The sequence below is a fragment of the Arthrobacter sp. UNCCL28 genome, from assembly GCF_900102805.1.
In the GTDB taxonomy this organism is placed as follows: Bacteria; Actinomycetota; Actinomycetes; order Actinomycetales; family Micrococcaceae; genus Arthrobacter; species Arthrobacter nicotinovorans_A.
In genome coordinates this window covers 143,606-240,820 of sequence record NZ_FMWE01000007.1, presented here as the reverse complement: position 1 = coordinate 240,820, position 97,215 = coordinate 143,606, and the positions used below count along the sequence as shown (strand labels likewise).

The 97,215-nt window shown below is 63.5% G+C and carries 102 protein-coding genes and 1 pseudogene; 50 read left to right on the top strand and 53 right to left on the bottom strand.

Translation table 11 applies throughout. The annotated features are described in order from the left end of the window. A pseudogene (locus BLQ01_RS18330) lies at positions 1–366 on the top strand (signal peptidase I); the annotation flags it as partial. Continuing rightward, positions 359–796: an Hpt domain-containing protein gene (locus BLQ01_RS18325; RefSeq protein WP_254779527.1), complete on the top strand. Its 438-nt coding sequence runs from the start codon at positions 359–361 to the stop codon at positions 794–796. The pseudogene BLQ01_RS18330 and the gene BLQ01_RS18325, both read left to right, overlap by 8 nt. A gap of 18 nt (positions 797–814) precedes the next feature. Here BLQ01_RS18325 and BLQ01_RS18320 read toward each other — a convergent pair whose 3' ends face one another. Then, the gene (locus tag BLQ01_RS18320) at positions 815–2,083 is read right to left on the bottom strand and encodes an MFS transporter (RefSeq protein ID WP_091553391.1); all 1,269 of its coding nucleotides are present in this window, start codon (positions 2,081–2,083) and stop codon (positions 815–817) included. A gap of 174 nt (positions 2,084–2,257) precedes the next feature. Here BLQ01_RS18320 and BLQ01_RS18315 point away from each other — a divergent pair, with 174 nt between their 5' ends. Together BLQ01_RS18315 and BLQ01_RS18310 are read left to right on the top strand one after the other, a co-directional pair. Next, positions 2,258–2,998 (top strand): IclR family transcriptional regulator, encoded by a 741-nt coding sequence (locus BLQ01_RS18315; protein ID WP_091553389.1) that lies wholly within the window; start codon positions 2,258–2,260, stop codon positions 2,996–2,998. A 117-nt stretch (positions 2,999–3,115) separates the two neighbouring features. Beyond that, entirely contained in the window at positions 3,116–4,303 is a 1,188-nt protein-coding gene (locus tag BLQ01_RS18310) for a 4-hydroxybenzoate 3-monooxygenase (protein ID WP_091553387.1), read from the top strand. Positions 4,304–4,570: 267 nt separating this feature from the next. Here BLQ01_RS18310 and BLQ01_RS18300 read toward each other — a convergent pair whose 3' ends face one another. Continuing rightward, positions 4,571–6,538, bottom strand: coding sequence for an HNH endonuclease signature motif containing protein (locus BLQ01_RS18300; protein ID WP_091553384.1), 1,968 nt, complete (start codon positions 6,536–6,538; stop codon positions 4,571–4,573). 119 nt (positions 6,539–6,657) lie between these two features. Here BLQ01_RS18300 and BLQ01_RS18295 point away from each other — a divergent pair, with 119 nt between their 5' ends. After that, positions 6,658–7,083, top strand: a complete 426-nt coding sequence (locus BLQ01_RS18295; RefSeq protein ID WP_026548552.1) for a VOC family protein — start codon at positions 6,658–6,660, stop codon at positions 7,081–7,083. An 81-nt stretch (positions 7,084–7,164) separates the two neighbouring features. Here BLQ01_RS18295 and BLQ01_RS18290 read toward each other — a convergent pair whose 3' ends face one another. The 3 genes from BLQ01_RS18290 to BLQ01_RS18280 all read right to left on the bottom strand — a co-directional run bounded on the left by BLQ01_RS18290 (position 7,165) and on the right by BLQ01_RS18280 (position 10,295). Beyond that, positions 7,165–7,788 (bottom strand): hypothetical protein, encoded by a 624-nt coding sequence (locus BLQ01_RS18290; RefSeq protein ID WP_091553383.1) that lies wholly within the window; start codon positions 7,786–7,788, stop codon positions 7,165–7,167. Positions 7,789–8,018: 230 nt separating this feature from the next. After that, the gene (locus BLQ01_RS18285; RefSeq protein ID WP_091553380.1) at positions 8,019–8,873 is read right to left on the bottom strand and encodes a class II glutamine amidotransferase; all 855 of its coding nucleotides are present in this window, start codon (positions 8,871–8,873) and stop codon (positions 8,019–8,021) included. Between the two features lie 21 nt (positions 8,874–8,894). Continuing rightward, positions 8,895–10,295: a glutamate decarboxylase gene (locus BLQ01_RS18280; protein ID WP_026548549.1), complete on the bottom strand. Its 1,401-nt coding sequence runs from the start codon at positions 10,293–10,295 to the stop codon at positions 8,895–8,897. 133 nt (positions 10,296–10,428) lie between these two features. On the opposite strand from BLQ01_RS18280, the gene BLQ01_RS22220 reads away from it, so the two are divergent. Next, on the top strand, positions 10,429–11,199 hold the full coding sequence (locus BLQ01_RS22220) for an IclR family transcriptional regulator (protein WP_175493482.1): 771 nt from the start codon (positions 10,429–10,431) through the stop codon (positions 11,197–11,199). Positions 11,200–11,253: 54 nt separating this feature from the next. Here BLQ01_RS22220 and BLQ01_RS18265 read toward each other — a convergent pair whose 3' ends face one another. From BLQ01_RS18265 to BLQ01_RS18240, 6 genes are read right to left on the bottom strand one after another with little or no spacing between them, the layout of a single operon-like run. After that, positions 11,254–12,225: a sugar kinase gene (locus BLQ01_RS18265; protein WP_091553375.1), complete on the bottom strand. Its 972-nt coding sequence runs from the start codon at positions 12,223–12,225 to the stop codon at positions 11,254–11,256. After that, positions 12,222–12,923, bottom strand: a complete 702-nt coding sequence (locus BLQ01_RS18260; RefSeq protein ID WP_091553373.1) for a bifunctional 4-hydroxy-2-oxoglutarate aldolase/2-dehydro-3-deoxy-phosphogluconate aldolase — start codon at positions 12,921–12,923, stop codon at positions 12,222–12,224. Before BLQ01_RS18260 ends, BLQ01_RS18265 begins: the two co-directional genes overlap by 4 nt. After that, positions 12,920–13,780, bottom strand: coding sequence for an SDR family oxidoreductase (locus tag BLQ01_RS18255; protein WP_091553370.1), 861 nt, complete (start codon positions 13,778–13,780; stop codon positions 12,920–12,922). Before BLQ01_RS18255 ends, BLQ01_RS18260 begins: the two co-directional genes overlap by 4 nt. Further along, complete coding sequence (locus BLQ01_RS18250; RefSeq protein ID WP_091553368.1) at positions 13,777–14,865, bottom strand: zinc-dependent alcohol dehydrogenase; 1,089 nt, start codon at positions 14,863–14,865, stop codon at positions 13,777–13,779. The genes BLQ01_RS18255 and BLQ01_RS18250 overlap by 4 nt, the downstream gene beginning before the upstream one ends. After that, positions 14,862–15,860: a C-terminal binding protein gene (locus tag BLQ01_RS18245; protein WP_091553366.1), complete on the bottom strand. Its 999-nt coding sequence runs from the start codon at positions 15,858–15,860 to the stop codon at positions 14,862–14,864. The genes BLQ01_RS18250 and BLQ01_RS18245 overlap by 4 nt, the downstream gene beginning before the upstream one ends. Further along, positions 15,860–17,212, bottom strand: coding sequence for an MFS transporter (locus BLQ01_RS18240; protein ID WP_217638396.1), 1,353 nt, complete (start codon positions 17,210–17,212; stop codon positions 15,860–15,862). The genes BLQ01_RS18245 and BLQ01_RS18240 overlap by 1 nt, the downstream gene beginning before the upstream one ends. Positions 17,213–17,576: 364 nt before the next feature. On the opposite strand from BLQ01_RS18240, the gene BLQ01_RS18235 reads away from it, so the two are divergent. Beyond that, positions 17,577–18,452: a DUF2382 domain-containing protein gene (locus tag BLQ01_RS18235; protein WP_091553363.1), complete on the top strand. Its 876-nt coding sequence runs from the start codon at positions 17,577–17,579 to the stop codon at positions 18,450–18,452. Between the two features lie 313 nt (positions 18,453–18,765). Here the strand turns inward: BLQ01_RS18235 and BLQ01_RS18225 are convergent, their stop codons facing one another. Then, the gene (locus BLQ01_RS18225) at positions 18,766–20,625 is read right to left on the bottom strand and encodes a glycoside hydrolase family 15 protein (protein ID WP_091553362.1); all 1,860 of its coding nucleotides are present in this window, start codon (positions 20,623–20,625) and stop codon (positions 18,766–18,768) included. Between the two features lie 401 nt (positions 20,626–21,026). Between BLQ01_RS18225 and BLQ01_RS18215 the strand changes: the two genes are divergently transcribed. The 3 genes from BLQ01_RS18215 to BLQ01_RS18205 all read left to right on the top strand — a co-directional run bounded on the left by BLQ01_RS18215 (position 21,027) and on the right by BLQ01_RS18205 (position 22,814). Beyond that, a complete protein-coding gene (locus tag BLQ01_RS18215) occupies positions 21,027–21,923 on the top strand; it encodes an SDR family oxidoreductase (RefSeq protein WP_026543093.1) in 897 nt (298 codons plus the stop codon). Between the two features lie 195 nt (positions 21,924–22,118). Then, positions 22,119–22,349, top strand: a complete 231-nt coding sequence (locus BLQ01_RS18210; protein ID WP_026543092.1) for a DUF6458 family protein — start codon at positions 22,119–22,121, stop codon at positions 22,347–22,349. 180 nt (positions 22,350–22,529) lie between these two features. Continuing rightward, positions 22,530–22,814: a hypothetical protein gene (locus tag BLQ01_RS18205; protein WP_026548546.1), complete on the top strand. Its 285-nt coding sequence runs from the start codon at positions 22,530–22,532 to the stop codon at positions 22,812–22,814. A gap of 30 nt (positions 22,815–22,844) precedes the next feature. Here BLQ01_RS18205 and BLQ01_RS18200 read toward each other — a convergent pair whose 3' ends face one another. Further along, positions 22,845–24,071 carry an MFS transporter gene (locus BLQ01_RS18200; protein ID WP_091553359.1) on the bottom strand — a complete coding sequence of 409 codons (1,227 nt, stop codon included), beginning with the start codon at positions 24,069–24,071 and terminating at the stop codon, positions 22,845–22,847. A 101-nt stretch (positions 24,072–24,172) separates the two neighbouring features. Between BLQ01_RS18200 and BLQ01_RS18195 the strand changes: the two genes are divergently transcribed. After that, on the top strand, positions 24,173–24,742 hold the full coding sequence (locus tag BLQ01_RS18195) for a TetR/AcrR family transcriptional regulator (RefSeq protein WP_091553358.1): 570 nt from the start codon (positions 24,173–24,175) through the stop codon (positions 24,740–24,742). A 110-nt stretch (positions 24,743–24,852) separates the two neighbouring features. Here the strand turns inward: BLQ01_RS18195 and BLQ01_RS18190 are convergent, their stop codons facing one another. Beyond that, positions 24,853–25,584 (bottom strand): hypothetical protein, encoded by a 732-nt coding sequence (locus BLQ01_RS18190; RefSeq protein ID WP_091553355.1) that lies wholly within the window; start codon positions 25,582–25,584, stop codon positions 24,853–24,855. A 228-nt stretch (positions 25,585–25,812) separates the two neighbouring features. Here BLQ01_RS18190 and BLQ01_RS18185 point away from each other — a divergent pair, with 228 nt between their 5' ends. Both BLQ01_RS18185 and BLQ01_RS18180 read left to right on the top strand, forming a co-directional pair. Further along, positions 25,813–26,424, top strand: coding sequence for a hypothetical protein (locus BLQ01_RS18185; RefSeq protein ID WP_091553353.1), 612 nt, complete (start codon positions 25,813–25,815; stop codon positions 26,422–26,424). After that, complete coding sequence (locus tag BLQ01_RS18180) at positions 26,421–26,957, top strand: hypothetical protein (RefSeq protein WP_026543088.1); 537 nt, start codon at positions 26,421–26,423, stop codon at positions 26,955–26,957. Before BLQ01_RS18185 ends, BLQ01_RS18180 begins: the two co-directional genes overlap by 4 nt. A gap of 9 nt (positions 26,958–26,966) precedes the next feature. Here the strand turns inward: BLQ01_RS18180 and BLQ01_RS18175 are convergent, their stop codons facing one another. The 4 genes from BLQ01_RS18175 to BLQ01_RS18160 all read right to left on the bottom strand — a co-directional run bounded on the left by BLQ01_RS18175 (position 26,967) and on the right by BLQ01_RS18160 (position 31,983). Then, on the bottom strand, positions 26,967–27,560 hold the full coding sequence (locus BLQ01_RS18175; RefSeq protein ID WP_026543087.1) for a histidine phosphatase family protein: 594 nt from the start codon (positions 27,558–27,560) through the stop codon (positions 26,967–26,969). A 90-nt stretch (positions 27,561–27,650) separates the two neighbouring features. Next, entirely contained in the window at positions 27,651–29,279 is a 1,629-nt protein-coding gene (locus BLQ01_RS18170; protein WP_091553350.1) for an amidohydrolase, read from the bottom strand. Further along, positions 29,276–30,529: a serine hydrolase domain-containing protein gene (locus tag BLQ01_RS18165; RefSeq protein WP_091553348.1), complete on the bottom strand. Its 1,254-nt coding sequence runs from the start codon at positions 30,527–30,529 to the stop codon at positions 29,276–29,278. The genes BLQ01_RS18170 and BLQ01_RS18165 overlap by 4 nt, the downstream gene beginning before the upstream one ends. Beyond that, complete coding sequence (locus BLQ01_RS18160; RefSeq protein ID WP_091553346.1) at positions 30,526–31,983, bottom strand: purine-cytosine permease family protein; 1,458 nt, start codon at positions 31,981–31,983, stop codon at positions 30,526–30,528. Before BLQ01_RS18160 ends, BLQ01_RS18165 begins: the two co-directional genes overlap by 4 nt. A gap of 112 nt (positions 31,984–32,095) precedes the next feature. On the opposite strand from BLQ01_RS18160, the gene BLQ01_RS18155 reads away from it, so the two are divergent. Next, positions 32,096–32,737, top strand: coding sequence for a TetR/AcrR family transcriptional regulator (locus BLQ01_RS18155; protein WP_091553343.1), 642 nt, complete (start codon positions 32,096–32,098; stop codon positions 32,735–32,737). A gap of 233 nt (positions 32,738–32,970) precedes the next feature. Further along, a complete protein-coding gene (locus BLQ01_RS18150) occupies positions 32,971–34,365 on the top strand; it encodes a serine/threonine-protein kinase (protein ID WP_254779526.1) in 1,395 nt (464 codons plus the stop codon). Positions 34,366–34,474: 109 nt separating this feature from the next. Here the strand turns inward: BLQ01_RS18150 and BLQ01_RS18145 are convergent, their stop codons facing one another. Further along, a complete protein-coding gene (locus BLQ01_RS18145) occupies positions 34,475–35,704 on the bottom strand; it encodes a GAF domain-containing sensor histidine kinase (protein WP_091553341.1) in 1,230 nt (409 codons plus the stop codon). Positions 35,705–35,783: 79 nt separating this feature from the next. Here BLQ01_RS18145 and BLQ01_RS18140 point away from each other — a divergent pair, with 79 nt between their 5' ends. The 5 genes from BLQ01_RS18140 to BLQ01_RS18120 all read left to right on the top strand — a co-directional run bounded on the left by BLQ01_RS18140 (position 35,784) and on the right by BLQ01_RS18120 (position 40,549). Then, entirely contained in the window at positions 35,784–37,199 is a 1,416-nt protein-coding gene (locus BLQ01_RS18140; RefSeq protein WP_091553338.1) for an MFS transporter, read from the top strand. 145 nt (positions 37,200–37,344) lie between these two features. Then, positions 37,345–37,797, top strand: coding sequence for a DUF7793 family protein (locus BLQ01_RS18135; RefSeq protein WP_254779525.1), 453 nt, complete (start codon positions 37,345–37,347; stop codon positions 37,795–37,797). Continuing rightward, positions 37,794–39,068 carry a DUF998 domain-containing protein gene (locus BLQ01_RS22810; RefSeq protein WP_091553335.1) on the top strand — a complete coding sequence of 425 codons (1,275 nt, stop codon included), beginning with the start codon at positions 37,794–37,796 and terminating at the stop codon, positions 39,066–39,068. The genes BLQ01_RS18135 and BLQ01_RS22810 overlap by 4 nt, the downstream gene beginning before the upstream one ends. Then, positions 39,068–39,973: a cation diffusion facilitator family transporter gene (locus BLQ01_RS18125; RefSeq protein WP_026543082.1), complete on the top strand. Its 906-nt coding sequence runs from the start codon at positions 39,068–39,070 to the stop codon at positions 39,971–39,973. The genes BLQ01_RS22810 and BLQ01_RS18125 overlap by 1 nt, the downstream gene beginning before the upstream one ends. 78 nt (positions 39,974–40,051) lie before the next feature. Then, entirely contained in the window at positions 40,052–40,549 is a 498-nt protein-coding gene (locus tag BLQ01_RS18120) for a hypothetical protein (RefSeq protein ID WP_091553333.1), read from the top strand. A 123-nt stretch (positions 40,550–40,672) separates the two neighbouring features. Here BLQ01_RS18120 and BLQ01_RS18115 read toward each other — a convergent pair whose 3' ends face one another. The 14 genes from BLQ01_RS18115 to BLQ01_RS18050 all read right to left on the bottom strand — a co-directional run bounded on the left by BLQ01_RS18115 (position 40,673) and on the right by BLQ01_RS18050 (position 50,886). Further along, positions 40,673–41,677 (bottom strand): hydroxyacid dehydrogenase, encoded by a 1,005-nt coding sequence (locus BLQ01_RS18115; RefSeq protein WP_091553330.1) that lies wholly within the window; start codon positions 41,675–41,677, stop codon positions 40,673–40,675. Continuing rightward, positions 41,674–42,585 carry a carbohydrate ABC transporter permease gene (locus BLQ01_RS18110; protein ID WP_091553328.1) on the bottom strand — a complete coding sequence of 304 codons (912 nt, stop codon included), beginning with the start codon at positions 42,583–42,585 and terminating at the stop codon, positions 41,674–41,676. Before BLQ01_RS18110 ends, BLQ01_RS18115 begins: the two co-directional genes overlap by 4 nt. Further along, positions 42,582–43,544, bottom strand: coding sequence for a carbohydrate ABC transporter permease (locus BLQ01_RS18105; protein ID WP_254779524.1), 963 nt, complete (start codon positions 43,542–43,544; stop codon positions 42,582–42,584). Before BLQ01_RS18105 ends, BLQ01_RS18110 begins: the two co-directional genes overlap by 4 nt. Before the next feature lie 56 nt (positions 43,545–43,600). Beyond that, positions 43,601–44,914, bottom strand: coding sequence for an ABC transporter substrate-binding protein (locus BLQ01_RS18100; RefSeq protein ID WP_091553324.1), 1,314 nt, complete (start codon positions 44,912–44,914; stop codon positions 43,601–43,603). Between the two features lie 249 nt (positions 44,915–45,163). Then, a complete protein-coding gene (locus BLQ01_RS18095) occupies positions 45,164–46,267 on the bottom strand; it encodes a substrate-binding domain-containing protein (protein WP_091553321.1) in 1,104 nt (367 codons plus the stop codon). Between the two features lie 80 nt (positions 46,268–46,347). Beyond that, complete coding sequence (locus BLQ01_RS18090; protein WP_254779523.1) at positions 46,348–46,827, bottom strand: hypothetical protein; 480 nt, start codon at positions 46,825–46,827, stop codon at positions 46,348–46,350. Beyond that, positions 46,824–47,429 carry an Asp23/Gls24 family envelope stress response protein gene (locus tag BLQ01_RS18085; protein WP_091553319.1) on the bottom strand — a complete coding sequence of 202 codons (606 nt, stop codon included), beginning with the start codon at positions 47,427–47,429 and terminating at the stop codon, positions 46,824–46,826. The genes BLQ01_RS18090 and BLQ01_RS18085 overlap by 4 nt, the downstream gene beginning before the upstream one ends. Continuing rightward, a complete protein-coding gene (locus BLQ01_RS18080; protein WP_051421027.1) occupies positions 47,426–48,010 on the bottom strand; it encodes an RNA polymerase sigma factor in 585 nt (194 codons plus the stop codon). Before BLQ01_RS18080 ends, BLQ01_RS18085 begins: the two co-directional genes overlap by 4 nt. Positions 48,011–48,090: 80 nt before the next feature. Next, entirely contained in the window at positions 48,091–48,321 is a 231-nt protein-coding gene (locus BLQ01_RS18075; RefSeq protein WP_026543072.1) for a CsbD family protein, read from the bottom strand. 79 nt (positions 48,322–48,400) lie between these two features. Then, on the bottom strand, positions 48,401–49,069 hold the full coding sequence (locus tag BLQ01_RS18070) for a hypothetical protein (RefSeq protein ID WP_091553314.1): 669 nt from the start codon (positions 49,067–49,069) through the stop codon (positions 48,401–48,403). Beyond that, on the bottom strand, positions 49,066–49,647 hold the full coding sequence (locus BLQ01_RS18065; protein WP_091553311.1) for a hypothetical protein: 582 nt from the start codon (positions 49,645–49,647) through the stop codon (positions 49,066–49,068). The genes BLQ01_RS18070 and BLQ01_RS18065 overlap by 4 nt, the downstream gene beginning before the upstream one ends. Next, a complete protein-coding gene (locus BLQ01_RS22725) occupies positions 49,644–50,168 on the bottom strand; it encodes a hypothetical protein (RefSeq protein WP_254779522.1) in 525 nt (174 codons plus the stop codon). Before BLQ01_RS22725 ends, BLQ01_RS18065 begins: the two co-directional genes overlap by 4 nt. Continuing rightward, positions 50,165–50,356, bottom strand: coding sequence for a DUF2273 domain-containing protein (locus tag BLQ01_RS18055; protein ID WP_091553310.1), 192 nt, complete (start codon positions 50,354–50,356; stop codon positions 50,165–50,167). Before BLQ01_RS18055 ends, BLQ01_RS22725 begins: the two co-directional genes overlap by 4 nt. Continuing rightward, positions 50,353–50,886, bottom strand: a complete 534-nt coding sequence (locus tag BLQ01_RS18050) for an Asp23/Gls24 family envelope stress response protein (protein ID WP_026548522.1) — start codon at positions 50,884–50,886, stop codon at positions 50,353–50,355. Before BLQ01_RS18050 ends, BLQ01_RS18055 begins: the two co-directional genes overlap by 4 nt. 222 nt (positions 50,887–51,108) lie before the next feature. Between BLQ01_RS18050 and BLQ01_RS18045 the strand changes: the two genes are divergently transcribed. The 5 genes from BLQ01_RS18045 to BLQ01_RS18025 all read left to right on the top strand — a co-directional run bounded on the left by BLQ01_RS18045 (position 51,109) and on the right by BLQ01_RS18025 (position 55,905). Then, entirely contained in the window at positions 51,109–53,052 is a 1,944-nt protein-coding gene (locus BLQ01_RS18045) for a DUF2264 domain-containing protein (protein WP_091553307.1), read from the top strand. 120 nt (positions 53,053–53,172) lie between these two features. Next, positions 53,173–53,361: a hypothetical protein gene (locus BLQ01_RS18040; RefSeq protein WP_026543066.1), complete on the top strand. Its 189-nt coding sequence runs from the start codon at positions 53,173–53,175 to the stop codon at positions 53,359–53,361. 133 nt (positions 53,362–53,494) lie between these two features. Then, a complete protein-coding gene (locus tag BLQ01_RS18035; protein ID WP_091553305.1) occupies positions 53,495–54,295 on the top strand; it encodes a DUF1206 domain-containing protein in 801 nt (266 codons plus the stop codon). An 80-nt stretch (positions 54,296–54,375) separates the two neighbouring features. Beyond that, the gene (locus BLQ01_RS18030) at positions 54,376–55,302 is read left to right on the top strand and encodes an SDR family oxidoreductase (protein WP_026548519.1); all 927 of its coding nucleotides are present in this window, start codon (positions 54,376–54,378) and stop codon (positions 55,300–55,302) included. Positions 55,303–55,341: 39 nt separating this feature from the next. Continuing rightward, complete coding sequence (locus BLQ01_RS18025; RefSeq protein ID WP_091553303.1) at positions 55,342–55,905, top strand: cysteine hydrolase family protein; 564 nt, start codon at positions 55,342–55,344, stop codon at positions 55,903–55,905. Between the two features lie 32 nt (positions 55,906–55,937). Here the strand turns inward: BLQ01_RS18025 and BLQ01_RS18020 are convergent, their stop codons facing one another. The 3 genes from BLQ01_RS18020 to BLQ01_RS18010 form a co-directional block, all read right to left on the bottom strand. Continuing rightward, entirely contained in the window at positions 55,938–56,807 is an 870-nt protein-coding gene (locus BLQ01_RS18020; RefSeq protein WP_026543062.1) for an AraC family transcriptional regulator, read from the bottom strand. 356 nt (positions 56,808–57,163) lie between these two features. Beyond that, positions 57,164–57,424: a hypothetical protein gene (locus BLQ01_RS18015; RefSeq protein ID WP_026543061.1), complete on the bottom strand. Its 261-nt coding sequence runs from the start codon at positions 57,422–57,424 to the stop codon at positions 57,164–57,166. Then, the gene (locus tag BLQ01_RS18010; protein WP_026543060.1) at positions 57,417–57,686 is read right to left on the bottom strand and encodes a GlsB/YeaQ/YmgE family stress response membrane protein; all 270 of its coding nucleotides are present in this window, start codon (positions 57,684–57,686) and stop codon (positions 57,417–57,419) included. Before BLQ01_RS18010 ends, BLQ01_RS18015 begins: the two co-directional genes overlap by 8 nt. Before the next feature lie 604 nt (positions 57,687–58,290). Here BLQ01_RS18010 and BLQ01_RS18005 point away from each other — a divergent pair. Beyond that, complete coding sequence (locus BLQ01_RS18005) at positions 58,291–58,794, top strand: hypothetical protein (protein WP_091553301.1); 504 nt, start codon at positions 58,291–58,293, stop codon at positions 58,792–58,794. A gap of 40 nt (positions 58,795–58,834) precedes the next feature. On the opposite strand, the gene BLQ01_RS18000 is transcribed toward BLQ01_RS18005, so the two are convergent. Together BLQ01_RS18000 and BLQ01_RS17995 are read right to left on the bottom strand one after the other, a co-directional pair. Next, positions 58,835–59,539: an alpha/beta fold hydrolase gene (locus BLQ01_RS18000; protein WP_091553299.1), complete on the bottom strand. Its 705-nt coding sequence runs from the start codon at positions 59,537–59,539 to the stop codon at positions 58,835–58,837. A 9-nt stretch (positions 59,540–59,548) separates the two neighbouring features. Next, a complete protein-coding gene (locus BLQ01_RS17995) occupies positions 59,549–60,151 on the bottom strand; it encodes a YdeI/OmpD-associated family protein (protein WP_254779521.1) in 603 nt (200 codons plus the stop codon). Between the two features lie 214 nt (positions 60,152–60,365). Between BLQ01_RS17995 and BLQ01_RS17990 the strand changes: the two genes are divergently transcribed. From BLQ01_RS17990 to BLQ01_RS17965, 6 genes are read left to right on the top strand one after another with little or no spacing between them, the layout of a single operon-like run. Further along, positions 60,366–61,889 carry a fumarylacetoacetate hydrolase family protein gene (locus tag BLQ01_RS17990; RefSeq protein ID WP_091553294.1) on the top strand — a complete coding sequence of 508 codons (1,524 nt, stop codon included), beginning with the start codon at positions 60,366–60,368 and terminating at the stop codon, positions 61,887–61,889. Continuing rightward, positions 61,882–62,565, top strand: a complete 684-nt coding sequence (locus tag BLQ01_RS17985) for a GntR family transcriptional regulator (protein WP_026543056.1) — start codon at positions 61,882–61,884, stop codon at positions 62,563–62,565. Before BLQ01_RS17990 ends, BLQ01_RS17985 begins: the two co-directional genes overlap by 8 nt. A 26-nt stretch (positions 62,566–62,591) precedes the next feature. Then, entirely contained in the window at positions 62,592–64,103 is a 1,512-nt protein-coding gene (hpaE, locus tag BLQ01_RS17980; protein WP_026543055.1) for a 5-carboxymethyl-2-hydroxymuconate semialdehyde dehydrogenase, read from the top strand. Between the two features lie 37 nt (positions 64,104–64,140). Beyond that, positions 64,141–65,238, top strand: a complete 1,098-nt coding sequence (hpaD, locus tag BLQ01_RS17975) for a 3,4-dihydroxyphenylacetate 2,3-dioxygenase (protein ID WP_091553291.1) — start codon at positions 64,141–64,143, stop codon at positions 65,236–65,238. Positions 65,239–65,241: 3 nt separating this feature from the next. Beyond that, positions 65,242–66,027, top strand: a complete 786-nt coding sequence (gene hpaH / locus BLQ01_RS17970; protein ID WP_091553289.1) for a 2-oxo-hept-4-ene-1,7-dioate hydratase — start codon at positions 65,242–65,244, stop codon at positions 66,025–66,027. Further along, positions 66,012–66,815: an aldolase/citrate lyase family protein gene (locus BLQ01_RS17965; RefSeq protein WP_026548512.1), complete on the top strand. Its 804-nt coding sequence runs from the start codon at positions 66,012–66,014 to the stop codon at positions 66,813–66,815. Before hpaH ends, BLQ01_RS17965 begins: the two co-directional genes overlap by 16 nt. 16 nt (positions 66,816–66,831) lie before the next feature. Here the strand turns inward: BLQ01_RS17965 and BLQ01_RS17960 are convergent, their stop codons facing one another. Together BLQ01_RS17960 and BLQ01_RS22720 are read right to left on the bottom strand one after the other, a co-directional pair. Next, a complete protein-coding gene (locus BLQ01_RS17960) occupies positions 66,832–67,206 on the bottom strand; it encodes a nuclear transport factor 2 family protein (RefSeq protein ID WP_091553286.1) in 375 nt (124 codons plus the stop codon). Positions 67,207–67,451: 245 nt separating this feature from the next. Beyond that, the gene (locus BLQ01_RS22720) at positions 67,452–68,012 is read right to left on the bottom strand and encodes a hypothetical protein (RefSeq protein ID WP_254779520.1); all 561 of its coding nucleotides are present in this window, start codon (positions 68,010–68,012) and stop codon (positions 67,452–67,454) included. A 307-nt stretch (positions 68,013–68,319) separates the two neighbouring features. On the opposite strand from BLQ01_RS22720, the gene BLQ01_RS17950 reads away from it, so the two are divergent. Beyond that, entirely contained in the window at positions 68,320–69,528 is a 1,209-nt protein-coding gene (locus tag BLQ01_RS17950) for an aspartate transaminase (protein WP_091553280.1), read from the top strand. A gap of 22 nt (positions 69,529–69,550) precedes the next feature. Continuing rightward, the gene (locus BLQ01_RS17945) at positions 69,551–70,225 is read left to right on the top strand and encodes a 4-carboxy-4-hydroxy-2-oxoadipate aldolase/oxaloacetate decarboxylase (RefSeq protein ID WP_026543047.1); all 675 of its coding nucleotides are present in this window, start codon (positions 69,551–69,553) and stop codon (positions 70,223–70,225) included. Positions 70,226–70,562: 337 nt separating this feature from the next. On the opposite strand, the gene BLQ01_RS17940 is transcribed toward BLQ01_RS17945, so the two are convergent. Together BLQ01_RS17940 and BLQ01_RS17935 are read right to left on the bottom strand one after the other, a co-directional pair. Next, complete coding sequence (locus BLQ01_RS17940; RefSeq protein ID WP_026543046.1) at positions 70,563–70,784, bottom strand: hypothetical protein; 222 nt, start codon at positions 70,782–70,784, stop codon at positions 70,563–70,565. A 123-nt stretch (positions 70,785–70,907) separates the two neighbouring features. After that, on the bottom strand, positions 70,908–71,852 hold the full coding sequence (locus tag BLQ01_RS17935; protein ID WP_026543045.1) for a LysR substrate-binding domain-containing protein: 945 nt from the start codon (positions 71,850–71,852) through the stop codon (positions 70,908–70,910). A gap of 333 nt (positions 71,853–72,185) precedes the next feature. Between BLQ01_RS17935 and BLQ01_RS17930 the strand changes: the two genes are divergently transcribed. The 5 genes from BLQ01_RS17930 (at position 72,186) to BLQ01_RS17910 (ending at position 76,995) form a co-directional block, all read left to right on the top strand. Next, entirely contained in the window at positions 72,186–72,974 is a 789-nt protein-coding gene (locus BLQ01_RS17930) for a LamB/YcsF family protein (RefSeq protein ID WP_091553279.1), read from the top strand. A gap of 1 nt (position 72,975) precedes the next feature. Beyond that, positions 72,976–73,755, top strand: a complete 780-nt coding sequence (locus BLQ01_RS17925; protein ID WP_091553276.1) for a 5-oxoprolinase subunit B family protein — start codon at positions 72,976–72,978, stop codon at positions 73,753–73,755. Further along, the gene (locus tag BLQ01_RS17920) at positions 73,752–74,765 is read left to right on the top strand and encodes a 5-oxoprolinase subunit C family protein (protein ID WP_091553275.1); all 1,014 of its coding nucleotides are present in this window, start codon (positions 73,752–73,754) and stop codon (positions 74,763–74,765) included. Before BLQ01_RS17925 ends, BLQ01_RS17920 begins: the two co-directional genes overlap by 4 nt. 55 nt (positions 74,766–74,820) lie before the next feature. After that, positions 74,821–76,161: an MFS transporter gene (locus BLQ01_RS17915; protein ID WP_026543042.1), complete on the top strand. Its 1,341-nt coding sequence runs from the start codon at positions 74,821–74,823 to the stop codon at positions 76,159–76,161. An 84-nt stretch (positions 76,162–76,245) separates the two neighbouring features. Beyond that, a complete protein-coding gene (locus tag BLQ01_RS17910; RefSeq protein ID WP_091553272.1) occupies positions 76,246–76,995 on the top strand; it encodes an SDR family oxidoreductase in 750 nt (249 codons plus the stop codon). A 224-nt stretch (positions 76,996–77,219) separates the two neighbouring features. Here the strand turns inward: BLQ01_RS17910 and BLQ01_RS17905 are convergent, their stop codons facing one another. The 4 genes from BLQ01_RS17905 to purB form a co-directional block, all read right to left on the bottom strand. Further along, positions 77,220–77,654 (bottom strand): acyl-CoA thioesterase, encoded by a 435-nt coding sequence (locus BLQ01_RS17905; protein WP_017198826.1) that lies wholly within the window; start codon positions 77,652–77,654, stop codon positions 77,220–77,222. A 63-nt stretch (positions 77,655–77,717) separates the two neighbouring features. After that, on the bottom strand, positions 77,718–78,221 hold the full coding sequence (locus BLQ01_RS17900) for a GNAT family N-acetyltransferase (protein WP_035761242.1): 504 nt from the start codon (positions 78,219–78,221) through the stop codon (positions 77,718–77,720). A 279-nt stretch (positions 78,222–78,500) separates the two neighbouring features. After that, on the bottom strand, positions 78,501–79,163 hold the full coding sequence (locus BLQ01_RS17895) for a histidine phosphatase family protein (protein ID WP_026548505.1): 663 nt from the start codon (positions 79,161–79,163) through the stop codon (positions 78,501–78,503). 325 nt (positions 79,164–79,488) lie between these two features. Next, entirely contained in the window at positions 79,489–80,895 is a 1,407-nt protein-coding gene (purB, locus tag BLQ01_RS17890; protein WP_091553420.1) for an adenylosuccinate lyase, read from the bottom strand. A 167-nt stretch (positions 80,896–81,062) separates the two neighbouring features. On the opposite strand from purB, the gene BLQ01_RS22715 reads away from it, so the two are divergent. Both BLQ01_RS22715 and BLQ01_RS17880 read left to right on the top strand, forming a co-directional pair. Further along, positions 81,063–81,374, top strand: coding sequence for a hypothetical protein (locus BLQ01_RS22715; RefSeq protein ID WP_026543037.1), 312 nt, complete (start codon positions 81,063–81,065; stop codon positions 81,372–81,374). Further along, complete coding sequence (locus tag BLQ01_RS17880) at positions 81,374–82,717, top strand: hypothetical protein (protein WP_254779519.1); 1,344 nt, start codon at positions 81,374–81,376, stop codon at positions 82,715–82,717. Before BLQ01_RS22715 ends, BLQ01_RS17880 begins: the two co-directional genes overlap by 1 nt. 12 nt (positions 82,718–82,729) lie before the next feature. Here BLQ01_RS17880 and BLQ01_RS17875 read toward each other — a convergent pair whose 3' ends face one another. Next, positions 82,730–83,158: a phage holin family protein gene (locus tag BLQ01_RS17875; RefSeq protein ID WP_026543035.1), complete on the bottom strand. Its 429-nt coding sequence runs from the start codon at positions 83,156–83,158 to the stop codon at positions 82,730–82,732. Positions 83,159–83,230: 72 nt separating this feature from the next. Between BLQ01_RS17875 and BLQ01_RS17870 the strand changes: the two genes are divergently transcribed. The 5 genes from BLQ01_RS17870 (at position 83,231) to BLQ01_RS17850 (ending at position 89,144) form a co-directional block, all read left to right on the top strand. After that, positions 83,231–84,349 carry a histidinol-phosphate transaminase gene (locus BLQ01_RS17870; protein WP_175493480.1) on the top strand — a complete coding sequence of 373 codons (1,119 nt, stop codon included), beginning with the start codon at positions 83,231–83,233 and terminating at the stop codon, positions 84,347–84,349. A 150-nt stretch (positions 84,350–84,499) separates the two neighbouring features. Next, complete coding sequence (gene pdhA, locus BLQ01_RS17865; RefSeq protein ID WP_091553267.1) at positions 84,500–85,693, top strand: pyruvate dehydrogenase (acetyl-transferring) E1 component subunit alpha; 1,194 nt, start codon at positions 84,500–84,502, stop codon at positions 85,691–85,693. Beyond that, complete coding sequence (locus tag BLQ01_RS17860) at positions 85,693–86,673, top strand: alpha-ketoacid dehydrogenase subunit beta (RefSeq protein WP_026548502.1); 981 nt, start codon at positions 85,693–85,695, stop codon at positions 86,671–86,673. The genes pdhA and BLQ01_RS17860 overlap by 1 nt, the downstream gene beginning before the upstream one ends. Positions 86,674–86,746: 73 nt before the next feature. Then, positions 86,747–88,372 (top strand): dihydrolipoamide acetyltransferase family protein, encoded by a 1,626-nt coding sequence (locus BLQ01_RS17855; protein WP_091553265.1) that lies wholly within the window; start codon positions 86,747–86,749, stop codon positions 88,370–88,372. An 88-nt stretch (positions 88,373–88,460) separates the two neighbouring features. Further along, the gene (locus BLQ01_RS17850) at positions 88,461–89,144 is read left to right on the top strand and encodes a phosphatase PAP2 family protein (protein WP_175493486.1); all 684 of its coding nucleotides are present in this window, start codon (positions 88,461–88,463) and stop codon (positions 89,142–89,144) included. 57 nt (positions 89,145–89,201) lie between these two features. On the opposite strand, the gene BLQ01_RS17845 is transcribed toward BLQ01_RS17850, so the two are convergent. The 3 genes from BLQ01_RS17845 to BLQ01_RS17835 form a co-directional block, all read right to left on the bottom strand. Beyond that, positions 89,202–89,513, bottom strand: coding sequence for a hypothetical protein (locus tag BLQ01_RS17845; protein WP_035761329.1), 312 nt, complete (start codon positions 89,511–89,513; stop codon positions 89,202–89,204). Between the two features lie 173 nt (positions 89,514–89,686). Continuing rightward, entirely contained in the window at positions 89,687–90,115 is a 429-nt protein-coding gene (locus BLQ01_RS17840; RefSeq protein WP_026543028.1) for a universal stress protein, read from the bottom strand. After that, positions 90,112–91,419, bottom strand: coding sequence for an aminotransferase-like domain-containing protein (locus BLQ01_RS17835; RefSeq protein WP_091553263.1), 1,308 nt, complete (start codon positions 91,417–91,419; stop codon positions 90,112–90,114). The genes BLQ01_RS17840 and BLQ01_RS17835 overlap by 4 nt, the downstream gene beginning before the upstream one ends. A gap of 111 nt (positions 91,420–91,530) precedes the next feature. On the opposite strand from BLQ01_RS17835, the gene BLQ01_RS17830 reads away from it, so the two are divergent. From BLQ01_RS17830 to BLQ01_RS17820, 3 genes are all read left to right on the top strand, one after another. Next, the gene (locus BLQ01_RS17830) at positions 91,531–92,379 is read left to right on the top strand and encodes an isocitrate lyase/PEP mutase family protein (RefSeq protein ID WP_091553260.1); all 849 of its coding nucleotides are present in this window, start codon (positions 91,531–91,533) and stop codon (positions 92,377–92,379) included. A gap of 90 nt (positions 92,380–92,469) precedes the next feature. Beyond that, on the top strand, positions 92,470–93,501 hold the full coding sequence (locus BLQ01_RS17825) for a hypothetical protein (protein ID WP_091553259.1): 1,032 nt from the start codon (positions 92,470–92,472) through the stop codon (positions 93,499–93,501). After that, positions 93,482–94,021: a hypothetical protein gene (locus BLQ01_RS17820; RefSeq protein WP_091553256.1), complete on the top strand. Its 540-nt coding sequence runs from the start codon at positions 93,482–93,484 to the stop codon at positions 94,019–94,021. Before BLQ01_RS17825 ends, BLQ01_RS17820 begins: the two co-directional genes overlap by 20 nt. Positions 94,022–94,122: 101 nt before the next feature. Here the strand turns inward: BLQ01_RS17820 and BLQ01_RS17815 are convergent, their stop codons facing one another. The 3 genes from BLQ01_RS17815 to BLQ01_RS17805 all read right to left on the bottom strand — a co-directional run bounded on the left by BLQ01_RS17815 (position 94,123) and on the right by BLQ01_RS17805 (position 96,364). Next, positions 94,123–94,620: a DUF1990 family protein gene (locus BLQ01_RS17815; protein ID WP_091553416.1), complete on the bottom strand. Its 498-nt coding sequence runs from the start codon at positions 94,618–94,620 to the stop codon at positions 94,123–94,125. Positions 94,621–94,766: 146 nt separating this feature from the next. Continuing rightward, positions 94,767–95,630 carry a hypothetical protein gene (locus BLQ01_RS17810; RefSeq protein ID WP_254779531.1) on the bottom strand — a complete coding sequence of 288 codons (864 nt, stop codon included), beginning with the start codon at positions 95,628–95,630 and terminating at the stop codon, positions 94,767–94,769. A gap of 167 nt (positions 95,631–95,797) precedes the next feature. Beyond that, positions 95,798–96,364: an NAD(P)H-dependent oxidoreductase gene (locus tag BLQ01_RS17805; protein ID WP_026543022.1), complete on the bottom strand. Its 567-nt coding sequence runs from the start codon at positions 96,362–96,364 to the stop codon at positions 95,798–95,800. A 120-nt stretch (positions 96,365–96,484) separates the two neighbouring features. On the opposite strand from BLQ01_RS17805, the gene BLQ01_RS17800 reads away from it, so the two are divergent. Next, positions 96,485–97,090 carry a TetR/AcrR family transcriptional regulator gene (locus tag BLQ01_RS17800; protein ID WP_175493479.1) on the top strand — a complete coding sequence of 202 codons (606 nt, stop codon included), beginning with the start codon at positions 96,485–96,487 and terminating at the stop codon, positions 97,088–97,090. The last annotated feature ends 125 nt before the right edge of the window (positions 97,091–97,215 follow it).

Sequence of the window (97,215 nt, the reverse complement as noted above, 5' to 3'; positions counted from 1 at the left end):
AAAGTAGGCGACGTCATCACCTACCACATCCCGGTCGAAGACCAACGCGTGGAAACCCACCGCATCACCGAAATCACCCCCACCGCCGACGGCGGCACAGCAGTCCAAACCAAAGGCGACGCCAACAACGGCATCGACCCCTGGATCGCCACCCTCCAAGGAACCACCGTGGACAAACACGTCGCCACCATCCCCGGCGTCGGCAACGCCATCCGCACCCTGCGCCAACCCATCGTCATGAACATCCTGATGTACGGCGCACCCAGCATCCTGGTCATCGGAATGCTCGCCTCCATCTGGACCAAAAACCCCACCAAGACAGCACCGGAAGGTGCTGCAGAGCCCAAGGCAGCAAGTAGTGAGTGACCTGACGGGGAGACACGGTGAACAGGGCCGGACGTCGTCGGAATCTCTCCTGGAGACCTGCAAATTGCAAGCTTTGGCTGAGGAATTGGGCGACTCCGCGCCGGCCGTCAGTTTCCTCTCCACATACCTGAGCATGCTGCCCGGCAGGATCCTCAGAATTTCCAACGGACTGTGCCTGCATGATGCCGATGCCAGCATGGACGCGGTGCTGAGCCTTAAGATTTCCTCCGCCATGGTGGGGGCTGTGGAGACAGAAAACCAGTGCCGTGCCATTGAGTCGATGATCCGTGACGATCACTTTGATTCAGCGGTTCTGGCACTCCCGGCCCTTCAGAACTCCACGGACCACTGCTTCGCGGCAGGTCCGAAATTGCTCGTGAAGGTGCAGGAGTCTTTGTGCAAAGGTCCTGGGAACTTGAGCCGGGGGTAATCCCCGGGATGAGAGGGGCTAGTGGCGGGCCGGTACGGAGTTGTCGGCGGCCTTGATTTCATGCGGCACCAGGAAGAGTGCTGCCACCGCGAGCAGGCCGGCGGCAGCAAACACATAGAAACCTGCAGGGTAGGCGATGTTCGCGGCCACCAGTGTCCCCGTCACTGCCGGACCAACGATTGCTCCCAACCTGCCGACTCCTGCCGCGAAGCCCAAGGCAGTCCCTCGGAGCCTTGCAGGAAACAGTTGGCTGACCCAGGCATACACCAGCACTTGGGAGCTGAAGACGAAGACCCCTGTTACGAAGACGGCGGTGTTGAGCAGGAATTCGTTCTGGATCTTCACGCTGAGGATGGCCAGCAGTACAGCCGACAACCCGAACCACACCAGCACGATCTTCTTGGTCCCATGCTTGTCGGCCAGGAATCCGGCGAGGAAAAGTCCGGCGACTGCGCCCACATTCAGGACCAACAACAGCGTCAGGCCGGTGCTCACGGGATACCCGGCAGCGGCCATCAGTTGCGGCAACCACGTATTGAGCCCGTAGACCAGCAGAAGCCCCATGAACGATGCGATGCCAATGCCGACCGCCACCAGTGGATAGGGCTTCTGCAAGAGGTCGCGGAAACCGGTCTTTGGCTTGGGGCCCGCTGAATGTTCGACGGCGGCTGCTGCCTTCGGGTCCGCGTCCGCCTTGGCGGGAGCTGCTTCCGGGAGCGATTCCGGCAGCTTGGCCCACAGGAAGGGCAACAGTACAAGCCCAGCCACGCCGCCGATGATGAACATGAGCCGCCAATTGGGAACAATAAAGATGGCCAGCAGGGCAGTTGCTACAGCACCGACGTGGTAGCCGGTCATGGTGCGGGTTGTTGATTTTCCTGCCGAGCCCGCCGGGGCGTAGTCGTTCATGTAGGCCAAGGCCGCCGGAAGGCATGCGCCCAATCCCAGGCCGGCGAGCAACCGGAGCAGGGAGAACACGGCAACATTCGGCGCGAAGGCGACGCCGATGGTGAACACCGAGAAGCCGGCCACACAGGCGATCAGGAGCTTGCGGCGCCCGAGCTTATCCGACAGCGGGGCGATAAAGAGTGCTCCAAGACCCACACCGACCAAGGAGATGGTGGCGGCGAAGGTTGCTCCAACCGCGTCGAAACCCAGCTCGCCTGTCTTGATGAGTGTGGGGATCACGGTTCCGAGGACCACGAGGTCGAAGCCGTCCAGCACCATGGCAAGCCAGCAAAGCCAAACAGGCCATTGGGAACGGCGGGCAGATGGCATCGTTGGCATAGCGTCCTCAGTACTTCTTTGTTCACTCTGGCTTGTTGTTTCCTGGCCAAAGAACGTTCGGTCGGTTATGAGAGTTGTATCACCGCGCGATGTTGCGTGGCACACGTTCTACCATTGAATGGAAGGTGTCCACCGGTGCGCTGTAGCACTGGTCGGGAAGCAAAGGAGCGCGTCGTGGCCAACTCAGCATCGGGAGATTCCGTGGTTGACCGCGTAGTGCGGGTGATCGAGGCTTTCCCGGAGGGAGTGACCTCGCTGCAATTAACCGAGCTGGCCGAACGGTCCGGGCTCCCACTGTCCTCGGCTCATCGGCTGGTCCGCCAACTCTCCGAGCACAGGCTGTTGGACCTTGGTGCTGGCGGGACGGTGCGCCTTGGCCTCCGTTTATGGGAACTGGTCAACAGGAATTCGCCCACCTTGGCCCTGCGCCAAGCCGCAATGCCCTTCATGGAGGATATCCAGCAGGTTCTGAACCAGAACGTAAACCTGGCAGTGCTCGACGGCTGGGAAGCGCTCTTCGTGGAACGGCTCTCACGGCGAGGATCGGTTGCCAACCGGGCGAAAATTGCGGGAAGGATGCCTGTCCACATCTCCTCGGCAGGACTCGCCCTGATGTCGCACCAGACCCGCGAGCTTCAGGCGGAGTACCTCGAGCAGTTCCAGGACCCTTCCGGAAAGGTGACGGCCGACGTCGTGCGTCACTTCCTGGCCGAAGCGGCCCAACAGGGGTATGCGCAACTCGCGGGCGTGGTAGATCCCGATACGTGGGGCATTGCCGTTCCGGTCATGGACGGGAAGCGTCGCACGGTAGCGGCCCTTGGTGTTGTTGTCCCGCTGGCAGAGATGCGGCTCCAGGCGCTGGTCCCCGCGCTCCAAACGGCAGCCCGCGGAATCGGACGGCGACTCGGCGAGTGATCCCGATTCCGTTCAACGGAATCAATGTAACGCCAGTCACCCGATGCGGGCCACACTGATCCCAGACTCATCCCGCTTCCGAGCAAGCCGGGATACGCAACGAAGCGAGGAACAACCATGGCACGCACACCCATCACAACCCAAGTGGCCATCATGGGCGCAGGCCCTGCAGGCCTCATGCTCTCCCATTTGCTGGCCCAACAAGGCATTGAATCGGTAGTGGTGGAAATCCGCAGCCGCAAGGACATCCAGGAAACGGTCCGCGCCGGAATCCTTGAGCACGGCACCGTAAACCTGCTGGTTGATTCCGGGGTTTCGGACCGGGTGCTGCGCGAAGGCGACCGCCACGACGGCATCGAGCTGCGCTTCAACGGTGAGAGCCATCGCATCAATTTCAAGGAACTCGTGGGCGAATCCGTCTGGTTGTACCCGCAAACTGACGTGTTCATGGATCTCGCCGCAAAGCGGGAGGCCGACGGCGGCGACGTCCGGTACAGCGTCACGGACACCACAGTTCACGACCTTGAAGGGAAACCGAAGGTTTGGTTCACGGACGAGGACGGCCAGGAATTCGAGATCCAGGCGGACTTCCTCGTGGGTGCCGACGGATCCCGCAGCCACTGCCGCTTCCAGATCCCGGAAGCCAACCGCAAGTGGTACTTTCACGAATACCCATTCGCGTGGTTCGGGATCCTCGCCGAGGCCCCCCGCAGTGCCGATGAACTGATCTACGCCAACTCCGAAAACGGCTTTGCCCTGATCAGCCAGCGCACCGAAACCGTGCAGCGCATGTATTTCCAGTGCGACCCCAAGGAAAACGTGGCTGACTGGGACGACGAGCGCATCTGGACTGAGTTCCGCAAACGCGTCAACGGCAATGGGTTCGAACTTAAGGAAGGTCCCGTCCTGGAGAAGATGGTCCTGCCCTTCCGCAGCTTCGTCCACACTCCGATGCGGCACGGCAACCTCTTCCTGGCCGGCGACGCAGCCCACACTGTTCCGCCCACGGGAGCCAAGGGACTCAACCTGGCCATCCACGACGTCAAGATGCTTTTCGAGGGCCTCGATTCCTTCTACTCCAACGGTTCCACCGCTTTGCTTGACTCTTACAGCGACCGCGCGTTGGACCGGGTGTGGAAGGCCCAGCACTTCTCATACTGGATGACGTCCATGCTGCACACGGTGCCGGGTGCCGACGACTTCGACCGGGCCCGCCAACTCGGCGAACTGCACTCCGTGGTCACGTCCGAGAATGCCAAGGCATACCTCGCGGAGTCCTACACGGGCTGGCCGGCCTCGCGCTAAGCCGGCAGTTGGGTCATCGCGCCGCGCCGCGGTGCATGCCGGCCACCATGATTCCCCGCCAGTGCCAGTGCCAGTATCAGTACCGCTAGCAGCGCCAGCGCCAGCGCCAGCGCTAGTGCCAGTATCAGTACCGCTAACAGCGCCAGCGCTAGTGCCAGTATCAGTACCGCTAACAGCGCCAGCGCTAGTGCCAGTATCAGTACCGCTAACAGCGTCAGCGCCAGTGCCGAGTGCTATTGCCGCTGCTGGTGGTTGTTCTATGGGTGTTTATGTTCGTTGGGGTGTGTGGTGGTGGTTGCGTCGGGGTTTTTGTTGGGGGTCGATGTGGGGTGGGGGGATGAACCAGGGGACGCCGGTTTTCATGTCGATCCGCCATTGTTCTTTGTGGATGAGGTGGTGGTGGTGGCTGCAGAGGAGGGTGCCGTTGTGTGTTGAGGTGGTGCCGCCGTGGGACCAGTAGGTGGTGTGGTGGGCTTCGCACCAGGGTGCTGGAATGGTGCAGTCGGGGAAGGCGCAGCCGCCGTCGCGGGCGGTGATGGCTTTGCGGATGTGGGGTGGGAAGATCCGGGTGGTGCGACCGATGTCCAGGATGCGTCCTTCGCTGCCGAGCAGGACGGGGATGATGTCGGCGTCGCAGGCTATTTTGCGGATGGTGTTGGGGTGGATGGGGCCGGCGAACGTCGCTGTGCCTGTGCCTGTGTCTGGGCTGGTGCCTGTACCCGCGCCTAAACCGGTGCTGGTGCTGGTGTGTTGGGTGAGTTGATCGAAGAGTTCGTTGTAGTCGATGGTGACGGTGAGTTGGGGTCTGAGTCCGCCGTTGGAGGGTAGTTTCGCGGTGGTCATTGCGAGGTTGCAGGCGCCGGTGAGGCCGTCCAGGAGTTTCTGCGCCCGGGAGCGCCGGTCAAGGTCAGGGCCGTCGCCGGCATCAGGGCCAGCATCAGCGCCGAAGCCAGCATCAGCACCCAAGCCCGCACTAACACCGGCGCCAGCACTAACACCGGGGCCAGCATCAGCGCCCATGACAGTGTCCACGCCCGTGGTGGTCAGGCGTGGGTTGGTGGCGGTGTTCATGGTGGTGGTGAGGGTTTCGTATTGTTCGGTGGTGGCGAAGATTTCGATGTGGTGCAGGCCGTAGCGGCGTCGGCGGCGCAGGAACGCGCCTTGGTGTTGGCGGAGGACTTCTTCGGTAGGTTCGGGTCCGTCTTGGTCGATGCGGTCGGTCCAGCGTTTGGCTATTTTGGTGACGAAGTCGGGGTCGGACTCGACTGCGGTATTGGTCAGGGCGTGTTCCATCCGGGTGATGGTGGCGTCGTCGGTGAGGTTCCGGACTTTGTCCAGGGCGCTGCTGATGATGGTCGCTGACCGGGACGGCAGTTCTCCGGTGGCCAGGGCTTCGGCCAGGATCCCGCGTCGGGCCGGGATGTCCTGGCCGGTCATGCCGGGTTGGGGGAGGACATCCGGGGCGAGGGCAAGCCTGCGCCGGGCCTCGCCGATCCCGATCCGCAACCGTGCCCGCAAGAACTCAGCCGCGTTCCGGTACCCGTCATCCAAGACACCGCCCGATCCCGCAACACCTGCCTCGGACCCTGTTTTCGCTCCGGTCTGAATGCTGCCAGCCTGAGCGCTGCTGGTTCCTGTCCAGGACTGGGAAGTTGCTGCGCCCTCAGGCCTCTGCTCCGTCACCGGGACCGGCTCGACCCAGCCCGTCCGCCATTCCGTCGCTGCCGACAACGTCCCCGGACTCGACTGCTGTGCTGCCGTCCGTGTCCGCTCCACGGCATGGGCGGCGATAACTTGGACATACTCCAGGACGCGGGCGATCTCCTCCACCCTGCCAGCGAAGTCAGCGGCTTCAGTAAACCCAAACAGCCGTGACTCATCGACTGCCATGGAACGCAAAGCATCCGCGGCGGCAGCACCTTCAAGAAGTGTTGCTTCCCATGCCGGAACATCAGTCCACGGCGACCCCGCGGGTACTTTCCCGGGCATTGGGTCCTGCACTTCTCCGCGCATGGGCGCCTCGGGCGCCGGTCTCCCAGTCGCGGGCAGCGGCTCAAGTGGCGGAAGCAGCCCGGTATTGCGGGAGGTATCCACTTGGGTGACCATCGGCGTCGGGCGTTGGCGTGCTGTAGTTCGGGTAGTCGTGTCGAAGGAGAACGGCGGAATGAGCGGGGGCGCCTCGTCGCCGCCGGGCGAACCTGCCCGTCGCTCCACGATCTGCCCTGTGTCCTCCATAAATCAAGCCTGTCACGGCAGCCCAACAGCCTGAATCCCCCATTCGCGCTATGTGGAAAACCGCACCACTACCCATGTTGTTTGAGGGAGGGAGGAGTGCGAGGACCTACCGTAGCAACATGACTGTAGAACCAAGTCCAAAACCACCCGTCCGTCAGTTGCGCCTTGTCGTGGAGGCTGATGACTACCAAGCGGCTTTGGCATTTTTCCGGGACGGCCTTGGCCTCACCGAGCAGGCTGCCTTCGAGGGGGATGGGGACGCCAGGGTCACCATTTTGGATGCGGGTCGTGCAACTTTGGAGATCGCCAACCGTGCACAGGTGCGGATGATCGACCAGGTTGAGGCCGACGGCTTGCCCAGCGCCAAGCTCCGCATCGCTTTCGAAGTGGATGATTCAGCCGCGACCACCAAAGAGCTGGTCGAAGCAGGAGGTACCTTGATTGCGGAACCCAGGGAAACCCCGTGGAAGTCGCTGAACTCCCGGCTCGAAGCACCTGAAGGGCTTCAAGTAACTGTGTTTCAGGAGCTCGAACCCCGGCAATAGCCGGACTCAACCCGGCATAGCCGGACTCAGTCGGACCCAACCGGCCTCCAACTCCCCGCCATAGCCGGACCCAAACCGGACTCAGCCACCGACGCCCGTTCGATGGTTGATGCCCGCTTGGTCGACCTTCCGGTGGAAGCGCATGCCCGCCTTTCCGCCGAGGATGGCACCGACGAGGGGGACGAGCAGGGCAATGACCAATCCGATAATGCCACTCGCTGTCATCAGGCTTCCGTCGAGGGGAATTTGGGGTGCGCCGTTGAGGTCGTCGAGGATGTTGAACCGGCTGCCCGCCACTGCTGCGAGGATCGCCACGATTATGGCGACGATAATGCCCCACAACCAGACGGCGAGCCCTTGCTTCGCTCCGTCAAAGGGCGCCATGCGACCAGCAACGTAGCCGCCGCAGTAGTAGGCCAGGAACAGGACTATGGCCAGTACGATTCCACTGGCCACGCCGAGGGATTCGGGGTTCTGCCGTGCTTGGTCCGCTGCTTGCTCGGCACCTGACGGGTTCGCCGCTCCTACGCCTACTCCTATCGCCGCAGCCAGGGCGCTGAGCAGGACGGTCATCCCAATCGCCGTAAGCCAGCCAAAGAAGGCGGAGCCCCATTTGATGCCACCAAAGCGTTCTTTTTCCGCTTGGACGACGTCGTTCCTGCGGGCTTTGGGGGTGCTTGATCCGGTGTCGTATGCGTCAGCCATGTCAGCTCCTGGTCCGGGTGCCTGAACTTTGGTACATCAAGCAAAACACCTCCTTCCAGCAGAAAGCAAGGATGCTTACTAAATTCCTGGACCGGCAAAAGAATGTCGATGCGGCAGCCCGCGAACGAGGCCAACTGCCGCTTGCTACGCCGGAAACGCGACAAGCGCACGACGGCGGAAGGTCGCCGTCGTGCGCTCGTCACCTATGGCGCGGACCGCCGCAGTTGAGGTCAGGGCTGTTGCGACGCCGCCGCGGTCGGTTCGAGGTCGGCAAGGGTGAGCAGATGACCCGGGGCTTCGGGGAACGGTGCCGTGGAGACCAGTGCCAAATCCGGCCCGACGTGAATCAGTTCGCCGGATTCCATAGGACGCCAGCCAGGATTGCCGTCCATTGGCTCCGTGGCGAAGAGGACGTGCGGGGACCGGGAGAGGTCAGTGCTGCGAGAGTGGATCCGCTTGCTCCGTGCGTCCAGTGGTGATGCTGCGGGGCCACGTTCCAGTACATACAACGGGTGGGTTTCCGGGTATCTGAGGGCCCACATGTCCGTTGCCGTGGTGAGGATGAAGTTGAGGCTGAAGACCGGCAACTCGCGGGCCACCCAAGCAATGGCCTCCGTGATGCCCGCGCCTACGTTACCCCCGGCACGGCGTGTCTCCGCTGTGATCAGCGCAAAGAGGCGTTCGCTGTCCGATTGTCCCTGCACGAGGTTGGACACGCCGAGTTCCGCAAGGCGCTGCTCGAGGTGAGGGAGGCCGTGAAGGACGCCGTTATGCGCAAACAGGCGGCCGTCCTGCTCGAAGGGATGGGTGTTGACCATGGTCAGCGCGCCCGTACTGGCATACCGCACGTGGGCCAGGAATGTGGTGCTTTTCAGGTCCCGTGCTTCGCGCGCGAAAGCGTGATCCTCCCAAGCGGCCAAGGGCTGCTTGGCTACGTGGGCCTTGCCCTCGGCGTCGAAGGTGCCGATCCCGGCGCCGTCGGGCTCCCGCTGGCTTTGCACCGAGAGGCTGTCCGGGGCGTCCAACAACCAGAAAGTGGCCCGCACGGGCCGGGGGCCGGCGTGGAGACCGAAGAGACGGCACATGGGCAACTGCCCTTCCCGGGGCTAGTGGTGGAAGCCTTCAGACTGTTTGTCCGTGGGCATTGGTGCTGTGAGGCTGTCGAGGTAGTCCACTTCCTTTTTGAGGTCGGCCAGGAAACTGGAGGCAAGATCCCGTGTGAAACCGTTGCGGACCACGATCCTCTGCACGGTCACATCACTTAGCCCGTCAGGCAGAGGGTAGGCGGGGACCAGCCAGCCGTTCATCCGCAGCCGCTCGGACAAGTGATGGAGGTTCCAATGCTTTGTGTAGCCGTCGCTGAGTTGCCAGGCAAACACCGGAATGTCGGACCCATCGCTCCACAGGGTGAAGGCGTCCATGGCTCCGATTTCATGGGAAAGGTACAGGGCCACATCGCGTGAGGTGGCTTGGACGGACCTGTAGCCGGCAAAGCCGAGACGCAGGAAAAGGTAGTACTGCAGCAAAACCTGGGCGCCGGGCCGGGAGAAGTTCAAGGCAAACGTGGGCATATCCCCGCCGAGATAGCTGACGTGGAAGATCAGGTCGTCGGGAAGGGCGGCAGCGTCCCGCCAGACCACCCACCCGAGGCCGGGATACACGAGCCCATACTTGTGGCCGGATGTGTTGATCGAAGCCACGCGGGGCAGCCGGAAGTCCCACATGATCTCCGGTTGAAGGAACGGGGCCACCATCGCTCCCGAGGCTCCGTCCACGTGGATGGGAATGTCCAGGCCGCGGCGGGCTTGAATATCATCCAACGCCTCCGAAATCAGCTGCACGGGCTCGTACTTGCCCGTATAGGTCACTCCCAGGATGGCTACGACCCCGATGGTGTTTTCGTCCACGTACTTGTCCAGATCGTGGCCATCCAGAGTGGGGTGATCGGTGGAGACCGGCACGAACCGGGGTTCGACGTCCCAGTAATTGCAGAATTTCTCCCAGCACACCTGCACTGCCGAACTGAGGATCAGATTGGGCTTCTCCGTGGATTGCCCGGCGGCCCGCCGGGCATGCTGCCATCGTCGCTTCAACGCCAGGCCGCCCAGCATGCAGGCCTCCGAGGATCCGATGGTGGAGGTTCCGATGCTCTTCTCCGGATCCGGCGCGTTCCACAGGTCTGCGAGCATCCGCCAGCACCGGGTCTCAATCAGCGCCGTTTGTGGGTACTCATCTTTGTCGATCATGTTCTTATCGAACGTTTCGGCGTAGAGCGTGGATGCTTCGGTCTCCATCCACGTACCGACGAATGTCGCCAAATTCAGGCGCGAGTTGCCGTCCAGCATGGCTTCGTCGTGGACTACCTGGTACGCCGTAGCCGGCAGCGATTCGGCTTCCGGCAGGGTAAAGCGCGGAAAGATGGTGGACTCTCCCGGCCGGCTGAACAGGGGATTAAGTTCGACGGCGGTGTCCGGCTCATGCTGTGACGTTCTGTGGGATCTGCTCATGGGGCAACTCCTTGCGGATCGTCCGCTCGTGGCGGGGGCAACTGTCCTCGGCTCACGCTACCCGGGACGGGCCAGCTTCCCAAGGCTTCCCATATATAGGGACGGGCGGCTGTTTTGTGGGAGAGTTGGAGGTATGGAACCCACCACTGCCGGAGCCCGGACCCTCGAACGAGGACTCAGCCTGATCGACTGCGTAGCGGCAGGCAACCACCGGCTTGAGGACATCACCAAAGCCGCGGGACTCAGCCGATCGGCCACCCACAGAATGCTGACCTCCTTAGTAGGAGCGAGGTATCTGAGCCAGTCGGAGGACCGCAGCTACCATCTGGGCGTGAAACTCCTGGAGCTGGGAACGCAAGCCCAGGGAAGCATTGATTTGCCCGGCACCGTGCAGCAGATCCTCTCCGATATTGCCCGCATCACCATGGACGCAACCCACTTGGGGATATTGTCCGGTGATGAAGTCATCTACCTGGCCAAGGCACGCGGGCACCGCGGCTTCGAGATGACCTCCTATCCGGGCGTTCGCCGGAAGGCCCAGACCACGGCACTGGGCAAAGTGCTGCTGGCAGAAAAAGACGACAATGCCGCGATCAAGGCCTTCGACCACACCATCACCCCTACACCGCTCTCCATCAGGACAACCGAAGACTTCCTGTCCGCATTGCACAAGGCCAGGAACAACGGCTATGCGTTGGACGATCAGGAGAACGAGCTCGGGATCACGTGTGTTGCCATTGGCATACCCGATTTGAGCGGATCCATGGCTGCTGCTGTGTCGGTCTCGGCCCCCAGCGTCCACATGAATTCAGAGCGCATCCAATCCCTGGTGGCGTTGCTGCAGAAGTTCCAGCCGGAGCTCACCAGCTGCCTTCCGCCCGGATTTGAAAGGGCCTGGATCTAGGGGTCCAGTAGGTTCGACCGCTTAATCCCGGCCCTCGGCGAATCTGCAACGCTGCTACCGCGTCACGGGTTCTGTGGTGTCGAGTAGTCCGAGTTCGTGGCGTCGTGGCATTCCTTCCCAGTCGCCGGGGACCAGGCAGGCGAAGGCACCTGTTCTGACGGCGGTGCGGAGCCGGTCTTCGATGGGGGCTCCGGCGAGGAGGTCCGCGATGTATCCGGCGACGAAGGCGTCTCCGGCGCCGACGGTGTCCACTGCGTTGATGGGTACTGCTTCTTGGCGGTATTCGGCGCCGTTGATGAGAGCTGTGCAGCCTCGGGGACCGTTTTTGATGATGACCTGCCGGGGTCCGAGGGCTGCGATTTTATGTGCGAGGCCAAGGGAATCTCCTCCCGCACCTACGGCGATGCCGGCCTCGTCGTCGCCGGCGAAAACGATGTCGGCTTGTTCAATGAAGGTGCGGAAAACCGGTCCGGCCTCGTCGTGGGTCCATAGTGCTGCACGGTAGTTCAGGTCGAAGGAGACGCTGACCCCGGCGGCCCGCGCCACGGACACCGCATACAGTGCAGCTTCAGACGCTGATTCGGAAAGGGCCGGGGTGATTCCGGTCAGGTGCAGCAGCTTCGCGTTTTGGATGGTGCGGACCGGGACGTCTTCGGGCGACAGTCTCGAGCCGGCACTTCCTGCGCGGTAGTACCAGACTTTGAGGTGCTCCAGGGTGCGGCGTTCCTTGATCATCAGGGCTGTGGGCGCGCCGGGGTCGCGGATGCCCAGCGTCGCGATGCCTTCGGCGGCTATCTCCCGCAGGACAAGGTCACCGAGGCTGTCCTGCCCTACCCGCCCGAGCCAGGTCACGCTGGTTCCCAGGCGCTTGAGCGCGATGGCAAAGTTGCTTTCGGCCCCGCCCATGCCCAGTCCCAGGGAGCCTGCGTGGGCCAGTGGCCCTGGCGTAGCGGCTTTCATCAGGGCCATGGTTTCGCCCATGGTGATCACATCGGTAGGGACCGACGCCTCGGTGAGAGCACTCATTTCGCCGCCCTCGCTTCGACGGCTTCGGCGACGAGCCGGCTGAGCTTTTCTGCCCTTGCGGTCAGGTCTGCCAGGTTCCCGCCGGAGAAGGCGTCCCGCAGCAGAGGCCCGCCGAGGCTGACGGCCAAGGCCCCCGCGGCGATCCATGCTGGTGCGTCGTCGATCCCGATGCCGCCGGAGGGAACTATCCGCATCTGCGGGAAGGGTCCGCGGAGCTGGGCGAGGTAACCCGGCCCCACGGCCGAGGCAGGGAAGAGTTTCACGGCGGTGGCTCCTGCGTCCCAGCCTGCGAGTAGTTCGGTGGGGGTCAGGCCGCCCGGGAGCACCGGGATGCCGCGTTCGACGGCGGCGCTCACCACTGCGGTGACGATCGCCGGGGTGACCAGGTAGTCCGCTCCGCCGTCGAGGGCTTGCCGGGCTTGGTCCGCCGTGGTGATGGTACCGACGCCGATTTCTGCGTCCGTGCCGAAGCGTTCCTTGAGCCGGGGCAGTTCCTGGAATACCCCATCGGTGCTGAGGGTCAGCTCGATGGAGCGCACTCCTCCGCGGATGAGGGCTTCGATCACGGGGGCGTATTCGCGGGCGTGGCGGGCCCGCATGACGGCCACCACTGGGTTGGCTGTCAGGACGGACGAAGGCGCCGGCCGTTGGACGTTGCTTCGGGTGCGGGCATTGGTCAGGGGTTGGGGGTTGTTCATCGGGCCAGCCACCCGCCGTCGACCGGGAGGACCACGCCGTGGATGTAGTCCGCGGCCGGGGATGCCAGGAACGCCACAGCCCCGGCGAGATCGTTCCCTGTGCCCCATCTCGCGGCCGGGATCCGGTTGGAGATCTGCTCGTGCCGGGCGGAGTCGGCCAGCAATGCTTCGTTCATGTCCGTGGCGATGTAGCCCGGGGCGACGGCGTTGACGTTCACCCCATGTGGGGCCCACTCGTTGCACAGGGCTTTGGTCAGTTGGGCTACTGCTCCCTTGGATGCCGCATAGGCCGGGACCCGCAGTCCCCCTTGGAAGCTCAGCAGGGAGGCCAGGTTGATGATCTTGCCGTGTCCGCGCTCCACCATCGCGGTGCCGAAGCCCTGACAGAGCTGGAACACGGCCCGGGTATTGATGTTCATGACCGTGTCGAAGTCTTCGAGCGGGAACTCCACGGAGTCGTGGCGGATCTGCGTGCCGGCGTTATTGACCAGGATGTCGATCCGGTGCCTGCCCAACGTGGTGTCAATCGCTTGGGCGATGGAGTCCTGGCTGGACAAGTCGACCGCTACCGCTTCGGCCCAAACACCGGCTTTCGCAGCGGCGCCGGCCAATTCCGGGGCGAGCGGACCGCGCTGGAGCGCAACAATGTTCGCACCCGCCCGGACCAGGCCCAAGGCGATGCCCAGCCCGATGCCCCGGGAAGCCCCGGTGATGGCCGCCGTCGAGCCCGTCAGGTCAAAAACCGAACCATCCAGGTCAAAAGACGCTTCCGACGCCGGCCCGGAACCCGCTGCGGTGCCCGCCGCGGCGTCCGCTGCGGCGCCCGGTGTGGTGTTTGTTGTGTGTGTGTCAGTCATGGTTTTTCCTTGCCGTTCGTCGCTGCCGTAGCCGCTGGTGTTGCGGGGCCGACGAGTACTTTGAGGACCGCTCCGGCGGTCATGGCCTGGGTGAACGCGGCCGCGGTTTCTTCCAGGGGGAAGACCTGCACGGGGATGCGTCCAAGCCCGAGGACGCCGGCTTCGATGAGTTTCACGGCTTGTTCGACGTCGGCGCGGGTGTAAACGCGGACTCCCACCACCGTGTTCTCCGCGAAGGTCAAAGCCTGCAGATCCACCTCCACCGGTTTTTTGTAGACGCCCACCAGAACGATGGTGCCCAGGACGCGGACGGCTTTGGGCAGGAGCGCCGCTACGGAGGGGTGGGCTGCTGAATCGAAGACGATGTCCGCGCCGTCCCCGCCGGTTGCCTCCATGACGGCATCGATTGGTTCCATGCCGGACGGAACAGTGTCGAAGCCCAGTTCCCCGGCCACCTTGCGGCGTTCTTCGGAGGGTTCGGAAATCAGCACGCTGCCGGCACCTTCATGCCGGGCAACAAGGGCGGTCAGGATGCCGATGGGGCCGGCACCGAAAACCACCACCCGCTCACCGCCCCGGAGCCCGGACCGGGTAACGGCATGCACCGCCACGGCCAACGGCTCAGCCAATGCAGCCTCGTGCAGCGGAACAGCAGAGCTGATCGGGATCAGGGTTTCCGCGGGCAAAGCCACGTACTCGGCCAAGGACCCGGCGACGTCAATCCCATACAGCTTCAGGTTCCGGCACACATGCGTGTTCCCCTTCCGGCACGGATGGCATTTCCCGCAGTGAATCAGTGGCTCCACTGTCACCCGCGTTCCCGCCGCCGGGCCCGACGCCGCGGCAACTTCGACGATTCCGGTGATTTCATGACCCATCACCACGGGAGCTTCGGCGCGGGGGTGGCTTCCGTGGAGGATGGAGAAGTCCGTCCCGCAAATCCCGGTCAGTTCCGATTTGACCAAGGCCCAGCCCTCGGGCACCTCGGGGAGGGGCACGTTCCGGTACTCGATGGTGTCCGGGCCCGTCCACACTGCTGCGCGCATGGTGGTGACTGCTGTTCCTGCGATGGTTTCGGTGCTCATCGGGCCACGCTCCCCAACAGCACCTCACCGTTGAGGATGTTCCGCGGCGTCCGGCCGGCACAGACCTCCACCACGTTCTCCACCGTGCGCCGCTTCAGCTCGGCATACGACTCCTCCGAATACCAGGCCGCATGCGGCGTGAGGACCGCATTTTCCAGTTCCAGCAAGGCACTGGTACGCGGCAACGGCTCCACCTCAAAAACGTCCAGGCCGGCGGCTTGCAGGCGCCCGTCCTTCAATGCCGCGGCTACTGCGTCCGTGTCCACCACGCCTCCGCGGCAGGTATTAACCAGCACAGCCCCCGGCTTCACCCGGTCCAGGACATCAGCGTTGATCAGGTGATGTGTGTGCTGGTTCAGCGGCACATGCAAGGAAATCACGTCAGCACGGGCAACAAGATCCTCGAAGCTGACCACCGTGATCCCGTCCGCGGTGACAGACCCCGGGGCCAGCAGGGGATCGGAGCCAATGACTTGGTACCCCAGCCCTTTCGCTTTCCGGCCCGTGGCTGCACCAATCAAACCCAGGCCCACCACCCCGAACACCCGCCCGCTGATCCGGTGCAACGGCTGCACCGGACCCAGCGAATAGTCCCCGCGCCGCACACCACGATCCAGCTGGGCGATTCCCCGGGCCAGGCTCACAGCCAAAGCAATCGCGTGATCACTGACGTCTTCGGTGCCGTAATCGGGGACATTGCAGACCGCGACGCCGCGCGCAGTGGCGGCTTCGACGTCGAGCGTGTCAACGCCGACGCCGTAGCGGCCGATCGCTTTCAGCCCCGGCAGGGCGTCCAAAACCTTAGCGGTGATGGGTGCGTACTGGACAACGATTGCGTCTGCCCCGGCCGCGGCAGCGATCACCTCTTCCTCCGTGTGGCACTGGGCCAAAATCAGCTCCACGCCGGCATCCCGGGCAACCGCCCGCTCGATGTCAATTGAGTCGTGGTCGCAATCGGTGATGACTATTTTGGTGGGGGTAGCGGGGTTCTGCATTACTTGGCGTCCTCTTCAAGGAGAAGGTCGCGATCGACCGTCTCCGGGGATTTGATGGTGGTGAACAAACTGATGCCCATGATGGCCATCATGTAGATGGCAACCGGGACCCAGGATCCGCTGAAGGCCGTGACCAGTGCGGAGCAGATCAGCGGGGCGATCCCGCCGCCGAAAACGGAGGAGAATTCCCGGCCAAGTGCCACGCCGGCGTAGCGGTAGCGTGCGCCGAAGAGTTCAGGGAAGTATGCAGCCTGGACGCCTACGGATCCCTGGGCGGCAAAAATGAAGCCCAGGACAATGACCAGCGAGATCAGGAACAGGTTGCCCGTACTGATCAGCAGGAACGCGGGGATGGGGAAAACGAACAGGAAGGTGGTTACCACCAGGTACATGGAACGCCGGCCAAACTTGTCCGAAAGGTTGCCGAAGACGTACGCGGACACGCAGGCGAACAAGGCACCCACCAGCAGGACCTTGGGAACGAACGTTGCGTCGATCTTGAGCTGGCTTATGAGGTACGAGCCCAGGAACACCTGGAAGAGGTAGGAGTGGGCGTTGGCACCTACGTTCATGAAGAACACGCGGAAGAGATTGGTACGGCCGTTTTTGACCACATCGGCTACGGGGGTGTCCCGCTTCCCGATGGCGCCTTCCTCCTGGAGTTCCTGGAATACGGGGGATTCCTTGAGTCTGCGGCGGATGACGTAAGCAGCGATCGTTACGAAGATCGATGAGAAAAAGACCAGCCGCCATCCGAAGGATTCCAGGGCTTCCTTGGGCATCATCTGCACGAGGATCCAGACCACCGCTCCAAGCGCGGTTCCGGCGGCTGCCCCCACGAAGACCAGGGAGGCGTACTTGCCACGTTGGCCCTTGGGCGCGGTCTCAGCAATGAGGACCACGCCCCCGGCCTGCTCAGCTCCGGCTCCGAAGCCCTGCAGGAAGCGGCAAGCCACCAGGAGCGCCGGCGCCCATAGCCCGGCTTGCTCATAAGTGGGCAACAGTCCTATGGCGAATGTGGCAATGCCCATCAGGAAGAGGGTGGCCACCAATACCCATTTCCGGCCCAGGCGATCGCCGTACTTGGAGAAGAAGAGCCCGCCCAGGGGCCGCGCTCCAAAGCCGACGGCGTAGGCGCCGAATGCGGCGAGGATGCCGATGGCGGGGTCGACGTTGGGGAAGAAGATCGTGTTGAAAATGATCGCGGATGCGGTTCCGTAGATCACAAAGTCGTACTGCTCCAGGGCCGTGCCGATCAGGCCGGCCCATGCGGCCCGGCGGACGTTTTTCACTTCTGGCGGGGTGCCGGTACCTTGCCGGCCGGCATTCTGAACAACGCTGTTCTTAGTCAATCTTCTCTCCAAGCGGGTGGTGGCTGCGGCCACGAGTGGGGATGTCTTTCAGATATTCCGATTATCGGGATGACATCCCGAAAACCGCTGGAGATAAATGTAATGCATCACCGGGCGTGAAGAAAGCGATTTCTGAAAAGACTCAAGAAAAGCGCTCGACGGCGGCAGGTCGCCGTCGAGCGCTTTCTGCTTCGTCATCCGCAGATGAGGGCTTGCCAGCAAACACTAAGCATGCTTACTTTATTGATGTTCCTTAAAGCCGGCAGGTTGAAAACGTTCCCTGTTCCGGCGACCGGAAACCATGCCTGGTGATGCAGCCCGCTCGGCAATCCACAGTAAGAGAACCGCATTCCAAGGAGACATCATGCTCGCGAGGGAAAACATCGACCGTCTAATGGGCCTCAATGGGAACGTCCGCACCACAGAAGGTGACAAGGTGGGCTCCATTGGCACGTTCTACACCGACGACGACACTGGCGAACCCACTTGGGTGACCGTCAAGACCGGACTTTTTGGCAGTTCGGAATCGTTCATACCGCTCCAGGACGCCGCCGTGGAAGGCGACGACGTGGTGGTTCCGTTCAGCAAGGACCACATCAAGGACGCTCCGCGCGTTGCCGAGGACGGCCACCTTGATCCGGGGGAGGAAAGCCGCCTCTACCAGCACTACAGCCTCGAGGGCGGCCGCGGGTTCAGCGGCCACGGGGAAGACGCGCGCACCAACACAACTACTGATCGCGACCCGAATTTCGCGGGCACGGTAGGCACGCGGGACCAAGTGGGCACCCAGGACACCCTCGGCACCAGGGACGCGATGGACACTGGCGGCAGCTATCGCGGCGAGGGTGGCAGGAACGACGACGACGCCATGACCCGCTCGGAAGAGAGGCTCAACGTAGGCACCGAGAAGCAGGCCGCCGGCCGGGCCCGCCTGCGCAAGTACATCACCACTGAGAACGTCACCACCACGGTCCCCGTGCAGCGCGAGGAAGTCCGCTTGGAGCGCGAGCCCATTACGGATGCGAATGCAGGGGACGCCATGTCCGGCCCGGACCTGACCGAGAGTGAGCACGAAGTCACCCTCCACGAGGAAAAGCCGGTGGTGGACAAGGAAACCGTTCCGGTGGAGCGGGTCCGCCTCGAAAAGGACACTGTGACCGATGATGTCCGGGTGGACGAGGAGGTCCGGAAGGAGCGCATCGAAACCGAGGGCACCGGAGTGGACGACACCCGCCGCTAGCGCAGGCGGAGCCCGCCCTGTGACCCAGGCGCCCTGTGACCCAGGCGCCCTGTGACCCAGGCGCCCGGACGCAGGGCGGGCCGCGCACCGCAGATTCTCCTATCGCAAAAGCACTGGCGATGGGACGATTTCCTTATGGCCGAACAAGAGAAGGACTGGCCCGATATGGCCTCCGCAGCAGCGACAGAGGACAGGGGAGACCCCACAACCCAGCAGCTCAGGACTGTGGGGCAGCGCCGTCGGGAGGCCGAACGGAAGTTGGACCTCCACTTGGAAGAAGCGCGCCACAAAGGTGAAAAGGAGTACCTGCCCGCTAGCGCAGGCGGGGATCACTCCGGAGGGTAGCGCCGCTGGAGTGCCCGGGGTGTTTGCCGTGAGCCAGCGGGGTGTCGCTCTTGTGCGCCTCTCCCTGATGCAGCTGCAGCGCGCTGTGAATGAGGGGGAAATGGCTGAAGGCCTGGGGCGTGTTGCCCAGTTGCCGCTGTGCCCGCGGGTCCCATTCCTCGCTCAGCAAACCGACGTCGTTGCGCAGCGTGAGCAGCCGCTCAAAGAGCTCGGTTGCTTCCTGGGAACGCCCGATGCCGAGCAGCGCATCCACCAGCCAGAACGAGCACGCCAGGAAGACGCCTTCATCGCCCGGCAGGCCGTCGTGCCCGGATTGGGTCCGGTAGCGCAGCACCAGGCCGTCATCGGTGAGGGCATCCTGGATGGCATCCACAGTCCCGGAAACCCGGGGGTGCTTGTGCGGAAGGAAGCCCACGCGGGGGATCAGGAGCAGGCTGGCGTCCAGTTCCTTGCTGCCGTATGCCTGCACGAATGTGTTGAGGTCCTCATCGAACCCCTTGGTCATGACGTCGTTGTGGATTTCGCTGCGGAGTGCCGCCCAGCGGTCATGCGGGCCGGGCAGCCCGGAGCTCCGCACTCCCTTGACCATGCGGTCCGCAGCCACCCAGGCCATGACCTTTGAGTGGGTGAAATGCTGCCTCGGTCCACGCATCTCCCAGAGCCCGTTGTCGGGCTGGTCCCATGCCCCTTCGAGGTACTCCATGAGGGCCACCTGGATGTCCCAGGAATTATCCACCGTACCGTCGTGAAAAGCGGCCCGGGTCAGGGACAGCCCGTCCAGGACCTCGCCCCACACATCGAGTTGCAGCTGGGGAGCTGCCGCATTTCCCGTGCGTACGGGAAGTGACCCTTCATAACCGGAAAGCCACGGGATGTCTGCCTCGGGAAGTCTCCGGGCGCCGTCGAGCCCGTACACAATCTGAAGTTCCGACGGGTCGCCGGCGATAGCGCGCAGCAGCCAGTCCCGCCACGCAGAGGCTTCTTCGGTGTACCCGGCGGCGAGCAACGATTGCAGGGTCAAGGTGGCATCGCGCAGCCAGCAGTAACGGTAGTCCCAGTTTCGCGGGCCGCCGACCTGTTCCGGCAGGGACGTGGTGGCCGCCGCCACGATGCCGCCTGTTGGCGCATAGGTGAGGGCCTTGAGGGTAATCAGGGACCGCTCCACCGGCTCCTTGTATTTGCCTGCTATCTCACTGCGGCCGATCCACTCCAGCCAGAATGATTCCGTGACGGTCAGGGCCCGGAAGGGGTCGATCCGTCGCGGTTCCCGCTCATGGCTCGGTGCCCATCGCAGCACGAACGGAACGCGCTCGCCTGCCTTGACCGTGAATTCGCTGTAAGTACGTTTGTCCCGTCCTTGGAGGGGCGCATGGGTGGTCAGATAGGCCGAGTCGGGGCCGGCTACGGCGCTGATGCCGTGCTTGCTGTGCCTGACCCATGGCACCACCCGGCCGTAGTCGAAGCGCAGGACAAGCTCCATCTGCATGGCCACTTCGCCCGAAATACCTTCCACGATCCGCACCAGGTCCACGGCGTCGTCCCGGACCGGCATGAAGTCGATGACCCGGACCGCCCCGCCGTCCACTTCCCATTCGGTCTCCAGGATCAGTGTGTCTTCGCGGTATTGGCGCCGGGTGCAGGTGGCTCCCTCGGGGATTCCTGCGGGGGCGAGGAGCCAGCGGCCGGCGTCGGGATTGTGCAGCAAGGACGCGAAGCAGGCCGGGGAGTCGAACCGTGGCAAGCACATCCAGTCAATGGATCCGCTTCGCCCCACCAAAGCAGCGGTGTTCAGGTCCCCGATAATCGCGTAGTCCTCAATCCTGGCCATGGATCAGATCCTAGTCGGCCTCACCCGCCGGACGGCTGAGGCAGTCCGGGATGCGGTCCGGACCGAACGCTGTTCGGCACCAAAGCCGGAACCAGGGTCAAGGACACGCTCGTGCGCAGCAGGGTTCCGACGCTGGGATTCGCGGCCCCCTGTTCCACGTTGATTTCATGCGGCGACTCACGCCGGCGGCTTCGGCCAGTTGATCGAGTGTCCATCCGCGGGTTTGGCGCTCTTGTTTCACCCGGGCGCCGATGGCCAGGGACAGAATGCTGGTGCTTTCATCCATTAGTGCAAAGACTGCACTGAGGGTGCACTATTGCCGTGATGGGAAATGTACCCTAGCCCGAGGCTCCCGCGGCGTGCTACCACTGACCATAGGACCAAACCCCCGAGGAGAAACCGTGGCCCAAGACCTGCCTGTCCTTGTTGTTGGTGCCACCGGGTTCCTGGGCGGCCAGGTGGTGGACGAGCTCCTCAAGCGGGGAAAGAGCGTCCGCGCCTTGGTGAGGCCCAAGTCCAATGCCGCCAAGCTCGAGGCCAAAGGTGTCGCGATCGCCCGGGGAGACATGCTTGACACCGCCTCCTTGATCGCGGCCATGACCGGTGTTTCCGCGGTCATCTCGACAGCGGCCGGATATACGAGGAACGACAAGAACGCCAAGGAAATCGACACCTTCGGCAACAGCAACCTTGCAGTCGCCGCCAAGTCTGCAGGCGTCCCCCGCTTTGTGCTGACCAGCATTGTCACCAGTGACCAGACCCCGCAGATCCCCCACTTTTGGAACAAAAAACTGGCTGAGGACAAGCTCCAGGAGCTCGGCGTTCCCTTCGTGGCGCTCCGGCCTGGCGCCTTCTTTGACCAAGCGGTGGGCATGGGTGGTGACCCTTTCGCGAAGGGGCGCTTTGTATGGCTCGGTTCCAAGGAGGCCCGGCTGACCTTTGTCCTGGCCAGTGACGTGGCCCGATACCTGGCCGAGGCCGTCGACGCCGACATCGTTGAGGGTGAGCGCATCGACATCGGCTGGAGCCGGCCCGTCAGTATCCAGGAAGCTGCAGGCATCGCCTCCCAGCGGGCCGGCAAGCCGGTCAAAGTGATGACCGTTCCCGCGGGCGCCATTGCCGGGCTGGGCAAAGTCACGGCAAAAGTCCTCCCCTTGGTGGGGGACATGGCAAGTATGGTGGCGTGGTTCGAGACCGGGAAGTACGTTGCGGACACCAGCCGCCAGGAGCAGGTCTTCGGGCCTGCGCCAACGCCGGAGGATGCGATCGGCAGGGTGGCCGCGCGTTACGGTCACTGACGGGCAGCCCGCCACTGACGGGCGCTCCCGCTGCCGACGGGCGTTTTCCCTGCTGACGGTCGCTTCCGTCGCCGACGGGCGGCCCGCCGGAAGAGTTTAAATTGCTGGCAGGAGTACCCATTCATAAGTATGCTGACTGTATAGATTCGGCCGAAGACCCCTGACCACGCGCCGAACGTATACGAGGAGCACGTTATGAGAATTGGTTCTTCCATTGCCCTGATCGCCATCGGAGCTATTCTGGCTTTCGCGCTCGCCCCCGGACTCATCCCCTTCCTGGACCAGGTCCTGGTGGGTTACATCCTGATGGTGGTCGGTGTTATCGGCCTCATCATCTCCATCGCCATGTCCAACAGGACGCGTCGCACTGTTGTTGAACGCCGAGGCGACCCCCACACCGTCGTCGAACGTCGCCCGGAGGTCTAAGCAGCCGCCGCAAAACGCAAGAAAGCGCACGACGCCGGGTGGCCGCCGTCGTGCGCTTTCTTGCGTTAAGGGGTCATTGCGTAAGTTCCGGGCCCCTTGCGTGACGGGATGGTCCGAAGGCGTCCGCTTCGGCCCGGGCTTCCTGCCGGCGAACGGCGCGTCGGGCGTTAGGCTGCTGCTATGGAGAAGTCATTCGACATTGAACTTGTCAATCAGAACGAGTACCTGGTCCGGTGGGCCTCGGAAGGCCAAACCGGGGAATCCCTGGTCCACACCAACCCGGATTTCCTGTCCGAGGCAGGCCTGGGTGGCTTCGACGAGCAGCGTGTGGTTGAAGAAACTACGTCATTCCTGGCGGAGCACCAGCCCGTGATCGACTTCCCCCAGACGGTTGACTTGGAAGAAATTGCTGCGGCTTACACGGACTACGCCGAGCAGTTGAAGGCGCGCTTGGAAGCCAGCTAACTTCCCTTCCTGAGGTGGGGGCGTCCGGATTCAGGCGCCCACCCTCACCGGCAGTGGATTGTGCTCAGCAGCGGGTTGTTGCCGCAAGCGGACAGCCTGAATCACGACGCCCAAGGCGGCGAAAACCAGGAGAGTTCCGCCGTAAGCCTGGAGTGTCGGGACGAGCCCCCATGCGGGTACCAGCAAGCCTGCGATGACAACCGGGATGCTGAAGGCAAGGTAGGCGGCGGTGTAGATGCCTGCGAAAACACCGGCACGTTGCCGGGGTTCAACCAAGGGTGCAATCAAGCGAAGTTGGCCGCCGAAGGAGCCGCCAAAACCAACGCCTCCAAGCACGGCGCCAATCCAGATGGCAGGCAGCCATGGGGCGCTGATCCCGATCAGGACCACGACGATTCCGGCGAGGATCAGGGACACTCCTGCCAGGGTGCTGTGCCGGGCGGGATGCCGGGTGAAGTAGAAGCCCGCAGCAGCGGCAGTGAACGGACCCAGGAACGCCGTGAAGCCTGCCACGAGGCCTCCGTCCAGCCCGAATTGGAGCCGGAGCAATGCCGGGGAGAGTCCCAAAAACAGGGCCGGGAACATCCAGCCCGCGATGTGCACCGGAAGGCCTGCGCCAAATTCGCGGCGAATCGACGCCGGCAGGCTGAGTCGGGGGACGAGTGAACGCAAAGCACCCGGTTTGGCAGCCACTGTTTCCGCGGTGAAGCTCACGTATGCGATGGCCGCGGCCATGATGACCGCAAGGATAGCGAAGATCAAGGTATTGGCGTCCGGCGTGAATTGGACGGCGGCGCCGGTGACGAGGGCTCCCAGGCCCAGTCCGCCTGCCACGGATGCGGCTGCAAGCCCCCCGGCGATCTTCTTGCGGTTCGCCGGAGCGTGTTCAGTGATGGCTGCGTTGAAAGCGGAAGTGGCCAGTCCGGTGGCAAGGCCCTGAGCCGCTCGAGCGATGATCACCCACGTGATGTTGGGGGCCATGATGAAGACGATCATGGAAAGCAGTTCGCCGGAGAGGGCGATCAGCATCACCGGACGCCTTCCAAGATGATCCGACAATGTGCCCCCGATGGGGAGGGCAACCAAGAGCCCGATCGCGTAGATGGAGAAGGCGATGGTCAGTGCGGAGGCCGAAAAGCCCCACTCCTGTTGGCGCAGGGAGAGCAGCGGCGTCGGTGCTCCTGCTGCGAAAAAGAATGCTGCAAACACTGCTGCGAGCCCGACGAACGAGGATTTTGAAGGGGTGGAACGAGGCAACGGGGGACTCCTTGGACAGGACGGTCTAATCACCTCAGTTAGACAGGTCTGTTCAATAAAGTCAAGAAGTTTTAGACAGATCTGTCTGATAGGCTGTTTGCATGTCCGCAACCAAGGTTCCAGCACGACAACGACTCCTCGATGCCGCAGACAAGTTGTTCTACTCCGAGGGCGTCCACACTGTGGGGATTGACCGGGTCATCGAAGAAGCCGGTGTGGCCAAGGGTTCGCTGTTCTACAACTTTTCCGGCAAGGACGAGCTCATAGCCGCTTACTTGGCGGGCCGGGACCAGCGCCGGCGGGACCGAATTGCCCGGTTCCAGCAAGGGTTGGACAAGCCGGTGGATAAGCTGCTGGCCATTTTCGAGGCACTCGAGGAAGCCGTTGCCGAGCCAGGCTACAAGGGTTGCCCATTCGCCAATGCCAACGCAGAAGCCCGTCCGGGCAGTGTTGAGTCCACCGCGTTGCGCACCTTCCGCGATTGGCTGGCCAATGCCATGGTCTCGCTCTGCGAGGAGGAAGCCTTCGCGCGCCCGGAGGATGTCTCCGCCCGGCTTTGCCTCCTCTATGACGGGGCAGTCGCCGGCTCCAACCTCGACGCACAGCCCCAGGCGGTTTCCGTAGCGAAAGAATTGGCGGCAATGGTGCTGGAGGCATCCCCGCGCCGCTGAAAAGGGCCGCACACAAACAGCAAGGGCCGTGAACCTCCTCGAGGATCACGGCCCTTGCCTGTGGCTTAGCGAACCCAGTCGCTATTTACTGAAGCTCACTGAAGCGCCGCCTACTTGATCAGGGCAGCGGCTTGGTCCATCATTGCGCCGGCATTGGCGACGCCCGTGGCCTCGGCGCCCTTGCCGGATGCAGTAGCGGAGATCAGGACGCCGTCTTTGATGGCGTAGGCCATGTAGGTGGTCTGCGACGCACCGCTGGCCGATGACATGGCCGTCTTGTATCCGACCGTTCCCGGGACCGTGCTGATGCCCTCAAATTTTTCGGTGGCCACGTTCATGGATTGGCCGGACATGGACAGGGTCATCTTGGCGCACTTGTTGGCTTGGGCGCTGCTCTTCTCGATGCTCTCCTGCAGCTTCTGGACGTCAACGCCTGAGGTCAGGGTCACCATGGTCATTACTCCGGACTCAGCGTCGAGGTCTGCGCCGGCAGCCGTTGTTGACCCCTCAAGGACCTCTGATCCGCCCAGGGTTCCAAGGTCCTTACATTCGGCCGGTTCCACAGTGAACATGCTCAGGAGTGCCTTCATGGGATTTTCCTGGGAGAGCTCATCACTGGAGGCAACGGTCAATTCCTTGCCCGAAGGGCTCTTGACCTGCTTGACCAGTGCCATGAGCTCGTCATTGGTGTACTGCTTGGCTGTGGCGGGAGCCTGCGATGGGGACGCCTCCTGCGTGGCCGACCCAGTGGACCCCGTGGATCCCGTGGACCCGCCGCATCCGGTCAATGCCATCATCACCAGTGCCGAAATTCCGACGCTATGCAGCGCAAACTTTTTCACTTCATTCCCCCAAGGGTGCTTCATGTCCAGGCTGAGTGGTCCTCAGTCGAGACAACACTATCGGTGATTGGCTTTCGTGCCAGGCATCCCGTGCGAGGTGTCAGCACGAGGCCTATGACAACCGCGCCGGACCCACTATCCTCTTTGCATGGGCGTGTGGGGAGCGTTTTCCTTGCCGGGCTCCCGCTTTTGTGGGCGGGGTCGGACCCCGCAGCGGGCGCGTGCAGCATGCCCATCCACCAGGGTGGCTGGCCCATGAGGCCGCCGGACAACGCTTCGCCGCCGGACAACGCTTCGCCTCCGGACAATTATGCAGCCTTTATCCAGAGGCTGGACGACGCCGCTGCCCACCTCGGATCCCGGCTCCGGTCCGTCCTCAAGGCACTCGGCGCAGTCTCAGTGCTGCTGGAAAAGTACCAGGCCGCTTCCTTGAAGTGGGAACATCGCAGGGCCCGTGTGTCGATGGAATTGGACCGCCACACTGGTGGGCCGGAGAAGTACGCCGCCCTTGGTGAACTCCACGACACCGCTGTGAAAATGGTGGCACTCCACCATGCGCAGACAACACGCATCAATGAAAAGATGCACCAGCTACGAGGCCGGCGCGACGCTATCCAAAAGTCGCTGGCAGAGCTTGAAACCGCCGCGGCCAAACTGAAGGCGTCCCGTGCGGTGCAGCAAGACCGGCGCAACCTCAACACAGTCCTTTATGAACTCGCCGGGGCCAAGGGTGCCGGCGCATCGATACCGGACCTTGGATTGCCCGGCGATCTGAGGCAAGCCCGCGAGGCAGTCATCCTCGCCGAAGCGCTCATGGAAGTGAAGGGGCCCCAGCCATGAAAAATCCGGAGCAGCGGCTTTCCATCAAAGGCACGGTCACGGTGGTTCAGTGGGAAAGGAGAACCGGCGATGAACCCGCCGTGAAGTTCGTCATCTTTGGCGTGCTGGGGGTGCTTATCGGCCTGCTTCTGACGGTCTTCCTGCCAGCCTTCAGAAGCATCGGCGCCGTCGCCGTGTTCTCGGTGGTCTTCGCAGGAATCCTTACGCTTCCTGTCATGGCAGCGCGCAGGAACTTCATGCGGGGAGTCACCGCAAGAGTGAATGACACCATTGCCGAGGTGACGGGGAACGCCAGCGAGGCGCTATCAGTGAAGCAACTTCATCATCTGGCCAGGACTGGCGAGCCATGGCCGCTCCTGGTCAGCGGCGTGGCCGGATTGCGGGTACAGGTTCAGCGGGTCCTTGCCCAGGACGAGGACGCCCCGGTGAAGTGGCGGGCAGTGATCACGGCAGTTCCGCCCCGGAGCGGAGTATCCAGCTTTGACCGTTTGTTGGATGCCGCCCTCAAACCTGCAGCGGGAAACCGTCGGTAGCCGCTGAACTCAGGCTTCGATGTCCACCCGGACGCGCTCGCCGTTGAAGTACTCCAACTGCCAGCCGTCCGACACGTGGTGGTGTGCCAGGTTCAGGACCGCGTTCTGGACGCTGTCCAAGGTGCGGCCGATGGCACGGCTCAGGGTCAGCCTGATCAAGGTGCCATGCGCGACCACCAGGACCCGTTTGCCGGCGAATTCACGGGCCAGCTCTTCCAGGGCTGCGATGCCCCGGTCTGCGGCAGCTTCATCGCTTTCGCCGCCGCGGAATCCGCCAGGGATGCGCAATGCCTCAAGCTCAGGGCCTGCCTGCAGGCCTTCCGCGGGGCCAAAGCTGCGTTCGGTGAGCTCGGGAACAAGCCGGGCCACCTTCAGTCCGAGCCCGTCTGCGATGATTTCCGCCGTTTCGGCCGCGCGGCTCAGCGGCGAGGACACCACGGTGTCCCACGGCTGATCCGAGAGGAACGCGACGGCTTCGCGCGCCTGTTCCCGGCCGACGTCGTTGAGGGGAATATCGGTGGAACCCTGCAACCGCCGCTCCGCGTTCCAGTCGGTCTGGCCGTGGCGGACGAGGGCGAAAGTCGTGAGGGTCATGCCTTCCATTGTGCCTTGCGGGCACGGCGGCCGCAGTTCCGTACGTCACGTAAGGAAGCGCCCGACGGCGGGAGGTCGCCGTCGGGCGCCTTGCTGCGGCTAGTGCCGCTCGGTTGGGTCAGCTGCGTACACCGTGCGCCCGCCGACCACTGTCCGCAGGACCTTTGCTTCCAGCAGCACCTGTGGCGCGTCTGCGGCGAAGGCGTCGGTGTCCAGGACCAAGAAGTCTGCGTACAACCCGGCAGCCAGGCGGCCGATGTGATGTTCTGCCCCACACGTCCAGGCTGAATCGCGGGTGGCGTGTTCGATCGACTCGGCCAGTGGCAGGGCGAATTCCGGGACGTTGGTGCCCGCTGAGGGATCCAAGGCGGACGCGCGCGTGGTGGCTACGTACATGTTGGGCAATGGTGCGTGCGGGGAAGTGGGCGAGTCCGTACCAAAGGCCAAGCGGGCGCCGGCGGCAGTGATCCACGGCCACGGGAAGCCGCGTTCCACGCGGTCGTCGCCCAGCTTGGCGCACCAGTTCCCGCTAATGGCAGGATCAGCGTGGACCGGCTGCATACTCGCGGTAATCCCCAGGGAGGCGAGGCGATCGACGTCGGCCCTGTCCACCAACTCCAGATGCTCAATGCGGTGGCGGCGTTCGCGGGGGCCGTTCTCCGCCACGGCGTGCTCCACCGCTCCGATCGCGATCCGGACCGATTCATCGCCGATCGCGTGCATGGCAACCTTCAACCCGGCAGCATCTGCCGCTGCAACCACGGGTGCGAGTTCCTCGAGGCTCCAGATCGGCTCCGCATTCGAACCATCGGCGTACGGCATGCCGAGGGTGGCGGTGCAGCCGTCGATTGTGCCGTCAATGATGACCTTGATGCCCACCACCCGCAGGAAAGGCGAAACATGTTCGACGGCGAGCGCGGCCGCCCGCTGAACCTGGGCAATGTTTTCCTCCGCCGATCCAGCGTTGTTGACCCTCCAGTAGGCGATGAGCCGGCTGGTCAGGGTGCCGTCTTTGTCGGCCCGGATAAAGGCCTCAAGGTCGGTCTCGTTGAAACCCATGTCGCAGGCGGTGGTCACGCCGGTTTCGCGGTAGGCATGTTGGACGGCGGCGATGCTGGCCTCGTGTTCGCTTTTACTGACCTGAGCATCGAGGTAGGGGAGCACTATGTCGTAGAAGGCGTTCTCGTCGATGTAGCCGGTGGCGTGCCCGTGCGAATCCCGCTTGATGGTGCCGCCGTGCGGGTTCTGCGTGTGGTGATCAATGCCGAGTTCAGCCAACGCCGCAGTGTTCACCCACACGGAGTGGAAGTCGTAGGCGAAGGCATACACTGGCCTGTCTTGAACTACGGCGTCGAGCATCGCCGCATCAGGCACACCACCGGGAATGGCGCCGTGCAGCCAGCCGGTGGCCAGGATCCGGTCAGCGTTCGGGCGTTCTGCGGCCCGTGCCTTGATGCGGTGCTGGATCTCCTCCACGGATTTGGCTCCCCATAGGCTGACCTGTCCCAAAGCTTCCCCGGTGCCGACGACGTGGGCGTGGCCATCCACGAACCCGGGGACCACCAGGCGGCCTTCGAGGTCAACCCGTTCGGCGTCGGGCCTGAGCCGCTCGGCGGTATCGGCGTCGCCGACGTACAGGATGCATTCGCCCTGGACGAGGATGGCCTCGGCCCAGCGGCGGGTATCGGAGGTGAAGATTCGGGCGTTGGTGTAGAGCTGGGTGGTCACGCTGCTTTGTCCTTGCTTTTGGGGGTGGCTTCGTCTGCTGCTGCATCTTCGTCTTCTGCTGCCGCGGCGGCTGCATCTGCCGCGACCAGGCTGTCCAGGGAGCGGCTCACGTCCAGGAGCAGCTGGTTTTGGAGTTGGTGGAGGTGTTCGCTTTCCGGCTCCGGCCAGGTGGACAGTTTCACCATCACGGTCTGGGTGGGTGGGTCTATCCACAGGTACTGGCCGTAAATGCCGATTCCCGTGACGTTGCCTCTTTCGTTGCCCGTGCACCACCACTGCCGGGTATAGGAACCGCCGGGGTGGATGGCGGTGAAAGAGGAGTCCACCATGGCCTCGCGATCCCCGCCATTGAGGATGTTCCCAACCCACTCCGGGGAAACCACCCTGCCAAGGGGAGCTTCGCCGTCGTCGAGCATTAGCTGCCCCACCCGGGCGAGGTCCCGGGCGGTGCAGGAAACCCCGCCGTTCGCGAAGCCGAAGCCGGCGGAATCCACGGTAATGGTGGCGTCCCTGTCTGCACCGAGTTTGGACCACAGATACGTGGACAGGGCCTCGGAGTAGCGCAGCCCGGTGACGCGCTCGATGACCCAGGCAAGAACATCGGTGTTGGCCGAGCAGTACTGGAATTCGGACGCGGTGCCGTTCCCGGTCAGCGTGGTCAGGAATGCGTAGGTGTCTTGGGGGTCTCCGGGGCGGCGGGTGCGCCACCCTGCGGAACGGTCATGGGTCTGGACCTCGGATGCTGGATCCACATAGTCCTCGCTGTAGTCGAGATGGATGGCCATATCCAGCACGTTCTGGATGGTGGGACCGTCGTAGGCGGAGCCGGCGAGCTCCGGGATGTAGTCCACCACGCGCGCAGTGGGGACAATCTCTCCCGAATCGATCAAGGCCCCCACTACCAGCCCGCACATGGACTTTGAAACGCTCATCACCAAGTGCAGGTCATCGGGTGCGAAGCCGGGGCGGTAGTACTCTGCGATGACCTGGTTGTGGTGCAGGACCAGGAAGGCATCGGTATAAGTCTCTTCGAGCCGGTGCAACAGGTCCGGGAGCCCCAGGCTGTTCAAGCTGCCAGCAGCCGCAGCGGAGGCGTCAGGGAGGCGGCGGGAAACTGTCGCCGTCGGGACGATCTCGCCAAGGTGCGCGAACGTCCAACGGTTGTGCGGCCCTTCCTGCCAGGTGTCCAGCGTTGGCTGGCCGGTGGCGCCGGGATAGCGGGATGGGTGGTGGCCGGTGGGGGCGTTCATGCATGCGCTCCTTGGGTGACGGATGGTGTGGTGGTGCTGCGGCGCAGGGAAGGGGTCAATGCGATGTACACGCCGGCGGTGACGATCATGGAGACGGGTACGGAGAGATCCAGGAAGCCCATGGCAGCCGAGACTGGTCCGGTCCATACGGCGTTGGTGAGGAAGAGTGAGGCCACGGCGGCGCCGAGGACCACCGCGAGCATGCCCGGGATGTGCCAGCCGCGGCTGTACCAGAACGGGCCGCCCGGTTTCTCATTGAAGAGTTCCTCGCCCTTGTAGCTGTTGCGGCGAAGGATGACGTCCACGGCGAAGATGGTCATGGTGGGCCCGGAAATCAGGACCAGAAGTTGAAGCATCAGGTTGACGGCGTCCAGGAGGCTGGTGGACATGACGAGGTAGATGGTCAGCGCCGCGCCGATGCCCCCGACCACAATGGCTGATGGGATGCGCCGGATCGGGACGCCGATGGACTGGAACGCCATGCTGGCGGTGTAGGTGGTCATGCCGTTCAGCGAGATCGTGTTGATGATGACCCCCACTACGAAGATCGGTCCCAGCCAGGCCGGGAGCAGGGACAGGAGTGCAGACTCGATGCCGAGGTCCATGGCTGCCGGGTTGATGCCGGTGGCCAGCAATGCGCCCACGGCCGTGAAGAACATGCACGGCAACGCCCCTCCGAAGGCCGTGGCCGCGATGATGTGCGAGCGCTTGGTGTTCGCGGGGAGGTAGCGGGCCAGGTCCGGGCTGTTGCTGTAGGACAGGGGAGTGGAGGCCAGAATGGCGAAGCCAATGGTCGCGGCAGACCACAGCCCAGCACCTTCAAGCGGTGCCGGGGCGGCATAATCCCATTGCACATGGGGCAGGACGAACGCCGTCACCAGCAGGAAGATGGCCAGCAGCACGGAGGCCACCACGGGGTAGCTGCGGAGGATCAGGCTGTGGCCGAACACTGCCACCACGACGGTAATCGCGGCCACGACGATGGTGACGATCACCGGGCCGGCTACGGGATCCGTGAAGCCAAGCTGTGCCAGGAGTTCAGCGCCCATGAAGGAGGACGCCAGCCAGTTCAGGGCCAGGAAGACGGCGGAAATGAACCAGCCAAAGAAAGCGACCACCACCCTGTTGCCGCGGATCCCGTAGATCGCGCGGGTGATGACCGAGCCGGATGTTCCCGCGGCCGGGCCGCTGGTGGCAACGATTCCGGTGAGGATCCATGGGAGGCTGCCGGCGACGATGACAAGAAGGGCCTGCCACAGTTCCAAGCCGAGCAGGATCAGTGAGGCGCCGACTGTGAAATTCAGGACGCTGACGTTGGGGGCCGCCCATACGGGGAAGAGATCGCGGGCGCGGCCGTGCCGTTCCGAGGCCTCGATGAGTTCGATGCCGCGGGTTTCGGGGTGGGCAAGGGGTTCCGGATAGCTGACCGGATCAGTGACATGGGGCTGGGACAACGCTGTTCCTCTCGGGCAAAGACCGGCTCACGACGATGGGATACCGGCCCGGTGATGCTATTGGTCGCGTGACCAACGTGCTATTGGTCACTAATCCAATAGACTGTCGATCATGGTGTCAAGCCCCCCGCCCCAACGTGTCCGGAAATTACCTGACGAGCGCCGCGCAGAAATCCTTTCCGAGGCCGCGTCCATTGCCTTGGCTGAGGGGCTCGAGCGGATTACCCTCCGCGCCGTCGCGGACCGGCTGGGTGTCCGGCCCGGCCTGATCAGCCATTACTATCCGGCCGCCGAAGACCTGGTGGTTGCAGCCTTTGTCCTCGCCGTTTCGGAGGAGCGGGAAGAGTTGTTTCCCGATGACGGAACTCCCCTGCACCGCATGGCCCATTTGGTTTCACGCATCGAAGGCAACGGGGCCTTTGCGTTGACCCGGCTATGGCTCAACGCGAGGCACCTCTGCCGCTTTATTCCCGCGTTGGCCGAGGCCATGCTGGCGCAGGAGCATCTGGACCGAACCCGGCTGACCGCGCTTATTGAAGATGGCCGGGCGTCGGGTGACTTCGCCGTGGACGATCCATTCGCTGCCTGCATCCGGATCTGGGTGGCGATCGACGGCGTCGGCTCCTACGCCAACAACCCCGGCTCCTTTGATTATGAAGCGTTTACGCGGTTCGTTACCGATGTTGCCGAATGGGCCCTGGGCGTGCCCGCAGGCAAGTTGCGGGCGGCGGTGGATCAGTTGCGCGAGGCCTGACATCCGCCGCAATGCAGCTGGCCCCATTGTTCTTCCAGCGATTTAATCAGTATCCTGATAACTTATCTGGTGAAACCGGATGATGCTGTTTGGGCTCCTTGCCTGGGCCGCACGTGGCTAAAGCAGATTGGCCGCGCGGCCATCGTGAAAGTTTGATTGACGGCATTGCTGGGTGACACAAGGACAGTGGTTGGGTCCGTGGCTCCAGGTATGCCTGAAGGACGTGACATTTCGTGGGCAACAATGACGAGGCCGTGGACTCCCGTGTCCCCGATTCCATCGACGACACACTGGACGGCCGCTACCAGTTGGGACCCGTGCTGGGCCGAGGCGCCATGTCTGCCGTTTACAAGGCAACAGACCTGCTGCTCGGCCGCGATGTAGCCATCAAGATCTTCCTCCCCGGCTCCGGCGACGACTCATTCCGGGCCCGGCAGGAAAACGAAATGCGGTTGCTGGCCGCCTTCGACCACCCCGGGCTGGTGGCAGCGTTGGATGCCGGGGTGGACACGAGGAATGACGAAGAGCGCGCCTACCTGGTCATGGAACTGGCCGAAGGCCGCGATCTGCGTGCCATGCTCTCCGAGGGACCCCTCACCATTCCGGAGACCGCACGCATCGGAACCCGGCTGGCCGGGGCCCTGTCCCAAGTCCACGCCAAAGGTGTCATCCACCGCGACATCAAGCCGGCCAACATCCTGGTCTCCGACGACGACGTGCTGGGTGGGTCTGTAAAGCTGGCGGACTTCGGTGTTGCACTGGTGATGAACGACCACCGCCTGACTGCTACCGGGTTCACCGTCGGTACGGCCCAGTACCTGAGCCCCGAACAGGCCCAGGGCCTGCATCTGACCCCGGCGAGCGACATCTACTCGTTGGGCCTGGTTCTGCTCGAATGCCTTACGGGTAGGGCGGAATACCCTGGGACTCCCATCGAAACAGCGTCGGCCCGCCTCCACCGCGCGCCCCAAATACCCCTGGATCTGCCCGCCCCGTTGCGCTCGCTCCTGGAAGCCATGACCGACATGGATCCCGAAAAGCGCCCGGCCGCTCAAGAGGTGGAACAGTCGCTTGCCGCGGACGGGATTCAAACCGGGCGCAGGACTGCAGTGCTGACGGCGGTGCCCCCTCAGGGCCCGCTGCGCTCAGCGACCCGGAAGCAAGCCACCATCACCAGCATCCAGAGCTTCAGCAAACGTCGTCCCAAGACGGTGCGGGGCGTGGCGGCGGCAGCTGTGACCATTCCAATCGCCCTGTTGCTGCTGGCCCAGGGCATTGGATTGGCAGGCAATACGCCCGATCCGTCACAACCTGCCGACCCCGGAATCTCCCAGGCCGACCCCCAACCCGCCACACCCGAAGTGACGCGGGACCCCGCGGGAACCGCCCCGGATGCGCCCGAAGGACCTGGGCCCTCGGCAACCGCCCCCGCCGCTCCAAAAGCCGCGGATCCGGGCCCGGCCGAGGTCGTCAACCTTCCCGAGACCACCCAGCCGGAACTTGGCACGGTGCCAGCCGGTCAGCCGGTCGTCGAACAAGCGCCACTAAGCGGCAAGGAACTCGCAGCTCAAAAGAGCGAGGGCAAGAGCGGCAAGAAGTCCGAAAGCGGCAAGGGCAACGGCAAGTAGCCCAATCACCGTTGATTAACGCACGACGGCGACCTGCCGCCGTCGTGGGTTACGTTCTGTCAGTTCGGCGGCCCTGTCAGTTCGGCGACCCTGAACGCGCTGGCCGGGGTCAGCTTCCGGAGGGGAAACTGACGGCCACTGTTGTACCGCCGCCGGGAGTTTCTGCCAGGGTGAGGTCGCCGCCGTGTGCTTTCGCGATGCTGCTGCAGGTAGCCAGGCCGAGACCTGAGCCGGGGCCGTCGCCTTGCCTGCGCAGGCGTACCAAGGGTTCCAGTACCTTTGCGAGGTCCTCCGGGGCGATGCCCTTGCCGTTGTCCGCTACGAAAACGGTGGCACCGTGATAGTTCGACACCCCGCTGATCCGGACCCGCAGCTCACGCTCCGGGCTGCGGTAGTTCATGGCGTTGGAAACGAGGTTCTGCAGCAGGGTGCGGAGCTGGCCGCGGTCTGCCTGGAACCGGAGCTCCTGGACCTCCACGACGTCGTCGTTCTCAATGCCGAGGTCACGGGCAACCTCCTGGGCTACCTCGCGCAGTGACACCGTGACCGGCTGGATGCCGCCACCCACGCGGGAGTAGCTCAGGACGTCCTCGAGCATGCCCAGCATTCGGCGGCCGCTGGCACCTATCCGGTCCAGGTACTGTGCAGCGGTGCTTTGGGGTTCGACGTCGGGGTCGTCCTCAACCAGTTCCACGTAGCCGAGGATGGTGGTCAGGGGGATGCGGAGATCATGGCTGACGCGGCCCGCAAAGCCGGCGAGTTTCGCGTTGCTTTCCCGCAACTCGGAATAGGTACGGTCCAACTGGACGGTGCGGTGCTGGAGTTCAAGCAACTCCACTACCTGCTTGGCCAGGACTTCCAGCATGCTGACCTGTTCAGGGGTCAATTCCTTGGTCTTGTCCGAGAAAACGCACAGGGTTCCGGGGACGAACCCGGACTCGGTTTGCAGGGGAACTGAGGCGTAAAAGCGGACATCGCCGATCTCGCCGGTAACAAAAGGATTGTCTGCGAAGCGGGGGTCCTTGGACGCATCCGCCACCACGGTCCTCTCGCGGGAGAGGAAAACCTTGGCGCACATGGAGTCTTCACGGGAGCACACCCCCGGGTCCACTCCCCAGGCGCCAATCTGGTGCTGGTACTCCGCACTGATGATGTTGACCACGCCAAACGGCGCACCGCACAGCTCCGTGGCGAGCCTCACAAGGTTCTGCAGGGCGCTCATAACGGCGGCGTTGGGAAGGAGCGTGGAATCCACGGCGGGATCAAGCCCATACTCCTGGAGTTCCAAGTCCCGGGCTGCGTCCTTCGTGAAAGACAGCTGCCCCTGAATTTCCGTCATAAAAAACAATCCCCCAAGAGTTTCGTCAATTACCTGCCGATACTACCGGGCCGTTGGACCCGGTGGTTTACTGGATCGCATGACCGAGCAGGAACCGTCCGCCGCCGCGTCTACTGACACCATCGATCTCTCCGTACGAACCCCGGCACAAAGGTCCCGCACCTTCACCGGGATCCTGATCAACACGGCGATCGCCAATATCACCACGAGCTATCTCTGGTTCGCGTTGACCTTTTGGGTGTATCTGGAATCCCGCAATGTGATCGCCACAGGGGTGATCGGCGGTGCGTACATGTTGTTGATCGCGCTCTCCAGCATCAGCTTCGGCACCTTCGTGGACCGGTATCGGAAACTGGCCGTGATGCGCTTCGCGGCCATGTTCACCCTGGTGATGTTCGTCCTGTCCGGGATCATGTTCCTGCTGACGCCCGAAGAAGCGCTGCTGGACCTGACGCAGCCCTGGTTCTGGATCTTCACCATGATCATCCTGATAGGTGCTGTGGTGGAGAACATGCGCAACATCGCGCTGTCCACCACGGTCACCATCCTGATCGAACCCGACCGCCGGCCCAACGCAAACGGTCTGGTGGGCATGGTGCAAGGGCTCATGTTCATTGTGACCTCGGTGCTATCGGGGTTGTCCGTGGGGCTGCTGGGCATGGGGTGGACCGTGGTTGTGGCCCTGGTGCTCACCGCAGTGGCCTTCGCGCATCTCCTCACACTGCGGATGCCCGAGGAAGTACGGGCAGCGGCCTCCGACGCGGAAGGCGGATTCGACCTGCGAGGTTCGTGGGCTGCAGTCATGGCGATATCCGGACTGTTTGCCCTGATCCTCTTCTCAACGTTCAACAACTTCATTGGCGGGGTCTACATGGCCCTGATGGATCCTTACGGACTGGAAATGTTCTCCGTGGAAATGTGGGGAACGGTCTTTGCCGTGGGAGCCACCGGGTTTGTTGTTGGCGGCGCCTTGATTGGCAAGTTCGGACTCGGCTCCAACCCCTTGCGCACCATGTTGATCGCAGTGATGCTCATGGGCTTGATCGGTGCACTGTTCACCGTGCGGGAGTGGGCCTGGCTCTACATCGCAGGGATCTGGCTGTACATGGCCTTGGTCCCCGTAGTGGAGGCGGCCGAACAAACCGTCATCCAAAAGGTAGTTCCCTTGCCCCGGCAAGGGCGGGTGTTCGGCTTCGCCATGGCGTTCGAGTCCGCGGCTGCACCCATCACCGCCTTCCTCATCGCTCCGATCGCCCAGTTCTGGATCATCCCCTACGCACGGTCATCCGAGGGCGCAGCACAACTGGAACCGCTGCTGGGAGAAGGGATTTCCCGTGGCATCGCCTTGGTCTTCCTGGCCGCGGGCCTCATCATGATTGCCGTGGCGCTGCTCGCCTTCCTGACTCCGGTTTACCGACGCGTCTCGGCCTCGTATGCGACGACGGCGGCGGAAGAGTCGGCGGGATCGGCGGCGGGAGAATCCGCTGCGGGCTGAGTGGCCGGGCAGCGCCGACGGGACTCCAACCGTCAGCGCACCCAAAGATCATTCTTTTTGGATGAGACAGGGTGATTGTCCCGGGGTGCAGGGTTGAGTCAGATCGTGTCGCCCTGGCCAGGGCCGCAGAGAGGGAGATGCTTCCATGGCTCAGCAGGACCATTGCGATTACGTCATCGGATTCGAACCGGAAGACATCATGTTCCTGGCGTGGAAACCTGGCGTGCGGATCGAGGCCGCCAACGCCCGTGCCGCCGTCGAGGCCGTCAATGATCTCGCTGCCGGCAGCAGGTATCCGCTCTTGGTGACCATGGCCGAGACTGCCCACCTCAGCCGCGCGGCCCGCGATGTTTTTGTTGAGCCCTGTGCTGCCTCCAGGATTGCCCTCCTGGGAAACAACCCAGTGGACCGCATGCTCGCCGACTACCAATTGGCGGTCCAAGAGCCACCTTGCCCCACCCAATTCTTCACTTCTGCTGCTGAAGCGAGAGCCTGGCTTCGGCTCTCTCCGGAGGAAGATGGCCGGGGCGCGCAGCAGGAAGCGCGAGGGAACCCGCACGAGGACCGGAGCGGCTCCGTCGGAAGAACCGCGCCGTGACCGAACCGGCGTCGGGCATCCCTGCCGCTTCGGCGACAGTACCCGCGGACCCGCCAGCGCTGGCAGGCCCGCCCAGCCAGGGTCCAACACCGCCGGATTCAACACCGCTGGGTTCAGCACCGCTGGGTTCAGCACAGCCGGGTTCAGCACAGCCCGGTTCAGCACAGCCCGGTTCAATACAGCCCGGTTCAGCACAGCCCGGTTCAGCACAGCCCGGCTCAACACTTCCCGGTTCCCAGCACCGCCGCCTGGCGAACGAGTCCGAGGCACTCCTGGCTGCTTCTTCCGCCGCAGTGGTGGCCGGGCTCGCAGGATTGCTCATTTTCTTTGGCCGTACCCCTCCCTTATGGGGCGGTGTCTCCTTGGGCTTGGTGTCTGCGGGCGCTGTTCTGGTGCTGGGGTTGGCCTCGGCGTATATCGGGTACTGGCGTTCGCGGTATCAGCCGGATCAGCACTGGCGGCTTGGCCTGCCGGCCTGGAAATTCATTGTGGACGCCTCAACGGTGGCCTTGGTCCATGCCCTGATCGCAGCGATCGCAACTGTCGCGGTTTTCCTTCTTCTGCAGCGCAGCTTCCAGGGGCTCACCGTGGATATCTATGCGGCCACCGTGGGGATGGCAGTCGTGTCAGGCCTGGCTGCCTACTGGATTTACCTGTCGGTGTACGACATCAGCACCCGCAAACTGTCCGGTCTCCTGGTCCTGTTCATGGTGATGAGCATCGTGGCCAGCATGGCGACGTCGCAGGATCCCAAATGGTGGGAGTACCACTTCAGCCAGCTCGGCACTGTGGGCGGGGCGTCCAGTGGACTCTTTAATCTGTCGCTGATCGTGGCCGGATTCTTCATCACCACCTTCGCCGTCTATTTGGACCGTGATTTGCGTTCCCTCATCGCCCAGGGCGTGCTGGTCAAGCCTTGGAGCGCAGGACTTTGCTCGGGTGCGTTCGTGGCCATGGGGTTGTTGCTGGCCGGGGTGGGCGTGGTCCCGTTGTCCGTCAGCTTCCTGATCCATACCTTGTTCGCCTCCGGGATGGCGGTGGTGTTCATCTTGCTGCTCCTTGCCTCGCCCTTCATCCTCCGTGGCCTGCCCCGCCGGTTTTTCCTGGTGTGCGGCAGTTTCCTCGCGGCCCTGATCGTGTCGCTGGTGCTGTTCTACCCGGTGGGTTACTTCAACCTCACGGCATTCGAGCTCATTGCGTTCGTGATCATCTATGGCTGGATCGCTGTCTTCATCCGCTTGCTGGACGCCCTCGCCACCCGGAACGACTGATGCCTACCGTGCAGTTGGGGGCCGAGCGGCGCGCTTTGCGGGCTTCTTTGTGGGTCTCCGCTGTGTCTGCCGCAGGGGCCCTGGTGTTGGGGGTGCTCAGCGGGACAAGAATCATTGTGTTCGACGGCGCCTACATGGGCATTGGGCTGGTGCTCACCGCGATCTCCCTCAAGGCATCTTCCGCTTCTGCCGGTGGCCCCACGCGCCGCTTCCCCTTTGGCCGTGACGCCCTGACGCCGCTGGTAGTGCTCATCCAGGGCCTGGCGGTGGCGGGGACGTTGCTGGTGGCAGCGGGCGATGCCGTGGTGGTCATACGCGACGGCGGTTCTCCGGTCAGCGCCGCGATCATCGCCATCTATGGGGCTGCCACAGCGGCTATTGGATTCGGGGTGGCCGCGTGGATGCGGCGGGCGGCACCGGACTCGGACCTGGTGGTGGCTGAAATCGCGCAATGGCGGGCGGGGGCCATCCTCAGCGTCATGATGCTCCTGGGCGCGGGGGTGGCATTGGTTCTGCAGGGCCTTGGGCTGAACGATGTTGCCCTCTACGTTGACCCGGTTTTGGTCCTGCTGGCCTGCCTGATCCTGGCGTACATCCCTATCGGATTGATCCGGACCGGGTTGAACGAGCTCCTCGAAGGTGCGCCGTCCAAAGAGTTGGACGCCGCCATCACCCAAGCGATACAGGGCGTCCGGGCGGAATACGGGCTGCAGGAACCGCTCATCCGGTCCGGGAAGGTAGGGCGGAAGCTGTACGTTGAGGTTGATTTTGTGGTGTCCGGATCCGAGTGGAACGTGGGCGAGGAAGACGCCGTCCGCAGGGCTGTTGCTGAAGCATTGGAGCCTTTGGGCCTGGACGTGTGGGCTTACGTTGCCCTCACCGCGGCCCCGGAACTCTTCGAGTGATCCAATGCCATCCCCCGCTTCGGATGAGAACTCCCAAACCCCCTACCCCTCGTCAGGGAGGTGTGCAAGTATCGGCAAATGGACCAATATCTGTGGGTGTTGAAGCAAGATCAACTTGATTTGATTCGCGAATTGGAGCCAGCCAGGCTTGAGCTCCTCGATGAGGAAGGCCTGCTGCAACTTCACAAACGGGTTCGGCGGGCCCGCAACAAATACACCACCAACTATCGACGCAAAGCCGCTGACGAGGTCCTGGAAGCCGGCGGCCGCGGAGCTGCATCGAACAAGTCAGACAAGGCACGTGCCCGTGCATTCGTGTTCGAAGAGGCACTCTCGATTGTCAGCACGGAACTGGCGCGCCAGGCCCATGAAGCTGCCGAGGCCTTGAAGGACGAACGGCTGGAACGAGCCAGCGCGGGCAAGTCCACTGGACCTGGGTCCTCGGGGGGAGGCGCCAAGTCAGCCACGGATTCGGGCCGCGCCCGTTCCCACCAAAAGACCACCGGCGGCGTGAAGCGCGACGCCTCCAGCCAGTCCCAAGGCGCCCAGCGACAAGCCAAGAAGGACGCCCGCTAAGGAAGCAACAGCTAAAAGGCAACAAGCGCACGACGGCGGCAGGTCGCCGTCGTGCGCTTGTTCGCCTTTACGGTTTGTCGCTTTGCGCTGCTGGCTTCGCTGCTGGCAGTACGTGTACGGCGCTCACGCCATAATCGCCAGGTCCTCCAGTTTCACCGGGTACTGCAGGGCCTCCCCGCGGGACAACCGCAGCGCCTCATTCACTGCGCTCGCCGCCATGCGCTCCAACTCATTGCCCAGCGACCCCGCCACGTGCGGGGTGAGCAGTACGTTGGGGTGCGTGTAGAAGCGGGAGCCGGCAGGCAGCACCCACGGGGTGGTCACGTCAAGGATCGCGTAGAGGTCGCCGCGTTCCACCCTGGCGAGCAGCGCATCCTGGTCCACGAGTTCGCCGCGGGAGGTGTTGATGAAGGTAGCGCCCGGCCGCATCCGCTCGATCAACCCGGCGTCCATGAGGTTCCTGGTGGACGGCAGCGACGGCGCATGGAGGCTGACCACATCACTGTGAGCTACCAACTCCTCCAGGCTGACGAGTCCGACGCCGAGGACTTCCGCTTCCTCGGGGGAAAGATAGGGGTCGGCAACCACCACTTCCAGGTCGTAGGGTGCCAGCAACCTGATCACGTGCCTGCCGATCTTCGAGGCTCCGATGATTCCTACACGCTTGCGGTAGTTGCCCATGTCCGGGAAAAGTTGCTCGGCCAGGACGTCGGTCCGGGTGGTGTGCAGGGCACGGGCGATCTGCAGGACCCGTTTGTTGGCAAGGATGATCATGGCCACGGTGTACTCGGCAACCGGGACGGCGTTGGCGTCTGCAGCGGAGCTGACTTGGAGGCCGCGTTCCCAGCAGGCATCTCCGACGTGGTGTTTCACGCTGCCGGCGGCATGGAGTACATAGCTGAGCCGGGGTGCAGCGTCCAGGACAGCGTGGTCGATCATCGGACAGCCCCAGCCGGTGATGAGGATGTCCGCCTCTGACAACACGGCGCGGCCATCCGGCGTCGTGAAGTCCTCGATGGGGTCCCGGCTCAGCAGCGTCAGCGCCGGCTCCAGGGGATCCAGGCTCCTGGAGGGAAACACCGCCCGCGCGGTGTGGGCCGGCATGGCCAGGGCAACATTCAACCTCACTTGACGCTCCCTGCCGTGAGACCCGATTTCCAGAAGCGCTGCAGCATGATGAACGCCAGCAGCAACGGAATGATCGAAAGCAGCGAGCCCGTAATGACCATGGGCGTGAACTCCGGTTGAGGGATGGAATACCCCTGCCAGATGGAGATGCCGACGCTGACCGGCAGCAACTTCTGGTCTTGCAGCATCACCAAGGGCAGCATGAAGTTGTTCCACACGCCCACAAACTGGAACAGTGCGATGGTGATGTACCCGGGCATCATCATGGGAAGGCCCAAGGAGAAGAAGGACCGGATGGGTCCGGCTCCATCAACGCGGGCAGCTTCCAGGGTCTCGGCGGGAACGTAGGCTGCCGAGTACACCCTGGCCAGGTAGACGCCGAACGGGTTGCAGAGCACCGGAATGAGGATGGCCCAGATGGTGTTGGTGATGCCGAAAACGGAGGCCAACAGATACATGGGGAGCACTGTGGCGGTGTTGGGAATCAGCACCCCCACCAGGACAATTCCGAAGAACGAGTCCTTACCGCGGAACTGGAATTTGTCGAACGCGTAGCCAGCCATCACGGAGATGAGGCCGCCAAGGATTGCTCCGAAAGCGGCGTAGAACATGGAGTTCGCCATCCACCGGAGGAACATCCCGCCGTCCTGGTTCAGGACTGCCATGACGTTCTCGAAGAAGGCCGGTTCGCCAAAAGCGTAGGCGGCTGTTCCATACAGGTCCGCGGTGTTCTTGGTTGAGGCGAAGAACAGCCACACCACGGGAAGCACCATGTAGGCGCAGCCCAGGATCAGCAGCGCGTTCACGGTGAACGTGCTTGCGAAGCTGCCGTTACGGGCGCGCCGGCGCCTGCTTTGTGACGGCATGGGAGTTTCGCTGCCGGTACGGGAGATCGTGGCGGTGCTCATGCTGTGTTCCTTGAACTGAAGCGCGTCACGGCCCATGAAAGGACTGCCGCCATGAGCGCGATGATGATGGAGGCCGCCGCGGCCTGGTTGAGGTTGTGACGGTTGAACGCGGCGTCGTAGGCCCACATGTTGGGCACCCACGTGCTGGTGACCGAGGCTGTGGCCTTGGAGATGATGGAAGGCTCCGTGAAGAGTTGGAGCGTGCCGATCACCGTGAAGAGCATGATGACGCTCAACGCGGGCAGGATCAGGGGGAGCTTGATGCTGACGGCCGCCCGGATTTCGCCTGCCCCGTCCACGCGCGCGGCTTCCAGGGTTTCCCGCGGTACGGCTTGGAGCGCGGTGAACAGCACGATCACGTTGTAGCCCGTCCATTCCCAGACGGCGATGTTCACGATGGACGGCAGGATCAGCTGGTTGTCCAGGAAGTTCAGCGAGATTCCACCGGTTTCCAGGACGGAGACGATCGGACTCACGCCGGGTGTGTAGAGGTAGGCCCAGACCAGCGCTGCAATAACTCCGGGGACCGCGTGGGGGAGGAAGACGAGCAACTGGAACAGCTTCCTGGCCCGTGCCACCGCAGCGTCGAGCAAAAGCGCGAACACCAGGGCGCCGCCCACCATGCAGGGAATGTAGATCAGGCAGTACAGGGCGAGGCGTCCGATACCGCCCACGAAGCTCTCGGACTGCAGGACCTGGAGGTAGTTTTCCAGGCCTACGAACGCGGTCTTGGCCTCACCGAAGCCGAGTCCGGATTTCTGCTGGGCGAAGAAGCTGAGCACGATGGCGTAGATCACCGGTGCCACCATGGCGAGAGCGAAGATCGTGAAGAAGGGGGTCAGGAAGAGGGCAGCGGTGCGGCCGCCGGTTCCGGACATGGCCCGGGGCTTGCGGGGGAACGGAAGTCCGACGTCGGTGGCTTCTGCGGACATCGCTGGTGTTGTGGACGGGTTGGCCATGATGATTCTCCTCGCTGGCAGGGCGGCCTTTGGTTGGGCCGCCCTGCCTTGCGGGCCTACTCCTTGACGGAGAGGCCGTTCTGCTTGAGTCCGGCCACTGTTGCGTCCTGGGCGGTATCGACGGCGTCGAGTACCTTGCCGCCGCTGGTCAGCGTGCCGTAGGCGTCCTTGAGTGCGGTGTTGGTGATGTCCCAGTTGGGGCCCCACTGCCAACCCGGGGTGATGGTGGAATAGGCCTTGCCGAAGACTTCATAGATGTCGTTGCCGAAGTAGCTGGCATCGAAGGCTTTCTGCGCCACGGGGGTCAGGCCCGGGAAGGCGAGGAAGGCGGAGCCGGTGTTGCCGCGGGCAGTGACGGCCTCCTTGCTGGTGGCGAGGAACTCGATGAACTTGGCCGCTGCAGCCGGATTCTTGCTGCTCTTGGTGATGTTGAAACTGGAACCGCCGTAGAACGCGTCAGCGGGAGTGCCCCAGTTCGGGACTTCGGCGGCGATCCACTGCCCCTTCTGGCCGCTGGCCTCGGTCCGCTTCTGGATACCGGTGGCGCTCCAATTGGCGCCCAGGACTCCGACGACGGCGCCGCTCGCCAGGTCTGCGGACCACTCGTCGCTGAAGGACTGCTGGACCTTGACGATCTTCTGGTCGATCAGCTTCTGCCAGTAGGTGGCGACCTTCTTGGTGGGCTCGTCATTGACACCCACCTTCCAGCTGTCGCCTTCGGTGCCGAACCACTTGCCGCCGGCCTGCCAGGACAGTGCGGCGGTGAGCGCGGCCTCGTTCGGGTTGAAACTGGCCAGGTGTGCTTCGGGGGCAACGGCCTTGAGCTTCCTGCCGGCCTCCTCGAATTCCTGCCAGGTCTTGGGCGTGGAAACGCCGGCCTTGTCCAGCATGTCCTTGCGGTACCACATGATCATCGGCGCAGCATCGTAGGGAAGTGCGTAGGTCTGCTCGCCGAACTGCACCAAAGCTTTGGTTTCGTCCGTGAGCTTGTCCACGGTTTCAGCCTTGTTGATGTAACCGTCCAGCGGCTGGAGCTGGCCGTTGCTCACGAACTGGGGCAACTGCGGGTATTCGATGGTGGCAACGTCCGGACCGTTGCCTGCGGTGATGGCAGTGGAGAGCTTCGCATAACCGCCGGCGCCGCCGTTGGGAATGGTTTCGAAGGTGACCTTGATCTTGTCCTGGCTGGCGTTGAAGGCCTCTGCCACTTTGTCCATGCCGGCCATGGAGGACCAGAACGTGATGTTGCCGATGGGGTCTTCCACGGGGGTGGGGTTTGGCGTGGCGGCCGGGGTACTGCCACAGCCGGTGACGAGTGCAGCACTGGCCATGAGGCTGGCTGCTCCAAGCAGAAGCTGGCGACGCTTCATTCTGTTCTCCTTTGAAGTTCACGATGCGAAAGTCGTGGTGTGCTCCGGGGCACTTACGGACTAGGCACTATGAAATCCACAAAAGTGAACATCATCAACAAACTGAACAGAAGTAAACAGATCGGCCCCCGCCGAGGTGGCACTTAAAGACAATGTTGGCGCCCAACATTGGGATTAACTGCCATCTCGGCGTGCCGGTGGGCGGAGTTGGCTCGGGGGTGTGGGGCTTGGGGAGGAGCCCGGCAGGAACTAGGGCTGCGTGGAGCCGCGGACTTCCAGGGCCGGGGACAGGTTTACCCGTTGCAACGCCGAGGTGCTTCCGCGCCGCGCCCCGATCCGGCTCAGGCACATCACCAAAGCCTGGTGGCCGACGTCGTATTTGGGCGGTGCCACGGCGGTGAGCGGCACGGCGCCGAGGGCTGCAATCTCGTCGTCGTAGGAGACGATTGCGAAGTCCTCAGGCACTCGGATCTGCCGCTCAAGGCAGGCGCTGACGAACTGGAGTGCGTCCTCGTCTGTGTGGACAACAGCTGCCGTCACTTGCGCTGAAGCGCACCAATCCAGGATGCGGTCCACCAGTTCCCTGTGGGCTTGGGGATCGTTTTGGGCGCGGGACATGGCCCGTACCATCGTCTCGTCCCGGGTGTGCCCGGCGCGCTGCATGGCAAGGTGGAAGCCGTCGATGAGCTGCGGAGCCGTAGGACTGTTTTCACGCAAGCAAATGGCAATCTTTTGGTGGCCAAGGCCCAGCAGGTGGTTCACGGCGATCTCCGCACCGCGGACGTGGTCGCTCCGCACCGCTTCGAGCCTGCCGTGATCCAGCGCGTCGTCAATGGACCGCTCCACTACAACCACCGGCACCCCGGCCTCTGCCAGCAGGTCCAGCGTTTCGGTTCCGGCCAAGGATTGTGCACTGGGTGTGATGAGGATGCCGTCCACGCCGTGTTCGTACAGCCGCCGCAGTTGTCGTCGCTCCTCGGCATCTGAATAGTTGGTGACACCCAGCACCAGCCGGACGCCGGCTTCCTGCGCCGCCGCTTCTGCGCCGCGGATGACGCCCGGGAAGTAGTACGACGCCGACGGTACGATCATCCCGATGGTCGCCAAAGGCCTCCTCCCGCCCGGCCGCCAGGACGATGCGGGCCGGGGTGCCTGCCCTGCCGGAGTCTTGCCGTTCGCCGCGACGGCGCCGCCATGGACGCGTTCCAGCAGTCCTTGCCCGGCGAGAACAGCGAGGTCGCGGCGAACGGTCATCCCCGAGGTGCCCAGTTTCGCCGCGAATTCGCTGGCGTTGAGGGAGCCGTTCAAGGCCAGTTCCCTCAGGATGAGCTGTTGACGATCCTCGGTCAGCATGCAGATGTCCGCCTATCAAGTTCACTTGTGTTCAGTTTGTTCATTATGAACCAGAACCCGGCGGCGTGGACCCCCAACGCCTAACTGTCCAGTTTCACCACGGAAATCTCGACGACGGCGGCCCGGGGGAGCAGGTGCTGGCGGATTGCCGCGGCTGCTTCACGCGTTACGACCGGAGCCGGGCGCGACGCATCCACGCCGATCCGGACTTTCACCGCCAGGACCTCGGCGGTTTCGGCCAGCCCGATCAGGGGAAGTGCCTCACCTGTGACGGCGGCTATGGCCGCGCCGGCTATGGACTGCCACAGTGGCTGGGCCGGATATACCGCATGGACACCGTCCACGGCCTGGACTACACCGAGCAGTTCCTCAGCCAGGACCGTAACCGTGGCCGGTGCGGGGATTGCAGACGCCGTGGGTGCGGTTGTGGGCGCGGTTACGGGCCCTGCGGCCTTTTGGGATTCCGGCCCTGCGGCCTTGTGGGATTCCTGCCCTGCTGCCGGCCGGGATCCCGGGCCGGTTGTGGGCGGCATGTCCGCAGCTTCCAAAAACTCCGTCATGGCTGGTCCTCCGTGTTCAGCTGGTCTGTGGTGCTGAGTGGTTCAAGGACATCAGTGACCGTGATGTCGATTGCCTGGATGTTCAGTTCAGTCTGGACGGCCAGGGTCTTTGCCAACTCGTCGCGAAGGGTGGCGGCGCGTTCTTCCATGGAGTGGCCGTACACCACGGCAATTTCCACTTCCGCGGTGATCGGGGCGCCCACTGTGGTGACATCTCCCTGCAGGCGGCATTTGCCCGCTGCTGTCCCTGGAAGTGCGTCCGCCACGGACCGGATCAGGGCTGAAACAGCTCCTTCGGTTTCCCACAGCGTGTCATCAGGGTGTTCGGCCCTTAAAGGGATGTTCCGTCCCGGCCGCAGTTCCAAGTGCAAATTGTCCAGGATGGACTGCATCCAGTCGTCCGTGCCTGAGCCCGCGTCTGCCACATCGGACCGGAGCAGGTCGCCGCCGAGCTCAGTGAGCCGGCGCAGGGACGCCAACGCGGACTGGCATTCGGGGCACATCTCCAGGTGGGCGGGATCGTCAATCTGTCCTGTGTCCAGGTAGGCGCTGAGATCGGCAAGGCTATGCCCGCATTCGAGGGTGTCGCTGGGGGTGTTCATCGCCATTCCTCCATAGTGCGTGCAAGCGTGATCCGTGCCCGGGCCAACCGGCCGCGGACACTGGCTGGGCTGATGTTCAACGTCAGCGCAATCTCCTCATAGCTCTGGTCATTGAATTCCTTGAGGACCCAACAGCGCCGTTGCTCCTCGGGGAGTGCGGCGAGCGCGGCTTTGAGGGCCTCTACCCGCGAGGCATTGACAGCGTTGTTTTCGGGATCCTGGGCCTTCGTCCGGGGCGTGTCGTCGAGTTGGTTTTCCGCAGTGTCCAGCTCCACATGATTGCGTCGTTTCCGGAGGTGGTCGATGCTGCGGCTGCCCACGATCCTCAACAGCCAGCCTTTGACGGCCGCGGGCTCCCGAAGGGTGTCCAACTGCTTCCAGGCCTGCACCAACGTTTCCTGGACCACATCATCGGCGTCCGCCAGGCTACCGGTCAATCGGCGGGCGGTGGCACGCATCAAGGGGCCATGCCGGCGTGCCAAGGCTTCGAAAGCTGCCGTGTCACCATCTGCGGCCCGGCCTGCCAGCAAGGCATCGGGAACGAGGTCCAGTTGGTGCTGTGCCGTGGGTGAACCAGTCACGTTCTGCCTTCCCAGGGAGTCGGAGTAAGGGTGGAAAGGGGCCGGCCCCGCAAGCGTAGCGGAGCCGGCCCTGGAAATGCCTATTTCTTGGTGAAACCCTCTTTGAGTTTCTGGGCTGCTTCCTTGATGTTGTCGCCGATGTCGGCGGCAGCGTCCTTGACCTTCTCGCCTGCCTGCTGGAGCTTCGCCTGGGCCTGGTCGTGCTGGCCTTCGCGCTCCAACGACTCGTCACCGGTCAGTTTCCCGGCGCCTTCCTTGGCAGCGCCAAGGTGCTCGGTGGCGGCGTTGTTGATCTTGTCGTTGATTCCCATGGTGTTCCCTTTTCTTTGAGGTGCGCGTGCTCTGTGGTGCCGCGCATGGTTCGGTTGGAGAGAAGTGCGTTCCATTCGTTTACCGGGCTCGTCGCGGTCCAGACACCTGGGTTCGGGCGCCGCTGGTGATTCGGACCAGGACGGGCATTGGATGTCCCAGCAGGGCATCTATTTCCCGGATGAGTTCTTCTGCGGTATTGGCAAGGTCCCGTGGTGAACTTCCCTTGCGGGCTTCGATGCGGAGCCGGAGTGCGGTTCCCCGCCGTGATTCCCAGGCAGAGACGGACGTGGCCAGGACATCCCTGTTCGTGCTGAGGGCTTCCCGGATGGCTGCCGCAACCAGTCCTACGTCCACTACTGTCCGGCCGCGGGACCCGCCAAGGTTGTTGGCCCCTTTGGCTTCGGCGTTTTCCAGGGCTCCGCCGGCTTCGGAAGGTCCGTCCAGTTGTTCTGCGAGGCGCGGAGTTCGTCCTCCACCTTGGGTGGCGAGCCAGGCTGCGCTGAAGGCCGCACCGGCCAGCAGCACAGCAATTCCTGCCACCAGCCACCAGCTCTGGAGGGGGTCTGGAAGGGGAGCTGTGCCCGCCAGGGTCCTGAGGTAGTCGCGGCCCGATGTCGCCACCGTTGTCCACGTATCCGCTGCTCCCGACAGGGTTCCGGCCGCGAAGACTGCGGCACCGGCGCCCAGGAGAGCAACACCCAGGAGGGCAAGAATGATGCGGTTCAGTGCACGGTTTGTCTGCCTCATTGCCCCACGGCTCCTTGGTTCATCACCCTGACACTCGACGTGACCCGGCGATCCAGCGCGAAGGCGGCCAGTTCGTCGTCGACCACTGTTGCAACAGCCCCGAGGTCCAGGGGAACGCCCGACGTCGGACGGGCCTGGACGCGTACGGACCGCCCACCGACGGTGGTGGTCACCTGTCCTGGGGCGAGGCCGGCGGCAAGCCGGGTGGTGCTGGAAACGGCGGCGGCAATCACGTCGTCGTCCACCACCACTGCTGCGCGCTGGCTTTCCAAGGCACGTCGGGGCTTACGGCCCCGGCCCAGTCCTGCGCCGAGGAGCACCAGTCCCAGGATCCCGAGGCCCGCTCCGGCTGCTGCCATTCCGACCGGGAGCGTGGTGGACGGGAGGTCGATCAGCCACTGGAACATTTGTGCGGGACTCGCCAGCAGTGGCTGGTCCTTGAGGATCCACAGCACGGCTTCGACCGCGAGCCACAGGAAAACGACCAGCAGGATGCAGGCGGAAATGATCGACGGGACAGCCCTCGACGAGTGCGTTTCCCGGCGGATCATCCGGCGCACGGTTCGGTCCTGGCTCATTGCACTCTCCTTTCCCTCAGCTGTTCCGGGATCTGTCCCTTGGTTCCGGGTTGGTTCTTGGCCCCGGCTTGTCGCTTGGTTTCGGTTTTGCCCGTGGCTACGGCTTGGCCTTTGCTTCCGGCTTGTCCCTTGGCTCCGGCGAGCCGGATGTCGACCCTGCCGATTTCCAAACCAGTGAGCTCCAGGCCGCGGGACACCAGTTGTGTCCGTGCCGCGCGGGCCTGTTCGAAGACAGTGCTTGTGGTGGTCCGCGGTCCCAGGAGCGACGGCAGCGACAGCTTGACTGAAACCTTGACCCCGAGCTTGCCGGCGTCGTCTTCCAGTTCAGCGGCCACGTTGCCCGCCCCCACCCGGAACGCCTGGGCTGTGACGGATTCCAAGGTCTTCCGGATGGCCTGCTGGGTGATGCGGGTATGCCCGGCCCGTGTCATTCCGGCCCGTGTCATTCCGGCACTGTCCTTGCTGACGCTGCCCTTGTTGGCACTGTCCGTGTTGACGCTGCCCTTCCCGGCCCGCGTCATGATGAGGAGCGCTTGCCCCGCAACGCATCCAGTACGCCGCGCAGGTCAAGCTTTCCCTCAGCGGAGCGTCCCAGGACAGCCCCGACACCCATGAACAGAGCCGTAAGCAGCAGGCCCCAGAAACCAAAGGCCAACCCTGCCAGGGCCAGGACCGCTCCGATGGCTATGCCGGCGATCGTGGGGTTCATGCGACCCTCGGCTCACGGCCGGCGTCGTCCGCTTCAGCGTCCTCGGAGGGAACGTGGATGTCCGTGATGGTGATGTTGACCTCGGTGACTTCCATGCCCACCAGGTCCTCGATGGCGTTGTAAACGGCATCGCGGGCGTTGTCCGCAACTTCCTGGAGCGGGTGCGGGTACTCAACAACCAGGGTCACGTCCACGGCCACCTGGGTCTGGCCGACCTCGACGCTGACGCCCTGGGTGAGATCCTTCTGGCCCACCTTTTCGCGCAGGTTGCCAATGGCACGGGCAGCGCCGCCGCCAAGGGCATGGACGCCCGGGATTTCCTGGATGGCGATGCCGGCGATCTTGGCCACGACACCGTCGGCAACGGTGGTGGCTCCACGGCCGTCCTTGCCTTTGTTCGCCGGGGCGCCGTTCGCTGCCGGGGCGCCGTTCAGTTCAAGAGTGCCGGCACCAGGTGCGGAAGTGTTGGTGGCCGCTGCCGTGGTGTTCTTGGCCGGAACGTCTGCGGGGGTGTGCGTCTGGGTCGTCATGGCAATCAGTCCTGTCGGTTGGAAGCTGCGATGGATCATTGCGGCTTGGTTCGCTGCGGCGTGTGTTTCGCCGTCATGAAGAAGACGCAGCCAGCCGACGATTCCTCACGGTCCCCTTTATGTGAACTGCATCACAGGGCGTGTTCAGTATTGTTCAGCTCGCCCCTGGCCGTGTCAGGCACCCCTAGGGTGGTGACGCTGGAACTACCCCGCAGGAGACCCATGTCCATCGGCTTCACCATGCCCGCCCCGGATTTCAACCTCAGCCCCATCACTGGCTGGACACGGGAACACTGGCTTTCCTTCGCCGATCAGCAACTCCTTGCGGTGCGCCCATACTTCTCCCCGCTGAAGGCGGCCATCCGGCTGGGCGGCCGCCCGTCGTCGTCGGGCGTTGAGTCCGACGGCCTGGAGGGCTTCGCCCGGACGTTCCTGCTGGCCGCGTTCCGCGTGGCGGGGGAGCAGGGCGGGGATCCCTTCGGCCACCTCGACCTTTACCGCGAGGGACTCCTCCACGGCACGCGGAAAGACGGGCGTGAAGCGTGGCTGCCCATCACCGACCGATCCCAGCCCATGGTGGAAGCGGCGTCGATAGTCCTTGGACTCCAACTGACCAAGCCCTGGCTGTGGGACACCCTTACCGCAGGGCAGCAGGAGCAGGTGGCCGGCTGGCTGCAGGGTTCTTCCCGCAGCTCCTGCGTGGACAACAACTGGGTGCTCTTCCAGGCCATGATTGCCGAGTTCCTGGCCGGTGCAGGGTTCGAACACAACGCAACCCACATCGACCACGGCCTCGACAGGCTGGATGACTGGTACGCCGGCGGGGGCTGGTACAGGGACGGAGACAACGGGGGCACCGGAGATTTCTTCGATTACTACTGTGGCTGGGCCATGCACCTGTACCCCATCCTGTGGGCGGAATTTGCTGCCGGCCGCCATCCACAAGCCGATCACCGCCTGGACATTTCCCGCAGCCGGCTCGCCGCTTTCCTGGAAGACCACGTCAGGTTCTTCGGCGCCAACGGCGCCCCGGTGTTCCAGGGCCGCTCCCTGATCTACCGCTACGCAGCCATCGCGCCCCTCTTCATGGGCGAGGCGATCTGCGCCACGCCGCTCACCCCGGGCCAGACCCGCAGGATCGCCAGCGGCGCCGCCAAGTACTTCCTGGACGCCGGGGCTTACGACGGCGGCCTGCCGTCCCTGGGGTGGCTCGGCGCTTTTGAACCGATGACCCAGGAATACTCCGGCCCGGCGTCGCCCTACTGGACGTCCAAAGCCTTCGTGGGGCTGCTCCTGCCCGCTGACCACCCGGTGTGGACGGCGGTTGAGGAGCCCTCGCCGTTGGAAGAGGTGGACGGGCTGAAGCATGCCGAAGCGCCCAACTACCTGCTTCACTCCACCGCCCGGGACGGCATTGCCCGCCTCCTGAACCACGGCAGCGACAAATTCTATGCCCCCGGACCGGACGACCCCCTCTACCGCAGGCTCGCGTATTCAAGCCATACCGCTCCGCTTTTCACCGAGCACCCCGTTGACAACCACTTCGCCGTCCTCGACGATGCCGCGACGCCCAGCCGGCGCTCGCGGATCCACCGGCTCACAACAGGACAGGGACAGGCCGCGAGCTGGCACGCTCCGGTGTGGAGCGACTCCCAGGATCCCGCCGGCTCTCCGTGGCGGGTAGCGACAGGAACCGCAGCGGCAGGCGGTTACGAATTGAGGGTCCACATCGTTTCGGCCCCCGCCGGTTTGGGCGGCTCTGATTGGGGTGGCGTCGTCCGCGACGGCGGATATGCGCTCGCCGACCACCACCCGCTGCCCGCCGACCCACCTTTGCCCCGGAGAAATGGCGCCCATGTCCTCACCGATGGCAGGCTGCACACCGCGATTTGGCCCCTCCATGGATACACGGACAGCGGCGTCTACCAGGGCGAGGGGGAATCGCCATTTGGCGCCTTCGCTGCCTGCGGCTACCTGGAGGGGCGGCTTACCGGGGAGCGCAGCTGCTTCGTCTCCCTGGTGTACCTCGGCGGTGAGCCGCCCGCCTGGGTGCCTTCCGGCGTCGGGCGTTCAACCGCTTTTGACGTGTTCGACGACGGCACGCGTGTCAGTGCCCGCCTCACCCTGGGTACGGGCCAAGCGCTGGAGGTGGCGTTCGCCTTCTAAGGACTGGCCAGGATTCTTGAGCAAATCTTGAGATGAGGCGGCGCCCTTCTTGAGGACTCCATCCGATGGTTGAAACATCAGCCACCGCAGCTGTTGGAGCTTCCAGGAAGGACCACCGAAATGACGGACCAGATTTCCACCCAGTCCTCGAGCATCACCGCCGTCCACGACGCAGTATCCGGCTCTGCCGAAGCCGTCCGCCACGCCGGCGAGGTCCTCAGCCAGACGCGGGTGGCCGTCCGCGAGCAGTTCAATCCGCTGGGTGTGGGCCTGCGCAGTATTTGGCCGCAGTCAGTGGTCGGGTTCTAGGTTTACTGATCCCGGGAGCCACGGAGTTTTGAAACGGGCAGTACCTCCAGCATCGGGGAGGTACCTGCCCCGCTTCATTTAAGGGACGATGGAGACAGCTCAATAAATAAGGAGACTTGTCATCAAGGAAGAGATGAGGAAGGCCGCCGATGTGGCCGAGGAAGCGTCGAATTCGCAGGCTTTCGCCGCTGTCGCGCGCGGCGGCTACGTGGTCAGCGGGCTCCTGCACGTGCTCATTGGGGTCATCGCCCTCCAAGTGGCGTTCGGAAGCAGCGGCGAAGCCGATGTCAGCGGGGCCGTGACGTCCCTGGCCAGCCAGCCGTACGGCCCGCTCCTGCTCTGGGCCTGCTTCGGCGCCTGCGCAGCACTGGCGCTGTGGCAACTGGGAAACGCCATCCTTGGCCACCGGAACGGCTCGGACAAAATCACCAAGAAACTCTCCGCAATAGGACAGGCGATCGTCTTCGCCGCACTCGCCTCCACCATCGTCTCCTTCATTGCAGGCAAGGGCCAGAACAGCCGGGAGTCCAGCAGCGACTTCACTGTCACACTCCTTAAAGCACCGTTTGGCGTGTTTTTGCTGGTGGCTGTGGGGGCCGGCATCGCGATCACGGGCATCGTCTTCGCAGTGCGCGGCTTCCGGCAGAAATTCACCAAGGACCTCACCTTGTCCTCCAACAACTCCGTACGGAAATTCCAACTGGGCGTAGGCATAGTGGGTTACATCGCCAAGGGGATTGCCCTCTTCCTGGTGGGCCTGCTGGTAATCATTGCCTCGGTGCGCGCCCAGCCTGAACAGTCCACCGGGCTCGACGGCAGTTTGAAGGCACTCAGGGAGCAGCCCTACGGGGTGTACCTGCTGGCCGCTGTGGCCGTGGGCCTGATGGCGTACGGGCTGTTCCTGATGGTCAAGGCACGTACCCTGCGGACGTAGTTGTACGAAAAGGCGCGCTTGGATTTCCAATAAGGCGGCCCGGAGGGTTAGGCGGCGGCGAATACGGGTAAGGAACAACCATGACCCACCACGACCCGAACAACTCCGGCCAGTCAAAGACACCGTTGACCTCACCGCCCACGGATCCCCGCAGCGGGTACCACTCCGGCACCTTCCCGCAACAGGAGCAGCAGCAGCCCGGCCTGACCGCGCCCCTGGATCCCCAACCGGACCACGGCGAGAAAAGCTACGTGGGACACGGCCGGCTGCAAGGCAAGACGGCCCTGATCACGGGTGGAGACTCTGGCATCGGCGCTGCTGTGGCCATCGCCTATGCCCGCGAAGGTGCCAATGTGGCCATCAGCTATCTTCCGGAGGAAGAAGAAGACGCGAGGTCGACGGCGGAATGGATCCGCGAATGCGGTTCGCAGGCACTCCTGATGCCAGGGGACGCGCGGGACGAGGCTTTCGCCAATGAAATCGTGGAACGGACAGTGCAGGAACTGGGCGGTCTCCATGTGGTGGTGCTGAACGCGGCTTACCAGAAGAACCGCGAAGGCCTGGAAACAATCCCCACCGAAGAATTCGATCGCGTCTTCAAGACCAACCTCTACTCACTCATCTGGACAGCCCAGGCAGCCATTCCACATCTCCGGCCAGGCGCATCGATTATTGTTACGGCCTCCATCCAGGCCTTCAACCCTTCGGCCCAGTTGGTGGATTACGCCATGACCAAGGCAGCCCAGGTGGCCTTCACCAAGGCCATGGCCGAAGAACTGGGACCCAAGGGAATCCGGGTCAATGCCGTGGCTCCCGGGCCCGTGTGGACCCCGTTGATTCCCGCCACGGAATGGCCGGACAAGCTCCCCACCTTTGGCCAGGACACGCCGCTGGGCAGGGCAGGTCAGCCGGCCGAGCTGGCTCCGGCCTATGTGTTGCTCGCCTCGGATGAAGGGTCCTACATTTCCGGAGCCGTGCTTCCTGTGACGGGAGGCAAAGGACTGTGAACCGCGTGATCGGAGGTCTGTCATGATCGGAGGTCTGTCATGATCGCAGTACTGGTCATCGACATGCAGAATGCCTACTTCGAGGATCCTGCCTTGAAGTCCCGCCAGGACGAGGTTGTTGCTGCCTGCAACTCCTTGACCAGCGCAGCGAGCGAAGCCGGCGCCAAAGTCCTCCTGGTGGGAACCGTGCATGAACGGGACAAATCCACCTGGTCCCTGAACATGCTCGACGACGATCAAGGCTTCATCTTCAGGGGCAGTGAGCAGGCAGAGTTCGTCCCCGGCCTGCTCACTGCCGATTTTCCCCGGCTCATCAAGACCCGTGACAGCGCTTTTTTCGGCACCGACCTCGCCATGCGCCTCAGGAATTGGGGTGTGGACACTGTAGTGCTGGCAGGGATTTCGGCCCACAACTGCATCGCGCAGACCGCAGCCGACGCTTTTGCCCACAACATCAGGGTGGTCTACGCGGCCGAGGCCATCGGTACCGAAAACGCTGAAGCTGCCGAATCGGTGCTGCGGGTCTTCACCCGCGAATACCGCCAGGCCGTGCTGCCGCTGGAAGGGATCCTGCTGTTCCTGGAATCGGAGCGGTCAGCTTAGCCCGCTCGCCGGGCTTGCTGCGCCCCGGGTCCTTACCGCGTGCCGGGTTCTTCCCGTTCCACCGGAATCCACAGCTGCCCGCGGCCATGCGTGCCACCGGCCTCCACTTGGACGCTGAGCATTTCAGGGCCGGGTGCCCACCGGTATGGGTTGGCCGGGAACCACTCGGTGGCTGCGTCCGCCCACATGCTTTGCAGGACTTCCGGGAACTTCCCTTCAGTTTCGAAAACCACCCATAGGCCTGCTGGAACGTCCATGGCCGCGAATTCCTCCGGTGCCGGTTGGCTGGATGCCACCGCATGCCAGTAGTCGAGCCCGCTTCCTTCGCTGCGCTGCTCATCGATGTTGTCGGTGACGGATAGCGGTCCTGCCGGTTCCATATCTGCCAGTTTCAGTAAGCGCTGGGTGTGAGCGGGGTCCAGGCTCCGCTGGAAATCGATGATGGCCTGGTTCGGGCCTTCGTGGACCAGGGGGACGCGGGCTTTCAGGCCAATAAGGCGGAAAGCGGGCTTGTCTTCAATACGGTGCTTCATGTCGGTGTTCCCTTCGACTCGTAGGTGGAACCTCAATTGAGGTTGGGAATGAAGAACAGCCCCGGCTTGCCTTGCTTCAGAGGGAGTAAGGCCGTGCATGGCCTTGAATGCCCGGGTGAACGCCTCGGCGGAGGCGTAGCCGTATCGGACAGCAACGGCCAGGACAGTGCCGCCGTCGATGATTTCCGCTGTGGCTGCCGTCAGGCGGCGCCTCCGGATGTACTCCGAAACCGGCAGTCCGGCCAGGGAGGAGAACATCCGCCGGAAGTGATATTCGGATGTCAGGGCGATCCGGGCCAAAGTCCCCACGTCGATCTCTGCCGTGAGGTCCGCCTCGATTGCCTCGATGGCCCGGTTCCATTCCTGCATGCTGTTTGCGCTCCCTCGTGCCGCCTTGTTCGGCCTGCTGTGTCTTCGTTCCTGCCTCTGACGCTACGCAGGGTTTGGGACCGACGCCCCACCTATCCTTGCCCGAAAGTATCAGGCCCACCCGCGCACGCCCGCGGGTTGGCGCATACCCGGCGGGTTGGGGCGTACCCCGCGGGGCATTACCTGCCAATCCTCGGAAATGTTCAGGTGCCGGGGCGGGGGGCGGGGCCGGGGCCCGAGCCGGGCAGGACCGGCTCCGGGGCTGGACACAACGCAAGGACCCGGAGGCTGCGGCTGCAGCACTCCGGGTCCTTGGTGTTTCAGTTGATACCGGTTCGGTTTCTACCGGTCACTCATTACGGCCGACTGGAGCCGGATGCTTCTTCATCGGGTTCCGATGAGAAGGGCCGGTCCCGAGGGGTGTCTTCCGTATTGTTCTCGTCCAGTTCGGCATCGGCCGAAGGCACCGTTTTTTCGGCGTAGTCGCCAGCGGTGTAGTCTCCTCCGGCGTCCTCCTTCAGGGTCTCGGGGGATACTCCGGAATCACCGTAGTCGCCCTCGGAGTACTGGCCCTCGAGTTCCTCGCCGTTGGCGTCGTGGTTCTGGGTGTCAGCCATGGTGGGTCCTGCGGCTGGTGACCAGGCCGTAGATCAGCAGCACGATGATGGAGCCACCGATAGCGAGGAGCCACGTGGTCAGCGAGAAGAATTCCTGAAGTCCGGTGCCGAAGATGAGGCCACCGATCCAGCCGCCCAGAAGTGCGCCGACGACGCCCAACAGGAGGGTCACGAACCAGCCGCCACCCTGACGGCCCGGAAGAATAAGCTTGGCGATGGCACCGGCCAGGAGACCGAGCAAAAGAAAACCAAAGAAACCCATTTTTGCTCCTACTTTCTTGTTGATGGAAATTCCATGAACGTGGTGAAGCGGTTCACTTCATCGGGTGCCTGTTCCCGATTTTAGGCACCGATATGTTGCCCCTGAGAGGCAAATGGAATACGGGGAGTGGAACAGTGGTAAAACCCCGATGAAATTGTCATTGCGTTCAATACAGCACTCCTCCCGATGGGGGGTCGGGCTCAGTACTACAACTGCAACGCTAGCCGTTCGAGGGACTAGTAGCAAGTAACCTGACTATCTACCTGCCTCGGCCGCCGGCGCGTTATCACGGTGATTCGAGGGTTCGAACTGCTCCAGGGGTGCAATGGCGGGCCCTTCCCGGCCCGTCGACTACCCCTTCAGCAGCGTTCCGGCTTCCGTGGTCCGGTGCCATGGTTATCACTCCTCGGCTCATGAAACTGTGCTTTACGGAACTTCCCGACGGGTATATTTCCTGCGGGCGTCCCTTGGATGGCATGACAGTTTAGTCCATGACGCCTGGCATGCAAATGATCCATAAACGCAAGGATTGTAATATGCAGGTGACAGCGCAAGGCCCGCGGGGCTAGTGTCGAGGAATAACGCCTCGAAAGGAGTGATTCCTGTGAAAGGGAAAGCATTGTTCGCCGTTGGAGTGGCCGTCGGCTACGTATGGGGATCAAAATCCTGGCCGGAGGTGTACAAGCGACTCCGCGGGGGCACCGAAAAGGTGCTCAAGAACCCGGAGGTCCAGGACAACGTCCATCATGCCGCCGAAGCTGTCCAGGAATCAGTCCCGGACATCCTGGATAACCTCTATGAGGCCGGCAAGAAACTGCTGGAGAAGGCCGAAGCCGTCCTGCCGGGCATCACCTCGCCGAAGTCGGAGCAGAAGCCCGGTGCCTCAAACAGCGGTGCCTCAAACAGTGGTAGCTCAACCAGCAGAACCTCAACAAGCGGGCCGACCGTCACCACCGTTCCCACTGTCACCCCCGTTCCCGCAGCGACCGGCGTCGAATCCGATGTCGTGTCGGACCCTGCCCGGGATGACACCACCGGAAGCGACTGGACGGACGAGGGCGGCGCAGCGCCGGAAGGGCCGGCCACCAATACGCCGCCCAAGGCCTGACCTAAGCTGACCCGACGCCGGCAAGTGCCGGCGTCGGGCTCTATTTTCCGCGTTCCACGCTGGCCACAATTGCCTCGCCCAACTCTGTGGGCCTAGTGAATTGTGGCCAGTGGCCTGTGGGGAGGTCGATGTAATCGACATCCCGGATCCGCGCGAGCTCAGCGGTGAAGGGGTGCCCGGCGTCCATCCATTCCTTAAGGAGCGAGGACGGGAACTGGCACGCGATGATGGTGGCCGGAACGTCGTAGCGGCGGACGTCGCCCAAATGCTGCTGGTCGCAGGCCACTCCCTTTGGTTCGGGGATGGCGCGGGCGCGGAAGTCGTCCTTCATTTCATCCGTCAGGTCAACAAGGTCCTCGTCCTCGAACAATTCCCACGGCGGCAGTGGGATCTCATCGCCGTCGTCGGGCAGTTCATCATTGATGACCCCGCCCTCACCGAGCGGACCGCTGTCGACGTATATAGCGCGGGCCACCCGGTCCGGCCGGGCGTCTGCCACTCCGTGGATGATGGCGCCGCCGCCCGAGTGGCCCACCAGGACCACCTTGCCTTCCAGGGCATCCACCGCGGCAACCACGGCGTCGATGTGCGTGCGAAGTCCTATGCCGGCGCGGGGTGCATCGGCTGATTCCAATCCAGGCAAGGTCAACGGGTGCACCGTATGTCCGGCCGCCACCAGCGGGGGAGTCACCTCCTCCCACGATGAGGCGTCCAACCAGAAACCGGGTACGAGGATGATGTCCATGCGGGTACCCTACGGGAGCCCGCCGACAGTTTGTAGGAGTGGCTGGTTTCCTTCGGCCAACTTCTGCACCGTCTTTGCCAGAATCCCGGCGCGCGACCCGGTTGTCCGGGCTTTGAGTATCGGCAGGATGAGGAGGTACCGGTCAGTCTTGCCCAGCTGTTCAAAGGCTTCCCGGGCTCCACTGTTTCCTGCCAGGGCGGCTTCAAGGTCCTCGGGAACCTCGGCCTTGGCCTGCGAAACGTATGCCGATTCCCAGCGGCCGTCGGCTTTGGCTGACTCAATTTCGGCTATGCCTGCAGGGTGCATGCGTCCGGCCTCGATGAGCCGGGCCACTTTGCCCACGTTCACCTGCGACCAGGAACTTCCGGGCCGACGCCGCGAATACCTTTGCAGGAAGGTCTTGTGGTCATGGCCCTTGCGTTGGCCATCAATCCAGCCGAAACACAGTGCGCCGTCCAAGGCGTCCTGGATGTCGGTGAGGCCGGTCCCCGCGTTCTTCTTGCCGATTACCAGCCACGCCTCGGTCTTGGTGTCGTGGTTCGCGGCGAGCCACTGTTCCCATTCCGTGCCGCCGGCAAACCGCAGCAATTCCCGTGCGTCATCGTGCTCCACAGCCGCTCCTCCCTCCGTTGCCCTTCGCCTTCCTCCCAGCATCCCCCAAGTTAGGAGCAATTGGCGCTGTTTTCAGTGCCGGCAACCACGTCGACTGCTACCCACGTAGGCGAGGATTTGGGTCCCGGAAAGGGGTTGACGCAGGTCACGTTCCCAGTCCATAGTTATCGTATACGATTTCGTACTTGATGCAGTTGGACGAAGAGGAGGCGCCGTGACACTGGAGTTCCGGACCCAGGAGATCAGCCAGGACATGCTGGCCCGGACGCGCAAAGTCATTGCCGTCCACATCAACTACCCCAGCCGGGCGGCCCAGCGCGGACGCACTCCCGGGCAGCCGTCCTACTTCCTGAAGCCTTCCTCGTCGCTGGCACTCGGCTCCACGGACGCCCCCGGATCGGTGGAACGCCCCGCCGGCTGTGAACTCCTCGGCTACGAGGGCGAGATCGCTCTGGTCATCGGCAAGTCAGCCCGCCGCGTCAGTCTTGAGGACGCCTGGAGCCACGTCGAATGGGTCACGGCGTCCAACGACCTCGGTGTGTACGACCTCCGCTACGCAGACAAGGGCTCCAACGTCCGGTCCAAGGGCGGCGACGGTTTCACTCCCGTGGGTCCCGCGCTCATTCCCGCCGATGCCGTTGACCCCGCTGCCCTAAGGATCCGTACCTGGCACAACGGAGACCTCGTCCAGGACGACACCACCGAGGACCTGCTCTTCCCCTTCGCCCAACTCGTCGCGGACCTCTCCCAGCTGCTCACGCTCGAAGAGGGTGACATCATCCTCACCGGCACCCCCGCCGGAGCCTCCGTTGCCAAGCCAGGTGACGTCGTCGAGATTGAGGTCACCGGAGGTGGATTCAGCAGCGGCCGCCTGGTCACCAAAGTAACGGAAGGCACGACGCCGTTCGCGGACTTCGGTGCCCGGCCCAAGACAGATGACACCCAGCGGGAAGAGGCCTACGGTTCCCGGGAGGCCGCCGGGCTGCCTGCAGGACAGGAGGCTGCCGCGAGCGTGCTGACTCCTGAGCTGAAGGCGAAGCTTGAGTCCGTCGCTACCGCCACACTCTCGTCCCAGCTCCGCAAGCGCGGGCTCAACAACGTGAGCATTGACGGCTTGCAGGCCACCCGCCCGGACCGCAAGGTAGTAGGCCTGGCCCGGACCCTCCGCTACGTTCCCAACCGTGAAGACCTCTTCAAGACCCACGGCGGCGGCTTCAACGCCCAAAAGCAGGCCATCGATTCCGTGAACGAAGGCGAAATCCTGGTCATGGAAGCCCGCGGCGAGAAGGGCACAGGCACGGTGGGGGACATCCTCGCGCTGCGTGCCCAGGTCCGCGGGGCAGCGGCCATCATTACCGACGGCGGCGTCCGCGACTACTCTGCAGTGGCCGACCTGGAGATGCCCACCTACTTCGCCAACCCGCACCCGGCAGTGCTGGGCCGCCGCCACATTCCGTGGGACACCGACATCACCATCGCCTGCGGGGGAGCAACCGTTCAGCCCGGCGACATCATCGTGGCCGACTCCGACGGCATCCTGGTGATCCCCCCGGCCATCGCCGAAGAACTCGTGGATGACTGCATTCAGCAGGAAAAAGAAGAGACGTTCATTTTCCGGATGGTCCAGGAAGGCAACAGCGTGGACGGGCTGTACCCCATGAACAAGGAATGGCAGGCCCGCTACGCGGAGTGGGTAACAGCGGAGTGGCAGAGCAAGCAGGGAGCCTCAGGTGAGTGAAACCGCCGTCGGAAGTGCCGCCGTCGACAACGCCGGTGCCCAAAGCAAGTCCCAGCAGGCCTATGCCGCGGTGAAGGCAAGGATCGTTGAAGGCACCTACACGCCGGGTTACCGGCTGGTGCTGGCCAAGATCGCCGAGGACCTGGGCTTCAGCGTGGTCCCGGTCCGCGAAGCGATCCGCCGCCTGGAAGCCGAAGGGCTGGTGAAGTTCGAGCGGAACGTGGGCGCCACGGTGTCCGGGATCGACCCCACCGAGTACCTGTACACCATGCAGACCCTGAGCATTGTGGAAGGCGCCGCTACAGCGTTGTCCGCCCCGCTGATCGATTCAATCTCCATTGCCCGGGCCCGTGCTGTGAACGAAGAGATGCGCGAGTGCCTTGAGCACTTTGATCCCGTGCGTTTCACCGCGCTGAACCAGGACTTCCACAGCGTCCTGTTTGAACACTGCCCCAATCCGCACATCCTGGACCTGGTTCACCGGGGCTGGAACCGGCTGGCCTCCATCCGGTCCTCCACGTTCCGGTTCGTTCCCGGCCGGGCACAGGAATCGGTGCGCGAACATGAGGCCCTGCTGCAGCTGATCGAGAATGCAGCAGACGCCGACACCATTGAAAAAGCAGCCCGCCAACACCGCGCCGCAACCCTGGACGCGTACCTCTCCACTACCAACTAAAGCTTTGGAAGAAAAGGAAGACAACGATGACGACCTCAGTAGAGACCACCAAGCACTACATCCCCGAGAACCTGCCCTCCCACATCCAGCACTTCATCAACGGCGAGTTCGTTGACTCCATCTCGGGCAAGACCTTCGATGTCCTGGACCCGGTATCCAACGGCAACTACGCCACCGCTGCGGCCGGCCAGAAGGAAGACATCGACCTCGCCGTCGCCGCAGCCCGCGAAGCATTCGTCAACGGTCCCTGGCCGAAGATGAAGCCGCGCGAACGTGCCCGGGTGCTGAACAAGATCGCCGACGCCGTCGAAGCACAGGAAGCCCGCCTTGCCGAGCTGGAAACGTTCGATACCGGCCTGCCGATCACCCAGGCCAAGGGCCAGGCGCTCCGGGCTGCAGAGAACTTCCGCTTCTTCGCGGACCTGATCGTGGCCCAGTTCGATGACGCCATGAAGGTCCCTGGCTCACAGATCAACTACGTGAACCGCAAGCCGATCGGCGTCGCAGGCCTGATTACCCCGTGGAACACCCCGTTCATGCTGGAGTCCTGGAAGCTCGCCCCCGCCCTGGCCACCGGCAACACCGTAGTACTGAAGCCGGCCGAGTTCACCCCGCTCTCTGCCTCGCTCTGGGCGCAGATCTTCAAGGACGCAGGGCTGCCCGACGGCGTGTTCAACCTGGTGAACGGCTTGGGTGAGGAAGCCGGTGACGCGCTGGTGAAGCACCCGGACGTGCCGCTGATCTCCTTCACCGGCGAGACCACCACAGGCCAGACCATCTTCCGCAACGCCGCAGCCAACCTCAAGGGCCTGTCCATGGAGCTCGGCGGCAAGTCCCCGTGCGTCGTGTTCGCCGACGCCGACCTGGATGCCGCGATCGACTCCGCGCTGTTCGGTGTGTTCTCCCTCAACGGCGAACGATGCACCGCCGGATCCCGCATCCTGGTGGAGCGGGCTATCTACGACGAATTCTGCGAAAAGTATGCCGCCCGCGCCAAGAACATCGTGGTGGGCGATCCCCACGATCCCAAGACCCAGGTGGGTGCCCTGGTCCATCCGGAGCACTACAACAAGGTGGCTTCCTACGTGGAGATCGGCAAGTCCGAAGGCCGGCTCCTGGCCGGCGGCGGCCGACCCGACCACCTTCCCGAAGGCAACTACATCGCACCCACGGTGTTTGCCGACGTCGCGCCTGACGCGCGGATCTTCCAGGAGGAAATCTTCGGTCCCGTCGTGGCCATCACGCCCTTCGAGAACGACGACGAAGCCCTCGCCTTGGCCAACAACACCAAGTACGGCCTGGCGGCCTACATCTGGACCCAGAACCTGACCCGGGCCCACAACTTCTCCCAGAACGTGGAGGCCGGCATGGTGTGGCTCAACAGCCACAACGTCCGTGATCTTCGCACCCCGTTCGGTGGCGTCAAGGCCTCTGGACTGGGCCATGAGGGCGGTTACCGTTCCATCGATTTCTACACCGACCAGCAGGCCGTGCACATCACGCTGGGCTCGGTCCACACGCCCAAATTCGGCGCCTAGAGCTTCCCACTGACCCTTTCAACGAAGAGAGAATCCCATGAGCACCCCCTTCACCGGCCCCATCCCTACTCCCACAGTCCCGGCGCCGGACATCGTCCGCTGCGCCTACCTGGAACTGGTGGTCACGGACCTGGCCAAGTCCCGCGCGTTCTACGTTGACCTCCTGGGCCTGCACGTTACCGAGGAAGATGAGAACACCATCTACCTGCGCTCCTTCGAGGAGTTCATCCACCACAACCTGGTCCTCCGCAAGGGCCCGGTAGCCGCTGCTGCCGCGTTCGCCTACCGGGTGAAGTCCCCGGCAGAGGTCGATGCCGCCGAGGCCTATTACCGCGAACTGGGCTGCCGGGTGGAGCGCCGCAAGGAAGGCTTCACCAAGGGCGTGGGCGACTCCGTCCGCGTGGAAGACCCGTTGGGTTTCCCGTACGAGTTCTTCTACGACGTTGAGCACGTCGAACGCCTCACCCAGCGCTACGACCTCTACTCCGCCGGCGAACTGGTCCGCCTGGACCACTTCAACCAGGTCACCCCGGACGTCCCCCGCGGCCGCAAGTACCTGGAGGACCTCGGCTTCCGCGTCTCCGAGGACATCAAGGATTCCGACGGCGTCACGTACGCGGCGTGGATGCACCGGAAACAGACTGTGCACGATACCGCCCTGACCGGTGGCAACGGCCCGCGCCTGCACCACATCGCCTTCTCCACCCACGAGAAGCACAACATCATCCAGATCTGCGACAAGATGGGTGCCCTGCGCATCTCGGACCGGATTGAGCGTGGCCCCGGACGCCACGGTGTGTCCAACGCGTTCTACCTCTACATCCTTGACCCGGATGGCCACCGCGTGGAGATCTACACCCAGGACTACTACACCGGCGATCCGGACAACCCCACAGTCACCTGGGACGTCCACGACAACCAGCGCCGCGACTGGTGGGGAAACCCCGTTGTCCCGTCCTGGTACACCGAGGCTTCTCTTGTCCTGGACCTCGACGGCAACCCGCAGCCGATCATCGAGCGCGAGGACAAGTCCGAAATGGCAGTCACCGTGGGCGCCGACGGCTTCTCCTACACCCGCCCCTCGGGCGACTCGGATGAAGCGGCCGAGGGCTTCAAGCTCGGAGCGCAGGTCTAAGCCATGCTGGACGCGAAGACGATCGAAGCCATTGCCGACGAGCTCCTTGAGGCCGGACGTTCCCGTACGCCCGTTCCTCGGCTGACTGCCCGCTATCCAGGGATGACGGTGGAGGATTCCTACGCCGTGCAGCAGTTGTGGATGCGGCGGAACGAGGAAGCCGGCCGCACGTTGGTGGGGCGCAAGATCGGCCTCACGTCCAAGGCCATGCAGGCCGCCACGGGCATCACCGAGCCGGACTATGGCGCCATTTTTGATGACATGGTCCTCGAAACCGGCTGCTCCGTGGAGTGGGATAAGTACACGCACCCCCGGGTTGAAGTGGAGTTGGCCTTCGTGCTGAAGTCAGGCCTCAAGGGGCCCGGCTGCACCATTTTCGACGTCCTCAACGCCACCGACTACGTGGTTCCGGCCCTCGAAATCCTGGACTCCAGGATCGAAATGGAGGGCCGGACCATCGTGGACACCATCTCGGACAACGCCGCGATGGGCGCCATGGTGGTGGGCGGCCGTCCAGTGCGGCCGGACGCCGTCGACCTCCGCTGGGTATCGGCCATCCTGTACAAAAACCAGACCGTGGAAGAGACCGGAGTGGCCGCCGGAGTGCTGGATCATCCCGCAAATGGCGTGCACTGGCTGGCCAACAAAATCGCCGCGCACGGGGACTCCATGAAGGCCGGAGATATCATCCTGGCGGGCTCGTTTACCCGCCCCCTCTGGGTGTACAAAGGTGATACCGTGCACGCTGACTACGGACCGTTGGGAGTTGTGACATGCCACTTCAGCTAGGCCCCACTTTCTACTCGGCGTTGGGAGAGGCCGGAAGGCCGTTGGCGGGCATGTGGGTGTGTTCCGGCAGCCCGCTGGTGGCGGAAATCTGCGCCGGCTCGGGGCTGGACTGGGTCCTGATCGACGCCGAACACAGTCCCAACGGGCTGGAATCCATCCTGGCCCAGCTTCATGCGGTGAGCGGCTATCCGGTCCAGGCCATGGTCCGGCCACCCGTGAATGACACCGTGGTCATCAAGCAATACCTGGACCTTGGAGTGCAGAACCTGCTCATTCCCATGGTGAACTCGGCCTTCGAGGCAGCATCGGCCGTGGCGGCTGTCCGATACCCACCCCACGGGGTCCGGGGTGTGGGTTCGGCGCTTGCCCGGGCCTCGCGCTGGAACCGGGTTCCGGACTACCTGGCGTCCGCATCGGAATCCATCAGCCTCACGGTGCAGATCGAATCCGAGGCTGCGGCCTCGGCTGTGGAGGAGATCCTGGCCGTCGATGGCGTGGACGGCATTTTCCTCGGTCCTTCGGACCTTGCCGCCTCGATGGGCCTGCTGGGACAGCAGGAAAATCCGCTGGTGAGGGCCGTCGTCGAACATTGCCTCGCTGCCGCCAAAGCGGCCGGAAAGCCCGCCGGCGTGAACGCCTTCAACGAGTCAACCGCCCGCGCCTATCTCGACGCCGGTGCCTCCTTTGTGCTGGTCGGCGCAGACGTTGCTGTGCTGGCCCGCGCCTCCGAAGGGTTCGCCTCCACGTTCATTCCTGTGTCTGAAACGGCGGACCGCGAAAGCTACTGACGGACCCAGCTGTGACTCAGTTGGGCGAGGGCGCGGTGTTCTTGCGAGCCATATACCACTCCGTGAATTCGCGGGCGCGTCCGTCTTCGGCGAAGCGGATCACCCAGAGGTTGTCGTAGGTGGGCTCGCCGTTCAGGTACGTGGTGAGGCCCTGGACGAATGCAGTGTCACCGTCCTGGCCCAAGAGGGTCCATTCGAACGTCCAGTCCTCGGGCTTGTCGCCGGCGTCGGACCACGCTGTGACGATCTCTTCGTGGCCTTTCCATGGTTTATCCGTGTTGGGTTTGTCGTAGTAGACGGCATCCTCGGTGAAGAGTGCGCGGACGTCGTCGGGCTCATTCGAGGTCCACGCTCGTTCGTACTTGTCCATCCAGGAGTTCACATCGCTCATTCCTCCGTTCTACCCTCCGGGGCGGGTGGGTTCAACGGTGGGCTTGCTGCTTTCACCGAACGTTCCTCCCCAGTTGGTGTGCGGGCGTCCTGCGTTCCTTCCCAGTTGCCGGTCGGAATGTACGACGACGGCCGGCTGGTTTCCGCTGTTTGCTGCGTTTCGCGGGGGCCGGGTCGGTTCCAGGGAGTGGGTAAGTGGGCAGGAACGCTGGCGGGGAGGGCTGTGCAGTTTGGGGGCGGGGCAGATCAGGCCGGACGGGCGATTCCCCGCGATGACCGGCGGATGTGGTCCGGGGTGAGGCCGGTCAGTGAGGCGAGCTCCAGGTCGTCGCAGACGTGGTTACGGACGGCCATGACAATCAGGGCTTCGCGTCGTTCGGTGATCTGGGTCCGATGACGTTCGGCGGCCCTGAGTTCGTCGCTCTTCTTCTTTACGGCGGACAAGTGGACGCTGCGGGGGAGCCCGCTCGGGTGGAGATCGTCATAAGCCAAAGCGATGGTCCTGACCGCCTTCATGTTCTCCCCTGTAGCCGCCGAAACAGTGGCGATGGTGAGCCCATCCTCAATCGCCTGCGCAATCAGCTCGTTCCTGGCAGCGGTCAGGGTACGGATGGCGCTCGTTGCGTGGGACAGCAGTTGCCGGTGCACTCCGAGGGCATGCGCCAACTTGGCATGATCCGTGCGGTCCTTGGGCTGCGGACGATCCGTGGGCTGCGGTCGCGGAGCCTTGGCCCGGTAGGTATACCGTCCGGTGGCCGAGCGGGCTTGGAGTGAAACAGTGGGGGCTGACCCTGCCTGGGCTGTCATTGGCTCCCTTTCAGTTTCGGAACAGCACTTCTGATCCCTCGAATCTAGGCAGTGTTCAGCGGTCCAAGGAAATACCAATACCGCGTGAACCCATAAGCAAAGTGCATGGAAGAAGTGCCCCAGAGCGTGTCCATGCGCTTTCTGGGCGTCGAAGGGGTGCTGAAATCCCACTAAGGGGTCCGCGTCATAAGACCCCCTTATAGATCCACGCACATTAGGTCTTATCCACAGCGCCCACGGATCCCTAGTCTCGAAAAAGGGGATACGCGAATCCGCGCGTCCTGAGTTCCACATTCCTGGAGGAGACATGTCCGACTACCTGCCGGCGTCGAGGGTCACCCGCATCAAGTCCTCAGCGAGCGTCGCCGCGGCCGCCCGCGTCCGTGAACTTAAGGCTGAAGGCATCCCGATCATCGACCTGACCGTTGGCGAGCCGGACTTCGACACCCCGGACCATATCAAGGAAGCAGCAGTCGCTGCCATCAGAGATGGCGAGACCAAGTACACCTCGGTCACGGGTACGCCTGAGCTGCAGACCGCCGTCCTCCGCAAAATCGAGGGTCATACCGGACACCACTATGAGCGCAACCAGCTCACCATTGGCGGCGGCGCCAAGCAAGTCCTCTACGTCGCTCTGATGGCCTCGCTCAACCAAGGCGATGAGGTCATTGTCCCGGCGCCGTATTGGGTTTCGTACCCGGACATGGTGCTCGCCAACGACGGCACCCCGGTGATCGTCCCGTGCGGTGAGGACACAGGCTTCAAGCTCACCCCGGACGCCCTGGACAAGGCCATCACGCCCCGGACCAAGTGGCTCATCCTCAATGCCCCGTCCAACCCGACCGGCGCGGTGTACACCCGCGAGGAACTCCAAGCCCTTGGCGCAGTCCTGGAGCAGCATCCGCAGGTGTACATCCTCACCGACGAGATCTACGACGAAATCCACTTCGGGGATGGCCGGGTCACCAGCCTGGTCGCCGCCGTGCCGGCGCTCAAAGACCGCATCCTGCTGGTCAACGGTGTCTCCAAGGCCTACGCCATGACCGGCTGGCGGCTCGGCTATGGCGTGGGACCGGTCCCCCTGATCGCGGCCATGAACAAATTGCAGTCGCAAACCTCGTCGTGCCCGTCGTCCATCAGCCAAGCCGCCGCCGTCGCGGCACTGAACGGCGACCAATCCTTCGTCCGGGACAGCGTGGAGGTGTACCGCAAACGCCGGGACGCCGCCGTCGAGGGTTTGAACGCCATCAATGGACTGTCCGTTGCGCCGGCGGAAGGCGCCTTTTATGCCTACGTGAACTGCAGCGGCGTGATCGGCAAAACCACACCTGACGGCACCGTCATCAGCAATGACCAGGACTTCACGCTTTACCTGCTGGACGCTGCCCGCGTCGCTGTCATCCAGGGCTCGGCTTACGGCCTGGGTCCCTACTTCCGGATCTCCTTCGCCACCTCGCTGGAGACCATCAATGCCGGCGTGGACTCCATCCGCGACGCCGTCAACGCCCTGTCCTAAGCCCCACAGAAAGATTCCCACCATGATTCACGTCAAGACCAAATTCGAACGCCCGGACGCCGACGTCGTCAGTCGCCTCGCCGCCTTTTCCTCCGCCACGATCCACGAGGCCCAAGGCCGCCGCGGCGCACTAAGCTCGAAGATCAAGCCGATCGACCGTTCCATGTCCTTCTGCGGCCCGGCCGTCACCGTAGCCTGTGCCCCGCAGGACAACCTCATGCTCCAGGTGGCCATCCACTACGCACAAGCCGGTGACGTGGTGTTGGTCGGTGCGCAGGAAATGGCCGAGGCCGGCACGTTCGGCGACGTCCTGGGCAACGCCATGAAAGCCAAGGGCATCGCAGCGATGGTCACCGACTCCGGGGTCCGGGACACCCAGGACCTGATTGAACTTGGCCTGCCCGTGTTCTCCGGCAGCGTCAGCATCAAGGGCACCGTGAAGGAAACGCTCGGGCCCATCAACCACCCGATCATCTTTGGCGACGAGATCATCTACCCCGGCGACATCCTCCGCGGCGACGCCGACGGTGTGGTGGTGGTCCGCCGCGAAGAAGCCGAGGAAGTCATTGCCCTCTCACAGGCCCGCGACGACCACGAGCGCGAACTCATCAAGCTCTACCACGACGGCGGCAACACCATTGAGTTGTGCGGACTGACGGAGAAGCTGAAGGAGAAGGGCCTCCTGGTCGAGGACTAGGGCCGCTCCGGGGCCGGCCACCGTCCTGGACGGCGGCCGGCCCTTTGGCGTGCTGTTTGCTTCCTGGGTGGGCGGGGGGTGTGGGCGTGCGGGGGTTGGGGTTTGGTTTCTTGGGTTTGGGATTGGGCACAGGAAAGGCGCCTTGCCGGTGGCAAAGCGCCTTTGGTGCGTGCAACTGTGGGCGGTGAACGACGACTGTTGTTGGTCGACGGCGGTTGTTGGTCGACGTCGGCTATTGATGGACGACGACGGGTGTTGATGGTCGACGGCGGGTGGCCGGGTTTGCGGGGCTGCGGCTTGTGCGGAGGTGGCTTGGTCCGGCGGGCGATTGGCCTGCTCAGTCGAGGCCGGAGTGCCCCGGGCGCGTGTCCACCAAGTGCCATTCGATGCTGTTGCCGGCATGGGCCGGCATCATGCTGCCTTCGAAGACGAACAAGGGTTCGCCAATTCCGCCTGAAGGCCGCCAAAAACCATTTCGCGGACAATGAAATCCGGTTCGAGCGCTGATGGTGCCGCGGGTCGGATTCGAAACCCATCCCACTGTGCTGATCTTTTTCACCGTATTCTCCTTCACCCTGCCTGCGGAATCTGCAGACCGTTATCAAATGTCTTTCTCATTCGATGGTAGGAAATTAAAACGGTCCTGAATAAGACCAAAGCTGTCTGTCCGGATAAGGGATTGTTATGGATGGGCCGGCAGTTGCACGGGGTCGGTCCCGTACTTGTTGATCAGTTGTTGATGCAGCATTTCCTTGACCACCAACAGCACGGCGGACGCGGCCTCGGACAAAGGCTCGTGGTCCGGAGTGCAGAGGGCGATCTTGCTCTGCAGGCCGGGTTCCACGATCCGCAGCACTTTGAAGTCCTGGTCCGGGAAGAGGGCATCGGCGGCGGACTTGGGCAGCACCGTGCCGCCTAGGTTGGCGCGGATGAGCCGGGTCAGCGAAGGGACGGACTCCACTTCGCCCACCAGTTTCAGCGGGAGGTCCTGGTCCGTCAGGCCCTTCTCGATGAGCTGGCGAAGTGTGTGGTTCTTCTCGGGGAGGAACAGTCCCACCGTGCTCGCTTCGGCAAGCGTTATGGTGTCCTTCCCGTGGTTGACGTCGACGTCCGGGTGAACCACCAGGTGGAGGTCCTCCACGATCATGGTGGTGAACTGGACGCCCCGGATCTTTCCGGGCTCGTAAATGAGCGCCATATCGAGGCGGCCGTTCTTGATGGCTTCACTCAACACGCCGCCGAAAATCTCTGTCAGGTGGACCACGATGTCCGGGTAGCGGCGGCCTACTTCCCTGATGATCTGGGGCGTGAGGCTCGAGGCCATGCTGTAGGGCGCGATTGCGATGGATACCCTTCCGGAGGGCGCGGCACCTGAGGAAGCAACATCCTGCCTGGCCTGCTCCACAAGCCTCAGGATCGACTGTGCGTGGCGGTACAAGGTGTGCCCGGCTGCCGTTGGTTCCACCCCTTGCTTGCTGCGGATCAACAGGCGCTGCTTGAGGTCGTTCTCCAGTGCCGAGACCTGCTGGCTGAGGGCCGGCTGGGCAACATGGAGGGCGGCGGCGGCCTTGGTGATGCTCCCCGAGTCAACAATTTGCACGAAGTATGAGAGCTTCCGCGTGTCCATGGATGTACCTTCCTGGAGAGCCGTGCCCCGCGGGTGGGAAGTTCCCTTCGGTGGCAGGTCCCGATGTTCAAATATAGACGCATCGCCCAGCGGGCAGCTGCTGGGACCCACGTCACAGGGCGTGGTGGTGCAGGTCATAACGGAGACCTATCACGGGATAACTATTAGGTCTTTGTGCCGGGGTCTGTGGGAGTGCGAGACTTTTGGAAAGAACTTCAGGCAACGCTCCGGATTCAATCCAGCGTCCATGAATTTTCGGGAAATTGATTTTCGCCTCCAAGGGAGAGATTCGATATTTCCGCCACTAATTCAAACCCACGGAAAGAGAACCACGTGAACCCGGTTATTGATCTTGTAGCGGATCTTGGAGAGGGATTTGGCGCCTACACCATGGGCGACGATTCCGAACTCCTGGAGATCGTAACAAGCGCCAATATCGCTTGTGGTTTCCACGCCGGTGATCCGGACATCATGGCTGCCACCGTGGCTGAATGCGTCCGCCGCGGAGTCGGCATCGGAGCGCACCCCAGCTTTCCGGACCTGAGGGGTTTCGGCCGACGCGACATGGGCCTTTCTGCAAGCGAGGTTCAGAACGACGTCGTGTACCAGCTGGGTGCACTTAATGGCTTTGCAGCATTCCACGGAACCAAGGTCTCACACCTCGCGCCCCACGGCCGGCTCGGCAATCTTGTGGCTGTTCGGGCCGATTATGCCCAGGCTGTGGCTGACGCCGGTGCAAGAGTGGACAGCGAACTCATCGTCGTGGCGCAGGAAGGTGAACTGGCCACCGCATCCCGCGCCGCCGGACTGGACGTTGCCATCGTAGGAATCGTGGACCGCGCCTATCAGGAAGACGGCACCCTGGTTCCACGCAGCCAGCCCGGCGCCGTGCTCCACGATCCCTCGGAGATCGTTGAAAGGACCCTGCGCATGGTGGTCGACGGCAAGATCCGCTGTGCCAACGGCAACGAACTCGCCATCGACGTCGACACCCTCCTCCTGCACGGAGACAACCCGGGCGCCGTTGAGCTGGCACGCCGGATCCGTTCGGAACTTATCGCCGCCGGTGTCCACATTGCGCCCTTGGCTGAGGTCATGCACGCAAGGAAGAAGGCGGCCTGACATGGTGCGCCCAACCGTTCCCACCGAGGTCTACGAATCCGGTGACTCCGCACTCCGGGTGGTAGCAATCTCCGAGGTCAGCGAAAGCAATTGGCTCACCGTCCACGGTCTGGCCGACTGGCTGGAAAACTGTGGTGCAGAAGGTCTCCACGGTGCGGTTCCCACGTACGATTCCGTGCTGGTGGAGTTCGACCCCGTCCTTGTCTCGGCACGCCAAGTACGCGCTTTTGTGAAGCTCGGGCTGTTGGAACTCGCCCACGCCGGTGAATCCGCCGCAGCACCACGTGAGTTCGATATTCCTGTTGCCTACGGCGGCGAATACGGGCCCGATCTGGAGCGCGTCGCTGAGCACCAGGGGATTTCCGTGGAGGAGGTCATTCGCCTCCACACCGAAAAGACCTACACCGTTCGTTGCCTGGGTGCGCCCGCTGGATCCCCCATGATGGACGGCCCCGCCTTCCCCAAGCCGGTGCCCCGCCTCAAGGATCCCCGGCTCAGTGTCCCGGCAGGTGCGGTGGCAGTTGCCGGTCGCCAGGCAGTCATCGCTCCGGCCACCGCCCCGGGCGGTTGGTGCGTCATCGGCCAAACCCCCTTGTCCCTCCTGAACATCCGCCGCGAACCACTGGTCCCGTACAAGCCAGGTGACATCCTGCGGTTCCGCCGGATCAGCACTGAGGACTTCGGCTTGTACGCCGGTGCCGAACTCGAGCCGCTGGAACTGGATCGCGCGGAGTTGAGTCCTGCGGCGTCGGGTCCTGTGGATTTGGGAGCGCAGCCATGACCGGCGGCATCCTGATCCAGCAGCCAGGAAACTCGGTGGTCACAGACCTTGGCCGGACCCGCGGCCCCCGCTTCGGCCTTCCCGTCAACGGTGCTTTGGACCAGTACTCGGCCCGTGCGGCCAACATCCTGGCAGGAAACCTGGACAACGATCCCCTGGTGGAGGTCACGGCCCTGGACTTCCGGATGAAGGCCACCACCGACATCCTCATCGCCGTCACCGGTGCCCCGCTAACAGTTACCGTTGGTGGCCGGCCGGCCACCCAATGGGAACCGGTCTCGGTGCGTGCCGGAGAAACAGTCTCCCTCCGGGGAATCCACCGGGGCCTTCGCGCCTACATCGCCGTCCATGGCTCCATCGAGGCAGAAACACTGCTTGGCAGCGTTGCACCGGACACCGTAGTGGGCTTCGGACTTCAGCTCAAAGAGGGCACCTCGCTCCTCACCAGGAAGAGCGTCGGCCCCGTCCGCCAGCCCTACTTCGACCTCCCGCTTTTCCGGCTGGGCCTTGAACGCCCCAGCATGGACTCGAACCTGTTGGTCGATGTGACCGACGGGCCGGACGTTGCCGGGTTTGGCACGTCCGGTGACCTGCTCTTCACCTCGGAGTACACCGTGAGCGGCCGCAGCAACCACATCGGCCTGCGGCTCGGCGGAGAACTTCCGGAAAGAACCTCAAACGGCGAAGTCCTTTCCCGCGGCGTGCCAGTGGGCGCCGTTGAGGTTCCCTCCAGGGAAGAACTGCTGGTTCTCCACAGGGGACGCGGCGTCACCGCCGGGTATCCCGTTCTTGCAGTAGTCACCAGCGCCGGACTGGATGTCCTGGCCCAAGCGCGGCCAGGGGACAAAGTCCGTTTTCGGAAAACCACAGTGGCAGAAGCTACTGCCGCCCATAGGCGCTCGCGGGCCCAGCTTGAAACACTCCGCGAATCCGTCAACACCGTCTTCGGACTCCTCGGCATCGGATGCCGTCCCCAGTGGCAGGACCTACCGGTTGCGGCATGCAGCTAAAACCCTGTCGTCACACCAGTAGGCGTTGCTACGCTCATCCCAGTAAGGAAAAGTCATGACCGCAAGCACCAACGCTGCGCCAGTGCAGCATGAGCGGCTTACGAGCCGCCAAACCCGCAAGGTTGTCACCGCAGGTTGTGTTGGCATCTTCGTGGAACTGTACGACAACGGCATTTTCGCCTTCATGGCGGGAACGCTGGCGCTCGTCTTCCTGGCGCCGGGCAACCCGGACAACGCCCTGCTCTTCGTGTTCGCCGGTTATGCGGTCTCGTTCTTCGTGCGGCCGCTCGGCGCGGTGGTTTGTGGCTACCTCGGCGACAGGATCGGCAGGCAAAAGCTCCTCGTCTTTGTCATCCTCCTGATCAGTGTGGCCACTGCCGGTATCGGACTGCTGCCTCCCTACGCGGCCATCGGCATCGCAGCTCCCATCCTCCTTGTCCTCCTCCGCCTCCTCCAGGGCTTCTCCGTTGGCGGTGAGGCTGCCGGCGCCATGACGTTCCTCGCTGAGCATGCTCCCGAAGGTAAGCGCGGCATCATTACCTCCTACGCCCAGATCGCCTCCTTCGCAGCTCTGCTGACCGGTACTTTGGTTGCCTTCTCCATGTCGCCCTGGCTCACGCAGGCAGCGATCGACGGCGGCGGCTTCGGCGCGTTTGCCTGGCGCATCCCGTTCCTGGTCGCCATTCCCATGGGCATCATCGGCTGGTACATCCGCAAGGCCATCAGCGATACCCCCAACTTCGAAAAGCTCAAGGAAGAGGGCGGCCTCTCCAAGAACCCGCTCAAGGAAGCCTTCCAGTCCAAGGAGCACCGCCGGGCCATGCTGCTGGCCCTCTTCATCCCGCTGATGAACGGCTCGGGCTACTACGTCCTGTTCTCCTACATGCCCACGTTCCTCAAGGGCAAGCAGCTGAACTTCACCATCGGTGAAGCCCTCCTGGTCACGGCATGCAGCCTGGTGGTCATCTGCATCGCCATCCCGTTCATGGGTGCACTGTCCGACCGTGTTGGCCGCAAGAAGGTCATTGCCGGCTCTGCGATCGCCATGGCTGTGCTGGGCATCCCGTCCTACGCACTCATTGCCACGGGCCAGATGGGCCTGGCAATCCTGGGCGCTTGCATCATGGCGATTGTCTTCGCCGGTCACACAGCAGTTATCCACATCCTGATCGTCGAACTCTTCCCCACCCGCGTCCGCTACTCCGCTTACGGCCTCGGCTACAACATCTCCTCCGCGCTGTTTGGTGGCACCGCCCCGCTGCTCATGACCTGGCTGATCGGCAGCACCGGAAACATCTACATGCCCGCCTTCTACGCAGTGATCACGGCGCTTGGCACCCTCATCGCGGTCAGCACGGTCAAGGACCGCGCCCACGAACCACTGCGCGACGCCTAGCCTCCACCAACCTCCGGCAAGTGCGCCGGGCTTCCAAGCCTGGCGCACTCTGCCCCACCGATTCCCCACCTTTTGGAGAACCCAATGTCTTTTTCTGACTACACCACCGCCCTCGTCACCGGAGCATCAACTGGTATGGGCGCAGCCATTGCCGAGCGGCTTGCCAAGCGCGGACTGACCGTTCACGCCGTGGCCCGCAACGAGGAACGCCTTGCCGAGCTGGCTGACCGCACCGGAGCAGTCCCGCACGTGGTGGACCTGACCGACACCGCCGCGCTGGCCGCCGTCGTGAATGACCTCAAGGTGGACGTCCTGGTCAACTGCGCCGGGGTTTCCCGGCCGGGCAACATCCTGGACTCGTCCGAAGAGGACATTGACGAGCTGGTGGACGTGAACCTCCGCGGCCTGCTGCAGCTCACCCGTCTGGTCCTGCCGGGCATGGTGGAGCGCGACCTCGGGCACGTCATCAACATCAGCTCCATCGCCGGCGTGTACAACTTCTACGGCCACACCGTCTATCACGCCACCAAAGCCGCCGTGCACCAGATCTCCCGCCAGCTCCGCAATGACACCGTGGGCAAGCGCATCCGTGTCACTGAGATCTGCCCCGGACGCGTGGAGACCGAAATTTTTGGTCGCAACCTGGGTGGAACGCCCGAGGCCATGGAAGAAGCCTGGAAGACCTACTACGAGGGCTACGAATCCCTCACTACCGACGACATCGTGAACGCCCTGGACTACGCCATTGAAACGCCCCGCCACGTCAACGTGGGCATGCTTGAGCTGATGCCCACATTCCAAGTCCCCGGCGGGCTGACGTTCGACCGGCGCTGACGTCCCACCGGTGCCGGTTTTCGGATCGGCACCCCACAGATTCCGGTGGCATCACTCCCGTCACCGGAAATACAAGCCGGCGGCCGCTTTACGCGGCCGCCGGCACCCGCGCAAGGCCACGTTCAGCGCCCGGCATGCCTCAGGCTGCCGCCTGAAATCCCGTACCTGGACCGTCTTCCGGTACTTGCAGTAGCGTCCGGATAAAGCGCACGACGCCGGCTGGTTCAGTCTTCGTCGAGCGTTTCAGTCAGGTGATGCGTGGGGATCCGGTCCCGGTCGTACGTGATTTCCGTGTAACCGTGTGGTTGCGGACGTCCGTCGGCCCCGAGGTTGACGAAGACAATCTCCTCGATGGTCAGGATGGCCTCGCGGGTGATCATGTTGCGGACCTCGGCGCGCATGGTCAAGGACGTGCGCCCGAAGCGTTTCGCCGTCAGGCCCATCTCCACCAGGTCGCCCTGAACCGCGGAGCTGACAAAGTTGATCTCGGAAATGTACTTGGTCACGGCGCGGCCGTTGCCCAGTTGGAGGATGGCGTAGATCGCGGCCTCTTCATCGATCCACTTCAGCAGGCTGCCACCGAAGAGTGTGCCGTTGGCGTTAAGGTCCTCGGGCCGCACCCATTTACGGGTGCGAAAGGTGATGTCTGCTTTTTCCATAATCCGAGATTATCGAACTGTGGCGGCCCGCGCTAAATGTTTCAGGGAAGAGATCATGCGCTATCAAGCCATGGCGGTGTGCGACGCGCTGTGTGAATCGATCCGCTTCGAGTAGCAATACGATTCCTCCACGCCGATGTAGGGGCCAAAATTAGGAACCAGGGCGAAACCGGAACTCTCGTAGAAGCTCCGGCCATCCGACTGTGCGGAACCTGCCTCCGCCGCGATGACGCTGAAACCGTGGGAATGCGCCTGGGCTTCCAAGGCCGCCAAAATGGAGCTCGCCACTCCTGAACCACGGGCATAAGGGACCACGTAGAGCCTTTTGATTTCTGCTGTCTTCTCATCGAGCATCCTCAGGCCACCGCAACCCAGCGGTTGTCCGGAGCATTTCTCATAGGCCACCACGAACACAGCAGTGTCCGCTTCCGAGGGAGACGGTCCGGGCTCATGATCCGTGCTGCCGAACCGTGCATCCAGTTCGGCCTGCTGTGCGGCACGGAGGTCAGAGCCCACGGGGTTGGCCCAGGTGACCTGCCGGATGTTGAGCCGTGGATTGGTCTGCATCGTGCCTCGTTTCGCCGCGTTTCCCAGGAGGTGTGTATGCCTCTCAAGCCTAGTGAGCTGTGGTTACCGCGGTGTTTCCTGCGCGTAAGCGTCGGGAGAATTAGCGGGCGCGACCAGCGTTGCGGAGGCTCCTATACGTTCCCGGGGCCTCCCCGCAGCCTCCGCGTCCTCGTCCTCGTCCTCGCAAGACCGTAAGTGAACCCGGCGTCGCGGGGCTTTGCTCCGGAGTTGGGGTGCAGAGCGGCCCGGCTAAGTCCCGGTTTAACGTTTCTCCGGGGTTCAGGGCTGAAGTGCCTCGCCCGTGGGGTCTTCTGCGGTTTGGTCTGCCAGGGCCATGCCGCCCACAGGAACCTGGTCCCAGTGCAGGACCTTCCAGCCGTTCGCGGGGTCGCCTTCCAGGGCCACAATTCCGGTGTTGGGCAGCTGATGGGTCTCGGCGAACACGGTGTCGATGTCGGTTGCCCGACGGCCTGCCCAACACCGGATGGCTGCGCCGTGGCTGACAATCGCGGCCGTCCGGTGTCCTGCCGCCACTACCTGTTCAACCGAGGCATCGAACCGGGCAAAGAAGTCGTGGCCGTTGAAGGCCCCAGGCATCCGAACGTCCAAGTCGCCATCAGTCCAGGCAAACACGGTGCTCATGTACCGGAGATGTGACTCGTGGTCGGTCTTCTTTTCCAGCGCACCCGCCTCGATTTCGTGGACCCCATCCAGAATCACCGGATCCAAGGCCGTAGCCTTCGCCAAAGGAGCGGCAGTCCGCTGGGTACGCAGCAACGTTGAGGTGTAAAGAGCTTCAATGGCTTCATCAGCCAAAGCGTCCGGGAGAGCCGATGCCTGGCGCTCACCTAGTTCCGTCAGCCCCGGGCCTGGGTAGGCGGTGTCGAGTTGGCCTGCCACGTTGCCCGGTGTTTGTCCGTGCCTGATCAACAGGAGCTTCATGGCCGCTCCACTCCTTACGTCGTTGGGATGCTGTCCAACCGCCGGGCGTGGGCGATCACTCGTGCCCGTGTTTCGCTGCCCTCGCGTCCGTGATGTCCCATCCAGCTTAAACGCCGACGGCGGGCCGAGGCACCCAGCCCCGGCCCGCCGTCGTCGAGCATTTGATCCTGCTGCAGGTGGTCCTGGCTGCGGTGGTTCTTACTGCAGTAGCTGTTACTGCAGGTGGTCCTGACTGCACAAGGGCGTGACTGCAGGTGGGTATTACTGCAGGTGGTCCGGAGTGCAGCTGGCTCTTACTCCAGGTGGTCCTTACTTCAGCTGAGTGTTACCGCAGGTGGTCCACCAACTTGTCGGCGATGCCCGTGTACTTGCCAGGGGTCAACGCGAGCAGGCGTGCTTCGGCGTCGGCGGACAGGCCGAGCCCCTGAACGAATTCCTGCATACGGGCTCCATCCACGCGCTGACCGCGGGTGAGGTCCTTCAGCCGTTCGTAAGGGTTTTCCATGCCTTCGACGCCGGCAATGGCTTCTGCGCGCATCACCATCTGGATGGCTTCACCCAGGACTTCCCAGTTGGTGTCGAGGTCGCCGGCAAGGACTTCCTCGGCGACGTCCAGGGCTTTGAGGCCCTTGGCTACGTTGGAGATGGCCAGCAAAGAGTGGCCGAAGGCGACGCCGATGTTCCGCTGGGACGAGGAGTCCGTGAGGTCGCGCTGCCAGCGGGAAGTAACCAGGGTGGCGCCCAGAGTGTCCAGGAGGCCGTTGGAGATCTCCAGGTTGGCTTCCGCGTTTTCGAAGCGGATCGGGTTGACCTTGTGCGGCATGGTGGAGGAACCCGTGGCACCGGCAACCGGGATCTGGCGGAAGTAGCCGATGGAGATGTAGCTCCAGATGTCAGTGCAGACGTTGTGCAGGATGCGGTTGAAGCGGGCGATGTCCGCGTAGAGTTCCGCTTGCCAGTCGTGGCTTTCGATCTGTGTGGTGAGCGGGTTCCACGTGAGCCCAAGGCCTTCTACAAATGTCTTGGCTACGGCTTCCCAGTCAGCACTAGGGACGGACGCTACGTGTGCTGCGTAAGTGCCCGTGGCGCCGTTGATCTTGCCGAGGTATTCGGTCTTGGCGATGCGCGCCAGCTGGCGGTTCAGGCGGTGCGCAATGACGGCCAGTTCCTTGCCCAGCGTGGTGGGTGTGGCGGGCTGGCCGTGCGTGCGGGACAGCATGGGGACAGCGCGGTTCTCCTCCGCCATGGCCTCGATCTGCTTGACGAGGGCGGCAGCGTTGGGAAGCCATACGTCTTCCACGGCGCCCTTGATGCCCACGGCATAGGAGAGGTTGTTGATGTCCTCGGACGTGCAGCCGAAGTGGACCATGGCCGTCAGGTTCTCGATCCCAATGGCCGGCAGGCGACGGCCGATGTAGTACTCCACTGCCTTGACGTCGTGGACAGTGACGGCTTCGATCTCGGCGAGCTCATTGACCGATGCGGCGTCGAAATCGGTGACGATGGCCCGCAGCTGGGCGATTTGTTCCTCGGACAGTGGGCCGGCGCCGGGCAGCACGGACTGGCTGGTCAGGTGGATGAGCCACTCCACTTCGACGTGTACGCGATCGCGGTTGAGGGCAGCCTCGGACAAGTAGTCAACGAGGGGTGCGACGGCGGCACGGTAACGCCCGTCGAGGGCGCCAAGGGCGAGAGGTTCGGAAGCGAGGGACACGCGAGGGGATTCAGCCATGGTGCCTATTCTTTCATGTTCCGGCATAGGGCCCGAGTCGATGACGGCGGCTATGTGGACATGGTCCTGCGTTATCCACATACGCAACAACGACGCTTCCTTGGAGGTCTACGGCTCCGTAGCGTCGGACCTACCGATCAGCAGAACAACCAACGGAGTAAACGGACATGAGCGTCGGCTTGATGCCTGCAGCCAACCCGCCCACTTTCGACCCCCTGGAGTGCGCTTCCCGAAGCCACGACGTCCAACGGCTCGCCTGGCGTATCAAAACGTGCGTGGACCAAACAGACGCCGTTCTCGCGTCCTTGCGCAGAATCCAATTGGACGATTGGCAGTCTCCCGCAGGTCGGGCCTACCGGACCACAGTCGCCCTGCACGCCTCTGCGTTGATGCGTGCCCGTCAGTCCCTGGATGCTGCTGCTGCCTTGATCCTGCGCCATTCCCAGAGCGTTTCAGTTTCCGCAGGGAAGGGGCAGTAATGGCCGATGCAGCTCCCGTGGGAGCCGGCGGAGCGCCCCGGCCACTGCCGCCGGCGGCGGACGGAATTCTCACGATACGCGGCGGCGTGGGAGGAATGTCATTTCAGTTGGAAGAGCTTCTACGGGGCGTCGCGCAACTGGATGACGTGGTTGAGCAGCTTCAGGGAATCGAGGACGAAACCCGCCGCGTCCAGGACGAGCTCGAGTCGTTTCTCTACGACTCCTACGAAACCGGCTGCAATGCCTTCAACTCCGTTGCAGAGAGCGGCAAGGGCGTTGCCAGGGTGCGGCAGGATCTGGTGGAGGTCAGCGCGGGTGTCCGCGCCAGCCATCGTGACTACCAGCTGGTGGAGGCGCGCAACGGGCTCCCGCAGAAGCTGGGTTTCGATCAGCTGCGGCTCTCCGGGGTTGGGTTGCTTCCCGGCCGTGACATGACGCATAACTTCCTCAGGGGAGTCCTGGTTCCACCGTGGGCGGAAACAAGGGACATTCTTCACGGCATTTTGGAGTCGCCGCTCCTTGGAGCGCTTCAACCCCGGAACGTCAGTATCGGGGGAATGGAGCAATCCACTGAATATGTGGATCCCTCCATGGCGGAAAGCCTGAGGCGTCTCGAGGCCCTGCACGCCCGCAACAGCGGTGAGATCGAGGTTATTGAGTTCGAACAAAACGGTGCCTCCTCCTGGATGGTGCTGATACCCGGCACCCAACCGAACTCGCCCAACACCAACCCCCTCGACGTCCCTGGCATCGGTGACGCTGTTGCCTACGACTCCGAAGAAGTCGTCCAGGCGGTTGGCGAGGCACTTCATGCGGCCGGAGCGGAAGCCGGAGACAGTGTGGTGGCGGTAGGGCACAGCCAAGGAGGCGTCCATGCCATGAACCTCAGCCGGAACAAGGCGTTCCTCAGCGAATTCGACCTCAAATACGTGCTGACGGCCGGAGCCCCTGTTGGTGGAATTACCCCGGAACCGGGTATCAGTTCACTCCACTTGGAACATGTTCAGGACTGGGTCCCCGGAACGGACGGCCGCGTGAACAGTGACACGAAAGACAGGGTGACGGTATCGCTGACAAACGAGGTCAGGACACCCGACGGTCAGGATCCCGGCCTGGGCCCGGGCCACGATCAGGAGAACTACGCCGAAGGGGCAGAACTCGTTGCCGCAAGCCATGACGAGTCACTCGTTGCTTCCACGGCTGTCTTCACAGGTGTGGTTGGTGCCGGTGGGGTAGCCACAATTTCCCGGTTCAAACTGGAGCGGGCGCCATCGCCGCCTTCTCCGCCGGCCGTGGAAGCTCCAAGTGTCCGGGAAACCAAGCGCGATGCTGGAACGCGGTAGGGGCCGCTGCTCCTACCTCTTCCGGGTTCCAGGGATCAGGCCGGCCACCATTGAGATGATGCTGATAATGAGCGATGCCAGGATGGCCGTCCAGAAGAACGAGTCGAGGGTGAGGTGTACGGGCGTGAATGAGCTCAGCCAGGCGGTGAGGTACAGCATGGCTGCATTAATCACGATAGTGAACAGGCCAAGCGTCAGGATGGTGACTGGAAGGGACAACAGCCGGACCAAGGGACGCACCACTGCGTTCACAACACCGAAGATCAGGCCGATAAACAGATACGCCAGGATGATTCCGGCCGTGTCTGCGCCCTGGGTCAGTCCTGCATTGGTGGCGGCCTTTTCGGTGGCGCTGGTAGTGATGTCCATGCCTTGCAGCAGCCAGGTGGCCACCCACAGGGCAAGGCCGTTAATGAGGACGCGAATGATGAATGAACCCATGGGCCCATGGTTACACACGCACCTGATAATCAGCCCAGCGGCAGGCATGCGCAGGCAAGTAGGCTTGAAGCCATGACTACTACTGACAACGCACCGGAGGGCGTACTCCCTCGCCCGGTCGTGGACAGGCTTCCTAAGTATGCGGCTGGCAAACCCCCCGCTGCGATCGAGGGCCTCACCAGCTACAAATTGTCGTCCAATGAGAACCCGCTGCCGCCTATTCCTGCAGTGTTGCAGGCAATTGCCGACCAGTCCGATATCAACCGCTACCCCGATCCCCTCGCCACCAAGCTGAGGACGGCTTTGGCCGGCTTCCTTGATGTCCCCGCTGACGACGTCGTCACCGGAGCAGGCAGCCTTGGGGCTTTGAACCAGATCCTCGCAACCTTTGCCGGACAGAATGACGACGGCAAACAGGACGAGGTCATCTACGCGTGGCGTTCGTTCGAGGCATATCCCATCTGCGTCGGCCTTGCAGGGGCCGCCAGCGTCCAGATCCCGTTGCTGGCCGACGGGCGCCATGACTTGGAGACCATGGCCGCGGCAGTCACGGTGCGCACCAAGGTAATCCTCCTCTGCACTCCAAACAACCCCACAGGGCCGATTCTCACTGCGGAGGAAACTGAGCGCTTCATCCAGTCGGTTCCCCCCAACGTGGTGGTGGTCATCGACGAGGCTTACCAGGAATTTGTCCGGGACGCTGCTGCAGTGGACGGGATCAAGCTTTACCGCACGTATCCCAATGTCGTGGTGCTGAGGACCTTCTCCAAGGCCCATGGGTTGGCCGGACTGAGGGTCGGATACAGCGTCTCGGGTCCGTTGCTCACCCAGCACCTCAGGGTTACCGCCACCCCCTTCGCCGTTTCCCAGATCGCTGAACGCGCCGCCGTAACCTCCATCGAGAATTTTGATCAGGTTGTGGAAAGGGTACAAAGCCTGGTGGACGAAAGAGACCGCGTGACGGCTGGCCTTCGGGAGCTTGGATGGTTCGTTCCAGAGGCGCAGGGAAACTTCATTTGGCTAAACCTCGGACAGCACAGCGGCGAGTTTGCGGCCTTGGCGGCGGAACGCGCGCTCTCAGTCAGGGCCTTTGCCAATGAGGGCGTCAGGGTAAGCATCGGCGAGGTGGAAGCCAACACAAGGTTCTTGGAACTCTGTGCAACTTATACAAAGGCACCGCTGCGTTCCTAGCGGTTAACAAATGCGCCAACCCAACTTACTGCCGATAAAGTAAGGGACGAAAGCCAATAATATGCCCGTTCCGGAATACATTCCGGAACGGGCATATATCCCAGCGACAGACACTGCCCGGCGCCCCGCCGCGGTAAGCAAGGAGACGGAATGGGCTCGACACAACTGCCCCCCGGGACGGAAGAAACTCTCGCGGCAACCTCCGCGGCAGCAGCCGCGCCAGGGGAACTGGTGGAAATGGTTCAGTTGCTGGGCCCTGACGGAAAACTGGGCTCGGATCCTGTCTTCTCGGACTATGCCAAGCGCATCGACCCGGAGAAGCTGCGCGTCTTTTACACGGACATGGCCAGAATCCGTCGTTTCGACCAGGAAGCCACCGCCTTGCAGCGTCAGGGTGAGCTCGCCCTGTGGGTGCCGTTGACCGGCCAGGAGGCGGCCCAGATCGGTTCGGGGCACGCCAGCCAGGCCCAGGACTATATCTTCCCCACCTACCGTGAACATGGCGTTGCACTTGTCCGCAACGTAGACCTCGCTGAGCTCCTCAAGCAGTTCCGGGGTGTCTCCAACGGTGGCTGGGATCCCCGCGAGAACAACTTCCATTTGTACACGCTGGTCCTGGCGGCCCAAACGCTCCACGCAGTTGGCTATGCCATGGGCATCCAGAGGGACCAAAAGCTGGCAGCGGCCACCGATTCCACGGATCCCAAGGCCGCCGTCATCGCATACTTCGGAGACGGTGCCAGCTCGGAAGGCGACGTCCATGAGTCCATGGTCTTCGCTGCTTCCTACGACGCACCTGTGGTGTTCTTCTGCCAAAACAACCACTGGGCCATTTCGGTACCCACCGAAGTCCAAACCAAGGTTCCGCTGGCCAACCGTGCCAAGGGCTACGGGTTCCCGGGAATCCGGGTTGATGGCAACGACGTCATCGCCGTCCATGCCGTCACCGAGTGGGCTCTGGAGCACGCCCGTGAGGGCCGTGGTCCTGTCCTGATCGAGGCCTACACCTACCGGGTTGGCGCGCACACCACTGCTGACGACCCCACCAAGTACCGCGAATCCGCCGAGGAAGCTGCCTGGCGCGAGAAGGATCCGCTGGACCGCTTGGAGAAATACCTGCGCGCCGAGGGGCTGGCGGACGAGGCATTCTTTGACCAGGTCAAGGCCGACGGCGATGAGCTGGCCAAGTACGTCCGCAGCACCACGCATGGCCTTGAGGTTCCCGACATCAGGGATGCCTTCGCCAGTGTTTATGCCGAACAACACCCGCTGATTGCGGAGGAACTGGCCTGGTTCGAGGAATACTCGGCCGGCTTCGAAAGTGACGAGGAGACAGCTCACTGATGGCAACCATGACCATTGCGAAGGCCATCAACGAAGGTCTCCGCGCATCGCTGACCAACAATCCCAAGTCACTGCTCATGGGCGAGGACATCGGGCATCTTGGTGGTGTCTACCGGGTTACCGACGGACTCATCAAGGAGTTTGGTGAAGAGCGTGTCCTGGACACGCCTTTGGCGGAATCGGGCATTGTGGGCACCGCAATCGGCTTGGCCCTGCGTGGGTACTCTCCCGTATGCGAGATCCAGTTTGATGGCTTTGTCTACCCGGCTTTCAACCAGATCACCACCCAGCTGGCCAAGATCCATGCCCGCAGCCTCGGCAAACTCACCGTTCCGGTGGTCATCCGCATTCCCTACGGTGGCGGTATCGGCTCGATCGAGCACCACTCCGAGTCGCCGGAAGCACTGTTCGCCCACACCGCGGGATTGCGCATCATTTCCCCGTCCAATGCCCACGATGCCTATTGGATGATCCAGAAAGCCATTGAGTGCCAGGACCCGGTCATCTTCTTCGAGCCCAAGCGCCGCTACTGGCTCAAGGGTGAAGTGGATGTCCAGAATGCCGGCCTGTCCGAGGATCCCTTCAAGGCACATGTAGTCCGCGAGGGCACGGATGCCACCATCGTGGCCTACGGACCGCTGGTTCCCGTAGCCCTGGCCGCAGCCAACGCTGCTACGGAGGACGGCCGGAGCATTGAGGTCATCGACCTCCGCTCCATCTCGCCCCTGGATTTCGACACCGTGGAAGCCTCGGTCAAGAAGACAGGGCGCCTGATCGTCGCCCACGAGGCACCCACGTTCGGCGGCATCGGAGGCGAGATCGCGGCTCGTATCAGTGAACGGGCGTTCCTTCACCTCGAGGCCCCCGTGATCCGCGTTGGCGGGTTCCACATGCCGTATCCCGTTGCCAAGGTGGAAGAGGACTACTTGCCGGACATCGACAAGATCCTGGAAGCACTCGACCGCTCGCTGTCCTACTAGCGCTTGCTGGCCCACTCAACCGCCCTGATCCTGCCCGGCTTCGTTGCCTGGTAACCGGAAATCGAGGACCACTGTGACTGTAAAGAAATTCAACCTGCCGGACGTCGGCGAAGGCCTGACCGAGGCCGAGGTAGTGGCTTGGAAGGTCAAACCGGGCGACGTCGTAGCAATCAACGATGTCCTGTGTGAGATCGAAACGGCCAAATCCCTGGTGGAACTGCCATCTCCCTTCGCCGGCACAGTGACTGAGTTGCTGGTGGAAGAGGGCATCACTGTGGAGGTCGGCACGGCGATCATCGCTGTGTCCGAAGGTGCCGAAGGTGCGGAAGGACCTGCGGCTTCAGGCAGTTCCGGGGGTGCGGTGGCCGAAGCGGCTCCGGCGGCTACCGCCGTCGAGATGCCGTTGTACGGCAAACTGAGCGTCGACGAGGACCATGATGACAACCGTCCTGCCGGCGGTCCGCTTGTAGGTTCGGGTCCGAAGGCCGACGCCGTCAAGCGCCGCGCCCGGAAGCGTCCGGCCGGTTCGGTCGAAGCGGCCACGGTCGCCGAAAACGCCGAGGGCACGGTCCAAAACCACCAAGCGGTAGTGGAAGCCAAAGCGGACGAAGTGCCCGTTTCCCACCGCACGACGCCGGTGCGCGCCGCTGCTGCACCCGGCAGCCAGCCTCCGGCTGCCCAGGTGGCAAGCACCCAGGTGCCGGCTGCTTCGGCTCCTGCCCCAGCAAGCAACGCCGCGGGTACGCCGATTGCGGCTTCCCGGGGTGCGGCCATCAGCGGCACCATCAGCGGCTTGGTCAACAAGGTTTTGGCCAAGCCCCCTGTTCGGAAGTTTGCCCGCGATCTGGGCATCGACCTCGCGGACGTCGTGGCCACGGGCCAGCGGGGCGAGGTCACACGCGAGGACCTTGTGAGCTACCAGGCGCAGCGCGATGCCGAGCACGATCAGGCCGACTCATTCTGGGGCGCCTCCAAGAAACCGCAGGACCAGCGCATCGAGCGCCTTCCAGTCAAGGGGGTTCGGAAGGCCACCGCCAAGGCAATGGTGGAGTCGGCATTCTCCGCGCCGCACGTCAGCATCTTTGTGGACGTCGATGCCAGCCGCACGATGGAGTTCGTCAAGCGGCTCAAAGTCTCCCGGGACTTTGAAGGAATCAAGGTCTCGCCGTTGCTGATCCTGGCCAAGGCCGTGATCTGGGCGGCGGCCCGAAACCCCAGCGTCAACGCCACATGGGTGGAGAACGCAGACGGAAACGGAAACGCTGAGATCCAGGTCAAGCACTACATGAACCTGGGCATCGCAGCTGCGACTCCCCGGGGCCTCATGGTCCCCAACATCAAGGACGCCCAGGACCTGTCCCTCAAGGAATTGGCCTTGGCCCTGAACGATCTGGCCACTAAAGCACGTGCAGGCAAGACCCAGCCGGCGGAGATGCAGGGCGGAAGCCTGACTGTCACCAACATTGGTGCACTTGGCATCGACACCGGAACCCCCATCATCAATCCGGGTGAGGTCGCAATCATTGCGTTCGGAACCATCAAACAGAAGCCATGGGTTTTGGACGGTGAAGTCATTCCACGCTGGATCACCACCCTTGGCGGATCCTTCGACCACCGGGTGGTTGACGGCGACTTGTCGGCCCGCTTCATGGCTGACGTAGCGGCCATTCTTGAAGAACCGGCGCTGTTGCTTGACTGACCGGCAAACAACCCCGGGTCCCGGGACGGATTCCCACCCGGAAGGTGCCTCCCGCGCGGCAGGCGCCCCTAACTCGGGTGGCGCTTCGATGGCCGGACCGGACGGTGCTTCCGCGGCTGCACCGGCCGGGGCTGGGCTGGCGGTTGCCGATGCCGGCCATGTTCCCCCGCAGCTTGTAACGGGCCACTGGCGCACGTTTGCCCGGGTTCTGACGGAAGTATTCCAGCCGCCGGTTGTGGTGATGGTGCTGCTGTTGATCAGCCCCGCAATCGAACCCGGGTTTCCTGGAACCATGTGGTTCGGACTCCTGGCCGCAGTGTTCGTCTGCGTCTTGCCGCTGGCCTACGTGCTGGTGATGGTCAAACTGGGCAGGATCACAGACCACCATGTCAGCGACCGACGCCAGCGCCCGGCGTTGCTGCTGATGGCCCTGGTCTCAGTGGTGGCCGGGCTGGGCGTATTGGAGCTGTTGAACGGCCCTGCCAGCGTCTCGGTGATGATCATTGCGCTCATCGGAGGCATCGCCATCTTGGCCGTGGTGAGTGCCTTTTGGAAGATGAGCGGCCACGCCTCTGCCCTGGCCGCGGCGGCTGTCATTGTGGTGGCCATGTTCGGAGCTGCCTGGTGGCCGGTGTTGCTTCTGGTCCCGGCAGTGGGCTGGTCGCGGTTGGTCCTGCGCGCTCACACCCTGGGCCAGGTCATTGTGGGCTCGCTGTTCGGCGGAGTGGTGATCGCCGGATTGTGGTGGCTGCTGCGCGAGTGGATGCTGTAGCGGCACAGCGGCACAGCGGCACAGCGGCACAGCGGCACAGCCGCGCAGTTTCGGCGCCTAGAACGCCGGGTAGCTGACCAGAAGAGCCTGGAGTTCGGTGGTGGACATGTTGTTTGCCATCTCCACGCTGATGCCCATGGCGACGGCGGCGATGGTTACCATGGCCACGCACGCCACGGACAGGAAGCGCCAGTCCTTGCGGAACACGCTGCCGAAAGTCTCGGGCATGTCCAGGCCTGGGGTGATCATGTTGGGCGCGCTGTCCCAGGAGCCGTCGTCGAGCATCGCGATGACGCGGTCGTTGCTGCGGTCAAAACGCATGGTGCTGATGTTGTTGCCGTGGCGGGCAAGAAGGATGTCGTGTCCCACGCGCTGGCGCGGCTGCAAAGTAAGCAAGAAAATGATCCCCTGAAGTCAGTAAGTGGAGGTGGCACGCGCCATTGGGGGCATTTCGATTTTATAACGATGACTTCAGGAGCCCGGCCCAAAAGACGCCAAATGCCGGGTGAGGCTCCCCACCCGGCGGCGTGATTCAGCTCGCTTTACGGCTGGTCGGTCTTGGCGATGTAGACGTCGCAGGGGGCCGTGTGCGCCACTGTGTTGGCTACGCTGCCAAGGACGCGTCCCAGGCCCTGCATGCGCCGGTTACCCACCACGATCAAGCTGGCGTCCTGCATTTCGGCTTCCTTCACCAGTGCTTCACCAGGCTTTCCGCGCGCCGCAGAGTAGGTGATCTCGAGGCCTTCCTGCGCCAGGCGTTCTGCCACGGTGCGTGCCACGGTTTCTGCTTCGGCGGCGTCGGACACGATCCACTTGTCGGTGCCGATCTCCACCACCTCTGTGCGGTTGCTGTCGAATGCACTGACAACGCGCAGGCTGGCTCCGAGGCCAATGGCCAACTGCCGGGCGGCTTGGGCTGCCCTCATTGCCGTCTCGCTGCCGTCTACTCCGACAATCACAACTCCGGTCATTGTGTTGCTCCTTCATTGATGGCTGTGATGGCTTCTGCCAAAACTGGTGCCAGGCGGCGGACGCCTTCGGTAATGGTATCCGGCGGTACCGCGCTGAACGCCAGGCGCAGCTTGTTGGAGGGGCTGTCCGCGGGTGAGAAGGCTGCTCCGGGAATGAAGACGACTCCGGCGTCGATCGCTTTGCCCAGCAGGGGATAGGTATCCACGCCGTCGGGCAGCGTGACCCACACGAAGAAGCCGCCGTCCGGCCGCGTCCAGGTCAGGCCTGCCGGCATGTACTCCTCAAGTGCCGAGAGCAAGGCCTGGCAGCGCTCAGCGTAGAGCGTGCGGTAAGTGTCGATCTGGCCTTGCCAGTCGTATTCCCGGAGGTATGCCGAGACCAGCATTTGGTTCAGTGGCGGTGGGCAGAGCGTCACTGCCTCGGACGCGAGGTAGAAGCGGCGCTGGAGGTGGGCAGGAACAAGCGCCCAGCCAATCCGGAGTCCGGGAGCGAAGATCTTGGAGAACGAGCCGAAATAGATGACGTCGTCCGGGTTCGCGGCACGCATCGGCGCTATGGGATGCCCGTCGAAGCGAAGGAGTCCGTAGGGGTTGTCTTCCAGGACAATAATATTCGCCTTGCGGCATATATTTACGATCCGTTGCCGGCGCTCCGCTGCCAACGTGATGCCGGAGGGGTTGTTGAAGTTGGGAATGGTGTAGAGGAACTTGATGTTCTTGCCCTCGGACTGGAGCGCCGCGATCCTGGCCTCAAGAAGCTCCGGCACCAGGCCGTCGTCGTCCATGTCGATCGGCTCCACCTCAACCTGGTACGCCTCGAACGTGTTCAGCGCGCCGACGTAGGTGGGGTTTTCCACCAAGACCACATCACCGGGGTTGCAGAAGACCTTGGTGGCTACGTCCTGCGCCGACTGCGAGCCTGCGGTGATGACGACGTTTTCCGGCAGGGCGTCGGTAATGCCCTCGGCTGCCATGACATCGCAGATCTGCCGGCGGAGTTCCTCGGTACCTTGGCCTCCGCCGTATTGCAGGGCGGTCATGCCTTCCTCGGCGATGATCCTGGCGGCGGTCTGTCCCAGCTTCTCCAGGGGCAGCGACTGCAGATACGGGTTGCCTCCGGCAAGGGAGACGAGCCCCGGGCGCATGGAGATGTCGAAGACATCCCGCACGGCGGACTGTTTGATATTGGCGGCCCGCGCGGAGAAGAGTTCCTCGTGCGGGTGGGCGGCCGTGGCGGCACGCTCAATGGCGTCGATGGCTTCAGCGGGCAGCGTTGCGCCGGCATCCAATGTTTCGTGGGTCACAGTGACAGGATACTCCTCGATGTTGCTAAAGAGGCAACATCTGTTTCCCAAATTCTTCGAGTGTGGCTCTCCGCGCTTTACGCATCCATCCGGAACGGCTGGAATGTAGCTATGACAGCGCATCAGGCATCCGTGACCAAGGCCGAACAGTTCCACAAACTCCACGACGCCGGGCCCACGCCGCTGGTGCTCGTCAACGTTTGGGACGCGGCGTCCGCACGTGTGGTGCAGGAAGCAGGAGCGACGGCGATCGCCACGTCGAGCTCCGCGGTCTCCTGGAGCCTGGGGTTCCGGGACGGCGACCACGTTCCGTGGGGTCTGGCCATGGCTGCGCTTGGCCGCGTCGTGGGCGCTACAACGCTGCCCGTCACCGCAGACATAGAAACCGGCTACGGGCGCACCGACGACGAACTGAGGGCCACCGTCCACGCCGTCCTTGATGAAGGCGCCGTAGGCATCAATATCGAGGACTCCGGCGAGGAACCACTTACCGACACCGCCGAACAGTCACGCAGGATCGCCCTCATCCGGGCCGCTGCCGACGACCGCGGGATTCCGCTGTTTATCAATGCCCGCACCGATACGTTCCTGTCGGGACGATTCGGGGACTCAGCTTATGAGGAGACGCTGCGTCGTGCGGACTCCTATGTCGCCGCCGGTGCCGACGGCGTCTTCGTGCCCGGCGTCGTGGATCTCCATGTCCTCCATGAACTGTCAGGCCGGATACCGGCTCCGCTGAATGCGCTGGCGGGAGTCGGTGCGCCGTCGCCGTTGGAACTGCACGACGCCGGAGTGCGTCGCGTCAGCATCGGCGGCAACACCGCCAAAGCCGCATACGCCAAGGTCGCCCGGGTGGCGACTGAGATTCTGGGGGACGGCAACTGGGCAGGGCTGGCAGGCACGTTCAGCCACGACGAGATGGACGCACTCTTCGAGGAAGGGCCTCGTTACGGCGGGTGAACCATGCGACGGCGGCGCCCGCCTCAAAATGTCGGACCCCGCCGGTAGCTTGGGATCAGAAACAAAAGCCACCACGGCAGGGGAGTACGGATGGCACGACGCAGTGTGCAGTTCTGGCGCATCGAGCAGCTGAACGGTGAAGGGCTGAACCGTCCATTTCCTGCGCGCCGCGTCGCGGAGGTCCTGAAGAAGGCCCAGGACTCCGGGATTGACCGGCATTTCACCAGCGTGGATGGAGCTGTCTTGCTGGCGCAGGCCGTGGCGTCCTCGCCCTTTCCCGTGGTGTTGCTGGACCGGGTCCGGGACACCAACCTGCCAAGTGTCGGCGACGCCCTTGGCCGGCGTAAACCGCTCCCGTTGGCTCCTGGTGACCACCTTCTGGAAACCACATACTTCGCGTTCCTGAAGAGGAACGTCGTTGCCGTGCTCACCAGCGGCAACGGTCCCCGGGCGTCCCGGATGGGGGATTACCTCGGTGGAATGCTGGGGCTCGAGCCTGTCCTGGTACCTGTGGTGAGGGAAGACATCGAGGAAATTCTTGCCAGGCTCGAAGTGAGCCGTTTCGAATTCGCCCTTCCCGCTGAACGTCTCACGGGAAAGCTGATGGAGGGCGAGTGGGCCGACGTCCTGGACAGTGCCTCGCGCCTGATGAATGAGGGCACGTTCCGCATTTCGCTCAGTGTTGGGCGGGCAGGAAATGCCGAGGACAAGCAGCGGATCAGGGACCGCATCCAACACCTCATCGACCTCTTCCGCAGGGCCGGTTCCGTGGAGCACTTTGACTACGTGGTGGCCGAGGGCAAGGATTCCCTGACGGGGGACAGGGAAGTGGTCGATCTGCTCAAGGAGCGTTTCATCTCGCACATCGAGGTTGACCCGGATGTTTTCAACGATCCCCAAAAGTCGGTGGCCGAGGCCGTTGCCATCCTCAACAAGCAGGCCAGGGACAACGAGGCATTCTTCGCCAGGACCCTCCCGGACGTCAAAGGCTCTCCTGACAGCGGCCTGGTGCCGGACATTGTCGCCGGCGGAATGGCCGCCGTACGGGAAGCCCTCGCTGCGGCCATAGCCTCTGAGGAAGCCACAGCAGGCGGTGCGGGCCATGAGCTTGTACGAGGTTGATATTGAACGCCCCGGGCGGCGGCGGACTGTCTGGCGCTGGTTCCTTCTCCATCCCACTGCCGATTATCTGTGGGCAGCGCTCGCCGTCCTGATCTGGCTGGGGATCGCGCTGCTGGCACATCAAACCTTGATGCTTGAAGGGGCCGACGCCGGGACCCGCCGCGCTCTCTTCCAGACTCTCGCCACCTTGGCAGGAGCAACGGCCGGTCTGACCCTCACCAGCGTTTCCATGCTCATCAACGTGCTGGGCAAGAAGGCCGCGCCGGGTCAACGCGAGCTCCCGCTTGAGAGACTCTCGGCAACGCATCGGCGGCAGATCGGTGAAGTATTCCTGTTTGCCATCCCGGGGTTGGGCCTGCTGGTGGTCGCTGCGCTGGTCACGATGGTACTCGAAGGAGGCGGACCTACGGGGCTGTGGATTCCTGAAGCAGTGGTTTTCGTACTGGCCTTCGCCTCCGTGCTGGCCCTGTTGCGGGTGGCGTGGGCCTTGCGGCGGGTGCTGGCCATCGCGACAGCGTGAGCAGTTCGGCATGAGAGGGAGGCGCTGACCGGGCGGCATGACCGGAATATATGAATGACCGTAACAGCGTGACGGGCTCGCGGCGCCGGGCGCGCCGCCGGTCAGTACAGTGCTCTGAGATACCGTCGCCGGACCACCTTCTGCAGCATCAGGAGAGCCGGGTAGAACAGCCTCCACGGCTGCTGGGACGCCGGCCCGGTCAGTGATCGGATCGTCAGACTCACCTGGTCCCCCACCCGCTGCACAATGAACGCCTCTTCGCCGGACACGGGATGCCCCGGGAGGGTCCGGTACGCGAAGCCAACCCGGTCCGGTTCTTCCACCACCGCAACCACCTCCACGGGTTCCAGCACTCGGAAACCGAGGAAATGTGCGGTCACCACCAAGCGGTCACCAACGGAGACCGGCCCGGACGAGTCCACGGAGAAGCCGCTCGAAGTCTTCACTCCCCACCGAAGTACCTGCTCCGTGATGCGTTCCCAAAAAACGCCGTCTGCTCCGCCACCGGATTCCCCGACTCCCGCGATCACGACTGATATCTCGGAGCGGCGGTAGCCCTTGGCGGCAGGTGGCCACTCGTGCAGATCCGGACTTGTCATGCAGCGTTCTCCCACGTTGTTCCCCATCGTTTTCTCCGAGTCAGTCTGCCAAGGTGCCGTGACGTTCCGGCCGGCAACGTCATACCGGGCCGGAAATGTGCCACAGCACTCAACAACAAGCCGGCAACGGAATGGCAATCGAGAGCTCACCTTACGCTCAGGGCCTCCGTCAGGGTCCTGCCATTGACGTAGATTTCAGCGCGCGACGCACCGCTTGCCGCGACGATTGTCTGGGTCAGTTGAGCCTGGATGCGCGGGATGTCGCATACGCCTCCGGGCCGCAGAGATCCGCTAAGGTTCACTATCACCGTGGAACCGCTCATGTAGCCCGAGAGATAGCGCAGCGAAGAGTCAGCCAGTGCGTCGTAAAGGGCGGCATTGCTGTCCACAGGGATGCCGGCTTCCAAGAGCCGTCCGAGGGCGACGCTCAAGGGGTCCCCGGGCCCGGCCACGCCGCGGACAGGAACCAGGCTGTCGTTGCAGCCGAACCGCACGCCGCGCGAGCCGCCGTCGTCGATTGCCACGTAGTAGACCGCGGGACCGGAGGTATCCACTGTCACCACCGTGCCGGTTTCGGAAGGCTCCGGAGCGCTGGTCCCCGGTTCGGGGGAAGGCGCGACGGCGGTGCGCGCCTGCGTGGGGACCGCCTCGGAGGGAGCCGGGCTGGCGGAGGGCGCGGCACTGGGTGCAGAGACTATGGGTGCCGGGTAAGAAGAAGCGGAGGCCGGCGTGGAAGTGGGCGAGGGGTCGGCGATGGACGGAGTGCCTTGGGCGGAAGGTGTCGGGGCGGCAGACGTTGAAAGCGACGAAGCGGCCGGTGGGCTGACGAAAACGGTCGGCAAAGGAGCCGCGCTTCCGGCTTCGGTTCCGGTGGGACTGCCGGTGCCACCAGGACCGGCAGTGCAGCCAACCAGCCCCAATCCGAAGACGAGGCAGGCAGCTGCGATCGTCGTCGTGCCCTTGATTCCCCGTCCGGCATGCATGACAGCCCCGCGCTCCTGTCCGTCCACCTGTATCTCCAACGTTAGGACGGGTTGGCCCCGGACAACATCCCGCTAGGGTGACGGTTCGGACAAGAGTTGATCACGCCGGGACCGTCAAGCGATTAGGAAGGTGCCGGATACGCGAATGCCCCCGCCCCGCGGAAAGCGGAACGGGGGCATGGACGGCGAAATGGCTAGGCTGCTGCTTCTTCGTCCTGGACGGCGGTCAGCGGCTCAAAGATGGCCTTGATCTGCTCTACGACCTCGGCGTCGTCCTTCGGGTGCAGTTCAGCGAAGCGGATCATGGAACCCGGAACGGCCAGCTTGACGTCTTCGAGGACCTTGGCGCCGGCAATGCCGGCAGCCTTGCGGGCCTCGTCCTGGGCCCACACGCCACCGAACTGGCCAAAGGCGGTACCGACGACGGCGGTCGGCTTGCCGGAGAGGGCGCCGGCGCCGAACGGGCGGGACAGCCAGTCGATGGCGTTCTTCAGCGATGCAGGCATGGTGCCGTTGTGCTCGGGGGTGACCAAGAGGATGGTGTCGGCATCGGCTGCTGCGGCGCGGAGGGCGGCGGCTTCGGCGGGGACCTGGCCTTCGACGTCGATGTCCTCGTTGTAGAACGGGATGGTGCCCAGTGAACCGTGGATCTGGACGTCAACGTTCTCCGGAGCGTTCAGCTGGATGGCCTCGGCGAGCTTCTTGTTGTGGGAATCGGCGCGAAGGCTGCCGACGAGGGTAAGAACGGTGCTCTTGGACATGGTGTCTCCTTGTGTCTGGCCGGTAGTAGTGCCGGCCGTTCGATGTCTTGGCTTTGTGGCCTTCATCGATACTAAACGGACTATGGTCCGCTTTCTATTCCCGGGGTCTAGAATATTTCTGTGAGCTCGATCCCCATGAGGCCGGACGTGCCCCTAGGCGCGCCCCATGAGCGCAGTGACGCAGCGAGGAATCGCGAGCGCCTCCTCGTTGCTGCCCGGGATCTTGTGGCCGAATTCGGCGCTGAGGCACTGACCATGGACGCGCTCGCCTGCAAAGCGCAAGTGGGCAAGGGAACTGTCTTCCGCAGGTTCGGCAGCAGGGCCGGGCTCATGATGACCCTGCTCAGCGACTCCGAGTCAGAGTTCCAGCGCGGCTTCATGTTCGGGCCGCCGCCACTCGGACCCGGTGCCACGCCGAAAGAACGCCTCATTGCTTTTGGCGAGGGGCGGATCTACTTCGTCCTGGAAAACGGCGAACTCCTGAAGGCGGCCGGCGCCGCCACCCGCAACCGCTTTGATGTGCCGGCCACCAAGCTTTCGCACCGCCATATGGAAATCCTGCTCCGGGAGGCTGGAATCGCAGACCCGTGGGTCATGGCCATGTCCCTGACCTACGCGCTGGACCCCGAACGAATTGTGGACGACGTCCGGGTCCGCGGCATTTCGCCTACGCGCCTGAGCGACTCCTGGCGTGAGCTGATCACCCGGCTGCTGCCCGCGGCCTAACGGCACCCCCTGGTGGCGCCCGGATGCTGCCCCCGCCTGTCGGCGTAGCCCCGCCTGTCGGCGTAGCCCCGCCTGTCGGCGTAGCCCCGCCTGTCGGCGTAGCCCCGCCTGTCGGCGTAGCCCCG

Bases quoted from the DNA above. Each gene is read 5' to 3' on its own strand.
- BLQ01_RS18195 (WP_091553358.1), top strand. From the start codon at position 24,173: ATGTCCGCAACCAAGGTTCCAGCACGACAACGACTCCTCGATGCCGCA.
- BLQ01_RS17875 (WP_026543035.1), bottom strand. From the start codon at position 83,158: ATGGGTTCATTCATCATTCGCGTCCTCATTAACGGCCTTGCCCTGTGG.
- BLQ01_RS17915 (WP_026543042.1), top strand. From the start codon at position 74,821: ATGACCGCAAGCACCAACGCTGCGCCAGTGCAGCATGAGCGGCTTACG.
- BLQ01_RS18010 (WP_026543060.1), bottom strand. From the start codon at position 57,686: ATGGGTTTCTTTGGTTTTCTTTTGCTCGGTCTCCTGGCCGGTGCCATC.
- BLQ01_RS18110 (WP_091553328.1), bottom strand. From the start codon at position 42,585: ATGAGCACCGCCACGATCTCCCGTACCGGCAGCGAAACTCCCATGCCG.
- BLQ01_RS18320 (WP_091553391.1), bottom strand. From the start codon at position 2,083: ATGCCAACGATGCCATCTGCCCGCCGTTCCCAATGGCCTGTTTGGCTT.
- BLQ01_RS18050 (WP_026548522.1), bottom strand. From the start codon at position 50,886: ATGACGACCCAGACGCACACCCCCGCAGACGTTCCGGCCAAGAACACC.
- BLQ01_RS18280 (WP_026548549.1), bottom strand. From the start codon at position 10,295: ATGAGCAGATCCCACAGAACGTCACAGCATGAGCCGGACACCGCCGTC.
- BLQ01_RS17945 (WP_026543047.1), top strand. From the start codon at position 69,551: ATGATTCACGTCAAGACCAAATTCGAACGCCCGGACGCCGACGTCGTC.
- BLQ01_RS18105 (WP_254779524.1), bottom strand. From the start codon at position 43,544: ATGGCCAACCCGTCCACAACACCAGCGATGTCCGCAGAAGCCACCGAC.
- BLQ01_RS18155 (WP_091553343.1), top strand. From the start codon at position 32,096: ATGGTGTCAAGCCCCCCGCCCCAACGTGTCCGGAAATTACCTGACGAG.
- BLQ01_RS18300 (WP_091553384.1), bottom strand. From the start codon at position 6,538: ATGGAGGACACAGGGCAGATCGTGGAGCGACGGGCAGGTTCGCCCGGC.
- BLQ01_RS17905 (WP_017198826.1), bottom strand. From the start codon at position 77,654: ATGGAAAAAGCAGACATCACCTTTCGCACCCGTAAATGGGTGCGGCCC.
- BLQ01_RS18140 (WP_091553338.1), top strand. From the start codon at position 35,784: ATGACCGAGCAGGAACCGTCCGCCGCCGCGTCTACTGACACCATCGAT.
- BLQ01_RS17910 (WP_091553272.1), top strand. From the start codon at position 76,246: ATGTCTTTTTCTGACTACACCACCGCCCTCGTCACCGGAGCATCAACT.
- BLQ01_RS18070 (WP_091553314.1), bottom strand. From the start codon at position 49,069: ATGAGGCAGACAAACCGTGCACTGAACCGCATCATTCTTGCCCTCCTG.
- BLQ01_RS18145 (WP_091553341.1), bottom strand. From the start codon at position 35,704: ATGACGGAAATTCAGGGGCAGCTGTCTTTCACGAAGGACGCAGCCCGG.
- BLQ01_RS18210 (WP_026543092.1), top strand. From the start codon at position 22,119: ATGAGAATTGGTTCTTCCATTGCCCTGATCGCCATCGGAGCTATTCTG.
- BLQ01_RS22715 (WP_026543037.1), top strand. From the start codon at position 81,063: ATGAGCGTCGGCTTGATGCCTGCAGCCAACCCGCCCACTTTCGACCCC.
- BLQ01_RS17950 (WP_091553280.1), top strand. From the start codon at position 68,320: ATGTCCGACTACCTGCCGGCGTCGAGGGTCACCCGCATCAAGTCCTCA.
- hpaD (WP_091553291.1), top strand. From the start codon at position 64,141: ATGAGCACCCCCTTCACCGGCCCCATCCCTACTCCCACAGTCCCGGCG.
- hpaH (WP_091553289.1), top strand. From the start codon at position 65,242: ATGCTGGACGCGAAGACGATCGAAGCCATTGCCGACGAGCTCCTTGAG.
- BLQ01_RS18090 (WP_254779523.1), bottom strand. From the start codon at position 46,827: ATGACGGAGTTTTTGGAAGCTGCGGACATGCCGCCCACAACCGGCCCG.
- BLQ01_RS18250 (WP_091553368.1), bottom strand. From the start codon at position 14,865: ATGAGCACCGAAACCATCGCAGGAACAGCAGTCACCACCATGCGCGCA.
- BLQ01_RS18265 (WP_091553375.1), bottom strand. From the start codon at position 12,225: ATGAGTGCTCTCACCGAGGCGTCGGTCCCTACCGATGTGATCACCATG.
- BLQ01_RS18205 (WP_026548546.1), top strand. From the start codon at position 22,530: ATGGAGAAGTCATTCGACATTGAACTTGTCAATCAGAACGAGTACCTG.
- BLQ01_RS18025 (WP_091553303.1), top strand. From the start codon at position 55,342: ATGATCGCAGTACTGGTCATCGACATGCAGAATGCCTACTTCGAGGAT.
- BLQ01_RS18015 (WP_026543061.1), bottom strand. From the start codon at position 57,424: ATGGCTGACACCCAGAACCACGACGCCAACGGCGAGGAACTCGAGGGC.
- BLQ01_RS18075 (WP_026543072.1), bottom strand. From the start codon at position 48,321: ATGGGAATCAACGACAAGATCAACAACGCCGCCACCGAGCACCTTGGC.
- BLQ01_RS18285 (WP_091553380.1), bottom strand. From the start codon at position 8,873: ATGTGCCGTCTCTTCGGTCTCCACGCCGGCCCCCGGCCCGTGCGGGCC.
- BLQ01_RS18260 (WP_091553373.1), bottom strand. From the start codon at position 12,923: ATGAACAACCCCCAACCCCTGACCAATGCCCGCACCCGAAGCAACGTC.
- BLQ01_RS18185 (WP_091553353.1), top strand. From the start codon at position 25,813: ATGCCCATCCACCAGGGTGGCTGGCCCATGAGGCCGCCGGACAACGCT.
- BLQ01_RS18125 (WP_026543082.1), top strand. From the start codon at position 39,068: ATGCCTACCGTGCAGTTGGGGGCCGAGCGGCGCGCTTTGCGGGCTTCT.
- BLQ01_RS17960 (WP_091553286.1), bottom strand. From the start codon at position 67,206: ATGAGCGATGTGAACTCCTGGATGGACAAGTACGAACGAGCGTGGACC.
- BLQ01_RS17860 (WP_026548502.1), top strand. From the start codon at position 85,693: ATGGCAACCATGACCATTGCGAAGGCCATCAACGAAGGTCTCCGCGCA.
- BLQ01_RS18255 (WP_091553370.1), bottom strand. From the start codon at position 13,780: ATGACTGACACACACACAACAAACACCACACCGGGCGCCGCAGCGGAC.
- BLQ01_RS18235 (WP_091553363.1), top strand. From the start codon at position 17,577: ATGCTCGCGAGGGAAAACATCGACCGTCTAATGGGCCTCAATGGGAAC.
- hpaE (WP_026543055.1), top strand. From the start codon at position 62,592: ATGACGACCTCAGTAGAGACCACCAAGCACTACATCCCCGAGAACCTG.
- BLQ01_RS18245 (WP_091553366.1), bottom strand. From the start codon at position 15,860: ATGCAGAACCCCGCTACCCCCACCAAAATAGTCATCACCGATTGCGAC.
- BLQ01_RS22725 (WP_254779522.1), bottom strand. From the start codon at position 50,168: ATGACGCGGGCCGGGAAGGGCAGCGTCAACACGGACAGTGCCAACAAG.
- BLQ01_RS17825 (WP_091553259.1), top strand. From the start codon at position 92,470: ATGGCACGACGCAGTGTGCAGTTCTGGCGCATCGAGCAGCTGAACGGT.
- BLQ01_RS17815 (WP_091553416.1), bottom strand. From the start codon at position 94,620: ATGACAAGTCCGGATCTGCACGAGTGGCCACCTGCCGCCAAGGGCTAC.
- BLQ01_RS18135 (WP_254779525.1), top strand. From the start codon at position 37,345: ATGGCTCAGCAGGACCATTGCGATTACGTCATCGGATTCGAACCGGAA.
- BLQ01_RS17880 (WP_254779519.1), top strand. From the start codon at position 81,374: ATGGCCGATGCAGCTCCCGTGGGAGCCGGCGGAGCGCCCCGGCCACTG.
- BLQ01_RS17840 (WP_026543028.1), bottom strand. From the start codon at position 90,115: ATGACCGGAGTTGTGATTGTCGGAGTAGACGGCAGCGAGACGGCAATG.
- BLQ01_RS18175 (WP_026543087.1), bottom strand. From the start codon at position 27,560: ATGGAAGGCATGACCCTCACGACTTTCGCCCTCGTCCGCCACGGCCAG.
- BLQ01_RS18035 (WP_091553305.1), top strand. From the start codon at position 53,495: ATGAGGAAGGCCGCCGATGTGGCCGAGGAAGCGTCGAATTCGCAGGCT.
- BLQ01_RS17895 (WP_026548505.1), bottom strand. From the start codon at position 79,163: ATGAAGCTCCTGTTGATCAGGCACGGACAAACACCGGGCAACGTGGCA.
- BLQ01_RS18040 (WP_026543066.1), top strand. From the start codon at position 53,173: ATGACGGACCAGATTTCCACCCAGTCCTCGAGCATCACCGCCGTCCAC.
- BLQ01_RS17830 (WP_091553260.1), top strand. From the start codon at position 91,531: ATGACAGCGCATCAGGCATCCGTGACCAAGGCCGAACAGTTCCACAAA.
- BLQ01_RS18120 (WP_091553333.1), top strand. From the start codon at position 40,052: ATGGACCAATATCTGTGGGTGTTGAAGCAAGATCAACTTGATTTGATT.
- BLQ01_RS17805 (WP_026543022.1), bottom strand. From the start codon at position 96,364: ATGTCCAAGAGCACCGTTCTTACCCTCGTCGGCAGCCTTCGCGCCGAT.
- BLQ01_RS17935 (WP_026543045.1), bottom strand. From the start codon at position 71,852: ATGGACACGCGGAAGCTCTCATACTTCGTGCAAATTGTTGACTCGGGG.
- purB (WP_091553420.1), bottom strand. From the start codon at position 80,895: ATGGCTGAATCCCCTCGCGTGTCCCTCGCTTCCGAACCTCTCGCCCTT.
- BLQ01_RS17965 (WP_026548512.1), top strand. From the start codon at position 66,012: ATGCCACTTCAGCTAGGCCCCACTTTCTACTCGGCGTTGGGAGAGGCC.
- BLQ01_RS18100 (WP_091553324.1), bottom strand. From the start codon at position 44,914: ATGAAGCGTCGCCAGCTTCTGCTTGGAGCAGCCAGCCTCATGGCCAGT.
- BLQ01_RS18180 (WP_026543088.1), top strand. From the start codon at position 26,421: ATGAAAAATCCGGAGCAGCGGCTTTCCATCAAAGGCACGGTCACGGTG.
- BLQ01_RS18000 (WP_091553299.1), bottom strand. From the start codon at position 59,539: ATGGACATCATCCTCGTACCCGGTTTCTGGTTGGACGCCTCATCGTGG.
- BLQ01_RS18095 (WP_091553321.1), bottom strand. From the start codon at position 46,267: ATGCTGACCGAGGATCGTCAACAGCTCATCCTGAGGGAACTGGCCTTG.
- BLQ01_RS17900 (WP_035761242.1), bottom strand. From the start codon at position 78,221: ATGCAGACCAATCCACGGCTCAACATCCGGCAGGTCACCTGGGCCAAC.
- BLQ01_RS18045 (WP_091553307.1), top strand. From the start codon at position 51,109: ATGTCCATCGGCTTCACCATGCCCGCCCCGGATTTCAACCTCAGCCCC.
- BLQ01_RS18085 (WP_091553319.1), bottom strand. From the start codon at position 47,429: ATGAACACCCCCAGCGACACCCTCGAATGCGGGCATAGCCTTGCCGAT.
- BLQ01_RS18290 (WP_091553383.1), bottom strand. From the start codon at position 7,788: ATGGCTGACGCATACGACACCGGATCAAGCACCCCCAAAGCCCGCAGG.
- BLQ01_RS18310 (WP_091553387.1), top strand. From the start codon at position 3,116: ATGGCACGCACACCCATCACAACCCAAGTGGCCATCATGGGCGCAGGC.
- BLQ01_RS18295 (WP_026548552.1), top strand. From the start codon at position 6,658: ATGACTGTAGAACCAAGTCCAAAACCACCCGTCCGTCAGTTGCGCCTT.
- BLQ01_RS17870 (WP_175493480.1), top strand. From the start codon at position 83,231: ATGACTACTACTGACAACGCACCGGAGGGCGTACTCCCTCGCCCGGTC.
- BLQ01_RS18065 (WP_091553311.1), bottom strand. From the start codon at position 49,647: ATGAGCCAGGACCGAACCGTGCGCCGGATGATCCGCCGGGAAACGCAC.
- BLQ01_RS17920 (WP_091553275.1), top strand. From the start codon at position 73,752: ATGACCGGCGGCATCCTGATCCAGCAGCCAGGAAACTCGGTGGTCACA.
- BLQ01_RS18165 (WP_091553348.1), bottom strand. From the start codon at position 30,529: ATGAACGCCCCCACCGGCCACCACCCATCCCGCTATCCCGGCGCCACC.
- BLQ01_RS18055 (WP_091553310.1), bottom strand. From the start codon at position 50,356: ATGAACCCCACGATCGCCGGCATAGCCATCGGAGCGGTCCTGGCCCTG.
- BLQ01_RS17850 (WP_175493486.1), top strand. From the start codon at position 88,461: ATGGCCGGACCGGACGGTGCTTCCGCGGCTGCACCGGCCGGGGCTGGG.
- BLQ01_RS22220 (WP_175493482.1), top strand. From the start codon at position 10,429: ATGGAACCCACCACTGCCGGAGCCCGGACCCTCGAACGAGGACTCAGC.
- pdhA (WP_091553267.1), top strand. From the start codon at position 84,500: ATGGGCTCGACACAACTGCCCCCCGGGACGGAAGAAACTCTCGCGGCA.
- BLQ01_RS17820 (WP_091553256.1), top strand. From the start codon at position 93,482: ATGAGCTTGTACGAGGTTGATATTGAACGCCCCGGGCGGCGGCGGACT.
- BLQ01_RS18020 (WP_026543062.1), bottom strand. From the start codon at position 56,807: ATGCAGGAATGGAACCGGGCCATCGAGGCAATCGAGGCGGACCTCACG.
- BLQ01_RS17925 (WP_091553276.1), top strand. From the start codon at position 72,976: ATGGTGCGCCCAACCGTTCCCACCGAGGTCTACGAATCCGGTGACTCC.
- BLQ01_RS18225 (WP_091553362.1), bottom strand. From the start codon at position 20,625: ATGGCCAGGATTGAGGACTACGCGATTATCGGGGACCTGAACACCGCT.
- BLQ01_RS22720 (WP_254779520.1), bottom strand. From the start codon at position 68,012: ATGACAGCCCAGGCAGGGTCAGCCCCCACTGTTTCACTCCAAGCCCGC.
- BLQ01_RS18030 (WP_026548519.1), top strand. From the start codon at position 54,376: ATGACCCACCACGACCCGAACAACTCCGGCCAGTCAAAGACACCGTTG.